General features: G+C 50.2%; 81 protein-coding genes. 14 read left to right on the top strand and 67 right to left on the bottom strand.

Translation table 11 applies throughout. From position 1 onward, the window contains the following. Positions 1-618 precede the first annotated feature (618 nt). Positions 619-1,281: a spore cortex-lytic enzyme gene (gene sleB / locus IEX98_RS26820; protein WP_229692415.1), complete on the bottom strand. Its 663-nt coding sequence runs from the start codon at positions 1,279-1,281 to the stop codon at positions 619-621. A 253-nt stretch (positions 1,282-1,534) separates the two neighbouring features. On the opposite strand from sleB, the gene xerS reads away from it, so the two are divergent. Continuing rightward, on the top strand, positions 1,535-2,638 hold the full coding sequence (gene xerS / locus IEX98_RS26815) for a tyrosine recombinase XerS (RefSeq protein ID WP_188892758.1): 1,104 nt from the start codon (positions 1,535-1,537) through the stop codon (positions 2,636-2,638). On the opposite strand, the gene IEX98_RS26810 is transcribed toward xerS, so the two are convergent. From IEX98_RS26810 to IEX98_RS26800, 3 genes are all read right to left on the bottom strand, one after another. Beyond that, a complete protein-coding gene (locus IEX98_RS26810; RefSeq protein WP_188892757.1) occupies positions 2,635-4,440 on the bottom strand; it encodes an ABC transporter ATP-binding protein in 1,806 nt (601 codons plus the stop codon). The two genes, xerS and IEX98_RS26810, sit on opposite strands and share 4 nt — an antisense overlap. 12 nt (positions 4,441-4,452) lie before the next feature. After that, the gene (locus IEX98_RS26805; protein ID WP_188892756.1) at positions 4,453-6,201 is read right to left on the bottom strand and encodes an ABC transporter ATP-binding protein; all 1,749 of its coding nucleotides are present in this window, start codon (positions 6,199-6,201) and stop codon (positions 4,453-4,455) included. A 72-nt stretch (positions 6,202-6,273) separates the two neighbouring features. Beyond that, complete coding sequence (locus tag IEX98_RS26800) at positions 6,274-6,807, bottom strand: ADP-heptose synthase (protein ID WP_188892755.1); 534 nt, start codon at positions 6,805-6,807, stop codon at positions 6,274-6,276. A 141-nt stretch (positions 6,808-6,948) separates the two neighbouring features. On the opposite strand from IEX98_RS26800, the gene IEX98_RS26795 reads away from it, so the two are divergent. Beyond that, positions 6,949-7,926, top strand: a complete 978-nt coding sequence (locus tag IEX98_RS26795) for a YpdA family putative bacillithiol disulfide reductase (protein ID WP_188892754.1) — start codon at positions 6,949-6,951, stop codon at positions 7,924-7,926. A gap of 10 nt (positions 7,927-7,936) precedes the next feature. Here the strand turns inward: IEX98_RS26795 and IEX98_RS26790 are convergent, their stop codons facing one another. From IEX98_RS26790 to IEX98_RS26745, 10 genes are all read right to left on the bottom strand, one after another. Beyond that, positions 7,937-9,280, bottom strand: coding sequence for a DUF4129 domain-containing protein (locus tag IEX98_RS26790; protein WP_188892753.1), 1,344 nt, complete (start codon positions 9,278-9,280; stop codon positions 7,937-7,939). Continuing rightward, entirely contained in the window at positions 9,277-10,389 is a 1,113-nt protein-coding gene (locus tag IEX98_RS26785; RefSeq protein WP_188892752.1) for a DUF58 domain-containing protein, read from the bottom strand. Before IEX98_RS26785 ends, IEX98_RS26790 begins: the two co-directional genes overlap by 4 nt. Positions 10,390-10,398: 9 nt before the next feature. Continuing rightward, positions 10,399-11,358, bottom strand: coding sequence for an AAA family ATPase (locus IEX98_RS26780; protein WP_188892751.1), 960 nt, complete (start codon positions 11,356-11,358; stop codon positions 10,399-10,401). Between the two features lie 81 nt (positions 11,359-11,439). Continuing rightward, positions 11,440-12,363, bottom strand: coding sequence for a polysaccharide deacetylase family protein (locus IEX98_RS26775; protein WP_188892750.1), 924 nt, complete (start codon positions 12,361-12,363; stop codon positions 11,440-11,442). Positions 12,364-12,402: 39 nt separating this feature from the next. Beyond that, entirely contained in the window at positions 12,403-13,413 is a 1,011-nt protein-coding gene (locus IEX98_RS26770; RefSeq protein WP_188892749.1) for a phosphotransferase, read from the bottom strand. 22 nt (positions 13,414-13,435) lie between these two features. Next, positions 13,436-14,068 (bottom strand): MOSC domain-containing protein, encoded by a 633-nt coding sequence (locus IEX98_RS26765; RefSeq protein WP_188892764.1) that lies wholly within the window; start codon positions 14,066-14,068, stop codon positions 13,436-13,438. 373 nt (positions 14,069-14,441) lie between these two features. Continuing rightward, on the bottom strand, positions 14,442-16,058 hold the full coding sequence (locus tag IEX98_RS26760; RefSeq protein ID WP_188892748.1) for an amino acid permease: 1,617 nt from the start codon (positions 16,056-16,058) through the stop codon (positions 14,442-14,444). Between the two features lie 82 nt (positions 16,059-16,140). Beyond that, a complete protein-coding gene (locus IEX98_RS26755) occupies positions 16,141-16,440 on the bottom strand; it encodes a hypothetical protein (protein ID WP_188892747.1) in 300 nt (99 codons plus the stop codon). A 55-nt stretch (positions 16,441-16,495) separates the two neighbouring features. Further along, positions 16,496-17,107: a DUF3298 and DUF4163 domain-containing protein gene (locus IEX98_RS26750; RefSeq protein WP_188892746.1), complete on the bottom strand. Its 612-nt coding sequence runs from the start codon at positions 17,105-17,107 to the stop codon at positions 16,496-16,498. Positions 17,108-17,187: 80 nt separating this feature from the next. Further along, positions 17,188-17,913: a phosphonate ABC transporter ATP-binding protein gene (locus IEX98_RS26745; RefSeq protein ID WP_188892745.1), complete on the bottom strand. Its 726-nt coding sequence runs from the start codon at positions 17,911-17,913 to the stop codon at positions 17,188-17,190. Positions 17,914-18,074: 161 nt separating this feature from the next. On the opposite strand from IEX98_RS26745, the gene IEX98_RS26740 reads away from it, so the two are divergent. Beyond that, the gene (locus IEX98_RS26740; RefSeq protein WP_188892744.1) at positions 18,075-18,299 is read left to right on the top strand and encodes a hypothetical protein; all 225 of its coding nucleotides are present in this window, start codon (positions 18,075-18,077) and stop codon (positions 18,297-18,299) included. 41 nt (positions 18,300-18,340) lie between these two features. Here IEX98_RS26740 and IEX98_RS26735 read toward each other — a convergent pair whose 3' ends face one another. Then, a complete protein-coding gene (locus tag IEX98_RS26735; protein ID WP_188892766.1) occupies positions 18,341-18,481 on the bottom strand; it encodes a hypothetical protein in 141 nt (46 codons plus the stop codon). Between the two features lie 136 nt (positions 18,482-18,617). Between IEX98_RS26735 and IEX98_RS26730 the strand changes: the two genes are divergently transcribed. Continuing rightward, positions 18,618-19,358, top strand: a complete 741-nt coding sequence (locus IEX98_RS26730) for an HAD family hydrolase (RefSeq protein WP_188892743.1) — start codon at positions 18,618-18,620, stop codon at positions 19,356-19,358. Between the two features lie 47 nt (positions 19,359-19,405). Here the strand turns inward: IEX98_RS26730 and IEX98_RS26725 are convergent, their stop codons facing one another. From IEX98_RS26725 to pdhA, 11 genes are all read right to left on the bottom strand, one after another. Beyond that, complete coding sequence (locus IEX98_RS26725; RefSeq protein ID WP_188892742.1) at positions 19,406-21,733, bottom strand: type IA DNA topoisomerase; 2,328 nt, start codon at positions 21,731-21,733, stop codon at positions 19,406-19,408. Further along, positions 21,730-22,869: a glucosaminidase domain-containing protein gene (locus IEX98_RS26720; protein ID WP_188892741.1), complete on the bottom strand. Its 1,140-nt coding sequence runs from the start codon at positions 22,867-22,869 to the stop codon at positions 21,730-21,732. The genes IEX98_RS26725 and IEX98_RS26720 overlap by 4 nt, the downstream gene beginning before the upstream one ends. 50 nt (positions 22,870-22,919) lie before the next feature. Further along, positions 22,920-23,243, bottom strand: coding sequence for a hypothetical protein (locus IEX98_RS26715; RefSeq protein WP_188892740.1), 324 nt, complete (start codon positions 23,241-23,243; stop codon positions 22,920-22,922). Positions 23,244-23,339: 96 nt separating this feature from the next. After that, positions 23,340-24,824 carry a glutamate synthase subunit beta gene (locus tag IEX98_RS26710; RefSeq protein ID WP_188892739.1) on the bottom strand — a complete coding sequence of 495 codons (1,485 nt, stop codon included), beginning with the start codon at positions 24,822-24,824 and terminating at the stop codon, positions 23,340-23,342. A 188-nt stretch (positions 24,825-25,012) separates the two neighbouring features. Then, a complete protein-coding gene (locus tag IEX98_RS26705; RefSeq protein ID WP_188892738.1) occupies positions 25,013-25,516 on the bottom strand; it encodes a dihydrofolate reductase in 504 nt (167 codons plus the stop codon). A 17-nt stretch (positions 25,517-25,533) separates the two neighbouring features. Continuing rightward, positions 25,534-26,502, bottom strand: a complete 969-nt coding sequence (locus tag IEX98_RS26700) for a thymidylate synthase (RefSeq protein WP_188892737.1) — start codon at positions 26,500-26,502, stop codon at positions 25,534-25,536. 66 nt (positions 26,503-26,568) lie between these two features. Continuing rightward, positions 26,569-27,057, bottom strand: coding sequence for an acyl-CoA thioesterase (locus tag IEX98_RS26695; RefSeq protein WP_042161823.1), 489 nt, complete (start codon positions 27,055-27,057; stop codon positions 26,569-26,571). Between the two features lie 117 nt (positions 27,058-27,174). Next, a complete protein-coding gene (gene lpdA, locus IEX98_RS26690) occupies positions 27,175-28,590 on the bottom strand; it encodes a dihydrolipoyl dehydrogenase (protein WP_188892736.1) in 1,416 nt (471 codons plus the stop codon). Between the two features lie 3 nt (positions 28,591-28,593). Further along, the gene (locus IEX98_RS26685) at positions 28,594-29,925 is read right to left on the bottom strand and encodes a dihydrolipoamide acetyltransferase family protein (protein WP_188892735.1); all 1,332 of its coding nucleotides are present in this window, start codon (positions 29,923-29,925) and stop codon (positions 28,594-28,596) included. Positions 29,926-30,015: 90 nt separating this feature from the next. Further along, positions 30,016-30,993: an alpha-ketoacid dehydrogenase subunit beta gene (locus IEX98_RS26680; protein ID WP_188892734.1), complete on the bottom strand. Its 978-nt coding sequence runs from the start codon at positions 30,991-30,993 to the stop codon at positions 30,016-30,018. A 56-nt stretch (positions 30,994-31,049) separates the two neighbouring features. Next, positions 31,050-32,117 carry a pyruvate dehydrogenase (acetyl-transferring) E1 component subunit alpha gene (pdhA, locus tag IEX98_RS26675; RefSeq protein ID WP_188892763.1) on the bottom strand — a complete coding sequence of 356 codons (1,068 nt, stop codon included), beginning with the start codon at positions 32,115-32,117 and terminating at the stop codon, positions 31,050-31,052. 292 nt (positions 32,118-32,409) lie between these two features. On the opposite strand from pdhA, the gene IEX98_RS26670 reads away from it, so the two are divergent. Together IEX98_RS26670 and IEX98_RS26665 are read left to right on the top strand one after the other, a co-directional pair. Beyond that, entirely contained in the window at positions 32,410-33,147 is a 738-nt protein-coding gene (locus IEX98_RS26670; protein ID WP_188892733.1) for an alpha/beta hydrolase, read from the top strand. Between the two features lie 1,172 nt (positions 33,148-34,319). Then, a complete protein-coding gene (locus tag IEX98_RS26665; protein WP_188892732.1) occupies positions 34,320-34,739 on the top strand; it encodes a cupredoxin domain-containing protein in 420 nt (139 codons plus the stop codon). Between the two features lie 64 nt (positions 34,740-34,803). Here IEX98_RS26665 and IEX98_RS26660 read toward each other — a convergent pair whose 3' ends face one another. The 3 genes from IEX98_RS26660 to IEX98_RS26650 are packed head-to-tail and all read right to left on the bottom strand — an operon-like array spanning position 34,804 to position 36,758. Further along, positions 34,804-35,535: a class I SAM-dependent methyltransferase gene (locus IEX98_RS26660; protein WP_188892731.1), complete on the bottom strand. Its 732-nt coding sequence runs from the start codon at positions 35,533-35,535 to the stop codon at positions 34,804-34,806. 30 nt (positions 35,536-35,565) lie between these two features. Continuing rightward, positions 35,566-36,075: a low molecular weight protein-tyrosine-phosphatase gene (locus tag IEX98_RS26655; RefSeq protein ID WP_188892730.1), complete on the bottom strand. Its 510-nt coding sequence runs from the start codon at positions 36,073-36,075 to the stop codon at positions 35,566-35,568. Next, the gene (locus tag IEX98_RS26650) at positions 36,072-36,758 is read right to left on the bottom strand and encodes a trimeric intracellular cation channel family protein (RefSeq protein WP_042161838.1); all 687 of its coding nucleotides are present in this window, start codon (positions 36,756-36,758) and stop codon (positions 36,072-36,074) included. Before IEX98_RS26650 ends, IEX98_RS26655 begins: the two co-directional genes overlap by 4 nt. A 220-nt stretch (positions 36,759-36,978) precedes the next feature. Between IEX98_RS26650 and IEX98_RS26645 the strand changes: the two genes are divergently transcribed. Continuing rightward, positions 36,979-37,623, top strand: coding sequence for a thiamine diphosphokinase (locus tag IEX98_RS26645; RefSeq protein ID WP_188892729.1), 645 nt, complete (start codon positions 36,979-36,981; stop codon positions 37,621-37,623). A 44-nt stretch (positions 37,624-37,667) separates the two neighbouring features. On the opposite strand, the gene IEX98_RS26640 is transcribed toward IEX98_RS26645, so the two are convergent. From IEX98_RS26640 to IEX98_RS26605, 8 genes are all read right to left on the bottom strand, one after another. Then, entirely contained in the window at positions 37,668-39,680 is a 2,013-nt protein-coding gene (locus IEX98_RS26640) for an endonuclease MutS2 (protein WP_188892728.1), read from the bottom strand. A gap of 455 nt (positions 39,681-40,135) precedes the next feature. Next, positions 40,136-40,927, bottom strand: a complete 792-nt coding sequence (locus IEX98_RS26635; protein WP_188892727.1) for an MBL fold metallo-hydrolase — start codon at positions 40,925-40,927, stop codon at positions 40,136-40,138. Then, positions 40,924-41,598: a GNAT family N-acetyltransferase gene (locus IEX98_RS26630; protein ID WP_188892726.1), complete on the bottom strand. Its 675-nt coding sequence runs from the start codon at positions 41,596-41,598 to the stop codon at positions 40,924-40,926. Before IEX98_RS26630 ends, IEX98_RS26635 begins: the two co-directional genes overlap by 4 nt. Before the next feature lie 25 nt (positions 41,599-41,623). Continuing rightward, positions 41,624-42,307 (bottom strand): GNAT family N-acetyltransferase, encoded by a 684-nt coding sequence (locus IEX98_RS26625; protein WP_188892725.1) that lies wholly within the window; start codon positions 42,305-42,307, stop codon positions 41,624-41,626. 25 nt (positions 42,308-42,332) lie between these two features. Next, the gene (locus IEX98_RS26620) at positions 42,333-43,193 is read right to left on the bottom strand and encodes a carbon-nitrogen hydrolase family protein (RefSeq protein ID WP_188892724.1); all 861 of its coding nucleotides are present in this window, start codon (positions 43,191-43,193) and stop codon (positions 42,333-42,335) included. 15 nt (positions 43,194-43,208) lie between these two features. Then, positions 43,209-44,564 (bottom strand): HAMP domain-containing sensor histidine kinase, encoded by a 1,356-nt coding sequence (locus IEX98_RS26615; protein WP_188892723.1) that lies wholly within the window; start codon positions 44,562-44,564, stop codon positions 43,209-43,211. Beyond that, the gene (locus IEX98_RS26610) at positions 44,561-45,259 is read right to left on the bottom strand and encodes a response regulator transcription factor (protein WP_188892722.1); all 699 of its coding nucleotides are present in this window, start codon (positions 45,257-45,259) and stop codon (positions 44,561-44,563) included. Before IEX98_RS26610 ends, IEX98_RS26615 begins: the two co-directional genes overlap by 4 nt. Positions 45,260-45,420: 161 nt before the next feature. Further along, positions 45,421-47,046, bottom strand: a complete 1,626-nt coding sequence (locus IEX98_RS26605) for a serine/threonine protein kinase (protein WP_188892721.1) — start codon at positions 47,044-47,046, stop codon at positions 45,421-45,423. A 259-nt stretch (positions 47,047-47,305) separates the two neighbouring features. On the opposite strand from IEX98_RS26605, the gene IEX98_RS26600 reads away from it, so the two are divergent. The 4 genes from IEX98_RS26600 (at position 47,306) to IEX98_RS26585 (ending at position 50,419) form a co-directional block, all read left to right on the top strand. Continuing rightward, a complete protein-coding gene (locus IEX98_RS26600) occupies positions 47,306-47,752 on the top strand; it encodes a MarR family winged helix-turn-helix transcriptional regulator (RefSeq protein WP_188892720.1) in 447 nt (148 codons plus the stop codon). A 70-nt stretch (positions 47,753-47,822) separates the two neighbouring features. After that, positions 47,823-48,050, top strand: coding sequence for a hypothetical protein (locus tag IEX98_RS26595; RefSeq protein WP_188892719.1), 228 nt, complete (start codon positions 47,823-47,825; stop codon positions 48,048-48,050). Beyond that, on the top strand, positions 48,050-49,270 hold the full coding sequence (locus tag IEX98_RS26590; protein ID WP_229692416.1) for an MFS transporter: 1,221 nt from the start codon (positions 48,050-48,052) through the stop codon (positions 49,268-49,270). The genes IEX98_RS26595 and IEX98_RS26590 overlap by 1 nt, the downstream gene beginning before the upstream one ends. A 48-nt stretch (positions 49,271-49,318) precedes the next feature. Then, positions 49,319-50,419 (top strand): saccharopine dehydrogenase family protein, encoded by a 1,101-nt coding sequence (locus IEX98_RS26585; protein WP_188892717.1) that lies wholly within the window; start codon positions 49,319-49,321, stop codon positions 50,417-50,419. A gap of 709 nt (positions 50,420-51,128) precedes the next feature. Here the strand turns inward: IEX98_RS26585 and IEX98_RS26580 are convergent. The 10 genes from IEX98_RS26580 to metH all read right to left on the bottom strand — a co-directional run bounded on the left by IEX98_RS26580 (position 51,129) and on the right by metH (position 63,854). Beyond that, on the bottom strand, positions 51,129-52,145 hold the full coding sequence (locus IEX98_RS26580) for an SAM-dependent methyltransferase (RefSeq protein ID WP_188892716.1): 1,017 nt from the start codon (positions 52,143-52,145) through the stop codon (positions 51,129-51,131). A gap of 85 nt (positions 52,146-52,230) precedes the next feature. Continuing rightward, the gene (locus IEX98_RS26575; protein ID WP_188892715.1) at positions 52,231-52,566 is read right to left on the bottom strand and encodes a cyclic-phosphate processing receiver domain-containing protein; all 336 of its coding nucleotides are present in this window, start codon (positions 52,564-52,566) and stop codon (positions 52,231-52,233) included. Beyond that, entirely contained in the window at positions 52,563-53,402 is an 840-nt protein-coding gene (locus IEX98_RS26570) for a deoxyribonuclease IV (RefSeq protein WP_188892714.1), read from the bottom strand. The genes IEX98_RS26575 and IEX98_RS26570 overlap by 4 nt, the downstream gene beginning before the upstream one ends. A 3-nt stretch (positions 53,403-53,405) precedes the next feature. Then, positions 53,406-54,221 carry an Fpg/Nei family DNA glycosylase gene (locus IEX98_RS26565; protein ID WP_188892713.1) on the bottom strand — a complete coding sequence of 272 codons (816 nt, stop codon included), beginning with the start codon at positions 54,219-54,221 and terminating at the stop codon, positions 53,406-53,408. Between the two features lie 38 nt (positions 54,222-54,259). After that, entirely contained in the window at positions 54,260-55,078 is an 819-nt protein-coding gene (locus IEX98_RS26560) for a TIGR01457 family HAD-type hydrolase (protein WP_229692412.1), read from the bottom strand. Continuing rightward, positions 55,079-56,422: a ribonuclease H-like domain-containing protein gene (locus IEX98_RS26555; protein WP_188892712.1), complete on the bottom strand. Its 1,344-nt coding sequence runs from the start codon at positions 56,420-56,422 to the stop codon at positions 55,079-55,081. It abuts the gene before it with no gap. After that, positions 56,419-56,622, bottom strand: a complete 204-nt coding sequence (locus IEX98_RS26550) for a hypothetical protein (protein WP_188892711.1) — start codon at positions 56,620-56,622, stop codon at positions 56,419-56,421. The genes IEX98_RS26555 and IEX98_RS26550 overlap by 4 nt, the downstream gene beginning before the upstream one ends. Next, a complete protein-coding gene (locus IEX98_RS26545; RefSeq protein ID WP_188892710.1) occupies positions 56,623-58,872 on the bottom strand; it encodes a DEAD/DEAH box helicase in 2,250 nt (749 codons plus the stop codon). 529 nt (positions 58,873-59,401) lie between these two features. Beyond that, positions 59,402-60,328, bottom strand: coding sequence for a ribonuclease Z (rnz, locus tag IEX98_RS26540; protein WP_188892709.1), 927 nt, complete (start codon positions 60,326-60,328; stop codon positions 59,402-59,404). Between the two features lie 49 nt (positions 60,329-60,377). Then, positions 60,378-63,854, bottom strand: coding sequence for a methionine synthase (metH, locus tag IEX98_RS26535; protein ID WP_374705388.1), 3,477 nt, complete (start codon positions 63,852-63,854; stop codon positions 60,378-60,380). Positions 63,855-63,971: 117 nt separating this feature from the next. Here metH and IEX98_RS26530 point away from each other — a divergent pair, with 117 nt between their 5' ends. Beyond that, positions 63,972-64,517: a 1,2-dihydroxy-3-keto-5-methylthiopentene dioxygenase gene (locus IEX98_RS26530; RefSeq protein WP_188892707.1), complete on the top strand. Its 546-nt coding sequence runs from the start codon at positions 63,972-63,974 to the stop codon at positions 64,515-64,517. A 66-nt stretch (positions 64,518-64,583) separates the two neighbouring features. On the opposite strand, the gene IEX98_RS26525 is transcribed toward IEX98_RS26530, so the two are convergent. From IEX98_RS26525 to IEX98_RS26510, 4 genes are all read right to left on the bottom strand, one after another. After that, complete coding sequence (locus IEX98_RS26525) at positions 64,584-65,372, bottom strand: HAD family hydrolase (RefSeq protein WP_188892706.1); 789 nt, start codon at positions 65,370-65,372, stop codon at positions 64,584-64,586. A gap of 27 nt (positions 65,373-65,399) precedes the next feature. Continuing rightward, positions 65,400-65,906, bottom strand: a complete 507-nt coding sequence (locus IEX98_RS26520) for a hypothetical protein (RefSeq protein ID WP_188892705.1) — start codon at positions 65,904-65,906, stop codon at positions 65,400-65,402. A gap of 122 nt (positions 65,907-66,028) precedes the next feature. After that, positions 66,029-66,214 carry a DUF896 domain-containing protein gene (locus IEX98_RS26515; protein ID WP_188892704.1) on the bottom strand — a complete coding sequence of 62 codons (186 nt, stop codon included), beginning with the start codon at positions 66,212-66,214 and terminating at the stop codon, positions 66,029-66,031. Between the two features lie 161 nt (positions 66,215-66,375). Further along, on the bottom strand, positions 66,376-66,753 hold the full coding sequence (locus IEX98_RS26510; protein ID WP_188892703.1) for a LysM peptidoglycan-binding domain-containing protein: 378 nt from the start codon (positions 66,751-66,753) through the stop codon (positions 66,376-66,378). A gap of 160 nt (positions 66,754-66,913) precedes the next feature. On the opposite strand from IEX98_RS26510, the gene lexA reads away from it, so the two are divergent. Further along, entirely contained in the window at positions 66,914-67,534 is a 621-nt protein-coding gene (gene lexA / locus IEX98_RS26505) for a transcriptional repressor LexA (protein ID WP_188892702.1), read from the top strand. Between the two features lie 75 nt (positions 67,535-67,609). Here lexA and IEX98_RS26500 read toward each other — a convergent pair whose 3' ends face one another. Both IEX98_RS26500 and IEX98_RS26495 read right to left on the bottom strand, forming a co-directional pair. Continuing rightward, positions 67,610-67,975, bottom strand: a complete 366-nt coding sequence (locus IEX98_RS26500) for a hypothetical protein (protein WP_188892701.1) — start codon at positions 67,973-67,975, stop codon at positions 67,610-67,612. Next, positions 67,957-68,178: a hypothetical protein gene (locus IEX98_RS26495; RefSeq protein WP_188892700.1), complete on the bottom strand. Its 222-nt coding sequence runs from the start codon at positions 68,176-68,178 to the stop codon at positions 67,957-67,959. The genes IEX98_RS26500 and IEX98_RS26495 overlap by 19 nt, the downstream gene beginning before the upstream one ends. Before the next feature lie 612 nt (positions 68,179-68,790). Between IEX98_RS26495 and IEX98_RS26490 the strand changes: the two genes are divergently transcribed. Continuing rightward, entirely contained in the window at positions 68,791-69,417 is a 627-nt protein-coding gene (locus tag IEX98_RS26490; RefSeq protein ID WP_229692411.1) for a hypothetical protein, read from the top strand. A 122-nt stretch (positions 69,418-69,539) separates the two neighbouring features. On the opposite strand, the gene IEX98_RS26485 is transcribed toward IEX98_RS26490, so the two are convergent. From IEX98_RS26485 to mutS, 14 genes are all read right to left on the bottom strand, one after another. Then, entirely contained in the window at positions 69,540-69,788 is a 249-nt protein-coding gene (locus IEX98_RS26485) for a hypothetical protein (RefSeq protein ID WP_188892699.1), read from the bottom strand. 163 nt (positions 69,789-69,951) lie between these two features. Then, complete coding sequence (gene glnA, locus IEX98_RS26480; RefSeq protein ID WP_188892698.1) at positions 69,952-71,280, bottom strand: type I glutamate--ammonia ligase; 1,329 nt, start codon at positions 71,278-71,280, stop codon at positions 69,952-69,954. Positions 71,281-71,329: 49 nt separating this feature from the next. After that, entirely contained in the window at positions 71,330-71,740 is a 411-nt protein-coding gene (locus IEX98_RS26475; RefSeq protein WP_042161905.1) for a MerR family transcriptional regulator, read from the bottom strand. Positions 71,741-71,801: 61 nt separating this feature from the next. Next, positions 71,802-73,118, bottom strand: coding sequence for a methionine gamma-lyase family protein (locus IEX98_RS26470; RefSeq protein ID WP_188892697.1), 1,317 nt, complete (start codon positions 73,116-73,118; stop codon positions 71,802-71,804). A gap of 77 nt (positions 73,119-73,195) precedes the next feature. Beyond that, entirely contained in the window at positions 73,196-74,491 is a 1,296-nt protein-coding gene (hflX, locus tag IEX98_RS26465; RefSeq protein WP_188892696.1) for a GTPase HflX, read from the bottom strand. 21 nt (positions 74,492-74,512) lie between these two features. Beyond that, positions 74,513-75,508 carry an AAA family ATPase gene (locus IEX98_RS26460; RefSeq protein WP_188892760.1) on the bottom strand — a complete coding sequence of 332 codons (996 nt, stop codon included), beginning with the start codon at positions 75,506-75,508 and terminating at the stop codon, positions 74,513-74,515. Positions 75,509-75,761: 253 nt separating this feature from the next. Further along, a complete protein-coding gene (locus tag IEX98_RS26455) occupies positions 75,762-76,319 on the bottom strand; it encodes a DUF402 domain-containing protein (RefSeq protein ID WP_042161911.1) in 558 nt (185 codons plus the stop codon). Positions 76,320-76,499: 180 nt separating this feature from the next. Further along, the gene (locus IEX98_RS26450) at positions 76,500-77,138 is read right to left on the bottom strand and encodes a peptidylprolyl isomerase (protein WP_188892695.1); all 639 of its coding nucleotides are present in this window, start codon (positions 77,136-77,138) and stop codon (positions 76,500-76,502) included. A 58-nt stretch (positions 77,139-77,196) separates the two neighbouring features. Further along, positions 77,197-79,725, bottom strand: coding sequence for a penicillin-binding protein 1A (locus IEX98_RS26445; protein ID WP_188892694.1), 2,529 nt, complete (start codon positions 79,723-79,725; stop codon positions 77,197-77,199). 153 nt (positions 79,726-79,878) lie between these two features. Then, positions 79,879-80,121: an RNA chaperone Hfq gene (hfq, locus tag IEX98_RS26440; RefSeq protein ID WP_188892693.1), complete on the bottom strand. Its 243-nt coding sequence runs from the start codon at positions 80,119-80,121 to the stop codon at positions 79,879-79,881. Further along, positions 80,118-81,116, bottom strand: coding sequence for a tRNA (adenosine(37)-N6)-dimethylallyltransferase MiaA (gene miaA, locus IEX98_RS26435; RefSeq protein WP_188892759.1), 999 nt, complete (start codon positions 81,114-81,116; stop codon positions 80,118-80,120). The genes hfq and miaA overlap by 4 nt, the downstream gene beginning before the upstream one ends. Beyond that, positions 81,109-81,897 (bottom strand): class I SAM-dependent methyltransferase, encoded by a 789-nt coding sequence (locus IEX98_RS26430; protein ID WP_188892692.1) that lies wholly within the window; start codon positions 81,895-81,897, stop codon positions 81,109-81,111. The genes miaA and IEX98_RS26430 overlap by 8 nt, the downstream gene beginning before the upstream one ends. Beyond that, on the bottom strand, positions 81,894-84,167 hold the full coding sequence (gene mutL / locus IEX98_RS26425; RefSeq protein ID WP_188892691.1) for a DNA mismatch repair endonuclease MutL: 2,274 nt from the start codon (positions 84,165-84,167) through the stop codon (positions 81,894-81,896). Before mutL ends, IEX98_RS26430 begins: the two co-directional genes overlap by 4 nt. A 33-nt stretch (positions 84,168-84,200) precedes the next feature. Next, positions 84,201-86,903 carry a DNA mismatch repair protein MutS gene (mutS, locus tag IEX98_RS26420; protein ID WP_188892690.1) on the bottom strand — a complete coding sequence of 901 codons (2,703 nt, stop codon included), beginning with the start codon at positions 86,901-86,903 and terminating at the stop codon, positions 84,201-84,203. Between the last annotated feature and the right edge of the window lie 629 nt (positions 86,904-87,532).

Below are 87,532 nucleotides of genomic sequence, written 5' to 3'. Positions count from 1 at the left end.
GAATCATCTCCCTTTTCTTTATTTTAATATATTTGGATAGGGAGACTCTAGTTTATTTAGGGGGCCTTGGAGAAAGTGCAGGTTGTAAGCCTATTTTCCGACGATTTATCGCTTCAAAATGCAAATGTGCATTTTGATTGAGCCAAAATGCCTCGATAGAGAGAAATCGGGTGATTTGAAATGTACTTTTACATTTTGAAGGCTATTTGGGGTCATTTGAGACGCATCAGCCTGCACTTTTACATTTTGTTTCTCAAGTAACATAGGAGAAGTTAGCTTAGAGTAAAGTCGACTTGATTTCGCGGAAGCAATCACGTTGAATAAAGCCATGAGGGCGACTATCAAATAAAAGTAAAAGTTGAATTGCATAGGAGATGACACTTGCAGAGTGGAGTTAGCTACTTCTAATTCTCATCAGTGAGGCTACCGTGTGGACGCTGGCATGTGATTGGAGGTTATGTACGAATAGTTCAGTTAAAGGGCTCATCCTTCGCAAAAATTCAATGCATTCAAGGTTCTCGACAGCAAAAGGAGCCATCTTCTCAGACGGCTCCAGTTCTTCCTCCCTGCCTTTCTTCAATAAAGGCAGTATCATTCCGATATCCATTCCACTCGCTATTATTTCGCAAAGATATGATTGCCTATCGTTACAATCTGCTGGCGGGACCAAATCCATTTGGATGTAGCCGTCTTTGGATTGAAGTAATACAACGCGCCCCTTGAAGGGTCTTCGCCGCGCAGCGCATCCGTAGCAGCCCGGTAAGACTGCGAATCCGGCTGCAAGTAATACTGGCCGTCATCAACAGCTGTGAACGCACCAGATTGCTCAATGACGCCTTCTATCGTGTCCGGGAAGCCGGGCGCGCTCAATCTGTTCAATACAACAGCAGCAACCGCTACTTGACCTTTATAGGATTCCCCTCGCGCTTCCGCATAGATGATGCGGGCAAGCAGATTCAGCTCGCGTTCATTGGCCGAAACCTTCTTCAAGCTCGTCCAAGTGGATTCGCCGGCAATTCCGTCCTTCTTCAAGCCATAATCCGCTTGAAAACGGCGAACGGCATCCTCGGTCATTTTGCCATAAAACTCAGTTATGGCATCATTATTGAAGTAACCGAGCGTCTTCAGCCGGAACTGCAAGTCCGGCACGTCCACGCCGCTATCCCCGTAGCGCAGCGTTGCAGGTGCAGCCGCCTGTACAGCCTGTATCGGAACAGCAAATGCAATAATAATTGCAAATATATATATGATACTTCTGCGCATTATATGATTATTTATCATTATTCTTTTTTCCTCCTCATAATTTTAATAATTCATATCATGAATTAATGGAATTTTAATGGATTCGGATAACATTTCATGAGTTTAACACACTATCTTTTATCTAGTAACCCTAAACCATAAATTACATTTATTTGCTAAAGAAGCTTCTGGAAGTGAATTTCCCGCTTCTTAACCGCTTGTTCGCATTGTCCAAGGGGGGTTCAGTTGGTACAATATAGAAAGGTTTGAACAGAAGCGAGGTGCACGACCCTTGAATATTTTAAAGGTGAAAGACCGTCAAGAACTGGACCGCAAACTGCCGGCCATGCCGTGGTATGTGGAGAAATTCGTTAATTATAAGCTGCCTGACCTGTCGCCGTCTTCCTTGCTGGAGTACGTTCGGGACTATGAGCTATTCATGAAATGGCTCATTGCGGAAGGACTGTCGAGCGCTGCAGAAATTAAACAGGTTGAGCTTATCGAGCTCGAGCGTCTTCATATGGAAAGCATTGATAACTTTCGGATGTTTCTTGCTACCCACCCTACCCATCACAATACGAAAACGACGATCACAAGACGGTTGTCGTCCTTACGTTCGCTTTTTCATTATTTGAGCCAAATCGCCGAGGATGATGAATTTTATCCGCTGCTTAAGCGCAACGTAATGGCAAAGGTTTCGATCAAACGGACGCATAAGCCGAAGGATACGGCTGCCAAGCTGGAGGGCAAGCTGCTGCAAGAGGAAGAAATCGGAGAGTTTCTAGCTTACATCGGCCATTATTACGAGCAGGATATAGCCGCAAATAAGCAAGCACTTTATTCTTATAAATTGAATCAAACACGCGACGCTTGCATCATCAGTCTCATTCTTCATTCCGGGCTGCGCGTCTCCGAGTTGGTCAATCTCAATATTGACGATATCGATGTGAAGAAAAAGCTTTGTTACGTTTACCGCAAAGGTAAAAATGATGATACGTTCAAAACGCCGGTTTATTTTAGACAGGAAGCAACGGATGATCTGAATGCCTATCTGCAAATGCGCGATACTCGATATAAGGCGCCTAAACGAGAAAAAGCCCTCTTTCTCGCCATCGCTAACGGCAAAAAAGAAGGCTCTAGAATGACTAAGAGAGCTATTCAGGAAATGGTCATAAAATATGCGAAGCGATTCGGCAAGCCTTATCTCTCCGTACATAAGCTGCGCCATTCCTTCGCGACGGACTATTACCTCCGCAACGATATTTATATGACACAAGAGCAATTGGGTCACGCTTCACCGGAAACGACGCAAATATACGCTCATTTAACGGATAAGACGATGGCGGAAGCGATTGACCGGATTAAACGAAACAGCGAGGAATCGGCCTCCTCTTAGAGCAGCGCCTGCGACATGACCGCTTCCTGCATTTGCTGCTGCGTCTGCACGAGGTTGGCATAGGTGCCTCCTCTTTGCATCAGCTCGTCATGCGAGCCCTGCTCACTGATACGGCCATCCTGCACGACCAATATAACGTCGGCTTCTCTGATCGTAGACAGCCGGTGCGCAATAATAAATGCCGTTCTGCCGCCGAGCAGCGTCTCCAGTGCTTCCTGGATATGCTGCTCGGTTTCTGTATCGACACTGGAGGTCGCCTCATCCAGAATCAGAATGCGAGGGTCCGAGAGCAGCACCCGCCCGAAAGCAAGCAATTGCCGTTGTCCGACAGAAAGCTTGGAGCCGCGCTCTTCGAGTTCCGTATCGTAGCCGTTCGGCAGCCCCGCAACGACCCGGTCCAATCTCACACTCTCCGCCGCCTGAATCATCTGTTCTTCGGTACAATGATCATTTCCGTAGCGCAAATTCTGCTCTATTGTTCCGGAGAAAATAAAGGAGTCCTGAAGGACAATACCCATCTGCTGACGAAGTGATTCCAGCGTCACATCCTTAACATCAATATCATCGATCTTCACTTTGCCGTCCGTTGAATCATAAAACCTCATTAATAAATTGACGATCGTACTCTTTCCCGCTCCAGTTGGACCTACCAGTGCCACACGCTGTCCGGCGCGCACGTTAAAGCTCACATCATGAAGCACATCCGGTTTGTCCGGCGCATAACGGAAGGATACATTCTCGAACGAGACGTCACCGCGAACAGCGGGCAGACGTTTCGCATTTTCAGCGTTTGTCACTTCTGGATCCGTATCCAATATTTCAAATATCCGCTCTGCCGAAGCCATGGCTGACAGCACCTGGCTGTATACCTTCGACAAGGCGCTGAGCGGCCCCCAGAATCTCCACAAGTAATTAATGAATGCCATAATAAAACCTACAGTCAATACATCGTCCATAACCCGTGTCGCCCCAAACCAGATAACGACGCAAGTCCCGATCATGCCGATCATTTCGACAAACGGATATACCATTGATTCCAGCGTAACCGCTCGCATGAACGCCTTCTTGTTTCTTGTATTAATAACATCGAACTTTTCATTGTTCTGCTGCTGTCTTGAAAAAGCTTGAATGACGCGAATGCCTTGAATCGTCTCATTCAAGTTGCCGTTAATAGCCGACATCGTTTGGCGCGAGCGTGTCCAGGCGCCTTCAATGCGAGGCCGCATTCTGCCAACGACGAAATAGAGCAGCGGCATCGTAACGAATGAAAGCAAGGCAAGCTGCCAGTCCATCCATAGTAAAATAGCGATAATACCAACCAGATGCGTTACTTCCATAACGGTCGTAATCAATCCGCCGTTAATAAGCTCGCCAATCGCATTCGTATCATTCGTAATACGCGACATAATTTTGCCAGCCGGTCTGCCGTCGAAAAAACGGAAGCTCAGCTTTTGCAAATGATCGAATAATTGTTGACGTAAATCGAATAAAATCCGCTGGCCTGTAAAATTAATATATTTAGTCCGAATCCAATCACAGCCCCAGCCGATCAGCTTAATGGCGAGCAGCGTAATGCCGAATATATGTATCGCTTTAAAATCGCCATTTTTAATACCGTTATCGATAAGATAAGCAAGCAGCAGCGGTTCTGCCAGACTGAGCAGCATATTAATGAGGACAACAACGACGACGAAAGATAATATTTTACGATAAGGAGTCAGATAACCGAAGAGCTTGCGCATATAGCCCATATTAAACGGCTTTTCTTCGATTTCCTCCTCATCCCACTCCACTTGGCTCATTTGCATTCCTCCTTATAAAGAAGCTTGCTGCTTCTGCTGCTGTTCGAACAGCTTGCGGAAAAATCCGTTGCGCTCGCTCAGCTCCCTATGTGTCCCTTGCTCGACAAGCTTGCCGCGCTCTAGAACGATGATCCGGTCGGCATGCTGAATGGATGACAGCCGCTGCGCAATAATAAACGTTGTGCGCCCCTTCATCACCTCAAGCAATGCTTCATGAATGGCAGACTCCGTAGCGGTGTCTACGCTCGCTGTCGCTTCATCCAAGACGAGAATCGGCGAGTCCATCAGAATAGCTCGTGCTAGCGCGACCCTCTGCCGTTGTCCACCGGACAGCCCAACGCCTCGCTCCCCAATCAGCGTATCGTAGCCGTGAGGCAGCCCTTCGATAAACGAATGAATTTGCGCCTTTGCCGCCGCATGCTCAATTTGCTCTTGCGTAGCGCCCGGATATCCATATGCGATATTGTCCCGGATCGTAGCGGAGAACAAAAACGTCTCTTGCGGTACAATGCCAATACTCCGGCGAAGACCGTCGAGCTCGTAGTCGCGCACATCGGTGCCGTCGATAAGTACCCGGCCGCTTGATGTATCATAGAAACGTGATAGCAAGCCAATGAGGCTGCTTTTGCCCGATCCCGTTGCACCAAGCACCGCTATCACTTCACCCTGGTTGACTTTGAAATCGATACTTTTCAAGATTGGCTCATCGGATTTACGGTCCTGATCGGCAAAGTAGAAGCTTACCCCATCGAATGTCACAAAGCCCTTCATACCTTTCGTTTCACGTCCCGCGTCTGGCGACTCGATATCGACGTCCGCATCCAGCACTTCAAATACACGCGGCGCCGCTTTAACTGCCTGCTGCATAATGTTGATTTGCCATCCAAGCATATTGAGCGGCCAAATCATCCCCCACGTATACCATTGGAAAGCCATGAACGTTCCCATGGACATCTCATCGCGAGCGACGAAGATTGCGCCCAGCCAGATCATCAGCACGAACGTCAAACCGCCGAACAAGCCCATTAGAGGGAACGACTTCGCCTCCAGCTTCGCACGCTCCATGTTCGTCTCGAAATTTTGCTTGTTGCGTGCCGCAAACTTGCCCTTCTCGGAGTTTTCGGCTGCAAATGACTTCACGACACGAATGCCGGAAATGTTCTCCTGCAGCGTAGTCGTCAGCTTGCCCATCTGCTCTCGTATGCTGGACCAGGCCGGTCCAACTTTACGATAGAAGCGCCACAAGACGAGCAAAATAAGCGGTATCGTTACGGCGCTTATCAACGTTACTTGCCACTGCATCCACAGCATGAAAATAAAGGTGCCTACAAAGGTGAGCAAGCCCGTAAATAAGGCCATAGCGCCAAAGCCGACGAAGTTTTTAACCGCTTCGATATCGCCCGTCATACGCGACATAAGCTGTCCCGTTTGTGCTTTGTCATAATAAGTGAATGACAGCCGTTGAAGCTTGGCGTAAAGCTCCTCTCTCAGCTTAAATACGACGTTCTGCCCCACTAGCTCCTGTGAGTAGCCTTGCAGGAACATTCCCGCACTCTTCAGCGCTTGAACGCCTGCGAGCAGCAGCGTCAGCGATATCACTACAGACATGTTTTTGACGGCAATTCCTTTATCGAATATTTCCTTCAGTATCCATGGCGCAATTAAATCGAACAGAGTGGCCAGAATCATAATAATGACAGCAGCAACTACCCATCTGGCGCTTGGCTTTACGTAAATCATAAGCCTCATTAGCGTCTTCAAGAGACAATCCCCCTTTCAAAATAAGCAACAAAAAAGACCCCAAGCCGCAAACAGCCCAAGGTCTTTCGAGCGTTAACGATCGTTGAACAATCCGGCATCTGCCGTTGATATTCCTTCTTCGACCGCAAACTCAAAATCTTCGATGTCATAAATCTGTACAGGTACTTCAGCTTCGATCAGTTTATCCTGAAACTCGAACTGGTCCGACAATAGCGGAACGCTTAGCTTCGAGCTGGTTAACAGCAATTCCGTTTCAATCGGATCAAAATATTCGCCATAATGGGCATTGTCGACCGCATGAACGACCGTAAATTGTATACGTTCATTCAATATAAGCGGCGAGCTCTCCCGCCAAGGCAGCTGCATCGCTTTCTCAATTTTCTTGCGGTTGAGCGGATCCTCAAAAAAAGCGATCAGCTCCGCTATTTTGGTTCTAACATGAAAATCATCTTCAGGATCTTCCATGACCGGATCGGATCCGTCGCGCATATCGTAAAGTTCGAGAACGGAAGAATAAGGCACGACATAATCGATTGGACGGCTTGGGACAAGAAGATGCCCATAGGTTGCTACCATTACTGCTTCTATTACAAATCGCCGTCGCATGCTAGCTCCTCCTTCGGTACAAACGGTTCCACATTATTATACAATATTCCAACCGGTGTACAAGATAGCCAAACGCCAAATTTGCGTTAAATCCGCACTCCGCTGTAAAATAGGTTGGACATCAATCTGGAGGTTGACGCAATGGAACGAGAAGAAGCAATTATTATCGGGGCCGGTCCGTGCGGACTAGCAGCCGCCATTGAGCTGCAGCGAATCGGGCTGCGCCCGCTCATTATTGAGAAGAACAATATGGTACACTCGATTGCCCAATATCCCACGTATATGCATTTTTTCAGTACGGCAGACCGTTTGGAGATCGGCGATATTCCCTTCACTTCGCCCAATGAAAAGCCGTCTCGCCTTGAGGCGATCAATTATTACCGGACCGCTGCGCTTCGCCACGAGGTGCGGATCCATGCTTATGAGACTGTACAGCGCGTAGAACGCGAGAACGGCGAGTTCATCGTCCATAGCGTTGATCGCTTTGGCGATAACTGTGAATATGCTGCCCGCTATGTCGTAATTGCAACCGGCTATTTCGATCATCCGAACTATTTGGGCATTCCGGGAGAAAAACTGGACAAAGTTACCCACTTTTTCCGCGAATCCCATCCCTATACCGGCATGGAGGTCGCGATTATCGGCGGCAGCAACTCGGCTATCGACGCCGCTCTTGAGCTAGAACGCGCCGGCGCCAAAGTAACCATTATTTATCGCGGTGACACCTATTCCCGTAGCATTAAGCCTTGGGTACGCCCGGGTCTGGAGAAAAAGGTTGAGAACGGCAGCATTAAGATGCTGTTTCAATCCCAAGTCATTGAGATCGATAAGCGAAGCGTTATCATTCAAGGACCGGACGGAAAACATTCCATTCCCAATGACTTTGTACTGGCGCTAACCGGCTTCCATCCTGATCGCGATTTCTTGATCCACACCGGCGTAACGATTGCGGAGGAAGGATTCCCGTTCTTTGATGAGACGACAATGGAGACGAACGTTCCTGGCTTATATCTAGCCGGAGTCGTCGCCTCCAAGCATGAAGCAAATGAGATCTTCATTGAATCGGGACGATATCACGGCACTAAAATCGCCAAGCATATCGTCGAACAGCGCAGCTAGCGCTACGGACTTATTTATTTTTGAAAGACTTGCGGCTTGATTCATCAAGCCGCTTTTTCAATTGCTCAGCCGATTGTGCGTCCATCTCCCGCTCGCCGTATCGAACTTCCTCATAGGCCCGGACCAGCGACTGTTCTTCATCCGATGCCCCCTGTCTTTGTTGCCAAGACAACAGATCGGCAGCCGTCTCTTTCGGTGTCAAATGCGGCTGATATGAATAGCCCTTCTCAACGTGCCCCTTTATGAACCGCCGATACAAATAACGAATACGATCCGCTCCTGTTCGCAGCTCGCTCCAGCCCGGTTCCTTATCGGCTTTGCCCTTACGGCCTCTGCCCCATCTCGATGAAGACATGAGACTCTCAACTTCGTCGACATATCCGCCTTCCAACTCGCGGCTTTCGCTCGAACGGGCCAGCAGCCGGTCCATCGTCTTTCGAAGAAGACGGTACAGGCCGCGTCCGATAAAGAACAGCACGACACCCAATACAATAATAAGCAGAATCGTGCCGGCAATACGTAATATCGCTTCTAGAAGCAAAGCCCAGGCTGATGGCTCTGCTGGTTCAATCGGCAGTGCAGGATCCAAGGCCGGAGGTGGTTCCGTAGACGGTTCAATGGGCTCGGTCGGTCTGTTCAACCATCTCATGATGGCATCCCCAATTGCCCGGAAGGCGGATTCCAGCAGCTGCTGCAATTGGCGGAACAAGCTGATGATGATCAGAACAAGTACGACAAGCGCCGTCATCCATCTGTTCTGTCTGCGAAATCCTGCGGCTGTCCTGCTTCTGGATTCGCTGCCTGCTTCATCTGAAATCAGTCTTTCATTCGTTAAAAAGAAAAATAGAATGACCGCTGCGATGCCGCATACCGTCAAAGCGTTTCCGTAAGGCGTGATGTGAGGCAGCATTCCCTTAAACGGCTGGATCGCCACAAAGGCGAATATGCAGAAAATCATCGCGGTATTCGGAAACAGCTTAGTCCAGCCGTCGGCCATTTGGCTGATGCCTCTAAAGACGGCAAGCATACTGATGATGACCAGCAATACAACAAGTACGATAGCGGTACCGGCTGCGTTTTCCCCTAAATCCCATACAGCGATAAAACCGCCATGTGCCGCTCCAATGATAATAGCTGCCGTTAACCTGTAGATAAGCCGATTAAACTTCAAAACCTGTTTAAGAAATGCGCCAATTCCGTAGCAAAGAGGCAGTGTCAGCAGCCACAACAGAACAGCTTGATCCGAAAAAACATGAACGACAATCAGCAGCAGCAGCGGCAAGCAGAACAACACTTCGACTGCGCCCTTGAAAATAGAAGCGATCGGTGATTTGGAGTTAAATCTGCCTATCATCCGGCTGCACCTGCCTTCTCTTCCTGGTTGCGGGGCATGTCCGCCAGCATCCAGTGTACAACAGCATTCCCGTTGCCGCGAAGTCGTTCTGCCTGTAAGTCTATCTCCTCATTCCAATATGCCGAAATAATGAGAATGTCCCTCTGCGAATAGGCGTTGTCCGCTTCTCTCTGAAGCAGCTCTGCGAATCGCTCCGTCCGTGTAAGTTCCAGCCTGGCCATCGCCTCAAGCAGTTCAATAAGCTGTCCGTTGCCGCCTCGCGGCTCAAGAATGACGCTGTCCATTCCGCCGAGCATGGGCATATTGCAGCCAAAGCCTGCTTCCATACCGGATTGAATAACAGATTGTGCAGCTCCTGCAGCCATTTCAATTCCGCGCTCGATCATTTCCTCTGACGTCACTGAGCGCCACATCGCTTCGCGATCCTCCACATTTAAATAAACCATCAGCTTGCGGTCGGCTGTAAAGTCATATTGATGGACTTGAAGCCGTCCCGCCCGCGCCGTCGCTTTCCAGTTAACCTGCTTGTAGCCGTCTCCTGTCCGGTAATCCCGGGCGCCAGTAATGACAAACGGATCTTCGATAATCCAGCGCCGCACCGAAATCTCACCTTGCCAGCTATGTGACGGCAGCTCGTTCACCGGAACTTCTGCGGGCCGCGGATATACGACAAGAATGCCGCCTAACGGGATTTGCCGCGTTTGCTGCTCCATTCCGAGCAGGTCGCCGCCTGTAATTGTAACGGTCTGTAATTGATAGAGGCCCCTCTTGGCAGCCGTTATGCGATGTCTTCGCGTTATTTTCGTAAATGGCATAAGTGCAAAGAAGCTTTTATGATTTTGGGATAATTGCCCGCTGCTGACATCGAGATTTTCTTGATGCTGAAAATGCAAAAACGCGGAAAGCTGTGATTCCACCCGCAGCCATGGAACAGGCAGCCACTTCTCGTTCGTCAGTTGTTCGACAAGCTCGAGCTGCTCGCCCCTGTAACAGCTTCGCTTCTGAAAATGTCTCGTATACCCGATGTTTCGCAAGGCATACCGGCCGAACACCTTCGCTTGTACAAACAAAACGATTATAGCCATGATGCCAAACCATAAGATGATCATCGTCTTCGCCTATCGGGACGCAATGCCGGCTTCTGCCGGAACCGCTGTTTGCCGGATAATATCTTGGATGATTTGCTGTGCATTATGCTGCGTCCGTTGCAGCCCCCGCAACGCGAGCCGATGCGCCAGTACAGGTGCCGCCATCGCCTTTACGTCGTCCGGCGTTACGAAATCCCGCCCCCTCAGTATCGCATGCACTTGAGCGGCGCGAAGCAGCGCTTGGCTTCCCCGCGGGCTGACGCCTATTAGCACATCATCTCGCGTTCTCGTCTGTTCCACGATCTGCAGCAAATAAAGCAGTACGTCGTCGGCTATGCGAACGCTGCTGTACAGCCTTTGCGCCTCAGCAATCTGTTCGGCTCCCGTTATAGGCTCTAGCTGCTCCAGCGGGTCGCCTTCCTTGAACCGCTTCAATATTTGAACGGCCTCTTCTGTTGTCGGATAACCCATTTCGATTTTGAACAAGAAGCGGTCCAACTGCGCTTCCGGAAGCGGGAACGTTCCCTGATGCTCGACCGGGTTTTGCGTCGCGATGACCATAAACGGCTTGTCCAATCGTTTCGTTTCACCCTCTACGCTAATTTGCCGCTCCTCCATACACTCCAGCAAGCTGGACTGTGTGCGGGGTGTAGCCCGGTTGATCTCATCGGCAAGTAGCAGATTCGTAAATAACGGGCCGGGACGAAATTCGAAGCCGCCTTCCTTCTGATTGTAGAACTGAATGCCCGTCAAGTCGGAAGGCAGCAGGTCCGGCGTGAACTGAACGCGCCGGAACTGCAGCTGCAGCGACTTGGCCATTGATTTGGCGAGCAACGTCTTTCCTGTGCCCGGCACATCTTCCAGCAATACGTGCCCGGAAGTAACGAGCGCGATGAACAACAGCTCGACGACGTTTTCTTTTCCGACGATAACTTTGCCGATATTGGCCTTTAATTGTTCGGCTAACTGATTAATGGGTGCATATGACATATAAGCAGCTCCTCTGCAGCGAATGAATGAAAATAGGAATTAAAAAAAAGTGTAACCGATTGCAAAATTGTTAGCTATTGCTCAGCCCTTCCAGCCGCTTTGCTTCCGCTGAAGCTGTTGCAGATCACGCCAATGAATCACTTGAATGTTTTGTTCAGCAATTGTTCGTTGAATTGCTTTATCCCGGAATAACTGAAATTCCATGCCCCGCTTCTCCGGCTGACCGTGAAAGGCAAGCAGCTCATCGGTAACTAGCGACGGGTGGATAATAAGCTCCGTTACGCCCGGTCTAAGATTATGCAGCAGCTTCTGCATATCGGTTCTAAGCGTCTCGTAGGTTTCCCCTTGCTGAAGCTGGAATGGCAGCCCTGCCAAATAGTCCAGTACGACGACTCCCATTGAATCGGCAAGTTGACCCAACTGCCGTGCTTGCTCCGCAAGTTCTGGGGGAGCGACTTCGCCTTCACTCAGAGACAGTGACCTTGGCATCCGGAATGGCAGTCCGTATTTGGCGCATACCTCAAAAACTAGCGGCAGAAAATGCCGGCCGGTCGCGAGACCATATAAACTTCCCATATGGTTATCCGCATGTGTTGGCTTCATACCGTACGAAAGCGCCGTTTCAATTTGGGCAACGAGCTCTCCCCGCACATGTTCGGGGTCCGCCTGCAGTTCAAACGTCTTGCTGTCTTTCGGAAAGTAACCATCTGGCGTGACGAGTGACGCCGTAGATGCGCTTTTATTGACTGGACCCCACCGATAGGAGTCCCACTCGCTTGTGAAAGTGAAATGAATGCCAACGTCATATTCGGGATGACCGGCACTCCACAGCGCCGCTTCCTTGAAAGCCCGGCACGGCACCATTAAGGTCGCGGAGCTGACAGCCTGCTCCTCAAGCAGTTGCTGAATGCCGGAATTAAACGACTTGCTCAAGCCGTAATCATCCGCATTAATGATGAGCAGCCGTTGTTCGCTGCCATATCCAAGAGCTGTTGCGACATTCATTTCAATCCGCTCCTTCACAATTATTTATTTCAATTAAAGTTATAGCCGGCGAACGAGTGAGTTATGGAACAGCTGTTGCAGTTCCCGCTCATGCCGGCCGGTCCAACTGCAAATCCGGTTACATTGTTCAATCATACGTGCCAATACAGAAGCATCATCGAGACGCTCAGATAGACGGGTGACGAAGTGCAGCACGACATCGAGCATCCGCAGCTTTATTAAAGCAGGCAGTGCCATCGTTTCTTGTTCCGTCAAATGCAGACTGCCGCTAAAGCCTTCGCAAAAACAACTTATTTGCTCCCAGGCAAGCTGATCTTCATCCGCAATAAGATCAACGATTACGACTGCCAGTTCCATCGCTCGCACATCCACCGTGCAAAACTCAAAATCCAGCAAGCCGACGATTTCATCACCAATCGCTACCGCGTTGCTGAAGTTAACGTCCCCGTGTATCCATTGACGGGGCAGCTGCTTTAAATGTTCCCATTCATTCCGCGATTGCTCCCGCAGCTTCTGCAGCTCCATAAGCTGATCTTCGACCGCTTTAATTTCCGGATGCGCGGCAACAAGCGATTTCAATACATCGGTTGTCAATCCGCCATAGATCTGTTCGATTTCGTAATAGGGGTAGTAAGGCCCCGAATACGATACCGATACGCGGCCAAGCGCCAGCATCAGATCAGCAACTGCACGGCCTAGCGACCGAATATGGGCCTGAATAGTGACGCTTGGCCTTGATCCTTCAATAAATACATATAGAGCGGCAAGCGTGCCGTCCGGTGATTCAGCTATCGTCTCGCCATTCCGTTTGGCTACCGGCACCGGCGATTGAAACGGCTTATCAAGCTTTTGCAGCGCTTGCAACAGCTCATGCTCCAGCAGGACCGTCCCCTTATCCCGATGATTGTTGTATTCCCGCAACACATAGCTTCGATTCCCGGCTCGAATCATCCGGGTTGTATTATTCATGCCGCTATCGCCAGGTACGATCGACCATTCCCCTCCGAGCTGGAACTGATCGATATAGACGGCAAATCTGGCTTCTGTCAATTCTTGCTGCCTCCCTATTACACTAATCCAATATGCTGCTATCCTCTGCCTGCTCTTGTACCAGCTTTTCCAGTCGGGCATTCAACGTCTCTCTCCAGCTGCTTGCCAGCGCATCTACCGCTAGCAGCGCTTCAAGCGCCGTTCGATCCCGCTTCGCTGTATACATGATCCGGTTGGCTTCGGCAATCGTAATGCCTGCCGGATGCCGCTCCACAATAGAAAGCGCGATGCCAGCGGACACTTGCCCCTCTTCCAGCACACGGAAATAAAAACCGGTATAACCGGTGTTCTGTACCTCAGCTGTCAGAGCTGGACGATTATGTCTAATCCCAAGCTTATAGCAGGGTTGGCGAGGCTGACTTACTTGAACGGTGACTTCGCCGGCCTGAATGATGTCACCGATGCAAAGATCATGCTCCGACCAGCCGGAAACCGTCCAGTTTTCCCCAAACGCACCGTATGGGAGTGTTGTAGCCAATCGCTGTTCCCAGAAGGGATAATGAACTTCAAAGTAAGCGCAAACCGCTTTATCAGGACCGCCATGATGCACCATATCCGCTTGGCCGTCGCCGTTCAACCCCACTGCGCTCAATTGATGAGCAGCTTGTGAAGGCGTTTTGAAAATCCCGGTCATTATCGGCTTATTGCCATGCATCGCCTCAACCGGTTTTCCGACATTCAATGATACAATACTGCAGTTTCCCGCACTCGTTAGCAATGGACAACCTCCTTTCTGCTAGCAAACCATATCCCTATTATAATCGTATAAGGGAGAAGATGGCAAAAGAAATGGAGACAAGTCCGTCATTGTAAGTAACTGCAGTGGAATATTATTTAGTATCATTAATTATTAATGAAGTTAACTAGAAGGATAATGACTTCTGCTCGCTTTCGACACCATTAGTAACAAAGCTTCATGCGCTGTCGAAAAGCTATTCATCATGTAAAATTATGCGCTTCCCCGGGAAATAGAATATCGGAACATTTCCCAATTTCCCATTACCTATTTCCTCGCCTGCAACTATTAATTAATGTAGATGGAATTTTCGCTCAATTCGGATGATTTCACCACGCGGCCTCTTTAGACGGCTTTGCAGCTTAGCTAGATGACGCTGCCGGTATTTGCGATCTGCTGCAGCGGTCAGTCCAAACAGTAAAATTGCACCGCATAATCCCCAGTAGCCAATGGCCGTGATGGATAAAACTGCTGTCGCCGCCAGCCATAGAAAAGCGCTCCAGTATACGATCATCCCCCAGTCTCCCAATCGCCAAGGGGCCTCATGAAGCAGCTTGTGCTTGCCTTTCAGCTTAATGAGCAAAGCGATTGGAATCGCGTAAGACACATGGAGACACAACAGCGCAAAGCTGAACAATACAAGCGGATATTGAGTGCCGCGGAGCAATCCTGCTGCGCTTAGCAAACCGATACTAAGCCCTGCGGCCAGCCAGACTGCATCTTTCGGCGACTGGCCAGCTGTCAGCCGCGTCCAGATGTGGGCGAACGGCAACGCATTGTCACGCGCCATGCAAAAGATGGATCGGGAGCTCGCCGCCTGCGATCCGAAGCCGCTGCACCAGAGCACGGCTGCGATCGCATAGCCGATGACAGGAGATGCTCCGACTGCCTGCAGCGCCGCATTCAGAAACATGCCTCCCCCTCCCTCTTCCGAAGGAAGCACGACGGGAAATACAAGCAGGATGAATAATAGAAGGACAAACCCAATAATATAACTATATACGGTAGACAAGAAGATCGCCCAAGGAATTCGAATTCGCGGGTCATGTGTTTCTTCCGCAGCATAAGCTGCTGCATCCATCCCGATAAACAGCTTTTGCAAGAACAGCATGCCAGCAATAAACGGCCACAGCCCTACATGACCATTCAAGCTTGCATTCTGAAACGTATAGAGCAAAGCCGGTGAATAGACGCCCGGCCAGAATAGATAGGCCAAACCAGTCAATATGGTCAGCACAACACCAATTTGCAGCCATACGCCAGCCTGTTGGATTGCTGCCACGACAGCAACTCCCCAGTGATTGGCCGCCGCCTGCGTCCCAGTCACCGCAAGAGCAAGCAAGCCCATCGTCCACCACTGGCTTGAATAGCCGAATTTAACCGCTAAGGCCTGATCCAGAATAAATGCACAAGCCCCGTTCATCAGTGCTGTCATTGCCAGGCTGCCAGCTAGCTGGAACCAGCCCGCATACCAGCCCCATACCCTTTTACCGATAGCCGAAGCCCAGTGGTAGACACCTCCGGCAGTCGGTACAGCTGAAGCCAGCTGAGCTAATGCTGCGCTTACAGCAAGTGCGAACAGCGCGGCAATGGGCAAGCCGATGACAACGACTGACGGTCCCCCCTTCTGCAAGGCAGGTCCAAGAAACAATACCGAAGCGCCGATAACGCCAAGAGCATTGAATGATAAGCCAAATGAGCCGAGCCCGCCGAATCTCCGGCGAAGCTGCTGGGCGATGCCGAACAAATTCAAATCATGCTTATCCTGCTGCGCCTGAATGTACGCGGCACGGCCGGTCATACTCCTATGATGGGATGCCCGGATGCTTTGCTGCGCTTTGAAAGCAATAGCCATTGCAAGCGCGCAGACGATCACAAACAGCAGCATGCCTAGCCATACGAAAATCATCGCAACACCCCCATGCGACTAATGTATGAGCCCGCTTCGGTGTTCATGATCAGACGCAGCCGGCAAACGAAAAAGCTTCGCATCATCCACTGATGCGAAGCCAGATAAAGCTTGCTATTAGAGCTGCTATGAACCACATCGCATGAATAAGCAGCCTGTACCACCGTTCTTTAGCCGTTGGCAGCTTGCGCAGCACGGTAGTATTAACCACGATCAGCGACAACAAAAAGACGAGTATGATGGCGATGCCCTCAATGCGCTGAATTCCGGTTGGCGGTGACATAAAGCCGTAGATCAGCACAATGCCTCCGACCAGAACGTACGGAAACATAAGGCCCAGCAGTACGTTCAGAATGATTCCGAGCCAAGAAAGCTTGCTCAAGCGGACCAGCCCCTTTGCAATGTGGCATTATAAGCGGTCCGTCGAACTAGGTCCTTTAGTTGTTCTGCACCATTGGACCAAGCGGACCGTTCTCATCGATGATGTCCTGAATCTCGTATACCGAAATCGGAAAATACGGAAAACCGTAAGCGTAAGGCGTTAACTCGTACAATGCGAAAAAAATAACGAGTGCGCGATCGGCGACGTAGTAGTCCTGATCCGCCCGGATCGATTTAAACGGTTCCAGCGTACTGATATCTCTCGCCGCTATTTGCCCTTTTACCAGCTCAGACAACCGGTTGACGTAATTACTCCCCGGCTTAAACAGCTCGCTGAGCTTATAGGAATGGCCCGTCGATACGCGGAATGTCAGCGGCTTCTGCAGGGTTAGGCCATGTGCTCCGCCCGTATAAGCATAATTGTATAAAGACAGGCTTAATATATCTTTCTCGTTGGTCTTTACTTCATAGAAGCCTTGCATCTCAGACCGGGGATCATCCAGCGAGCCCTGATCGGCAACCAGCTGCTGGGCGCCAAGACGGATCGTTTCGTTAATTTGCTTCGTCGCCGCTTCGTTCGGTCCGCCGCTCACATAAGGGAGCCATAATACCGCTTTCGGAAAAGCGGCCCGGGAAGATTGCACGACTACAGGAGATTGAAATGCCATTCGTTCGACACCTGCCCCATTTAAGTAGATGGTGTATTCTATGCGGCGGATGTCAAAGCTCATGCCATGCAATTGGCAAATTACAGCATCATTTTCTCCCGTTCGGTCAGCCGTCTGCCTCTAATGTCGAGCACAAGCTCCCCGTTATTCAAACCGAGTATCCGGTCGGCATACCGTTCTGCCCAATCACCCTGATGCATGACCGCTACAACGATAACGCCCTGCTCCTGGCAAAGCCGCTTCAAATCGCCGAGAACGCGGTCCGCCGTATGCGGATCAAGACCGGCAACGGGCTCATCCGCTGCGATGACCTTCGCTCCGTGTACAAGCGCCCGGGCAATCGCGATGCGCTGGCGTTCGCCGCCGCTCATTTTTTGCGCTTGCTGATGGGCCTTATCCAGAAGTCCCAGCTTTTCAATCGTATCCATTGCGCCCATATAGTCGTCGTTGCGCATCATGCCTGTCCATCTCCGCCATGCCGGCGTCTGCGTAACGGAACCGATAATGACGTTTTTCAATCCCGTTTTTGTTTGAAACAGCTGCGGCTTCTCCTCCAGGTAAGCGATTTCACGCTTTACCTTCATTTTCCCCGTGAAGCCTTGCTTTAACACATCCACGCCGTCAAAACGATAGGTTCCGCTTGTCCATTTCTCCTGCAGAGCCAAGCATTTCAACAGCATTGATTTGCCGCTGCCGCTCGCTCCTTTTATCGCAATAAATTGGCCGGGATAAGCCTCGAAGCTGATCTGATTCAGCACTTTAGGCCCGCCTGGTATTACTTTGGAAAGATTAATCACATTTATCATTCGTTCGCGCCCCTCCGTCACTCACAAGCTGAGTCTATGAATCTAGTTTAAGGGAAACAAAAAATAGTTTCCACCCGAACAAATGTTTGCTATAATGTAAACAGAACAAATGTTCTGTTCGTGTGAATCATCCAATTGATTACTAAGGAGGCTGGATCACCATGAAGAACACCTGCGAGAACTTTCGGTATGAAGAAAAAGCTTGGCCGCGTCGGGACTTGACTTTCAAGTTCTATTCGGATGGAAAGTTAACGATTATCGACAACCGCTCGGAGGAGGTGATCTCTCCCAAAGACTTGAAAGGCGACAGCCTTGACTTCTATATCCGCCGCCGCATTATTTTCATTAAGAATCAATTAACGGCGTCGCAAGTGAAATATGCTTAAGCAGAGGCGGTTGCCGTCTTCCGCCGCCCCCGCTGCGGTCATTACGGCAACTGCTTGTTTATTCCGTTAAGGCTCGGAGGCCGATTCGCCATTTTATTCTGCTTTGTGCTTATTGCTTCTTCTTTAAAGCTGGATTGGTTACGCTGATTCTCTTTTTTATCACTTTTATTAATGGGCATCATCTTCACCTCCATCCTCATTATGAGGCTGAATGGCATATTTTATGTAACCTAATCGTCTGGTTTCATTTGACGAAACCCTTCCTTTAGGGTAGATTGTTGATACGACAATCACTGTCAAAAGGAGCCGTGCTACAAGATGAAGCAGCATATATTCTTCGATTTGGACGATACACTCATCCATTGCAACAAATACTTCTACCTCGTTATCGATCAATTTGTCGATGCGCTATCGACTTGGTTCCAAGGGCATGAAGGCGTCAACGCCGAGGCCATCCGGGCGAAGCAGATCGAGATCGATATTGCAGGTATTTCTGTATTCGGATTTAAAAGCGAGCATTTCCCTCAATCTTTCGTGGACACTTACGTTCATTTCAGCAACACCACTGGACGCAAGCGTTCCGTTAAAGAACAAGATTTTTTATGGAAGCTGGGACTAAGCGTTTACGAGCATGACACCGAGCCTTATCCGAATATGCTAGAGACGTTGGATTCCCTTGCAGAACGCGGACATGAGCTTCATTTATATACAGGCGGAGAAATCGTCATTCAGCGCCGCAAAATCGAAAAAATGCAGCTGGAGAGCTATTTCGGCTCGCGCATCTATATTCGGCAGTATAAGAACAGCGAGGCGCTTGAGCATATATTGGCGGACGGCGGCTTTGACCGCGGACATACTTGGATGATCGGCAACTCCATCCGGACCGATGTCGTCCCTGCCTTAACAGCAGGCATCCACGCCATTCACATGAAGACGGAGTCCGAATGGCACTATAACGTTGTTCAGATTGACGTCCAGCCGAAGGGCGCATTCCTCACATTGGACAAGCTGGTCGAAGTACCGACTGCTATAGAAGGCTACATTTCTCGCCAGACGTAAACAAAGAACCGATCGAGGACGATAATCCCGGATCGGTTCTTTGTTTGTTATGCCTTCTTATCGGCCGCCTGCTGGACAACCGTTCCATGATTCCGGTCAGCTAGTACAAGTCTCCCCTTTATACTCTCACCATTTTCTTGCTTGAAAGCAAGTACGCTGGTCGAACCTTTCTCCAGTAATGATTTCACCATCGTCAGGGATACAGACTTGCCTTGCTGGTCCTTCCAAATGACAAATTTGCAGCCTTCGCGATAGGAGCTGCAGCCGTAGCCGCGATTGCCTTCGATAATCGTACCGCCGCAGCCTTCCCGCGGACATGCGCCAACTGCCGTTCGGCTGGCAGGCGCTGCAGCCGCCGTAGTCTTCTTAGCAGTTGGCGAAGAAACTGCGGACGCAGCTCGTGTTGTTCTGGAGCTGCCCTCACCCTTAGTCCCTCTCGAGCTCTGACTAGCCCTGCTGCCGCCACTGCGCTCCTTGGCACCTCGCTTGCCGCTGCCCGCCGATGCGCGCTCCTCGAACGTGCCTGGGGCTGCGGGACGCTGCTGGCGCACCTTATCCACGACCATCGTCGCAAACTGCTTAACCTTGGCAATAAACTGGTCATCGGAAGCTTCGCCTTTAGAAATTTGGTGAAGTCGCTGCTCCCATCTGCCTGTCATCTCCGGAGAAGCGAGCAGCTCGACACCGGCACCACGAATCAATTCGATCGCTGCGCAGCCTTTCGGCGTTATGTCCAGCCGTTTCCCTGCAAGATGGATGTAGCCGACATGCTTTAGTCGCTCGATTGTAGCTGCTCGTGTCGCCGGCGTCCCAAGTCCAGTGTCCTTCATCGCCTCACGCAGCTCATCATCCTCCATCGACTTGCCCGCACCTTCCATCGCTTTCAGCAGTGTACCTTCAGTGAAAGCCTTTGGCGGCTGTGTCGCTTTCTCCGTTGCTTCTGCCGTCACGCAATGAACAGGCTTCTCCGGCTTCAGTATGAAGGGCTGGTCAGTCTCCAGCTCCTCTTCATCGGCTCCGGATGAGTCGTCGTTTCCTTTGCGCTTGCTTTTCCGGTTCGATGAGGCGGCATCCTGCTGCTGCACGACTTTCCAGCCTGGCTCCAGCTGCTCCTTCGCCTTGGTGCGGAAAGTTTCCCCTTCCACCAAGGTCATAACCGTATGGTTCTTATATACCGCAGGCGGATAATAATGAGATAGAAACCGCCTAACGATCATATCGTAAATATTTTGCTCCTCTTGGCTAAGCCCGGAAGCTCGCTTGGGCGTTGGCATAATAGCATGGTGATCCTCAACCTTAGAAGGGTTGCACACTGCCTTATTGCCTTTATGCACCCGGCTCCGATCCGCTCCCCCTGCCAGCTCCTTATACGATTCCGTTCCTTGGAGCATGGAAAGAACCTTCTGCATGACCGGAAGATTCTCTTCTGTCACGTAGTTGGAATTTGTTCTCGGGTAAGAGATGACCTTATGTTTCTCATATAAAGCTTGTGCAATATCGAGCGTTTTCTTGGCAGAATAACCATGCTTGCCGTTCGCTTCCCGTTGAAGCAGCGTCAAATCATACAGCCGGTAAGGATATTCCTTCGACTCTGCCACTTGATAATCGGCAATAACACCGGGCTTGTCCTTTGTCTTCGCTGCCAATGCCTCGGCTTTTTCTTTATCCGTCAAGCGATCCCCTTGCCAGATACCAGAATAGACAAAGCCCTCTTGGTCGAACGAAGCCTTCACGACGAAATACGTATCCGACTGGAAAGCGGTAATTTCCTTATGACGATCATAGAGCAGCGCCAGTACAGGCGTCTGAACGCGGCCAACGGACAATAACGCCTTATGGCGAATCGTAAACGCTCTAGAGGCGTTCATCCCAATCAGCCAGTCTGCTTCGCTTCGCGCCCGCGCTGCTTTCGTCAGCGGCTCATAATCATAATCGCTGCGCAGCGAATCGAATCCTTTACGAATCGTTTCCGGCGTCAAATCCGAAATCCATAACCGGTCTGCCGGCTGCGACAGCTTTAAATATTGACGGATATAGTGGAAAATAAGCTGGCCTTCACGCCCCGCATCGCAGGCGTTAACCAGCTTGCCGCAACGCTTTGCCAGCTCGCCAATCTGCTTCAATTGATCCTTCGTGCGGGGATTAGGCCACAGCTTGAAGGACTGGGGAATGATCGGCAAGTCCTGATCATTCCATTTTTTATAACGGGCGTCATATTGATCAGGCTCGGCCAATGCAACCAAGTGACCGATCGCCCACGTAATGATATAGCGTTCGCCCTCCAGATACGTTCTTCGGTTGGCTGCCTTCGGTTCAATAACCGACGCAATCGTCCGGCCCATATCCGGTTTCTCTGCTATGATTAACGTTTTCAATCCATCGCCTCTTTACTTTGGCTTGGCGTCTCCAAGTGACGCTTCATCGTTCCAAAAATCGTTCGGACTCCTTTGGACCAACCCGGATCTTCCGCATATTTACGGTTAATCCATGTGAACGGGTCAACATCCTCCGGACGTCCTTTGCTTAAATTAAAGATCGTTCTAGCGGCAATCGTTGCCGAATCATCAATGGTTGTATTATACTCCTGCCAGCTATGAAACACATTAAAGGGATTATTGGCAATTTGTTTCGCTTGTTTTTTCGTTGTCGGAACGAACGCTTGCTCTTGTCCCGTTATAGCGAACAGAATCAGCGGATGAATATCGAATTGTTCAGCCGCCGCAATAATGGCCCCCAAATAAGGCTGTTCCGCCAGCACGGACGATTTCCCCGCTAAATACACCGCGAGCTTTTTCTCATCCACTTTGGTGTAACGAAGCTCAGCCGGCAAGCCGTCTATAGCTGGCTTGGCCAAAGGCGCTGCAGGCTCGCTGAGCTGCTCAGCAGCTTTGCCAGCCGATCTGCTAGATGCAGCCGACCACCCATAAGCCAAGGTAGCGCCAAAAAGCAGCAGGCACAGCAAGGCGTAAATAGCTGGCCGGATACGAGTGGCCGGTATCAGCTCTTTATTCGCCACAGGCAGATTAATAACTTCCGCCAAAGCACCGGATTGTGCAGGTAATGCCTCAGCATCACTTAATATCGACTTAAGGCGTTCCCAGGCAACTGGGCTTCGAAGCGCATGCAAAGGCTCCGGAGAGGTCAGCTCGTCCATTAGCGAGTCAAACCTTTCCGGGGACAGGCTTGCGCCCGCCTGCTGCTCAATCCATAGCCGCAGCGGCTCTCGTATGGAGGCCTCTTCCCGATTTAACGTTAAGCATGCTTCAAATATATCATCCGTGTGTACAGGCATTTGCCGTTCGACGACAATTTGACGTATCAAAGAAGCCGTCAGGCTCCGTTTCACATCATCATCGAATGCGGGCAGCTGTCTATGTATTGTGCGGTTAACGGCATCGGCGACAATCTCCGCTTTCTTCTCCTGCGTCATTGCAGCATATTTATGCTGTACGTAACGCCTGATGTTGCTCACATCCGAGGGCGACAGTACGTAGGCTTTCTCGGCAGTCATGACGAATCGCTCCTTCACGTCATCTCATACCGATTTTACCACAACTTTCCTTACATTGGGGAAGATAGATTTGCAATCTGCAGCTGGATTTCGGGGCTTTCGATAAAGGCTCGAATTTGTTCTTTCTCGAATGTCGTAAACTGATATTCGCAATCGGTATCCTCATCCTGCGGCACAATTTGTGCGATAGCTCCGCCCAGAGTCGTAATGACCAGCCCGCTGAAGTCAATCAAATCATCCGGTGCAGGCGTACCCTCGTCCAGCTCGAAACGAAGCATGATGTCAATCCACTGTCCGCCGTCCCTTTTCTCCATTGATACGTCATACGTGTTAAATTTCAACTCTGTTACACGGTCCAAACCATACTTGATCATGAATGAATAGCCTCCTGTTCGCTAACAGCAATAAAAAGCGCCCGAAGGCGCTTTTTATCATTTCATGCTATTAATTATACTAATGCAGGTTGGCCATTAAGGCAACTGAGTGGCGCCCATTAAATATTTATCGACCTCGCGAGCCGCTTCACGGCCCTCGTTGATCGCCCAGACAACCAAGCTTTGACCGCGGCGCATGTCGCCGGCAGCAAATACTTTGTCCACGTTCGTCGTGTATTTGCCATATGCGGCTTTCACATTCGAACGACGGTCTTGATCCAAGCCAAGCTGATTAATCAGCGTGTTCTCAGGGCCTTCGAAACCTACTGCGATAAATACGAGATCAGCAGGCCATACTTTTTCTGTGCCTGGAATCTCATTATATATTTTGCGGCCGGTTTCATCCACCGTACGCTCGATTTGAACCGTATGCAGCTCTTTCAAAACGCCATTCTCACCAACGAATTTCTTCGTCAGCACCGAGAACGCGCGCGGGTCTTCGCCGTACAGTGCTTTAGCTTCTTCTTGCGCGTAATCCAGTGTGTACACGTTCGGGAATTGCGGCCACGGATTGTTCACTCTGTCACGCTCAAGAGGAGCTTTAGCATGCGTACCGAATTGTGTAATCGATTTGCAGCCATGACGCAGAGCTGTAGCAACGCAGTCCGTACCGGTGTCGCCGCCGCCGATTACAATAACATGCTTGTCTTTCGCCGAAATATAGTTGCCGTCCTCCAGATTGGAGTCCAGGTAGCTTTTGATTGTACCGTTCAAATAATCCATTGCCAGGTGGACGCCCTGCAGGTCGCGGCCTTCGATCTCTACTTCGCGAGCTTTCGTTGCGCCGCCGCAGAGGACAACAGCATCAAACTGCTCTTTCAATTCTGTCGCCGTAATGTCTTTACCGATTTCGGTATTCGTTACGAAGTCGATGCCTTCTTCCGTCATCAGGTCTACACGGCGTTGAACGACTTTTTTGTCCAGCTTCATCGTTGGAATGCCGTAAGTGAGCAAGCCGCCGATGCGGTCTGCGCGCTCGTATACCGTTACAGAATGGCCTGCTTTGTTCAGTTGAGCCGCGCAAGCCATGCCTGCAGGACCGGAGCCAACGACGGCTACGCGTTTGCCTGTACGCATTTTTGGCGGTTGCGGAACGACCCAGCCCTCTTCGAAGCCGCGATCAATAATCGCTTGCTCGATCGTCTTAATGGTAACGGCATCGCCGATCAGACCAACCGTACATGAACCCTCGCATGGAGCCGGGCATACACGGCCAGTGAACTCTGGGAAGTTGTTCGTTTTGTGCAAACGGTCAAGCGCTTCACGCCATAAACCGCGGTAGATCAAATTATTCCATTCTGGAATAAGGTTATTGACTGGGCAACCGGAGGTGGAGCCGGCAAGCTCCATGCCTGTATGGCAGTATGGCGTTCCGCAATCCATGCAGCGCGCGCCTTGCGTCCGCAGCTGCTCATTCGACATATGCTTATGAAATTCATCCCAATCCTTGATCCGTTCCAGCGGATCGCGGTCAACCGGGAGCTCGCGCTTATATTCCATAAATCCTGTAGGTGTAGACATGCTCGCATTTCCTCCATCCGTTATTCCCTTAGCTTATGCGGTTTTTCTCTCTCAAACTATAAGGGGAATACGACTAATATTCAACAACATTTTGATTCCTAGTGTTTCTAAAAATCGTATCATTCCAGCTTGAAACCGCATATGGATTATCCGTACAATCATTTGCACTTTATGACATAACGTTCGTATTACAAGCCAGTCTGTCCCGAACGTGTAAAGGTTTGGAAAGTAAATGGGTAAGCATTGGCTTCATCACTTGCCACCGGCTCCTGATGAACAAGCGTCCACTCCTCCATAGAAAACACCGGAAAATAGGCATCCCCTTCTGGAACAGAGGTGTGAACTTCAGTCAGTAAAAGCTTGTCTGCAAAGGGTAAAAATTGCGCGTAAATTTCTTCCCCCCCGATAATCATCAAATCTTCGCCGCCAAACCGCTCAATCGCCTCTTGCACGGAGCCTACTGTCTCGCAGCCCTCGAAAGAAGCATTTTCCTGTCTCGTTAAGACGACGTTTCTGCGGTTAGGCAGCGGTTTGCTGCGAAATGATTCAAATGTTTTGCGACCCATAATGATCGTCTTGCCTATTGTATTTCTTTTGAAATAAGCCATTTCTGCCGGCAGCTTCCAAGGCAGCCGATTGCCGAACCCAATCGTACGATTGCGGTCCATCGCCGCGATCATCGTAATAGACATGTCGTTTCCCCTTCCCCTTAAACCGCAACTGGCGCTTTGATCGTCGGATGCGGCGTGTAATTTTCGATGGATAAATGCTCCACGCCAATGTCGAAAATCGACCCCGCAGACGGATCAATCTTTAATTGCGGCAGCTCACGAGGTTCCCGTTCCAGCTGCGTATTAATTTGCTCCAGATGATTCAAATAAATGTGAGCGTCACCCAGCGTGTGGATAAAATCGCCGACCTCCAGACCGCATTCATGCGCGACGAGATGCGTCAGCAGCGCATAGCTTGCGATATTGAACGGGATGCCGAGGAAAATGTCTCCGCTCCGCTGATAGAGCTGGCAAGAGAGCTTACCCTCCGATACGTAGAACTGAAACATCGTATGACAAGGCGGCAGCGCCATATTGGTCGGTACATCCTCTGGATTCCATGCAGAAACGATCAGTCTTCTGGAATCCGGGTTGCTTTTGATCGTGCGGATAACGTCCTTCAGCTGGTCGACGCTGTCTCCCCGTGTCGTCTGCCATTCACGCCATTGTTTGCCGTATACGTTGCCCAGCTCGCCGTATTTAGCGGCAAATGCATCATCCGTCAAGATCCGTGACTTGAACGCCGCCATTTGCTCTTCGTATAAAGTATTGAATGCTTCATCAGTTTGGGAGCGAAGACCGAAATCGGTCATATCAGGACCGCTGTAATCGGCGCTCTCCACCCACTTTTTGAACGCCCATTCATTCCATATGTTATTGTTGTGCTGCAATAAATATCGGATGTTCGTATCGCCTTTAATGAACCACAACAGCTCGCTGACGATAAGTTTGAAAGGTACGCGCTTCGTCGTTAGAAGCGGGAAGCCTTCTTGTAAGTTAAAGCGCATTTGATAGCCGAATACGGAGATCGTTCCGGTTCCTGTACGGTCTTCCTTCTTCGCTCCGTCCTTAAGCACATGGCGCAGCAACTGCAAATATTCGTTCTCGCTAGTCAATTGATTTCCCATCTCTTTATCCCCCTGCTAAGAAGCTTTCGTCTTTCTATTCTATCATGTCACGTCCAATTCGAGCCACTAGACGGTAAGATTTCGTTGTCTGATTCTTTTTTTTCGCAGCATATAACGCTCTGGAGCGCTCTCATAAAGGCTGCATTCTTCCTCCGTCTCCGGGATAATCGGCGCGACCTGGGCGGGCTTACCGTAATCATCCAGAGCTACAAACGTAAAGAAAGCAGTAACCGTCGTCGTCTTATGGCCGGAAAACAAATTTTCGGATTGCACGGATACGTACACTTCCATCGAGCTGTGATTTGTTCTTGTCACGTAAGCCTCGATTTCGATGACCTCGCCGACCTTGATGGGTGCCACGAAATCCAGGCTGTCTGTCGAAGCCGTTACGACCTGCATACGGGCATGGCGCATGGCAGAGATGGCTGCGACTTTATCCATATATTCCATCACTTTGCCGCCAAACATCGTATCATGGTGATTCGTATCCAGCGGAAAAATAATTTGCGTCATTACCGTTCTCGATTCCTTCGCTTTTTTCCCGGCCTTCTCCATTGGCTCCGCCCCTTTGGTTTCGCTTTCGTTAGTATATGCATATATGCAAAAGGAGGCTCGCGTGCTGAAACAGCCGCGAAGCCTCCCCATTGCGGCATAGCCGCAAGTAACTATTATTTATTTTACAACCGTGTGGATCGGGTGACCCAGCGCTACTTCAGCAGCGTCAAGCACGATTTCGCCAAGCGTTGGATGCGCGTGAATCGTCAGCGCGATATCTTCCAGCGTAGCGCCCATCTCGATTGCAAGACCCAGCTCAGCAATCATGTTGGAAGCTTCTGTACCGATAATTTGCGCGCCGAGCACGAGACCCGTGTTTTTGTCAGCAACGATTTTCACGAAGCCTTCGTTTGCATTAAGCGACATTGCACGGCCGTTGATTGCAAATGGGAATTTGCCGACTTGCGTCTCGTGGCCTTTTTCTTTCGCTTCCTTCTCGGAGTAGCCCACGCTTGCGCATTCCGGATCGGAGAAGCAAACTGCAGGTACGCATTTGTAGTCGATAACGCTAGGCAGTCCAGCAATTGCTTCAGCAGCAACGCGGCCTTCGTACATCGCTTTATGCGCAAGAGCAGGTCCTGCAATGATGTCGCCGATTGCGAAGATGTTAGGGTTGCTTGTACGGCATTGGCCGTCAACTTCAACCAGGCCGCGCTCGCTAACTTTAACGTTAGCAAGTTCCAGACCGAGGTCGCCATCGGTGTTTGGTCGGCGTCCAACGGTAACGAGCAGGTAATCAGCCGTTACTTTTTCTTCTTTGTCGCCAACTTTATAAGTCAACGTTACGTCGTTGTCGGTTTGCTCTGCGCCTTGCGCCATAGCGCCGGTAACGATGTCGACGTTAGTGCCTTTAAGCTTCTTCGCAACGATCGAGGACATATCTTTGTCGAAGCCAGGAAGAATCGTGTCTCCACCCTCGATAACGGTCACTTTCGTGCCGAATTTCGAGTACATTTGGCCAAGCTCGATACCGATATAGCCGCCGCCGATAACGATCAGGCTTTTCGGAATTTCAGGCAGCGACAACGCGCCTGTCGAGGATACGATTCGTTTGCTGAAAGGGAATGCTTTCAGTTCGATCGGACGGGAACCTGTTGCAATGATACAGTTTTTGAAACGGTAGCGCGGCGCTTCTTGATCGTTGAAGACGCGTGCTTCGTTTTCGTTGATGAACATCACTTCACCGTTGAAATATTGAACTTTGTTTGCTTTCAGCAAGGAAGCAACGCCGCCGGTCAATTTTTTAACGATGCCGTTTTTGAACTCTTGCACTTTGCTCCAGTCCACTTTAACGTCGCTAGCGGAAATACCGAAAGCGGACGCGTGGTTAACGGATTCGTATTGATGAGAAGCAGAGATCAAGGCTTTGGAAGGAATGCAGCCTACGTTCAAGCAAACGCCGCCGACGTATTCTTTGTCTACTACAAGAACGCTTTTGCCCAATTGAGCCGCGCGAATTGCAGCAACATAACCGCCAGGACCTGCACCGATGACTAGAGTATCAATATCTAATGAAGCATCTCCTACTACCATGTCTTACACCTCCATGATGAATAGCTCTGGCTGTGCCAGCAGCTGTTTAATGTAGTTCATAAAGTTTTGTGCCGTTGCGCCATCGATCAAACGGTGATCGAAGCTCAGGGACAATGCCATAACAGGAGCCGCTACGATTTCGCCATTGCGTACAACCGGTTTCTCCGAGATACGGCCTGTACCCAGAATCGCAACCTCAGGGAAGTTGATAACTGGTGTGAAGAACATGCCGCCAGCAGAGCCGATGTTGGAGATCGAAATAGTGCTGCCTCTCAGCTCGTTTGGTTTCAGTTTGCCGTCGCGGCCGCGAACAGCAAGATCGCGGATGGAGTCGGCAACCATCCAAATATTTTTACGGTCAGCATCCTCGATAACCGGAACGATAAGACCGTTGTCCGTATCTGTTGCAATACCGATATTGTAATATTGACGGTAGACGATTTCTTGATTTGCTTCGTCCAGCGTCGAGTTCATAATTGGGAATTGACGGCAAGCCGCAACCAGTGCTTTCACGATGAAAGGCAGGTAAGTCAGCTTAGCGCCTTTTTTCTCCGCATATGGTTTGTATTTCGCACGAAGTGCTACGAGCTCAGTTACGTCAACCTCATCCATAATGGTAACGTGTGGAGCCGTATACACCGATTTAACCATTGCATTGGCAATCGCTTTACGGATGCCTTTGAACGGTACGCGTTCTTCCGGACGGTAAGGAGTACCAGCTGCTGTTGGAGCCGCTGCTGCCTCTTTCGCCGCTGGAGCTGCCGCTTCTTGCGAAGCCGAAGCTGCCGGTGTGGAAGCTTCCACTGCCGCTGGAGCAGATGCTCCGCCGTTTGTTACATCTTCACGCGTGATACGGCCGTTTTTGCCCGTACCGCTAACAGCAGTAAGGTCCACGCCTTGCTCACGAGCAAATTTGCGAACGCTAGGCGTTGCAAGAACGATTCCTCCTGTTGCTTTTGGCGCTGCCGCAGCAGCTGTTGGAGCTTCAGGAGTCGGTGCCGGCGCTGCCGCTTCAACGGCAGGAGCTGGAGCCGCAGCTGGAGCAGATGCTTGTGGAGCTTCTTCTGCAGGAGCCGCTTGCTCAGGCAATTCGCCTTCCGCATCGATCAATGCGACGATTTCGCCGATATGGCACACTTGTCCATCTTTCACAAGCACCTCGAGAACCGTTCCGTTAACCGGACACGGTACTTCGACAATCGCCTTATCGTTTTGTACTTCCATAATAATGTCGTCATCCGTTACCTTATCGCCCGGCTTGATATGCACTTTAATAATCTCGCCTTCGTGCAAACCTTCGCCCAGTTCTGGAAACCGGTATTCAAATTTCGCCACGTTGAGTACCTCCTTTACGTATTTGCCCAATCATATCTGTTGAGTTGATATATAATTGCGCCTCCCCGGAGAGGAGGCCATTTATTTCAATTAGAACGTCATTACTTTGTTAACTGCCGCAACGATGCGGGCTGGTGTAGGAAGCCATGTATCTTCGATTTGCGCGAATGGATATACAGTATCCGGACCTGCAACGCGAAGCACTGGCGCTTCCAGGTGCAAAATCGCTTTTTCGTTGATTTGCGCAATTACTTCTGCTGCAATACCGGAAGTTTTTTGTGCTTCTTGTACAACGATAGCGCGGTTTGTTTTCTTAATGGAAGCTACGATTGTATCGATATCGAGCGGCACGAGCGAGCGAAGGTCGATAACTTCCGCCTTCACGCCTGTTTTCTCAAGTTCTTCTGCTGCTTTAACTGCAGTGTGAACCATCATGCCGTAAGCGATAATCGTTACGTCGCTGCCTTCACGGACAACGTTAGCTTTGCCGATTTCAATGGTGTACTCGCCTTCTGGCACATCTGCGCGGAATGCACGGTACAAGTTCAAATGCTCCATGAAAAAGACTGGATCATTATCACGAATAGCTGCGATCATAAGACCTTTAGCATCGTAAGGGTTCGAAGGAATTACAACCTTGATGCCCGGTGTTTGAACAGCCAAGCCTTCCAAGGAATCCGTGTGCAATTCAGCCGCTTTTACGCCGCCGCCAAATGGCGTACGGAATACGATTGGCGAATTGTAGCGGCCGCCCGAACGGTAACGCATACGTGCCGCTTGGATAAACATTTGGTCCATCGCTTCATAAATGAAGCCGACGAATTGAATTTCAGCAACTGGACGGAAGCCTTGAATACCCATGCCTACCGCCAAGCCGCCAATAGCGGATTCTGCAAGCGGCGTATCGAATACGCGCTCCTCGCCGAATTCTTCTTGCAAACCTTCTGTTACGCGGAATACCCCGCCGACTTTACCTACGTCCTCACCGAAGATAAGCACGTTCTCGTCACGTTTCAGCTCCACGCGCAATGCGTCGCGGATCGCTTCCAGCATATTCATTTGAGCCATTATCGTCAGATCCTCCCTCAATTTTGCTTTGTGCAAAATCCCATTTCAGCGTTTAATTATTGAAAGTCAGCCTTTTGCTCTTCCAGATGTTGAGGCGTCGATTCGAACATCGAGTCGATCAAGCCGGAAACCGTCATTTTCTCAGTCGCTTCCGCTTTCTTGATTTGCTCGTTAACGGTAGCTTTCGCTTCCTCTTTTACGCGGTTCGTATCTTCTTCCGTCCAAAGGCCTTTTTTCTCCAAAAATTTGCCGAAACGAATAAGCGGATCTTTCAGCGCCCATTCAGCTTCTTCATCTTTTGTCCGGTATTTCGTCGTATCATCGGACAGCGAGTGCGGACGGAAACGGTATGTCAGCAGTTCAAGCAGCGTAGCGCCTTCGCCATTGCGGCCGCGCTCAGCTGCTTCGGATACAGCTTTAATAACAGCAAGCACGTCCATGCCGTCTACTTGCACGCCTTTGATGCCTGCGGCTACCGATTTATGAGCAACGGACAGTGCAGCCGTTTGCTTCTCGTAAGGTGTCGTAATCGCAAAACGGTTGTTTTGAACGACATAAATGACTGGCAGCTTAAATGCGCCAGCAAAGTTCAAGCTCTCGTAGAAATCGCCTTCGGATGAACCGCCGTCACCTGTATAAGTGATAGCAACGCGTTTCTCACCACGTTTTTTGAATGCCATTGCAACGCCAGCTGCATGCAGCACTTGTGCGCCGATAATGATTTGCGGCATCAGAACGTGTACGTCCTCAGGAATTTGTCCGCCGTGCTGGTGGCCACGGGAGTACAGGAATGCTTGGTACATTGGCAATCCATGCCATACGAGCTGCGGAATATCACGGTAGCCCGGGCAGATAAAATCATCTTTATTAACGGCATATTCGCTGCCGATCATGGAAGCTTCTTGTCCGGATACCGGCGCGTAGAAACCAAGGCGTCCTTGACGACCCAAGTTTACAGCGCGCTCATCCCAAGTACGCGTAAATACCATGCGGTACATAATTTCTTTTAATTGCTCGTCAGAAAGCTCCGGCATCAGGTCCGGATTCACTACGTCACCGTCGAGCGACAACACGGACAGCGGTTTTACGGGCTCCGTTTGAACTTCATATGGCAGTTTGCTCAGCAGTTTGCTCATTTTGAACGCTCACCTCAGTCATTATTATTTGAATATTACAGTGCTCTGTTATAGAATTATTATAAACCTGTTTATCGAAAATGGTCAAAGCAAAAAACAAAAAAACCGCTGTTTTTTCGCTTTCTCAACAGATTATATTAAGAAATTGTATATGTAACAGAGTTGAATATTCGGTATAACAGCATAATACAATATAGCGCTATCATTTTTTTGGCGGGGTACCTTACTATTGTTTACCCACAAGCCGGCAATTCCATTCAATTTCATGGGGGATTCAGTGATGACAGATGAACGATATTTAAAACGCACCGTATTAAAAGAGACCGTGGCCAGCCGTTATTTGCCTGAAGGCGAGCGCAATTTGCGCGTATACCTCCCTCCTGGCTATAACGAATTGCTAAGCTATCCGGTCGTCTATTGCCAGGACGGCGAAGATTTTTTCAATTTCGGACGCATCGCGACGACTGCCAACCGGCTTATTCTTGATGAAGGCATTGAGCCTTTCATCATCGTTGGCGTCGATGTCGACAAAACGCACCGCACATCCGAGTATTCCCCGGACGGCGAACGGCATGCCGATTACGTACGATTTTTCGGTGAAGAAATGCTTCCATTTATTGAAGCCAAGTATCCGGTACGCCGCGATCCGGATCAGCGGGTACTGGCCGGTGACTCACTGGGAGGTACAGTTTCCTTCCACTTGGCGCTGACGTACCCTCATCTGTTTAAACGTATCATGTCGCTTTCAGGCGCTTACTACGACCGGTCTCGTGAAATTATGGAGAGTCAGACCGATCTTGGGCAGCTGGAGCTCTATATGATCGTTGGGCTGCAGGAAACCGCTTATGAAACAGACCACGGAACGATGAATTTCGTCGAGATTAACAGACATGCTCGGAAGCTGCTTACCGAGCGTGGTGCTAAGCTCTCTTATGCGGAAATGAACGGCATGCATCAATGGGGCTTCTGGCAGCAGGAGATTCCGGATGCTTTGATGTACTTTTTGGAGAAGGAGTAGTAGAGCGTTCTTAAGTGAAGGCTGTAAGCCAGTTTAGAGTGCCGCGGAAGTCTAATGACTTTTGCGGCGTTTTTGTGTGTATCGTTTACTGAGATTGCTTCTGCTTCAGTGCATAGGGTCGCCTGTGTTCCTCAATGCCTCAATGCCTCAATGCCTCAATGCCTCAATGCCTCAATGCCTCAATACCTCAATGCCTCAATACCTCAATGCATGAGGTCGCTGCGCGCTTCGGTTCATTCTGCCGTTCTTGATTCCATCTTTATTCGTCTTCGCGAACCGAATGGAGAGAACCTTCGAAAAGTCAGACTGAACTCGAATCACTCCGCTCACTCACTTTTAGCGCAAAAGAGTCACACGACCGCTGCACGTTTCGATTTATTCTGGCATCCATGATTGTCTCGCTCTGCTGCATGATAATAATGGATCGAATCAGCGAAATGTAAACCTGAACCCTAGACCAACTCTTCGCCCCATGCTACCGTTCCTTGATTCCATTTCTCTATCTGCTTCTAAGTCTGCAGCCCCCTCTTCTGCCTCTAAGATCGCACAACTACTACAAAAAACCGCTGGCACTGTAGCACAGCGAACCTGCTGCGCTATTTAGCGAAGCGGGGTTCGCAAATATTACTCAAAACTTGCAGACTTCGGCGACGCTCTCAGCATTTGCGAAGAGAATTTCGCTTTTGGAGAAGCTGCGTTCACGAATAGCGAAATTCTCTTCGCTGCAGCCTCAGCGGACACCCCTTGGCTCTCTTACAGCGAACTTTGATTCGCTCTTTTGCGAATCTGCTTCGCTAAACTCTAGAAATCAGGTTGCGGTGACTTGTTCGAACTTATTCGAACATATGACTTCTCTTCACTTTGGAATTCACTGCCTAAGCATATGGTTTGAGGTTGTCCGAGACGGTTGGCGAGACGGATTTACTTTGCAATGGACTGCACGAGTAACGGTATGCGGGTATCCGAAACGTTTGGCGAAGAGGAGTTAGACTTTGGGAATAGCAACAACTGTGCCTCCCTCATATCCACCCTGCTTTTTCACGCTTGTGCAAGACAACAGGGTTAAAACGGAAAGGATTAGGGAAATGTAATACTGACTAAGGAACTGCACGGATGCACAAGTGGCCGTTCGTACTTGCAGCCTTACATTACCTAACACAGGAGGAATCAAGATGAATAAGAAGTGGTATTCGGTTGCACTGATCGCCTTGATCGCGGTTATGCTCGTATTGGGCGGCTGCGGAAAAAGCAACAACAATAATCCGTCCAACAACGGTGGCGGAGCAGGCGGTAACGCAGGCGCAGGCAATGGCGGCGGTGCAGCAGGCGGTACGCAAAACATTACGGTCAATGCTGAGAACTGGAAGTTTGACCAGACTGATATCAAATTAAAAGTCGGCGACAACGTCAAGCTGACTCTTAAAAATAAAAGCGGCAACCACGGTCTCGAAATTCCCGACCTGAAGGTTAATATCAAGGACGGCGAAACCGCAAGCTTTACAGTGGATAAAGCCGGCACCTATGAATACAGATGCTCCATTCAATGCGGCTCTGGGCACGAGGAAATGAAAGGCAAAATTATCGTCTCCTAATCCGGTCTGCAAAATAAAAAGGAGGTCTCATGCGCAGATACAACAGCGCCGAGACCTCCTTTTATTATTTTTTACGGGCCGATATGAGAAGCATCATCGGACGTCTCTGCTCATCCAGCATACCAGGAACCGCTAGCAGCTCTTGCGGAGGCTCAGGCTCCACTAGTCCCGTAATTTCAAACCCTGTATGGATAAGAGCGTTGACATAGGACGTCAACGTTTTATGATATTTCAAGACATTCTCACCTAGAAACTCCGTTTCACGCAGCCCCTCGGCAAAATACCGGTCAATTGGCCAATGCTGCCGCTCTCCCTGCTCACCATAATGCCAATCCTGCTTCGCGTTTGCCGTAAAGGCTGGATGCTCCACCGAGAACACAAAGTCTCCTCCGGCAGACAAACAGTGATGAACACTGCGGCAAATTTCATCAAATGATTCTATGTAGTGAAAAGCAAGCGAGCTTATGACAGCATCAAACGATGACGCTGCAAAGTCGATATCTTCAATCGGGAGACACAGGTATTGCGCTTTGTCCGTTTCCGTCTTCGCCCGCGCTTCCTGCAGCATCTTCTCAGAAATATCAACGCCTACGACATACGATGCGCCTTGCTCAAGTGCGTACCGGCAATGCCAGCCATAGCCGCAGCCCAGGTCGAGTACACGTTTGCCTTCAAATTCCGGCAGCATTTTACGCAGCGCTTGCCATTCTCCTGCACCAGCAAGCCCTTTTTGAGATCTTTCCATCTGGGCGTACTTCTCGAAAAAAACGTCATCGTCGTATTTGTTTTGCTTCATGACGAGCTCGCCTCCATTTCAAAAAAACGGCTACACCGACAAGTCTGAACGCACTCGTTCTAGCAACTTAGCGCTGCCTTGCTCGACCAACTCGTACACCTCATCGAAATTGCCCGTATAGTATGGATCGGGAACATCTGCGATATTCGAATCCGGCAGCAAGCTCATGAACGTGAATATGCGTGCGCCGCTGTCACCAGAAGGCACTCCATTTACCGCAGCGCTTTGGCCTAGTAATTGAAGGACATCCTTCTCGTTTTTGGTATCCATGCACACGATATAGTCGAATTGCTCGCGATCGCTTTTCGTAAATTGCCGAGCCTTCATTCCACTGTAGGAAATGCCTTTGCTGTCCAGCAATTTACGCGTTCCTTCATGCGGCGGATGTCCAATATGCCAATCTCCCGTTCCCGCTGAATCGATCTCAATGACCTGCTCTAATCCCGCTTGTTGAACCATATTGCGAAATACCGCTTCCGCCATCGGCGACCGGCATATATTTCCGAGGCATACGAATAGTACGCGCGCCCGATCTGTCATGATGCGCTACCTTCTTTCTGAATGATTTTTTTCGTCAGCGACCTTCTCGGAAGCTTCCATTTGTAATGAACCGATAACATACGAAGGGTAATGATAATGACGAAAAGGAACAATAAATCCACTGTAGTGTGGAACCAGCCTTTTCCGATTGCCAGACCCGCCAGCATCGCCCAAACCGCATAAATCTCGTCTTTCAGCACGAGCGGCTTCCGTCCAGCCAGCACATCGCGGATAATGCCTCCCCCAATGCCTGTCAGCATGGCAGCTACGAGCACCGCGCTAATCGGATGCTGCATTTGCGTAGCGTAAAGCGCACCTTGAATCGCAAAAGCGGCAAGTCCAATCGCATCGAAAAAAGCCTCGCTTTTTCGCCAGGTTAAAATCCATCTTGCCGGAAGCAGAAAAGCGATCGTCATCGCAATAATTGCGATTTTGAACAAATGACCCTGGCTCCATAACATCGTTACGGGCATGCCGATCAGCAGATTCCGCACGACGCCTCCCCCAAATGCGGTAACGAGGCCTAGCACGAATACGCCCAAGATGTCGTATTCCTCCTCCATCGCGACAACGGCGCCGCTGACTGCAAAAGCTACCGTCCCGATGATGCTGAATACGCCAAAAATATCAACTTCCAACTGATACTCCTCCGCTTCCGTATCCCGATCGCCCGAGTGGCGCATCGGTTGTGTCATTCCCCATTTTAGCCGCGGTTATTCGGTTTCGCAATGACAAGTTTGACGCAAATCGACATTTTCCACCTTATTGGGGACAACCTTCCTTGCAGAAGCCGAACTTTGCGGCTATAAATAGCATTGTGCAGAAGCGGCAGTAGGCTTATACTGACAAAAGCAAAAGCAATAAATCGCTTAACCTTCGTTCAAACGAAAGGACGGTTTACCTATGAAACAACGTATATTGATTTTTACCGGAGGCCGATTAGGCGACTGGGCCACCAAGCTAGTCCAGCCGCAAGACTATTTGATCGGCGCGGACAGCGGTGCTCTATTCCTGGTCCGAAACGGGTTCACACCGGACATTGCCATCGGCGATTTTGATTCCGTTACTGAAGATGAATTGGCGGAAATTCGCATACATAGCAAAGAACTCATCGACTGCGATCCGATCGATAAAGATTTTACCGATACCGAAATGGCCTTCCGTCGAGCGTTGGAGCAGCAGCCAGCGGAAATTTCGCTAATTGGTGCTCTCGGCACGAGATTCGATCACTCGCTCGCCAACGTCCATCTTCTATCTCTGGCGCTGGAGCAAGGGATCTCTGCCACCATTATCGACGAGCATAACCAAATTCGATTGGCGCAGGGACCGCTGACACTCCCCTTGAACAAAGGCAATTATGCACATGTGTCGCTTCTCCCACTTAGCCAGCGGGTTACGGGCATCTACTTAACCGGTTTTCAATATCCGCTTTCCGACGCTACACTGCGAATCGGACAATCACTGGGCATCAGCAACGTCATTCTTGGCGACAACGGTACGATTCAATTTGCGGAAGGCGTATTGCTCGTCATACAAAGCAAGGACTAGGGAGCGGCTGCGCGACTCCCTAGTCCTTTTTACTTCACTGCTTCTTACTTCAGATCTTCTCCTTTCGTCTCAATCTTCAGTCCTTCAACATGCTTACGGCGAAGCTGCTTGCGGATTTTGCGGTTCTCCTTCGTATCAAAAACAATGTCCATATCATAATCCTCTCCGGGGTACAGCTTCTCTTTCGGTATAGACAGCTTGAGACGCTTCCGGTTGAACTTCATTTTCTCGCCTTGTACCTGAACGATCACTTCTCCGCGAGCGTCAGCGCTGCGGTAGACGATGCCGATCCGCTTGAGCGGATAGATCCATACGGCATCCCCGACCTCCAGCTCTTTCTTTTTCGGAGGAACTGCTTCGGCTTCGGTAGCCTCGTGTGTTGTTTCTTCTTTTGTCTCTGATCCTTCTAGTGATGGTGCTGACAGTTCTTCCTCTAAGCTAAAATAAGGCTTTAACTCTGGCTGTAGCGATGGCTGTGTTGTACCCGTAGAAACCCCGTCAGCAGCTAAAGCTAAAATGTCTGCTGTGGACGAACGGCTAACAGTCAATTGCTCTGCCCTTTGAAGCACATGCTCCGGCAGCCCGCAGCGTCTGGCGATGGCAAAAGCATGGCTGTCTCCCGCCTCCCCCAGCTCTAGACGATATAGGGGACGCAGCGTTTCGGCGTCAAATGCCATCTTGGCATTCATGCAGCCTGCTGTACGCGAGGCGAAGGTTTTGATCTCGTTGAAATGCGTCGTTGCTGCAACGAGCGATTTTCGCTTCAGCAGCTCTTCCAGCACCGCTATAGAAAGCGCAATCCCTTCGCTTGGGTCCGTTCCGGCAGCCATCTCATCCAGCAAGAGCAGCGATCGTTCTCCCGCCGAGTCCAGCATTTGCTTCAGCACAGCCAAGTGAGAGGAGAAGGTGCTGAGCGACTGCTCAACGCTTTGCCCGTCTCCGACATCGGCAATGATCCCTTCAAATAGACCAAATCGGCTGTTTTCACCAGCTGGTGCGAGCAGACCGGATTGCACCATCACCGCAAGCAAGCCAATTGTCTTCAAAGCGACTGTTTTCCCTCCGGTATTAGGTCCGGTAATAATCAATTGCTTCCAGCGCAGTCCCAGCTCGACGGTTAACGGTTCAACATTGCTTCCTAGCAGCGGATGGCGGGCTTCGACGAGCCGAATGACAGGATTGTCGCTTAGCGTCGTTTTCCGGCCGTCATAGGACCGTGACAGCTTTCCTCTCGCCATAATGAAATCAAAGGTAGCCATTGCCTCCCGATTGCCCTTCAATTGCTGCACATGCGCATCCGCCAAATCCGATAACCCGGATAAAATAACGGTTCGCTCGCGTTCCTCTTCTGCGGCCCAGCTTTGAAGCTCGCTTTGCAAGCCCGCTACATCGATCGGCTCCACGTAAAGTGTCTGCCCGCTTGCCGACTCATCCCATACCGTTCCCGGTACCTGCTTGCGAAGCTCGCGCTTGATAGCGATAACGGAGCGTCCGCTCCGCTTGCTGATGAACGACTCCTGCAGTGCCGATTTGTATTTCGATAGAGCACCTTGGAGCTTACGCTCGATTTTGTCTTCGACAGCGATGATCTGACGGCGTACTGATGCCAAACCGGGACTGGCTTGATCCGTCAATCGGCCGAATCGGATGCATCTTTCCAGCTCGCTCCGCAGCTCCGGGCAATCTCTCATGGAATCTGCATAACTCGCAATCGTCGGCGCCGTCTGCCGCTTGCTATCCATGTAACGCTTCATCTGTGCAATCGATACAAGCCAGATGAGCAGCTGTTCGAGCTCTGTTTCGTTATAGACTCTTCCTTTGCCCAGCAGTGCGAGGAATGGATCAATGCCTTCCATTGCCGACAGCGGCACGCTTGCTCCGGTAGCCAACAGATCAGAGGCCTCTTGAGTCTCCGTCAACCATGCCGTCACCCGGTTGCGCCGATCACTTGGTTCTAGCTTTTCAGCCAGCATTCTGCCGCCAGGCGAAACGGTGTAGTCAACCAACTTTGCCTTTATTTTGTCATACTCCAGTCTTTTCCATGTCGCTTCGTTCATTTTCATCCAGCTCCTTTTTTTCATATAAAAACAAAAAAACAGGAACAGAACGCTATGCGCTCCATTCCTGTTCCATTTGTCAGCTATCCCAGTTAAATGCAAACGATAAGACGGAAATAGCAACAGAGCTAGAGCCCTCACTAGGCTGATCCTCATCCCGCTTATTATGCAAATAAAAAAACCGTGCTCGAAAGAGCACGGTGATAGGCCGCTGACTAATGTCATTTAGGCGGAATCCACATGTTCTTAACCCTTGGTACCGGAATTTAACATGGGACAAAGCAATATAAGCATGCCAATTCATACGAATTGAACAAGCCTGATGAAGCATCGCTCAGCCGGATTAAATCCGATTTATCCAATTTAGGAGTTAAGAACACCTGTAATCATTAAAATTGCCCCTTCCAAATGACAGTTAAACTATATATTCAATTTAATCCAATTCATGCAGGTTGTCAAATAGGCTCTAGACCAATCTCCAGACCAGCTTCTGCAAACCGCAAATGTGACGGAAGACCGTAGTCCCGGCGAAGATCAATATCATGCGACATATGTGTGAAATAAACTTGACGCGGCTTCCAGAGCTTAATCAAGTCCATAGCTTCCGTGACGTCGTAGACTGACCTCGTCTCATAAGCAAAGTTCTCTTTATAAAAGCTGGTTCCTAGCACGAGCAGATCAAGGCCGTAAAGCGGCTTCTGCTGATCTTCCGTCAGACCAATAGCATCCGAGCAATACACCCAGCTGTATGCCTTTGACAGATGATCAAACCTGTAAGCATAGGAGTAACCGTTCTTGCCGTGGTTTACCCGCCAGCAGGAAATCCGCCAGCTTCCCAGCTCCATCGGTTCGTCATTTGCAGTGAAATGAATTTGCCGCTGAAGCCATGGAAAACGTTCGTTGATTTCCGCAATAACCTCTGCCGGAGCGAAAGCCTGGCCGCTTTTGCCCAGCCATCTGCATGCATCCGCCCATTCCACAAGCCCGCCAATATGATCGAAATGAGCATGGGTCAGCAAGATTTGATCTACCGTACGCAAGCTTGCGGCTTCCATCTGTTTACCCCAATCCGGACCGCAATCGATTAACGTCGTTCCGCTGCCGGTTTCCTCGATCTGCACCAGCGAACGAAGCCTGCGGTTGATACCGCCGTCTGCCGATCTAGCTTCCGAGCAAACCTCACAATCGCAGTATACGCGCGGCACGCCCATCGAATCGCCCGTGCCGCGGAAAATCAGCTTCGTCATATCGGCAGCAGCTCGACTTGCTCCAATCCGCGGAGCCGGTCCATCATCGCCAGCCAGGCCTCCGGCTTGTTAGGCAGCGCCGAATAGTACCCCTCGAGAAACGTTGCTACGAGTGCAGCAGGAATCGAAGTCCGGTCTTCATCGGTTGGGAGAAAGCTAAGATTCAACCCTTCAACCGCTTGGCCTTCATGATCCCAGGACGGGTGAACATAGTCGATTGCCAATCGTTTATAGCCCATATGCGACAGCACCTCACGGCGTACGAACGGGCTCATTGGTGTTACGCCGCCAAAGCTGTGTTGCTCTCCGCTGTCGTAAGGGTTGTAGATTTCCGCAAACATACCAAGCGGCTCTGTTCCCGATTGCTGGGCAAGCCGTGCCAAATCCTTCTCCCGGTTGCGCATCAGAAAACGGCCGATTCCTTTGGAATGCTCACCAATAATCGTAAAGTCCGTCATCGCGACACGAAGGTGAGGGTAATAGCGGTATTCGGTCGAACCAACAACCTCACCGTTCTCCACAGCGACATAGACATGAACGGTCGGGTCCTCCAAAGGCTCCTTCCAGAGCTCATAAGCAAGAACTTCCTCCGGCGGAAAAATACGTCCAAGCAGCTTGTGAAGCTCTGCAAAATAAGGGTCCTCAATCGAGGTAATACGATGATAGATCATGGCTTAAGCTCCTCTCTGATGTTCCTCATTCCGAATATGTAGTAAACGGATTTCTCCATTCCATAAGTACGGCAAAATTGCCGGATTGCTCATCATCCAAATAATTGGCCGCAATGCCAATCGGCGTTCTTCCGCAGCGCAGCAAGAAATTGATGACCGGATCCTGAAGCTCGCCTGCCATAACCCGGTCGACATATTGATCTGGCGTAAGCTCAGCGGCGTACAGATGGTAACCCGGCATCCGGCCTGCGCCAAGCAATCTGCCTAGGCCAAGCTGCACGACAGTCTCATACATAGACTGCATCAGCCACTTCCCGATACCTGTCTTCCGATATTCCGGTATGACGCAAATGTCAGCGACGTACAGAGTATCACCGTTCGGATTATGATTACGGATATAACCGTTATCCGTTATCGTTTCCCAGCTGTGATCATGGCCATAATCCTTCATGTCAATCATTAACCCGGTCATGGAGCCAACAATGCGTCCGCCTATTTCAGCGCACAAAGCGCCTTGCGGAAATCGGCTGATATGCTCGATCATTTGATCCTTGCTCCACCAGAGCTCTTCCGGATACGGGGGAGGAAAGCTCTCCCGCTGCACGTCGATCATCGCCTCGAAGTCCCGCTCCGTGTACTGGCGGATCACCGTTTTAACAGGAGCAGCCTTTCCGTTAACCCCGTTAAATACGTAGAAGCTTTTATGCATCGCATTGTCCTCCTTCACGTTAACTCTAGGACCAATCCGAGTAGAGATCAGTACGGCGGTCGCGCCAGGTCGTTACAGAACCGCCTGCACGCACATCCTCCAGCAATTGCAAATCCAGATCCGCAACGACCAGCATATCGTCGTTAATGATGCCTTCGCTCAAGATGCCGGCTGGCGGGAATGGAATATCATTCGGCGCAATAATTGCCGCTTGCCCGAAGTTCGCACGCATGAAATCGACCTTGCGCAGCGCGCCGACCGTACCTGTCGTGACGATATAGATTTGATTTTCCACTGCACGCGCATGGCAGCAGTAACGAACACGATAGAATCCGTGTCTGTCATCCGTACAGGATGGACAGAAAATAACGTCCGCCCCTTTGGCTCTCGCCATACGGACGATCTCCGGAAATTCAATATCGTAGCAGGTCAGCATGCCGATCGTTCCGAACTCGGTCTCAAACACCTGCAGACCGTCGCCCGGCGACATATTCCACTCAGATACCTCTGTAGGTGTCAGATGAATTTTCGGCTGCCGGTCGATTTTACCTTTTGGATGGAACAAATGCGCCGTATTTTGCCATTTGCCCTCTCCTGCTTTCACAACATGCGTGCCGCCGACGATATACATATCGTATTCCGAAGCAAGCGACTGGAACAGCTGCTCATAGCGATCTGTAAACTCGGGAAGTCTGCCGATCGGCAGCGCTTGCCCGCTCTCGTCCCCGATAGAAAGCAGCTGCGTCGTCAAAAATTCCGGAAACAACAGGAACTGCGTTCCGTATTCCGAGGCATTGCGCACATAGTGCGTTACTTGCTCGGCGAACTGCTCGAAGGAGCTAATATCCGCCAGTTGATATTGAACCGAAGCGACCCGATATTTCATCAATTCTATTCCCCTTTACTTCCGCTGCTTGAACTGAATGGCGATCGTTGTTCCGAGATCCGGCAGACTGAATACGTCGATTTTGCCCTCATGCAAGTCGACAATCCGCTTGGCGATAGAGAGGCCAAGGCCGACACCGCCGGTCGCCCTGCTTCTCGCGCCGTCTACGCGATAGAAACGCTCGAACATATGCGGAATCTCATTTTCCGGTATGCCGATCCCCTTATCCTTCACTTCGATCTTGACGATATTCTTCATCAGCGATACGGACACCTCAATAGGGTCCTTGCTGTATTTGATCGCATTATCAAGCAGAATAACAAGCAGCTGTCTAATTTTATCTTTATCGCCGTACATCCGAACGACCTTGGACATCGCCTTCACCCGAATCGGGCGCTGGAACGTTGTCTGCAGCATGCCGGCCAATTCGTTCACGACATGTACCACATCGAATAGCTCCTGACGCAGCCAATCCTCCTGCTCCGCTTCCGCGAGCATAAGCATCGACTTCGTCAAGCTTTGCAGCCTTGTCGTCTCGCGATCGATTGCTTCGATCGCTTCATTCCGTATGTTCTCATCATCGCGGCCCCAACGCTTCAGCATACCTGCATAGCTGCTGATGACCGTAAGCGGCGTTTTTAGCTCATGGGAGGCATCGGCCACAAACTGCTTTTGCCGGGCAAACGTCCGGTCCAGCCGTTCGATCATCTGATTGAACGCCCGAACGAGCTGCTGCAGTTCTGCGGATTCCTCCTGGCTGGACGTCTCGATTTTACGAAGCTTGCCGCTTCGGTCGATTTCACGCATCGTATTGACCATCTGCTGCATCGGCGCGGTCAATCGTGAGGTGAACCAGTATGTGCCGAAGATAGCAAATAAAATGGCGCCGACGCTCGTTACAGTCAATGCAGCCACCAAAATTTGCAAATAATCGTCAAGCTCGTTGAGCACCCGGTTCACTTCCAGCATCGCCACGATATCGGGCCCGTTGAAGATAGGAACGCGCATATATAGAATCCGCTCGTTGCCTTTGGAGATCATGCCCGTGTCATGCTGCCGCTGGAATGCTACAGGCAAGTTAAGCAGAACCGGATCAGAGCCGGTTATGTTGACAACCTTGTTGTCCGGCTGGACGATCCGGATCATTTCATTTACATTATAATACTCACTCAGCAAATCGGGATCATAGATCCCTTTCCCGTGCTGAATGAGCGGATTTTCTAACATAAGGTTCACTTTATTTCCGATTACCCGTTCTTCGCTTTCCGTCGTAATCTTGATCACGTAAAAATAGACGAAAATATTAAATAAAATCAGGATGAAGATGAGCCAGAAGATCGTAAACAGCGTAAACCTTTTGCGCAGCGTCATGCATCTGGCTCCTTAATCATATAACCGACTCCGCGAACCGTATGAATCAGCTTATGCCGGTACCCCTTGTCCAGCTTTTGACGCAAATAACGGATATACACGTCCACAAGATTCGTCTCGCCGATAAAATCATAGCCCCATACTTCTGATAAAATATCCTCACGTGATTTTTCTATATTTTTGTTCTCCACCAAATAAACGAGCAGCTCGAATTCCCTTGGCGTCAGCTCGATTACGATATCTTTGCGATACACCTTGCGGGTGCGCAGCTCAATCGTCAAGTCGCCTACTTTGATCTGGTCTGAACCTTCGGACTCCTTCGGATACTGCTGGAATATGCGCAAAATGTTGCGGACACGCGCAAGCAGCTCCTCCATCGCAAAAGGCTTCGTAATATAATCATTGGCGCCATGCTCAAAGCCGCTGACCTTATCAGGAACCGTATCCCTCGCCGTCAGCAAAATAACCGGCACTGGATTCCCCGCCTGCCTCAGCCTTCTGAGCACTTCAATTCCGTTCAGCTCTGGCAGCATAACATCCAGCAGCACGAGCTCCCAATCACCGGACGAAGCCATTTCGTATCCGGTTCTGCCGTCTGCGGCCGAGCCGACTGTATAGCCTTCATGCTCCAGCTCCAGCTGTAATACGCGGGCAATCCCCGCTTCATCTTCGACAACTAATACGCGATCGCTCATCTTGATGTTCACCTGCTTCCCTAATTGTCCTATAGACTCTTTTTTTCTTCATCATAATGAAGCTATTATTCAAATGCAAGCATCCCGGAGGTCACTGGTTGCCCACCATATTAATAGTTCGCAGCACCCCGGCCAAGTAGGACCGTAGGTCACCTGTATAATTATAACACGGATTGCTTTTGCTTTGTATGGAGCTCCTTTTCAATGTCGGCTAATACCGGGTTTAGCGTTTTCTCCAGCACCTTGCGAAGAGCTGTATCTTCCGTCGCCCAGCGTCCCGACCATAGCACTTGGAGCCAACGTTCTTGAGGCAACAGCGGTATACTCGCTTGCGGATTGCCCGGCAGCATCGCTATCCATTCGGAGCGCCGATTGAACCGGACAGACTTATTCGCAAGCCAGTGCAGCTTGCCTCCCCTTGCTTCAAGCTCAGCTTTCAGCCGGTACAGCTGTTGTAATCTATCATTGCTCCATCTTGACGGAAAAGGATCTGCTACGACATAAACGATTTGGCAGGATGCCAGCAGCCTCCAGCCCTCCTCTTCTCCTCCGATCCCTGTCAAACTGCCCATATCGAGCAGCGTAACACCTGTCTCGTTTCCCAGCTGTCTTTCCAGTTCACCTTGCTGCGCTTGGAAAAAAGGCCCGCGCTGAGCAAGCCAGCGGACGGATCCGGAATGCCATTCCATCAGTCCTCCGGATCTTTCATTAGCATCTTGCTTCCTATTTGTGCCAAGCAGCGCCAGCCACTCGGGCCGGATGGTGGGGAATTCCACCGCAGTAACCGTTATGCCTCTTCTTGCAAGCAGCTTTGCCATCGTAATACAAGCGAAGGTGGAACCCGCTCCCGGGGATAGCGACACAAACGCTGCTAGCACTTTCTTATTTGCCCGTGTCACCGGGTTTTGCTTCACTGAATAAAAGCTTGAAGGACGGTCTTTATCTCTATCATTATTTTCTGTTCTCAGCCGGACTAAAGCAGCCTCTACTTCGGACATGGAAAGCGGCCGATTTTCCTCTTTATCCTGCGTCATTTTTCCCAGTAATGTCTTGAAAGCTGCAGGCACATCAGGTTGAAGCTGCTGCATCGGATCAAGTCGGCTTATGTGCCGCCCCGATGGGAAATAGGTCCCGCCGCTCAGTAAATAGTACAGCATCGCACCTAACCCGTAAATATCGGTTCGCGGGCCGCTTTGACCCATATAGCTGGCCTGCTCGGGCGCGCTAAAGCCGGGAGTGCCGAGCAGTGCCGTATCCTGTGTCGAGCCGTTCTTGAAATGCCGGGCAATGCCGAAGTCAATTAACCGGACATGCCCGTTCTCCTCCAGCATGACATTAGAGGGCTTCAAGTCGCGATGAATGATTTGCGGCGTCTGCCGGTGCAAATATGCAAGCGCCGAGCAAAGCTGAATCGCAATGCCGAGCACTTCAGGGAAAGGCAGTCTTTGTCCGTTCCGCTCAAACCGGTGCTTTACAGTCTCCCCTTGTATGTAGTCCATAATGATTACGCCGGCATCCCAATCTGGAATCGTAAAGCAATCGACGATAAGCGGAAGGTTGGGATGATTAAGCCGGGCAAGCATCCAGGCTTCCTCGACAATGGAGCTTTCCTGACCGACGCTCCAGCCGGCCGATGCCGTAACTTTTACCGCGCGCAGCTTCCCGTGCAGCTTGATATCCTCTGCTGCATATACTGCCCCCATTCCCCCGCTGCCCAGCTTTTCCAGCAAGCGGTATCTATTGTTCAACAACATGCCTGCCTCTAGCGCACCCCATCCTTTTTCCATACTACGCCTCCTTTTTTGGACATAAAAAAATCCCGATTTACAGTGCGCTCCTCTGCAAAGAGGTACGCCAACTGCAAATCGGGATGCTTTCCCGCATTGATATAATTTGATTTTAACATGATGGGGAGATCGTTTGCCAGCTGCATTTTTTAAAAGATAGTTCGTGCTAACTGTGTGATGAGCGTGAATATGCTTCTATACACCTCACCCGAAATGCTGACTGTTTGACAAGTTTAAGTTTAGTTACTATACTAATTCCATGGACAACAATAACAAATACGAAACCCCGTCGCTCAGTCATAGCTTTGGCCGGTTGATCTTGCAGCTCCGCAAGCTGGAGCGCCAGCCTCGTACCTTTGAGGGCATTGGGCCGCTAACGCCCAGCGAATTGCATACGATTGATGCGATTGGCCCGGAAGGCAGTGTTCTCATGAGCGAGCTTGCCGCCCGTCTTGGCATTACGAAGGGTGCCGTAACCCAGTTGATTGCCCGTCTGGAGACGAAGGAATTAGTCGTTCGTTCCATGCATCCGACCGATCAACGAAGTACGTTAATATCGCTGACTGTTCAAGGAAAAGCCGCCTATATGATGCACGAAGAGCTCCATCAAGCTTTTTACAAACAATTACAGACGCAAATGAGCCCGGAAGAAATAGCGATCTTCGCGAAAACAATAGATAAATTTATATTTGCGCTTGATCATTGATTTTTTTTTGCTCATTTAGTTTAGTTGCTATACTAGTTTTAAAAAAAAGAATTGCGAGGTCTTGCTCAACATGAGTAAACAAAAAAATCAACTGCGTATGACTTCCGGGCAGCGGCTCATGATGATGGGGATTGCAATGGGCGCCTTCCTTTCCCACTTCACCGCAGGAATTGTGAACGTATCACTTCCCCTTTTCGCCGAGATCTTTGACAGCCGACTTGAAATCGTGCAGTGGATTACGACAGGCTACCTACTTGCCATCGCTATCCTCTTGCCATCGCTATCCTCTTGCCATTGATGGGTAAGCTTGGAGACCGATTTGGCTCCGCTCTCATTCATAATGCCGGGCTCGGTCTGTTTACATTGAGTTCGCTGCTTATCGCCTTCTCTCCCGGCATTTATTCGCTGCTGGCATTGCGCTTCGTTCAGGCCGTTGGAGCAGCTATGTTTCAAGCGACTAATATGGGGCTGATTGCTCAGCTCATGCCCATGGACAAACGCGGCCGGGCATTGGGCCTCATCAGCGGAGCAGTCGCAATAGGCGGAATGTCGGGACCTGCGATTGGCGGTCTAATTGCCCAGTGCTTAAGCTGGCACTGGCTTTTTCTAATCCAAGTTCCCTTTGCGGCAGTTGCCTCGTTGCTAGCCTTTCGTTTCATCCCTGCTGCCCGTCGAGAAGCTGATAAATCTGCTACTTTCGATGTCTTAGGAGCCACGTTGTTCATGAGTGCAATTGGATTGCTTGTTTTTGGGCTATCCCATGGAGGGACAGCGTCTGGCATGCTGACAGCTCAATCCTTTTATACGGGAGGCATGGGTCTCGCCGTTTTACTTGCATTTCTATTATGGGAGAGAAAACATCCCGCCCCCTTCCTTCCCATCCGTGCGATAACTGTCCATGCCGTATCTATCGGCCTGCTGACAAGTACAGTAACATTTATGGCTGCAAATACCGTAATCGTCAGCCTTCCGTTCTTATTCAGCGGCTTATCTGGTTTATCATCTTCATCCATTGGACTGCTGATGACCATCTACCCGGCATCTCTGGCCATTGTTGGCCCAATTGCAGGCCATTTGTCTGATCGCATGAGCTCTCGTCGCCTCCTGTCTATCGGGCTAATAGGTATAAGTGCTGGCATTGCCGTTTTCACGATAGCCGTGACAAGTTTTCCTATTATAGCCGCTATAGTTGGACTTTCACTTTGCGGATTGGGAATGGCGCTTATCGCCTCCCCGAACATGAATTTCATAATGGGGCATACGGCGAAAGAGCATATTGGAGCAATCGGGGGTATGATCGCCCTTACCCGTAATCTCGGCTTGGTCGTCGGGGCCGCATTAGGGCTTGGTGTCATAAAGGGCTCTTCTATAGGAGAGCAGAGTTGGCTGCCATTCCAGTTGGTCATGGTCATTATGATCGGACTTTGTGCTTTATTAATGACCTTAATTATCTGGAACGTAAGGCAGCCGGCAGTGAAAGGTTCGACGCCTTTATCTCGACACAACACGGTTGATTGACTTAACTTAACTTAACTTAACTTAACTTAACTTACAGGAGGAAATACGATGAAGGACATACTCGTTGTTGGAGGCTACGGCCATGTTGGACAGATTCTATGCAAAGCATTAGCTGCACGTTATCCAGGGAAAGTCTACGCAGCCGGGAGAAGTCTGGAGAAGGCAGCAGCGTTTAGCCTTTCTACTGAAGGCCGCGTTCTTCCAATGCAGATTCAGATGAATGCGCCTATCGATCCGGTGCTGCTGCAGTCTTTCAAGCTGGTCGTCATGTGTCTGGATCAGACGGATATCGCTTTTGTTCGATTATGCTTGAGTCTCGGTATCCACTACATGGATTTATCCGCAAACGATGCTTTTCTATCTCAAGTGGAGGGGTTGAACGAAATGGCAGTGGCTTCCGGAGCAACTGCGGTTTTAAGCATTGGACTCGCCCCGGGATTGACGAATCTTATGGCTGCCCGAGCCATGTCAGAGATGGAACAAACCGACTCTGTTGGTATAACGATTATGCTGGGGCTGGGAGACAGTCATGGGCAAGCGGCGATTGAATGGACAATCGATAATCTGGCTGAAGATTTCAAGGTCATAACGAACGGAAGCAAAACGTTGGCCAAGAGCTTCATGGATGGCAAACGAACGAATTTAGGAGCTGATCTAGGCTGGAAAAAAGCGTACCGGTTCAACTTTTCCGATCAGCACGCTCTTATGCGAACACTGCAATTGCCGTCGATCTCGACACGTCTTTGTTTTGACTCTGCCCCAGTTACTGGCTTACTTGCAGCGTCGAAAGTCCTCGGATTGACCCGGGCGTTGCGATTCCCAGCCATTCGTAGACTCGCGATTGGCATGTTCAGTAAGCTGCAGATGGGTTCGGATCAATATGCGGCCAAAGTTGAAGCTTGGGGCAGCGAAGCGGGAGAAGCAGTTCATGTGGAATGTCTGCTCCATGGCCACTACGAAGCACAAATAACAGCTAAAGCTGGAGCTGCGATAGCAGAGCTGCTGAGCGATAATCATTACCCGGCAGGTGTTTATCACAGCCATGAGCTGATCCAACTGGACACACTATTGCCAGCTATACAAGAAACGTTCCATTTTGAAATGAAAGTCAACAACCAGGTGAAGGTTATATTTAATGGGGTTAATTAGGGGTATCAAATAACAATTAAGCATCTATAGCCAAACGTCGCATCGTTGGAAACAGTTTGTTTCCATCACAATTGCATTGATTACAGAACGATGACTACTAGTACTGGTACAATTAGCGTCTAATTATGCATTGCCACTACTACCTGCCTCTACTCGCCAATTACAACAGCACCCAATGATTACTTCTACCAATAACGAGATATGACTAGATTCTAAGCTACAGCGAGCATCTGCGAAAACTAGCAACTACCAACACGGCCCCGGTCTCAACAGCATTTGTTCCCAAAAATTTCCCCGTTTCGAACTTCCAGCGAACCTGATTCGCTGTTTAGCGAACCTAATTTCGCTATAACATGCCACTCTAAGCACGCAAAGCGCTACAGCGAATCTTTCTTCGCTATTCGTGAACCTAAGTTCTCGGATTGCGAAATTTGGTTCGTTGTAGGCTGCCCAACCGCCTGACACCTCAATTTGGCTATCTTCCAGCGAATACCCCTTCGCTATTTAGCGAATCAGATTCGTTGTAGGCTCCCCAGCTACCTCTCCCATCATTTCAGCTCTTCTCCAGCAAATGTCGCTTCGCTATTTACTTAGCGAATCAGGTTCGCTGGAAGCTGACACTGTGCACGACCCGCGCACAACCAACATAAAAAATCAAAAAAGAACGGACATAAATGTCCGCCCCTCCCATTTCTCTATGCAAATAGCCTTATTTCTTGATCAAATGCAGCGTAATCTCTTCCCGGTTGTGGAACAGCTGCCGGGATTGCTCGATAATGAACGAGGTAGACAGCCTTTCCTTCACCTCGCGGATCGTCTGCAGAGGCTTCTTGTGCATCAGCTTTACGGTAACGACAGCCGTAGCATGCGGGGCAAGCGCTGGTTCCAAATCCAGCACGAGCCTGCACATTTGCATTGGACTCCAGCTCATGTCGCAGACGAGAAGATCGAACTTTCCTCGCTCAAATTTCACATCGGAAGCGTTCTTCTTCAAGTAAGTTAGAGACGGATGGCCCTGAAGCGACGGGTGCATGTCGCCCGGATCGATTGCAGTTACCTGCAATCCCCGCTCGAGCAGCAGCGACGTCCAGCCGCCAGGAGCAGCGCCAACGTCAAGCGCACGGCGATACGACGCATAGTTCAGCCCAAACTCCCGTTCCGCTTCCAGTAGCTTGAATTTGGCACGGGAGATTTGTCCTTCCTCCCGCTGAAAACGAACAGCACCACCAGGCCAATCGGACAGCATGTCCGACGGCTTGCCGATTCCTACGTCAAGCGTGCTCTCGCCCGCGAAGATTGCAATTATGAAATCCGGCTGCTGAAACACCAATTCTGCGTTCAGATTCCCAAGAACGGCATCAAGCGCCCCTTTCGTATCAGCTGTCGAATAGGAAAAGCTCGTCGATTTCGCTTTTCTCACGTGAATCGACACATGCTTGTCCGACAAAACAGAACCCGCCCCGCGAATATATTCCGATAGCGCCTGCAAATCATCCGCATCGCCTCTAAGCGGGATGCTCTCGTCTATCGGCTGCATATGCCGGAGGAAGGTCGGACGATTGTTCTGAATCGTTGCGACCGTCTCCTCCTCCGTAAGCACCGTATCAAATCTAAAAATCTCCCCTGCAACCAACTGCGATACTTTCACTTCCGGCAGCAGCCGCCGAAGTTCTTCTATTGCATAGGGTGAATACCCTTGATTAGCCGTGCCAATCCATTGGCTCACGCCAACACCTCCATCTGTAATCGGCCGGCCCCCGTCAAGCAGCGAGATATCGCATGGGCGGGAGCGGCCGGCGGTGCGAAAGCCCTTAAGATCCTCTTGCAATTTCCTCGAGCAACGACGATGGCATCGGACCGTTGAACAGCTTTAGCTCTATCGGCGCATTCGAGGAAAGCATATGATACATTTGCATTCTGCCGGCCGCGCTGGACGTGTGCAAATAAACTTGCTCGGGATATTTTCCCGTTTCGACCAAATAGCGCACGACCTCGTAGCCTGTAGGCTCACTCCAGCCCAAATCATAATCCAATGACAAAATGCCAATCGACTCCGAATCGATCAGCAGCTTGCATTCCTCCGCGTTGCGGGCCAGCACAAAGCCAGGCGGGCAGGTTCTGTAATCATCCAAGTAAACATGAATCATGATTGACTCCCCCATTCGCGCATCAGATTCAGTTGCTTTTCGTAGCTCCCATCCTCATCCGGAGGCGTTTCCAGAACAAACGGCACATCCTTCAATTGAGGGAGCGTAAGCATCCATTGCATCGCTTCTTCTCCAATATACCCTTTGCCGACCGGCGCATGGCGATCCCTTCTCGAACCGGAAGGAAACAGCGAGTCGTTAAAATGAACAGCAGCGATCTCGCCCAACACTTCAAGACGCTCTCCCGTCTCGATCCACTTCAAGTCCTCCGCTCCTTGCCACATGCCGCTAGCGAACATATGACAGGTATCCAGGCAATAAGAAAGCTGCTCAGGGCGCTGGCAAAGCTTTCGAATCTGCGCCAGTTCTTCAAACGTCGTTCCCATAAAGGCGTGCTCGCCAGACTGAATTTCGATCAGCAGCTTTGCCCCGCCATCCCATTGAGAAGTAACGTCGTTAAGGCTCTGGATAATCGATTGATAGCCTTGCAGCGGCTCCGGGCCTTTATATATGCCAAAGTGAACAACCACGCCTATAGAACCGCAAGAATCGGCAATATCGAGATCATTCAACAACGACTCTACAACCCGCTGGCGCGCCGTATCACCCTCGGCCGCCAGATTTGTCGGATATGGCGTATGGGCAATCGATTTGAGATCATGCTCCCGGCAAAAATCAGCGCAACGCGCTGCATCTTTACGGTCGAATCGCTTGATCGTCAAACTTCGAGGATTTTTTGGAAAATACTGAAAACACTGCATGCCGCCGCTATATGCTTCTTTCGCAGCAGCGGCATAACCGCCTCTAATGCTTAAATGCCGGCCAACGCGGACCACTCTCTATTGTTCCTTCTGACAATTCGGGCACAAGAAAGCCTTGCGCGACGAAATCTCGATCTGCTCAATAGGCGTGCCGCATTGCGGACATGGCTCGCCCGCACGATCATACACCTTCATATGCCCATTATAGCCGCCAGTAAGCGCATCCCCAGAAGTAAATGGATCATCCATATAACCTCCGCGAGCCTGCCCCTCCATTAGCACTCTATGCATGGCTTCATACAGCCGTTCCCAAGTTGCCTGCTCGATTGTCGGGATTTTTGCATCTGGCCGAAGTCCGGCGGCAAATGCAATTTCGTCGGCATAGCAATTACCGATACCGGCAATTACATGCTGGTCGACAAGAGCGGCTTTGATGTTGCCGCGTTTCTTAGCGAAACGGCCGATGAACCGCTCCAGCGTAAGTCTTTTATCGAACGGGTCAAGACCTAGCTTTGCCAGCTCAGTGTCGACATCTTTAACCGACATCATCTTCAAATAGCCCAGGCGCAGCCCGATAAAATAAAGATTGCCCGACGTAAATTTGATCGTCACCTGTACGGTACGGTCCGGGCGTTCCTCGTCGGTGCCAAAAAACATCCAGCCGCCAAGCATCAGATGCAGCAGCAATCGCTTGCCGTTATCGAGATGAAACAATAAATGCTTGCCGCGGCGTTCAACGAACCATATGGTTCGGCCGATCAAAGCTTGATCAAATTGTTCCGCCGTCATATGAACGGATTGCTCTCTCGTAACTTCCGTTCCGATAATTTGAGCACCGGCCAGACGCTCCGAGAGCATTAGTCGATACGTTTCCATTTCCGGTAATTCTGGCATTGCAGCTCGCTTCCTTCCTGTCCGTTCGCTTCCTTCTCTTATCTCCCGGTTGAAGCGGAAATATACGAAATCAGCTCATCTAAATTAGCGCAAATCGCATCCGGCTTGCAGCCAGCCTTGTCTGCGTAGCTTTCAAAATTGTCAGCCGTTGTTAGTCCCGTTAAGACGAGCGCTGTTCCACAGCCCGACGCCCGGCCTGCCGCAATATCAGTGGCCAGATTATCGCCTACGACCCAGGTCTGATCAGCAGTCAAACCAAGCTTATCCAGCGAATAATCCATAAGAATCGGTGACGGTTTGCCAATTAAAATCGGCTCCTGTCCTCCAGCTGCCTTCAGCATCGCTCCGATTGAGCCCGCTCCCGGCATGAGTCCATTCTCCGTAGGCAGCAGCAAATCCGGATTAGTCAGGACATACTTCGCGCCGTTAAGGATATGGCGTACGGCCACAGCCAATCGTTCATAAGTTAATCCGCGGTCAATGCCCTGAAGCACAAAGTCTGGCTGTTCCTCCGTCAATTGCAATCCCGCTTCTTCTACAGCTTGGCGAAGCCCGGCCTCGCCTACAACAAATACGGAAGCGCCCGGCTTCAACTGCGCAATATGTCCCGCAGCGCCTTGCGCCGAAGTGCATACATCGCCGGCTGTCGCCTCAATTCCCATCGCTAGCAGCCTGTCAGCCACCGCTTCAGGAGTTGCCGAAGAGTTATTGGTTACAAACCGGTAAGGCAGTTCTTGTTCCTTCAAAAATCGAATAAGCCGATCTGCTCCCTCAATCCGTCTCGTCCCGTGATACAGCGTCCCGTCCAGATCGAGCAGAAGCCCGTTCATAGCCGGTAATTGTCTCTGTTCCTTCATCTACCCATGCATCCTTCCCGCCTTGCGCTGAAGCCGTTCTTTCCGGTTGCGAAGGCCATCGAGCTCAGCCCTTTTCTTCGCATCCCTTCTTTGCAGCAGCGGGTTCCCCAGCGCCAGCTCCAGCGCCTCTGTCGTGTATTGTAAAGCCGAAACGTAATCCTTCAGCTTATGTTCATAGAACATGGCAAGTTCAATGTACGCAGCAATTGCCGAAGATCCATATGTATAAGGATGCTCTACAGCCTTCTGCCACAATAACACAGCTCGCTGCCAATTTCCAGCCTTCTTATCCCTTGCGGCTAGCATCAATAGCGCAGATATTGCCGCTGATTCGGTATTCAATACCAAGGCGAATAATTGTTCCGCCCGGCCGGACAGTCCCATTTTCTCCAGCCATAATCCGGTACGCACTTGCTCCTCCGGTTCCGAAGGAAGCGGCAGTACGCCAAACGCCCCCTGCTGCTCATCCGAATGCAGCAAATGGCCGAACCGAATCGCCAGACAAGCAAGTGACAGCATATCGATCTCGTTATGCCGGAACACCCCTGCAAGCGGCTCTGGATCGCCTTCCGCTAAATATTGAAAGTAAAGCTGCGGCGCAAGAGAGCCGGGCACATCATCCACCCGCTCAATGCCAAGCCGCTCCTCTTCCACATGACTTAGTTTGCAGGAGGTCAAGGTGTTTTTCCAAATACTGCGGGACGGATGGAGAAAATCGAGATGCAGCGGCTCCCAGATCTTCCGGCTGCGTCCGTTCATAATAAAACGATTTTGCATGACTGGCCAGTCAAACGTTCTGCCATTGTACGTCGCCAAATAGCGGTACGCGGGCAACTTGCTCTCAATGTACGCCAGCATTGCCCTTTCTTCCGCAGGATGACGAATTAATGCTTGCTCGACGATAAACTGTCCATACTGCATGTAGGCAATCCCCACCATAAACGGCACATTGCCCGCACCAATACCAAGTCCGGTCGTCTCTAGATCCAGAAACAACACTTGCTCCGGCTCCACCGGTTCGCCGTGAAATGCTGACAAACCAGAGGCTGCAGCGCCCAGCTCATTCAGACGATGAGTACCGTGCTTGTAATCGAGCGGATACCGGATTTGACGCAGCAGAAACGTTCCTTCCGAATTACGTTGAAGCTTCACACCGATCGGCTGCCAGCCGGTATGGAGGATTTCATCCTCTTCTGTCTCATCTGTAGTCACTGGTTCTGTTGCCGGATCCAGTCGCTTAACCGTCTCTTCCGGGGAAGAAATCGCCGCATCCGTGCCAATGCCATTGCCAGCGGCTGCGCTAGTGCCGCGCAACCGGTTCATTCTGTCTCTAAGTCCGCTCATCGCTTCCCCTCCGCTTCTTCAAACAGCTGCAGCGCCTGCTCCTTGCCGAGCAAGCCAACCTCCTCGATCGGTTCCACACAAGCCGGATAGCCGCTTAAACACGTACAAGAAACAATGAGCGACTTGGCTTGCCGGATTAGCTCATCATGCGTCCGCAAGCGGATTTTAATTAACAGAGGTACAGACCCATGAATTAGCAATTATAACCCCTCCATTAACAGAAGGGATTTTTTCTTTGCGTTCATGCCTTCTATTTCAGTTCCAATACATGAAGGACAACCATCTTCACATGGGCAGCGGCGAACTAAGTTTATGGCTGCTGCTTTTATTTCGTCGAATCGCTTATAAACGTCTTCTGCTAAACCGATGCCACCGGGGTAATGATCGTAAATAAAAATGGTGGGCAGTTGCGAATGTTCGGCCCTTATTTGTGAGACTACATGAATATCGTTACGATCACACATGACATGAATTGGAACGATATGCCGTATCACATTGGCTATACCCATAAGCAACTGTTCCAGTGTTTTCGTTTCTATTGATGAGTCTGCCTCTTTTATTTCTACCCAGGTCGCGCTAGTATGCAGTTCTTCTTCCGGCAGTTTTATGGGGCCGTATCCAATGTTTTCGAAACTCGTTAGACGGATTTTCTTAAACATCGTTGCCATAATATTTACAGCAGCGTCCCCATAATTTATTGACGTCGTTTCCCTGCTTTTAGTTCGGTCAATAGAGAGCACTTTTAACTTAACGGCCAGGTTTGCGTCGGTATAGTATTCTACATCGACTTCGCGTACGTATGCCTTCTTGTGTTCCCAGTCCAGCTTTTCGACTTGAAACTGTACGCCTTCATGCAAGTATATAGCTTCATCGTGTAAAAGAGTCATAGCACTAAACCTGTCCATTTCACCTATAATCCTTACATTTGCTACGTCCGACTGGTCGATTATTACGACGTTTTCCTGGGCTGCGGAACGCAGGCTTACTTCGTGGGCAGGAAAGGATTGGTTTGCCCAGTAGAACGTACCCCCAGCCTGCGTAAGTACCCTTTCTTCAACCAGGTATTCCAGTATGTCGGTTATCTCTGCCGGACCGAATTCCTCCCCTTTCTTAAAGGGAAGTTCATAGGCCGCGCAGCGCATATGGTCTACCAAAATCAATAAATTTTCCGGGTTGATGCGCGCTGATTCCGGGGAACGCTCAAAGAAGTATTCGGGATTCTGCACTACGTACTGGTCTATAGGTGTATTGCTGGCTACCATAACTACTACGGCTTCCCCATGCCGCCGCCCCGCCCGGCCTGCTTGCTGCCAGGTGCTGGCTACGCTGCCCGGATACCCCGACATAATGCAGACTTGCAACTGTCCAATATCAACGCCCAGTTCCAAAGCGTTTGTACTGACAACGCCTAATATCTCCCCATTCCGTAAGCCGCGTTCGATTTCCCGGCGTTGGTTCGGTAAGTAACCGCCGCGATAGCCCCTTATGGACTTGGCCCCTAATTCATTTTTTACGATTTCCTGCAGGTGGCTCAGTATTAACTCTACTCTTACCCGGCTGCGGGCAAAAACAATGGTCTGAACTTTGTTCGATAAAAACTCTTTCGCCAGTTGGTTGACTTCAACCGTTGCGCTTTTCCGAAGGTTTAACGGCTTATTAACTATCGGCGGGTTATAGAAAACAAAGTGCTTCCTTCCTCTAGGCGCTCCATTGTCGTCAATCAGCCGCATAGGTTTACCTGTCAGTTGCTCCGCTAATTCCTTCGGATTCGCGATCGTCGCTGACGTACAAATAAATAGCGGATCGCTGCCGTAAAATTTACATATACGTTGCAGTCTACGGATTACATTTGCTACATGGCTGCCGAATACGCCTCTGTATGTATGGAGCTCGTCAATGACAATATATTTAAGATTACTGAATAAACTTACCCATTTCGTATGGTGCGGCAAAATGGCCGAATGAAGCATATCGGGGTTCGTTATTACGATATGGCCGACATTCTTTACTATCTGCCGAATGGCCGGGGAAGTGTCGCCGTCGTAAGTGAAGCTTTTAATATCTATACCCATTTCGGCTATGATTTCGTTTAACTCGCTTTTTTGGTCTTGCGCCAGTGCCTTTGTTGGGAACAAATACAGCGCCCGGCTGGCGTCGTCTTCCGCTATCGCCTGTAAAACAGGAAGGTTATAACAGAGTGTTTTCCCCGAAGCCGTCGGGGTTACAGCTACGACATTTTCTCCCTTACGAATTGTTTCGTACGCTGTGCACTGGTGGCTGTACAACTGTTCAATTCCTCTTTTAGCCAGGGCAGCTTTTATCCGATCGTCTACGCTTTCGGGCATGGGTCTTGTTGTTGCTTCTATGGGTTCAACTTCGTGCCAGTTGATTACATTTTCATTCGTTCTTAATCCCTCTATGAGTTGCGAAAGGTTTTTCTTTCGTAACATATTATCACTCCTAATCTAGAACGGCTGTTCCCCTCATTATATATGTTCGGGACAAAATAAAAAAAGCCCTTTTTTTAACAGGCTTTTTCTTCGCTCTATGCTATTTCGAATTCTTGTTCGCAGCCCTGGCAAATTGTAACTGTGTATTGTTCTGTTTCCCCGGTTATTGGGTGTTTCAACATAGTCAAATAGTTTGGTTTCTCGGCAGCTGGGTAAAGAACAATAATAACTATATATAACAATAAATTTAATTTATATATTATATTTTCATTATTATATATTACTTATTTTCCACCTAAATGCTGTAGCTATTTTAAAACCCTGTGTTCCGTGTAGCTGGTAGCTGCTTTAGGTAGGTTTGCGTACGTAATTTGCCGATTCCTGCTTGTAAAAATTTCCATCGGCAGCAAAAAAAGCGCATCCCTTTGCAGGAATGCGCCTTGCTCTTCACCGGCTTCACCGTCGTTGTCATACAGCAGTTGGCACGCGGCAGGAACTGCTAGCATTGCATCTTACCGCTGCTGCTGGCCTATTGCCTGCACGCAATGCTCGTATGATACAGATCATAAGCCGCCGTCGACTCGGGAAAAATCTCCTGCGCTTCCTGTTCAAGTGCTGGTATCTGTTCCGCAGTGAAACGCGTGCTGAAATGCGTCATCACAAGCTGCCTGGCCCCCGCCGCGCGTGCCGCTTCAGCAGCCTCTACCGTCGTGGAATGTCCATACAGATGCGCTTTTTCCTGTTGACCGTCCGCGAAGGTCGCTTCGTGAACGAGCAGATCCGCATCCCGGCCCAAGATTACCGTATTGTCGCAAGGCTTGGTATCCCCTAGAATCGTAACGATCCGGCCTTTAATTGGCGTGCCGGCAACTTCTGCGGCGCGGACAACAGTACCGTCAGGCAAGCTAACGTCCTGTCCCTTTTTCAAGCTGCCGTAAAGCGGCCCTTCCGGCACACCGAGCTCCTTCAGCTTCTCAACCTGCAGCTTGCCAGGCCGGTCGCGTTCTGTAATCCTGTAGCCGAAGCACGGCAGCCGATGCTCAAGCGCCCTTGCTTCCACAATAAAACGCTCATCCTCGAAAATAATGCCTTCTTCGATTTCCGTATAAGCAATCTCATAATCCAGCCGCGTGCCGCTAAGTCGAAGCGATGTATCAACAAGCTCCCGAATGCCCGGCGGCCCAAAAACCTTCATCGGACCGTTTCCCCCGACATACGAACGCGTACTGAGCAGACCTGGAATACCAAAGGTATGGTCGCCGTGGAGATGCGTGACGAACAATGCTTCCAGCTTATTCAGCTTTAAGGGCGTGCGCATAAATTGATGCTGCGTCGCTTCTCCTGCATCGAACAACCATAGCGCGCAGTCAGGATCGGGAAGCCGCAGCGCAATCGAAGTGACGTTCCGCTCCTTCGTCGGCCTGCCGGCCCCAGTACCCAGAAACCAAATATCCATCTCGTTTACCCCTCACTATGGCTCGAGTCGCAGGTAATTTCGTTGGCTGTTATCTTTCAACCTTTTCTACATTGAAGTATTGCGCCTCCGGATGGGCGAATACCATGGCAGATACCGATGCTTCCGGCTCCATCATGAACCCTTCCGTAAGCTCGACGCCGATATCTTCTGGCTTCATTAAGTCGAACAAAGGCTCTTGATCCTCCAAGTTCGGACAAGCCGGATAACCGAACGATACGCGAATGCCTTGATAGCGGGCGCCGTGGCGCTGCTTCATAGTCATTGTTGGCGGATCAGGGTAACCCCATACATCGCGCATCATATGATGGACGCGTTCGGCCATGCCTTCCGCAACTTCAAGCGCTACCGATTGCAAGGCATGCGAGCGGAGATAGTCGCCCTTTTCCTTCCACTCTTGTGCCAGTTCGCGGATACCATAGCCTGCAGTAACAACAAGGAAACCGACATAATCCATGACGCCGCTCTCAACCGACTTCAAATAGTCCGAGAGACAGAGGAACGGATCAACTTGCTGGCGCGGGAACGTAAAGCGCTTGATTTCCTTCGTATGATTCTGCGGATCGTAAATGATAATATCATTCCCTGATGACTGTGCCGGGAAAAACCGGTACATGCCATGGGCTTGAATAATGCCGTCAACGGCTCCTTCTTGCAAAATGCCGTCCACCGTTTCTTTCAGCTGCACCGCCTTTTCATTGCCTTCCTTCAGCAAATTCTCGACGTTGCCTTTGAGACCCAAGTGATGGCCAAGCAGCATCTGCATGTTGACGTAAGGAATGATATGCGGAATTGGAACATTGCGAAGGACATGGCGATCCAGGTCGGGCGGAATATAGACCGGCGCATCCGTGGAAATTTTAGACCGTATAGCTCGGGAAAGCTCAGGAAGCTTCTTCTTCTCTTCTACGGCCTCTCCGCCGGAAGCTTTATATTCCGCCATCTCTTCTTCCATACGTGCGCGATGATCTTTATCCATCAGCTTGTTCGCAATATCAAGCCCGTCCATCGCGTCTTTGGCATAGAGAACGAGCCCCTCGTATTCCGGGCCAATTCTCGTCTTTGTAAACTTCCGGGTCAATGCGGCTCCGCCTACTAATATAGGCGCGTCGATGCCGGCATCGCGCATATCTTGCGCTGTAATGACCATTTGCTGTGCGGATTTAACGAGCAAGCCCGACAAGCCGATCACATCAGCCTTCTCGTTGCGGTACGCTTCGATCAGCTTTTCCGGCGGTACTTTAATGCCGAGATTTATAATTTTGTAGCCATTGTTGGACAAAATGATTTCGACGAGATTTTTGCCGATATCATGCACGTCGCCTTTTACGGTAGCCAGAATGACTTTGCCTTTAACCGCAGTCTCGTCCTTCTCCATGAAGTTCTCGAGATAGCCTACCGAAGCTTTCATAACCTCGGCGCTTTGCAGCACTTCCGCTACGATCAGCTCATTGTTGTTGAACAACCGGCCAACCTCTTCCATTCCGCGCATGAGCGGTCCGTTAATGACGTCCATGGCCGAATATTTTTGAAGCGCCAGCTCCAGATCGGGAATGAGTCCCTCTTTCGTCCCTTCAATAACGTAGGAACCAAGCCGTTCTTCCAGCGTCAGATTGGAGATTTTCTCTTTCTTGACGACCTTCTTCTCCCGGAACGCAGCTACAAAAGCAGCCAACGTCTCGTCATTCGTATTGTAGATCAGCTCTTCGGCCAGCTTGCGCTCTTCTTCCGGAATTGAAGCGTACCGCTCCAGCTTCTCCGTGTTGACGATTGCGTAGTCCAATCCGGCTTTCGTACAGTGGTACAGATAAACGGAATTGAGCACTTCGCGGCCAGCATCCGGCAAACCGAATGAAATGTTACTCAAGCCGAGGATCGTCTTCGCACGCGGGAACTTCTCTTTAATCATTCGAATGCCTTCAATCGTCTCTACAGCTGAACCGATGTATTGCGGGTCGCCGGAGCCAACAGGGAACATATTCGGGTCGAAAATAATATCATCAGGATTCATCCCGTATTTATCAACCAGCAAGTTATACGAACGCTCTGCTACTTCCATCTTTGCTTCGCGCGATACAGCCTGCCCGCGCTCATCGATTAGAATCATGACGACAGCCGCGCCGTATTGATGGATCAACGGCAATATTTTCTCGAATTTGGACTCGCCGTCCTCGAGATTAATAGAGTTAATAATCGCTTTGCCTTGCGAATACTTGAGGCCCAGCTCGATGATATGATCGTAAGTGGAATCCAGCATTAAAGGCACTTTGATTTTTTTTACAACTTCGGGAATGAAATGATGAACCGCATACGCTTCATCAATATCGGTATCTTGAAGGTTAATATCGACGACATGCGCGCCGCCCTTCACTTGCGCTCTGGCGACTTCGGACGCTTCATCAAACTTCCCTTCCTTGATTAGACGCTTGAATTTCCGCGAGCCCGAGATGTTGGTCCGTTCGCCGATCATGATCGGACGGTTCTCCGGTTCAATATAAACGGTGTCGATACCGGATACGGCAGGCGGATGAACACCATACTGCGTCCGCGGCTTATATTTCGCCATCGTCTCGGCCATCACGCGAATATGCTCAGGCGTCGTACCGCAACAGCCGCCGGCGATATTCAGCCAGCCCTGCTCGGCAAATGCCGACATTTTCACCGCAAGCGATTCAGGAGATTCATGATAATTGCCGTTTTCATCCGGCAAGCCGGCATTCGGGTAACAGCTGATTGCAGTATCTGCAATTTCGCTCAAGGAACGGATATGATCACGCATAAACTCCGGACCTGTCGCGCAGTTTAACCCCATGGATACCGGTTTCAAGTGCTCCAGTGAAATATAGAAAGACTCAATGCTTTGTCCTGCCAGCGTTGTTCCCATCGGTTCAATCGTACCCGAAATCATCAGCGGCAGTTCTTTTCCCGTCTTTTCGTATGCATTACGTATGCCGATGCTTCCCGCTTTTACGTTTAGTGTATCCTGTGACGTTTCCAGCAGAATCAGGTCAACACCTGCTTCTATGAGTGCAACCGTCTGTTCGTAATAGCTTTCCACGAGCTCGTCGAACGTGACGCCGCCCGTTACCGATAAGGTTTTAGTCGTCGGCCCAAGCGCCCCGGCTACATAGCGAGGACGTTCTGGTGTCGAATATTTATCAACAGCATTGCGAGCCAGCGTCGCAGCGGCAATGTTGATTTCAACTGCTTTTTCCGGGATATCGTATTCGGCCAGAACGACACTCGTCGCTCCGAATGTATTCGTCTCGATAATATCCGCGCCTGCTTCCAAGTACTCTTCATGAATGCGCTGTATGACATCAGGACGAGTCAGAACGAGCATTTCATTGCAGCCGTCCAGCTCCTCGCCGCCAAAATCTTCAGCTTGTAGATCCGCTTGTTGAATCATCGTTCCCATCGCGCCATCGAGGATGAGGATACGCTGCTGCATTAGTTCCTGAATCGTAGGATTCGACAAAATTCTGCACCCTTCTTTCCGAAAAATCATTAACAATTAGTGTAACAGAATCACCGCATTGTGAAAAGGTAATCCATCGACAATCCGCGACTTTTACGCTATAATCCATAATATCAGTAAATTTCAATTGGAAAAGAGGGAATGAGCATGGCTGAAATTCGAATCCGCAACACGGACGAACGCATCACAGGCGAACAGAATGTTCGTCAATTTTTAGAAAATCAAGAGGTACTTTACGAGCATTGGAATGCTGAGAAGCTTCCATCGAACTTAAAAGATAAATTCATTCTCTCCGACGAAGAAAAAGCCGAAATTCTTTCCACTTTTGATGAAGAGATTCGTGACCTTGCTTCCCGCCGCGGATATAAAACTTGGGATTTGATCGCATTGTCCGATGCGACTCCAAATCTGGATGAGCTGCTTAAAAAATTCGAGTCCGTTCATACACATACCGAAGATGAAGTTCGTGCAATTACTGCAGGCAAAGGGATCTTTGTCATCAAAGGCTCTGAAGACGTTGGCTATTTCGACGTTGAACTTGAAGCCGGCGACGTTATTTCCGTTCCAGAGACGATTCCTCACTTCTTCACCCTGATGGAAAACCGTCAAATCGTTGCTGTCCGTCTCTTCATCGAGACAGAAGGCTGGATCGCTCATCCGTTCGAAGATCCTGAATTCAGCAAAGCTAAGTAATAGATTCTCTCAAAACAAAGCCCCCGCTCCCATCCTTAGATGGTACGGGGGCTTCTTTACGTCCTGCTATTGCTCAAGCAGCGTCAATAGTTGTTCCAGATGAGAGATTTCATGAGCCGGAACAATTTCGTCATTGCGAACCGCACCATGGCGGTTAATCCAGACGGAAGTCATTCCTACCGTATTCGCACCCAATATATCCGTTGTTAACTTATCGCCGACCATAATGCCATGCTCCGTTTCAATACCAAGACGCTCCAACGCGTGATGGAAAATCGAAGCCGCTGGCTTGCCTTCGCCAAACTCACCAGAAATAATAATATGGTCGAAGTATGGAACGAGATCCGGAACACCTGCAAGCTTCTCTCTTTGCAAGTCCGGCGAACCGTTTGTTAGAAGCAGAAGCTTATATTTCCCCTTCAACGCGTCCAGTACGCGGAACGTTTCTTCATAGACGATCGGACGCTTGCGCCGCTCTGCCGGGAATTGCTCAGCCAGCTTTGCGCCCAGTTCAGCATCGTCAACACCCAGCGATTTCAATCCGCGTGTCCAAGCCTCTCTGCGGTAAGTTGGAGCGAGCTGCTCCAGCTTGCGGAACTCCTCTTGCTCGCCCTCGCGGAAATTCGCCCAAAGTCCTTCAAACGGATTGATTCCGATCATTTTCGTAAACGGGAATGTCTCATACGATTCGTACAAAGCGCGAGCTTCGCGGCGTACCGCTTCCTCCAGCTCGCCGGCATCAACGCCTGCTGCATCGGCGCCTGCTTGACAGGTCGTCTCAAATGCTTCCTTTACGCTGCGGTCATCCCATAAAAGGGTATCATCCAGATCGAATAAAACTGCTTGTTTCGCCATCGTTCTCTATACTCTCCCACTCATCATCTATTTTTGTTCAAACGGCAAGTTGTGTACTTTGGCAAACTCCTGAAGCCGCGTACCCATTTCTTCAGTCGGATAACGGTTCATGACGCGGGAGAACACCCAGTTGCCGCCTTTATGCTGCTCAATCACCACATAACCGCGTTGTACGCTGATTCCTTTAATTGCAGCTGGATTCAGACGCTTGTCCCCTGTCAGCTTGCGGGTCTGCACATAATCCTTGCCTACAGTCAGATAAGGCTTACGGAAGAAGAAAACCAGCGCCAGCAGCACATAACAGCCTACTGTCACATAGAACATCGTACTTGCTTTGAAGGAAGGATCGGAACTTACAAGAATGACGTACAGTCCGATGAACAGAATCAACAGAATCGGCGCAATAAAGCTCCTTCCTGTGAAACGGTCTTTCTTCTCGGAGCCTAACACGATGCCCGACGAACCTTGCTTCTTGCGAGCTTTGTTGATTTGACTCATATTTTTGCGCACTTTGCGCTCCCACGATCGTGACACTCCGTTATCCTCCTATAAAATATGTAGTGTGTATATACAGCACAGCCGGTGGAGGAAATGACCGTTGCTCATGCTGAACGCAGGCCGTTCCCTCCAGAATCCGACATAACCTTCGTATTGGATTATTGCTTATTCGAATCCGGTTCATCCACAATCTCAATGTTATCCAGCTGCTGCCGGAAATTGCTTCGGAAGTTTTCTAAATACTTCTTACGCAGCTCGTCGCGCTCGGCGAGCTCTTCCTTCGTTAATCCAACGGTTTTATTTTTACGCGAAAGCTCGTTGATTCGATCGATTAATTGTCCCATTACATGCTCACCTCACTTGCTGTCTAATTGAACACTCTTACCTATTTTGACTTTTCACGCCTTCAATTGTCAAGGCAAGGACAGGAAGAAGGACAAAAGGACAGTCGAAAGCCGTCTCGGCCCCGCCCTGTCCTATCAGTTCTAGCGTTTGTTTTCTATCATTAAAGTTTTGGAACGATCAGCTTCTGTCCCGGAGTAATCGTTACCGTGGCAAGCTGGTTGCGTTCCTTAATCTTGTAGACATTAAATCTGATATCGTCAGCAGCTTTCGTATACCGCTGTGCGATGCCCCAAATCGTATCGCCTGAAGAGACTACGATTAATTGTTCGTCCGCTCCAGGTATAGTGTGTTCAGCAGAAGCATTCGTTTGCAGCAATAGGAAGCTTGTAAGCAACAACGCCACTAACGCTGCGCATACGACCCATTTGAGCAAATGACGACGGACCGACTGCTTTATAGCCTCCAACACACTGCGGCTAGCCGTTGCGTCCTTATGTATGGTCTTGTAAAAAGAAGGATTCGAAATATTCATCATCATGATTATCAGCACCCCAAACATTTGTTCTGTTCTCAGATTACACGAACAAGTGTTTGCAGTCAATAGGAAAATGCGAACTTCTGTTTTTAAGAACTTATGTTTGTACGAACTCCGGTTCTGTGCTATAATTTTCTACAAATCTATTTTTTGGAGTGATCTCATGTCGAAGATTTCCAACCGTCAACAGTCGATCCTTGAATTTATAAAGAATGAGGTCCGGGAGAAAGGCTATCCGCCTTCTGTCCGTGAAATCGGCGAAGCGGTCGGTCTAGCATCCAGCTCCACAGTTCACGGCCATTTGGATCGCCTCGAGAAGAAGGGTCTTATCCGCCGCGACCCTACGAAACCGCGTGCGATTGAAATTTTAGATCAAGAAGATGTCGACGGCATCATTCGCCCTAACGTAGCTCAAATCCCGGTCGTCGGGAAAGTCACCGCTGGCGTGCCAATTACCGCAACGGAAAATATTGAAGAATACTTCCCCCTCTCGACGCAGTTCGTCGGTGATGACGACGTCTTCATTCTCAACGTAATCGGCGAAAGCATGATCGAGGCCGGCATACATAACGGAGACTATGTCATCGTCCGCCAGCAGCCGTCGGCTAACAACGGCGATATCGTTGTTGCAATGACAGAGGAAGATGAAGCGACGGTCAAACGCTTCTACCGCGAGAAGGATCATATCCGCTTGCAGCCGGAGAATTCGACGATGGAGCCGATTCGCCTTCGCAGCGTCACCATTCTCGGCAAAGTAATCGGACTTTTCCGCGACATTCACTAAGCCGGCCAAAAAAAAAGACTGTCCTAGCAGATGCAATACAGCATCCGCCAGGACAGTCTTTTTCAATACAAGCTATTAACGGAACAGGCTGCCGATATATCGTTGCAGCTTGTTCGCCATTTCTTTTTTGACGACATGACGAAGCAGCGCGTACTCCGATTTGTATCCCCGCAAAATAACTTCGTACAATATCCCGTCATCATTCCGTTTCACCTCAGCAATGCTTGCCTTCAGCTTCCGCACCTGCGAACGAACGTTGCGAATATCCTCTTCGATAATACGAAGCACCATTTCACTGCTCTTTACGTACAGCATTTTCATGGAATAGCCGGATTCCATCATCGCTTTCGAATTATTGATTACTGCATCCCGAACAAACGGCAAAATGCAATAATCCTGGATAAGACGGTATTCTTCTTCATTTATGCTTTGCGCTCCCACAACAGGTCACCTCTCCCGCTTCTTCCGGCTAGCTCGACATCCACGATGCCATCCAAATTAAAGATGCGAATGGCTTGCGCCGACAAGCAGTAGCCTTTCATTCGACCGTTTTTCACGGATATGACCTGGACGTTGCGTATGCTTACATTGCGCTTACGATCCAAGTAAATAAGCTGTACAACTTTTCCGATATATCTCTCCATTTCATCGCCTCACACAGAACGTTTGTTCTTATTATACACCAAACATACGTTCTTGATGCAAGATAAAAAAAGTTCCAGCGATTAACTGCTGAAACTGTTCAGTTAGCGGAAAAAGACGGCCCGCCGTTCACCCCTTCATACACTTTTCAGTAAGTCCAGTTTGCTCACCACTTAGGCTGTAACGATCAAAATGTAAAACTGCATGTTGAACACCGCTATTCAGACGATTTTTCGCTTCAAAATGCAATATGCATTTTGAATAACCCAAAAAGCCGCTTTAGAGGGAAAAAGAGAGCTTTCAAATGCACTTTTGCATTTTGATTGCGATTTAAGCCATTTTGAGGCTCATTCACATGCACATTTACATTTTGTTTTTCCACAACCACAGAAAGGTTAGCTGTCGAGTTGTTACGAATGGCGTCAATTATTTAATTTACCTACAGTTAGAGCCTCAACCGGCCAGGCGCTGCTATATATAAACAGATAGTCATCAACAATAATTACGGCGTTTATTTATTTTCCATAATCGGACAATATTTTATTTTTTCAGAAATTAATAGGAAACATGTGGATTATATAGTAGAATGTTAGGGACATAAAATTTAGGGGGACATGATGAAGAAACTTGCTATTGCACTATTTGCTACCGCCATTATTCTTGCCGGATGCTCGAGCTCGAACGACGGGAAAGGCGCATCGGAGCCAGTGAATCAAACGAATAATGCAGAGAAGACTGACAAAGAAAAAGGCGTCGAGGTTGATAAAAACCTTACAAACGTAAAAATTACGCTGCCTGCCTCGATGTTTAAAGATGCTGATGTAGATCAAGTGATCGCCCAAGCGAAAGAGGACGATGGCGTTAAAGAAGCTACAAAAAATGAGGATGGCTCCGTTACCTACACGATGTCCAAATCCGACCACAAAAAAATGCTTAAAGAGATGGAAGACGGCATAGCGGACTCCATTAAAAAGCTGAAAGAAGAAGGAACATTCGCTTCCATCAAAGATGTAACCTATAACAAATCGATGAATGAGTATGAGATGATTGTCGATAAAGCAGCTTATGAAGGCAGTATGGATGGTTTTGCTGCCCTCGGATTTGGGATGCAAGGCATGTACTATCAGATCTTCCAAGGCGTGGACTCCGACAAAACAAAAGTCACTATCAAAGTGAAAGACGAGAAATCCGGAGAAGTTTTCGATACAATCGTCTATCCAGAGACTCTAGAGCAAGAATAAACAAAACCTGCTGTCTGCACTGGTCAAGTCCAGCATTGCAGACAAATGGTAAGCCTTATAAAAAAACAATTAAATGACAAAGAGGCAGACCTAGAAATAGGTCTGCCTCTTCTATAATTGAACTATTTTCCCCCTTCCTTCGGCTCGTCCCCGATCAAGCCCAGCAAAAACATTTGGGAAAACGCATATCCCTTATATATTTTCGAGACAATGGAAGGAAGAGTAAGATCATACTCCAAATAAGTCGACAGGATGAGTTGTGTGAATTCTTTCTGATGCTGTAACTCATACCCCGCCTTATATAAATCTAATGCCGTATCTTCATCCTTTTTCTGATATTCAGCTACATAAGCCGTAATCCAGTCACGCACTAATGACGAAGTATCCTTGTTATTATCCTTGGCAATCTGTTGAAAGCTTTCTTTGGAACTCCTTACAATGCCATCTATTCATGCAAGGAGAGTACAGATAAGCAAATTTCACAGACAACAAAAAAAATCCCCCGGAGCTCAGAGCTCCGAGGGATTTCCTGTATTAGTAGAGCGTCAAGTACTGATCGCGTTCCCACTGGTGGACTTGCGTTTTATACATATCCCACTCAATTTCTTTCAACTCGTAGAAGTGAGCCAGCGCGTGGTCGCCCAGCGCGTCGCAGATCACTTCGCTGCGGAGCAGCTCATCAAGCGCTTCGCGCAGATCGGCCGGCAAGCTAGGAACACCGGATTCGATACGCTCTTCTTCCGACATGATGTAGATATTGCGGTCGATTGGAGCCGGCAGCTGCGTTTTGTTCTGAATGCCGTCCAGGCCGGCTTTCAACATAACAGCCAGTGCCAGATAAGGGTTGGCCGCCGGGTCCGGGTTACGAACTTCAACACGCGTGCTGAGGCCGCGGGAAGCCGGAATACGAATCATCGGCGAACGGTTGCTTGCGGACCAAGCTACATAGCAAGGCGCTTCGTAGCCCGGCACCAGACGCTTGTAGGAGTTGATCGTCGGGTTCGTGATTGCAGCCATTGCACGAGCATGCTGCAGAATCCCCGCCATATAGTAACGAGCTGTAGCGCTAAGACCAAGTCTGTCGCTCTCGTCGTAGAATACGTTCGTGTTGCCTTGGAACAACGATTGGTGACAGTGCATACCGGAACCGTTTACGCCAAACAGCGGCTTCGGCATGAACGTTGCATGCAGGCCATGTTGTCTTGCAATCGTTTTGACAACGAGCTTGAACGTTTGAATTTGATCGGCTGCTTTAATCGCGTCCGCATATTTAAAGTCGATTTCGTGCTGGCCTGGCGCCACTTCGTGGTGGGAAGCTTCGATTTCAAAGCCCATTTCCTCCAGCGTCAGTACGATTTCCCGGCGGCAGTTCTCGCCCAGATCCATCGGCGCAAGGTCGAAGTAGCCGCCTTGGTCGTTGAGCTCTGTTGTCGGCTCGCCGCGCTCATCGGTTTTGAACAGGAAAAACTCCGGTTCAGGACCAACATTCATCGCTGTATAGCCCATTTCCTCGGCTTCCTTCAGGGAGCGCTTCAGAATGCCGCGCGGATCCCCTGCGAACGGCGTGCCGTCTGGCATGTAAATGTCGCAGATGAGACGGGCTACGCGGTCTTGCGAAACCCATGGAAATACAACCCAAGTATCGAGATCCGGGTATAAGTACATGTCAGATTCTTCGATCCGAACGTAACCTTCAATGGAAGATCCATCGAACATCATTTTGTTATCCAGTGCCTTGTCCAATTGGCTGACAGGGATTTCTACGTTTTTGATCGTTCCGAGCAAGTCGGTAAATTGTAGCCGGATAAAACGAACGTTTTGTTCTTCCGCAATGCGCTTGATATCAGCTTTCGTGTAGCTCACAAGATCATCTCCTTAAATCGCTTTAATCATGCCCTGATCTTCTTCTCTTCTAGCGTTTGTGCAGGAAACGCGACAGCTGTCCTTGAATCAACGAAGCCTGACCCGGACGCTTCTCCAGCAGTTGCTGCTTCAGCAGGCGGTGAAGCTGCGCTTCCGACAGCTCTTTCCGTTTTGTCTCCGACTGCTCGCTAACGAGCGTTGCATCATCGGATTCTTTCGAAACTGGATTCATTACTTGCTTAATGCCGGCAATATTAACGCCTTTCTCAATTAACGCCTTTATTTCAAGAAGTCTTTCCACGTCGTTAAATGAGAATAGACGTTGATTGCCTGCCGTTCTGGCGGGCACGATCAATTCATGCTGCTCATAATAACGGATTTGGCGGGCCGTAAGATCCGTCAGCTTCATTACGATGCCGATTGGGAACAAGGCCATATTTCTACGTATATCATCACCCATGTCGCATCAACCTTCCAGTATCTCTTTTATACGTATATTCTAACGCCCTTCCAAATACGTGTCAAGATATGTGAGGTTTAATTACAATTAATTCACTTGATATTAACCGTTTCAACGCGGTCAAAACGCCATATTTCGCATGGGCATAAGTAAGTCCGCCTTGCATATAGGCGATGTACGGCTCGCGAATCGGCGCGTCCGCAGAAAGCTCCAGGCTTCCCCCTTGGATGAAGGTACCCGCGGCCATAATGACGGGATGCTCATAGCCTGGCATGTCCCACGGCTCGGGGGTCACATGCGAATCGACCGCAGCCGCTTGCTGGATGCCCTGCACGAAAGCGATCAGATGCTCAGCGCCGCCAAAGCGAACCGCTTGAATTAAGTCGGTGCGCGGCGCATTCCAGCGCGGCTGCGTCTCAAAGCCAAGCTGCTCGAACAAGGCTGCGGCAAATACGCTTCCTTTCACAGCTTGTCCGACAAGATGCGGCGCAAGAAACAGCCCTTGATAAATGGCGCGCAGCGTATCCAGCATCGCGCCTACTTCCCCGCCTATGCCGGGAGCGGTCAAGCGGTACGAAGCAGCTTCTACAGCGGCAGCCGTCCCGGTAATATATCCGCCTGTTGCTGCCAAGCCGCCTCCCGGGTTTTTAATCAGCGACCCCGCCATCAAATCGACGCCGACCTGCGTTGGCTCCGTCAGCTCGGTAAATTCCCCATAGCAATTGTCGACAAAGACAAGAACGTCGGATTTGATCGCCTTAACCCGCCGTACTATCTCGCCAATTTCCGCAACGGTGAAAGAAGAGCGCCAGCTATACCCGCGGGAACGCTGTATGCCAATCACTTTCGTGTTCCCGTTAATTGCTTTTTCTATACGCTCCCAATCCAGTGCCCCGCTCTCCAGCAAAGGCACTTCGTTGTAGCCGATCCCCCAATCCTGCAGGGAGCCTGTCCCGTCGCCTGGTTTGCCGATGACCTTATGCAAAGTGTCATACGGCGAGCCCGTTATGTACAGCAGCTCGTCTCCGGGTCTTAGCAACCCGAACAGAGCGACACCAATCGTATGCGTACCGGACACGAAATGCGGCCGCACCAAAGCGGCCTCTGCACCGAATACATCGGCATACACGAGATCGAGCACTTCCCGACCGCGATCATTGTAGCCGTAACCGGTGGAGCCCGTAAAATGAAAATCGCTTACCTTGTGGCGCTGAAACGCTTGAATCACTTTCCATTGGTTCCGCTCTGCAATGCGATCAACAGCTTTCAACTGCTCTTGAGCAAGCTCTTCCGCCCCTTCTGCAAGCTGCTCTAATTGTTGCCATACGGCATCTCCCGTTGTTTCTATTCCTTCTGAGAACTGATGCTGCTCTTTCATGCCCGCTTTCTCTCTCCCTTATGTCCGCTATTAAATATATAAACACAGTGTTTGCCGTTCGAAACATCATCTGCAAATTATACGTGAATAAATGGCCTTAACTGATGTCCATTTATCTCATATTGCTGGCGGCTCACGAGCACCTTCAGACGCAGGCTGCCGTTTTCGCCGTCCACCTCTTGTCCAACAACCTCCCCGCTGCGGTAAGCCAAAGCAATCAGATCGCCCCGGTCTGCCGGCAGCAGAAATGTAACCGTATCTCCCGTCAGCTTGTCTTGAATATGTTCGCGCAGCGTCTCTTGATCGCCCGCATCATATGCGTTCATTAAGATGGAATCGCCGCTCGTGCCGCGCAGCATCTGCCGCATATCACCTTCGTACAGATCCTTTTTGTTGAACAAAGTTATCGTTGGCTTGCCCGAAGCGCCAAGCTCCTCCAGGATACGGTCTACGACGGCCATCTGCTCCTCGCGCATAGGCGAGCTGCTGTCGACGACATGGAGAACGAGATCAGCCTCGTTGACCTCCTCCAGCGTCGCCCGGAAAGCGGCGATCAAGTCATGGGGTAGGTTCTGAATGAAGCCAACCGTATCGGTCAAAATAACTTCTCTGCCATTAGGCAGCTCCAGTATGCGCGAAGTGGGGTCAAGTGTTGCAAATAGCTGGTTTTCAACATATACATCCGCTTTCGTCAGCTCGCACAGCAAAGTAGACTTGCCGGCGTTCGTGTAGCCGACAAGCGCAACTTGGATTGCCCCGGATTTTTTCCGTCTTTGCCGATACAGCTTGCGGTGTCGTACCACTTCCTCAAGCTGCGCTTTCAGATCAGAGATCCGTCCGCGAATATGTCTGCGGTCCGTCTCCAGCTTGGATTCGCCAGGTCCCCGGGTGCCGATGCCGCCGCCCAGCCTGGACAGATTTTTGCCATGGCCCGAAAGCCGCGGCAGCAAATAGCTCAGCTGGGCGAGCTCGACTTGAATAATGCCTTCGCGAGTTTTCGCACGCTGAGCGAAAATATCCAGGATCAACTGTGTACGGTCAACGATTTTCAAATCCAGCGACTCCTCCAGGTTTCTCACCTGCGCGCCGGACAGCTCCTGATCAAATATAGCAGTAGTCGCTCCAAGCTCCTCAGCGATCGCCCGAAGCTCCTCTACCTTCCCCTTGCCGATAAACCACTTTGTATCGTGGGCTTCTTTGTTTTGCACCATGGTGGTCAATACTTCAACACCGGCTGTCTCCGCAAGCTGAATCAGCTCTTGCAGAGAATGCTCGGGGTCACCCTTTTCCCTCTTTATCTCAGGCGTAATTAAGCTGACCAGAACGGCCTTCTCCTGCAGGCCCGTTCCGGTATCATACGATTTCTCTCGCATCGATGGCTCCTTTGCAGCACTTTATTTCGAAGCCGGCTCCCACCGCAGATCCTCCGGCTTAATCGCCATTAGCTCCTGCTTCGGCGGAACGCCGCTTGCGTATTGATTCAACAGCCGGACCGCATGATGGCGGATCGACTTCTCGATAATGTTGCGCACGTACCTCGCATTGCTGAACGAGAAGAGGTCATTCAATTTTTCTTGAATTAAATGCTGTCTTAGTTTAAATATGGACTGCGGCATTAAATAATAATCCCGATCCTTCGTCATAAGCTCAGAAATTTGAATTAATTGATCGACCGTATAGTCCGGAAAGTCAATTTGGATCGGAAAACGCGACGGCAGACCCGGATTCGTCTGCAGAAAAAGATCAATTTCCGCCGGATAGCCAGCCAAAATGAGGACGAACTGATTACGATGATCCTCCATCGCCTTTACAAGCGTATCAATGGCCTCTTTGCCGAAATCCTTCTCACCGCCGCGTGCCAGGCTGTATGCCTCATCGACAAACAAGACGCCGCCAATCGCTTTACGCACGAGGTCCCGTGTTTTCTGTGCGGTATGACCGATATACTCGCCAACGAGGTCGGCGCGCTCAACTTCAATCAAGTGCCCCTTGGACAGGACGCCCATTTTCTGAAACAGCTTGGCGACAATTCTGGCGATCGTCGTCTTTCCTGTCCCCGGGTTCCCCTTAAAAATCATATGATAGACTTGCGATCCCCCAACCAGCCCTGCCTCGGAACGCATGCGGCTAATATAGAGCAGCGCATAAATTTCAAAGACGAGCGACTTCACATTATCCATGCCGACCATCGGCTCAAGCTCTTTCTGAATATCTGCAAATTGGTCGCTAGCCGGAAGCGGCTTTACAGCTGGCAGCGCTTCGCTCTCCGGTGCTTGAGCCGGCGCGGCTGCTGCCATTTGATAAGGCTCCTGGCTTCTTAGCACAACGTTAATTTGACGGGACGGTCTTGATCCGTTACTATTCGATCCCGAAACGACATGTCCGCTCATCTGTTGCATCACCCATCCTTTACACCTTCGCTGTGCCGGTTTTCGCCAAGCAAGTGCTCTAGAAGAGATGTCCGGCAAAATCCCGCATTACAAGTGTATTCTATCGGAATGAGCCATATTAACAGATTTGTCAGGCTAAGTTCGAGATCGGTTTATGTATGCCTTCTGACAAAAAAAAGAAACAGGAGCAGCCGCCAACGAACCGGAAATCGCATTCGTTATGTGCGTTAGCTGCTCCTTTCCGTTCGTTCCATCATGATTCGCTTAGTTCTCCGGTCCGCTCCGACAAGCTCTTACGATGCTTCAGGCTCATTGTAAAATAGCGGAACCTTCCGTTGCGAATGCTAGAAAGCAGCCTTCCGGCTGTCTTCCGTGCCAGCGCGGCTTCCTTGCCCGTTACATCACCTTGCCTTAAAGCATCCTCCAGCTCATCTTCATCAAGCAGAAATACCTCGCCTGACGGGAGAACCACGACGTCCAAGTACAGATCGTCAAACCAAGGAACCTGTTGATCGGTCAACCCTTGCGTCTTGCAAATATCGATATACCATTGTACGACCCGACCTTTATCATCGAACATCGTCGTCACGACAAAATGCTCGCCCCGGGGAAAATGCTGCATCCACAAATAGCCGCGGTCCGCCAGGCATAGCCTGCGCCCATTATACTCTTTCCAAAGCGGGTCCCGAAGCTCATGGATTCGGTAAAAGGTCACCAGTCCTTTGAACTCCTCATTGTCGAGCGCCAAGCACGAATAGCTTTTCCGCAAGATGCGGCGCCAGTTCGCACGGTCCGAAAATTTTCGTTTCATACGGAACGTACCTTTCCGTTGAGATAAGCCACAAACGGATGGCTTTCAATGTTGATGGATAGCGTTGTAAAAAGCTTACCATATCTTAACGCTCTTCTCCAGCGGCCTTGCAAAATAAACCAAGCCTGCCTGTTCCGGATACAGCTCCGCCGCCCTATGAAAGGGCGGCGGCGTGTATAACTATGATTGTACGATAACGACTTTTTCGATAATGACCGGTTCAATCGGCTTTGTTTCCTTAACCGGAGTTTTCGCAATGGCCAGCACCGTATCCATGCCTTCCGTCACTTTGCCGAAGATCGTATAATTTGGCATCTGATTCAGGTTCTCCGAATCTTTGCCCGTGCTGATGAAGAATTGACTCCCGCCGGAATTTGGCTTGCCTGTGTTGGCCATCGCCACGATGCCAGGTTCATATTTCAGTTCCGTATCCAGCTCGTCCGGTATGGAGTAGCCTGGTGTTCCTGTACCATTCCCCTTCGGGTCCCCGCCTTGAATCATAAACGTCTCCATGATGCGGTGAAACGTCAATCCGTCATAGAAGCCTTGTTTGGCTAGAAACACGAAGTTATTCACCGTAATAGGCGAATCCTCAGCGTACAGTTTTACGGTAAAATCCCCCATACTCGTCGTAAATTTTGCGGTATACGACTTGTCCAGATCGATGGTCATCTCTGGCATCTTGTCCCAGTGCATCGTCTTCTCATGCAGCTCCGCGGAAGGCTTGCTTCCCGCGCTTGCGCTGCACCCGGTAAATAAAGCGGCTGCGGTTAGCAGCATAATGATAGTGCTCCAGCCGCTTACATTCTTTTTGCCCATCCTTTGCATCCAGCTCCTTACTTGCATCTTGCCGCCTGCTGATTCGGCCGATTAATCCTTAAACACCATTGCCTGGTCCGGCATTGCCGTGATTTCCGGCGTTTCCGTTATTCCCATTATTGCCGTGGTTGCCGTTATCCGTTGGCGTACCGCCGGTTGGATTACTGCCGTCATCCGGCGGAATCGGCGTCTCGTTGCCACCTTCTACAGGAGGCGGGGTAGGATCAACCGGTATGCCAGGGTCGGGAGTAACTTCTCCCCCGTCACCAGGCAAGCCTGGGATATCCGTTCCGCCGCTTGGATCATCCGGCTCCATCGGCACTTCAGGAACGTCGATCTCGGTCTCTGGCACTTGAACCGTGATCGTATCTGAAGGTTTACTCTTCAGATCATTCTCGGCATCATAGGCGACGACATAATATTGATAGGTCATGCCCGCGAATATGCTCATATCATCAACGCCGGTTGAAGAGAGCGAATCCACATACAATTTAAATTCTGATTCCGCAGACTCTTTGCGGTACACCTCATAGGTAATATTTTTCGCACCAGCAGAAGGCTCCCATGACAGCTGTACCTTATTGTGCTCCGCATCATAAATGGCATTGAAATTCGTGACAGCGCCTAGCGATTTAACCTCATCCGGTATACCGCTTGGTTTGTTAAAGCTTGATTTCGGTACACCCTTCATCGCCTTGGACATGACCTTCGAGAACATGGCTGCGGATTGCGAGCTGCTTTTCTTCAGCACATGCTCCTTATCTGTCTTATCGTAGCCCATCCATACGGCCGCTGTCCACTCCGGTGTATAACCCAAGAACCAAGCATCGCGGTTTCCGCTGGAATTAAAGCCTGGAATGCCGTGCTGCGTCGTACCTGTTTTACCTGCCACTGGACGATCGATGCGGGCTCCTGTACCTGTGCCGCCCTTTTCAAGCACCGTTTGCAGCATTTGCGTCATATACCATGCTGTCTCCGGCTTCATCAGCTGCTTCGAAGCCGGGGCATGATAGGTAAACAAACTTTTGCCTTTCGATGATGTGATGCTCGTTATCGCATGCGCATCAACGGACTTGCCTCCATTAGCAAATACGCTGTACGCCTCTGCCATTTGAAGTGGTGTTACGCCGTGCGTCAAGCCCCCGAGCGCAATAGTCAAGTTGCGATCCTGCGTGCTGTCCAGATCAAAGCCCAGTTTCTTCGCAAAATCCAGTCCGCTCTTCACGCCAACCTGATTCAGCGTCCAAACCGCAGGCAGGTTGCGGGACTGCTTGATCGCTTCCGTCATCGAAATCGGAGTTGCCCCCTTGGAATCCTTTGGACAATAGTTGCCGAAGCACTTTTTATCATTGGCCAATATTGTGGACGGCTTGAAATTGCCCGTCTCCAGCGCCGGTCCATACGAGGTAATCGGCTTGAAAGCAGAACCCGGCTGACGCGGCACAACGACGCGATTCAAGCCTTTCCTCACATAATCTCGGCCGCCAGCCATCGCTTGGATCGAGCCGTCGCGATGGTCCATAATAATCATCGCGCCTTGCACCTTCTGATCGTCCACGCTTTTTTCAAAGTTTGAGTCATTATCGAATTCATCTTCGACGACCGTCTGCGCTTTCGTGTTCAGCGTTGTATAGATGCGGTACCCGCCAGTGCGCAGCTCCTGCTCCGTCACTCCCCCCGGCATAACCTTGATCGCTTCTTCAATTGCATAATCGATAAAAGCTTTGTAAGGATCGGTTTGCTTGTCATCCAGTTTTTTCGGTGCAACATATTTAACCGCAACCGCTTCATCCATCTGCTGCTTGGTAATGTAGCCCTGATCGAACATCAGCTTGAGAACCACTGCCCGGCGTGATTCCGATTGCTCGGGATTATCGATCGGGTTATAACGGTTGGGGCCCTTCGGCATACCAGCCAGCGTCGCCATTTCCCAAAGCTCCAAATCCTTCGGATCTTTGTCAAAGTAGTAGTTAGCCGCATTTTTAATGCCATATACCCGCTTGCCGAAAAAGATGCCGTTCAGGTACATCGTCAAAATTTCCTGCTTCGTTTTTTTGTTCTCGAGCGCTACGGCGATCGATGCCTCCGTCGCTTTCCGGAACAACGTTTTGTCCGCTGTCAAAAACATGTTTTTGGCGAGCTGTTGTGTAATTGTACTGCCGCCTTCTACCGCGCTTCGCGCGATAACGTCCTTCACGACTGCACGTCCGATTGCCCAGAAATCAATACCCTTATGCTCATAGAAGCGCTGGTCCTCGGTTGCAACGACAGCGTCCATCATCAATTTTGGAATCTGATCGAACTCCACGATTTCACGGTTCTCATTAGCGTTGTACAGCTTGCTTACTTCATTCCCGTCAACATCGTATATGATGGATGCTTCGCCAAGCACGAGCATATCCGCTTTTTCCGTAAGTATGCGCTCGCCGTTCAATACAATAAAGAGATAACCGATAATACCGCACACGATCGCAATGACCGCCGTAAAGAATAAGCCGAAAAACCATTTACGCGGCGTCATCCGTTTCCGTGTCTTGCCCTTTGATTTGTTCGAGGACTGCTTTCCTCGAGGTCGTTGTTCCACCATGTTGAATGTTTCCCCTCCTAATCGCTGCTTCAATATCTCTATTTATACCCCGGAAAAGCAAGAACAACCCGCATGGAGCGGGTTGTTCTTGCCTTTCCGCTATCTAGTTAAACGTTAATCGTTATGAGAAAGTTTCATAACGGACGCAACGCCCTAAGAATCTGACCCGCTGTTGTCTTGCGTCAGCGATACGTTCCGCTGCGGGGTGAACGTCGAAATCGCGTGCTTGTACACCATTTGTTGACGGCCTTCACTATCGATAATGATTGTGAAGTTGTCGAAAGCTTTAATAACGCCCCTGATCTGAAAACCATTCATTAAAAACACCGTAACCGGAATATTGTCTTTACGCAGTTGGTTCAAGAAAGTATCTTGAATATTGATCGATTTGTTCATTGGACGTTACCTCCGTCTAAAAAAGATTGATTAGAAGTATATTCAAGATTGACTTGAAACTTTCCTGCTATTATACCATGAATCCGATGCAAATTGTTGTGAAAATTTTCCCCCATATCGATCCATTCGATGTCTTTCATGTGGCGAAACCATGACAATTGCCGCTTGGCGAAATGTCTCGTATCCCTTTTTAGCAGTGTTACGGCTGCTTCGAGACTGCATTCGCCGCGCAAATACATCGCGATTTCCTTATAGCCAAGCCCCTGCATTGCAACGGCACCCGGCGGTGTGCCGTGCTCCAGCAGACGTCGCACCTCTTCGATCAGCCCCTGCTCCAGCATCAGGTCGATACGCTGCTCTATCCGCTCATAGAGCAAGGCACGATCCATTGTCAGGCCAAGGATACATAATTCGTAAGGCGATTCTTTTTTCTGTCCTTCCAATTGGTCCGAAAGCGTTCCGCCCGTCAGATGGTGAATTTCTAGCGCCCGGATAATCCTTCTCCGGTCGTTCGGATGCAGTCTCTTCGCTGACTTAGGATCCACTTCGGCCAGCTTGCGATGCAGTGCCTCCGCGCCAAATTGCTCGGCATAAAGCTCCTGCTCCGCGCGAAACGCTTCATCAGAGCCGCTCTCGGAAAACTGGAAGCCGTAACATACCGACTCCACGTATAGCCCCGTGCCCCCAACAATGAAGGGCAGCTTTCCCCGTTCGGCGATGTCCTGAATATGATTCACGCAGCCTGCTTGAAAATCCGCTACTGAATAGGGCGTCTCCGGCCCGATAATATCGATCAAATGGTGGGGGATGCCTTCGCGCTCCTCCAGCGGAAGCTTGGCGGTGCCGATATCCATGCCCCGATACACTTGCATCGAATCGCCGGAAATGATCTCGGCGCCGTATTGCTTAGCCAACATGAGGCTTAGCTGCGTTTTACCGACTGCTGTAGGTCCGATTAGAACGAGCAGCGGCTGTTTGCCTGATTGGCTAGTTATGACTTGCAACTTCAATCACTCCATAAGCTATTTTCGACGTATTGACATGTCGTCTCTCGAAGCCGAGTCGGGCGAATTCCCCGCTGTCCCGGTGCTCCTTCAGCAAGACGGTCTTACGAGCAACGCGGGCAGCCTCGGCTACTGCTTCCTCACTTAACGCACTGGCGTTTGCCAGAGTCCGAAGCGGCTGGATCGCACTTGATTCATGAATCGGCTGCCGGAACATCGGATCGAAATAGACGATATCGACACTGTTGTCCGGAAGTCCTTTCAAATAAGACAAGTGATGGCTGTTCAGCAGCTCGATCCGCCGCAGCGCAGCATCCACGTCTGCAAGTCCCGTCTTATACATCGCCAGACCTTCGCGTACGAGTGCGCTTAGCACGGGTTCGCTTTCCAGCGCTGTTACAGCCCCCGATTCTCCTGCTGCATAAGAGAAGACTAGGGAATCCGAGCCGAGGCCGGCTGTGCAATCAATGACACGGTCTCCCGCGCTGCAGCCCGACAGCTCAATCATCGGATCACTTTCTCCTTTGCGCAGCCGTTTCACCCGGACGAAAGCCATGCTGGGGTGAAAATATAACGGAGATTCCGTCTGTCCTTCATAGAAGCGGACCTCTCTCTCCGTTACGACGAGCAGACGGCAATCCTCCAAGCTGCTGGCAATCTGGCGCAGCGTATTGCGCCCGCGCGGCCTGTAGGATACGCCTAGCTCGACAGCGAGCCGCTTCGCTTGCGCGCTTGCGGTTAACGACGGCTTGTCGCTGGTCGTTACGATCATGACATCACCCGTTTAAACATTTTTTCAAGCTGATAGGTCGACATATGAACAATGATCGGCCTGCCATGCGGGCAAGTATATGGCTGATTGCATGCCGCCAGACGCGCCAGCAAGGCCTCGCCCTCTTCCCTGGTCTTGCGGTCGTTCGCCTTGATCGATGCTTTGCAAGAGCACATAATGGCGGCTTTTTCCCTCAGCTTGGCGACATCGATCGATTTGCGTTCGCTGAGCAGAAGCTCTGCCATCTCTTCGATAATACTCTGCTCTTCCCCGTCAGGCAGCCACTCGGGATACGAACGGACCAGAAACGTCTGCTGCCCGAACGGCTCAATCTCAACTCCCGCCTCTGCGAATAAATCCGTCATCGTCCGCAATTGCTGCGCATCGTTAGGCGTAAATTCGAGTGTCAGCGGCACCAGCAACTGCTGGCTTGCCGCAGCGGGATTGCCGAATTTCATATAGTAATATTCGTAATTGATTCGTTCATGCGCCGCATGCTGGTCGATCAAATACAGGCCGTCCTCCGCTTGGGCGACGATATAGGTGCCATGCAGCTGGCCAATCCAGTACAGCTCAGGGAAAGCCGGAGAAGCTGTTCCGGTTGCCTCGCGGGAGGCAATTCCAGCTATTGCGGTATCGGGAGTTGAACCAGCGCCGTATGGAGCTGAGGGTGCTTGCGCAGTAGGATCTGATCCGTATGGAACTGAGGCTGCTTGCGCAGTCGGATCAGATTCGTAAGGAACTGAAGTTACTTGCGCAGTCGGATCTGCCCTGGATGAAACGGAAGCTGATTGAGCAGTCGGATCTGCTCCCGATGGGGCAGCAATTGATTCTATATGTGCTTCTTCCATCCAGGAATCGGCTGCATGGGAACCCGCTGCGGGTTGAACCGCTGGAGCCGCTTGATCCCAGAACGCTTGACGCTCACGCAATGCTGAGTTCTGTGGTTCAGCTGGCCTATAAAGCCGCTCAGTCGCATCAGAAGGCACGGACTCACTCTGCTCTTTATAGCCGGTATAGCTGCTTCTGCCGATACCGCTCCCGTTGCCGCTTTCCGCAACCGGACGGCTAGGCTGCCATTGCGGTTGGGAGTGGGACTGTGGCTGGGTTTGCAGCTCCGATTGAGGCTGTGCTTGCGATTCGAATTGCTGCCCCACAGGTAATGTTCCCGGAGCACTAGCCGCATCTTCCGGCAGCGGCCGGTGGAAAGCAATCGCATCCTGTACGAACAAAGGCTTCGAGCGCTCCTGCTTCATTGAAGCTTCGGGTCCCGGAATGTATCGGTATTGGCCCAGCGCTGCTTTCACAGATTGCTCGATGAGCGCACGCAGCTCTGCCTCTTTACTGAACCGAACCTCCATCTTCGATGGGTGGACGTTGACGTCCAGCAAGCTAGGATGCATGCCCAACTCCAGTACGACAAGCGGGAACCGATTTATTGGCAGCAGCGTGTGATAGGCCTGCAATATCGCTTGATTCACCGCATGACTGCGTATGTAGCGCCCGTTAACGATGACCGTCATACCGTTGCGATTTGCTCTCGTCAATTCTGGTTTGGAGATGTAGCCCCGCAGGTCGTAGTCCGGATTTTCGCCTTCGATGGAGAGCATCGACTTGGCTGTATTTGTTCCATATACAGCAGCAATAACTTGGAGCCGGTCCCCTGTTCCAAGCGTCCGCAGCAGCGTATTATTGTTATGCTTAAGTGTGAAGGCAATGCCCGGGTGGGCAAGAGCGATCCGGTAAATATAGTCGGAAATATGCCCAAGCTCCGTTTGAATTGCCTTCATATATTTCAGCCTTGCAGGCGTGTTGAAGAATAAATCGCGAACGGTCATATCGGTTCCTTGCGGCGCATTCGCCGGCTCATCCGTCTTAATCTCTCCGCCTTCAATGACGAGCCGATGTGCCAGCCCTGTCGTCTCTGTGGAAGAGACAGCGGATAAACGCGACACCGCCGCAATACTCGGCAGCGCCTCGCCCCGGAAGCCCAGGCTGGCAATCCGGAACAGATCGCTGCTCGTCGCTATTTTGCTCGTCGCATGCCGTTGGAATGCTGTCGCGATATCTCCGGCTTCGATACCTGAGCCGTTGTCCGTGACGCGGATTAAAGTCAATCCGCCTTCCTCTACGGTAATGTCGATTTGGGAGCTTCCCGCATCGACGGCGTTTTCGACCAGCTCCTTAATGACGGAGGCTGGCCGTTCGACCACCTCGCCTGCGGCAATTTGGTTGGCCAATTGCTCGTCCAGCACCTTTATTTTACCCATGCGATAATCCTCCCTTCAGCTTGGCATCAGCCGTTATTCATTGATTTTACGCTTCATATCATTCAGCCATTGCATGGCTTCCATCGGCGTCATGTTGAACAAGTCCAACTTGCGCAGCTGGTCTGCCAACTGCTCGGCTTTTGGACTTGCTTTCCGTTTCCCTGCGTCCGGACTTGCGGCTGGCTTCTCAGATGCAGGCTCGTCGAAAATGGAGAGCTGAACGGCTGCTGCGGATGCGGTCTCGCGAACGGCTTCCGCTACCGGCGAAGGAGCAGGTGTATCATTCAGGGGCGCAAATATGGTATAACCGCCTGATGCACGGCGCGGCATTTGGGCAAACAAAGCCGCTTCAATCTCCGCACCCTCCAGCAGCTCATATGCCCGTCCGATTACCGATTCCGGCAAACCTGCCAGACGAGCGCAATAAATGCCGTAGCTCGTACCAGCAGCACCTGGAATAAGCTTGCGTAAAAACGTTACGTGATCGCCGCTCTCCTGCACCGCCATACAAGCATTCGCCAGCGAAGGCAGCGATGCTTCCAGATGGGACAACTCGTGGAAGTGAGTCGAGACGAGCGCTTTGCAGCCGATATGGTGATGAACATATTCGATAACCGCCTGGGCGATGGCCATGCCTTCACCAGTAGAGGTCCCTCTGCCCAGCTCGTCGATAATGACCAGACTGTTAACGGTCGCTTTCTCCGTCATGAGCTGAATATCTTTCATTTCGACCATGAACGTACTTTGTCCGCCAATCAGATCATCAGCCGCGCCGATACGAGTGAAAATCCGGTCAATGAGCGGGATTTCCGCCGATTTCGCAGGGACGAAGCAGCCGATTTGCGCCATGATGCAGACGAGTGCTACTTGGCGCATATACGTGCTTTTGCCGGCCATATTCGGACCGGTAATGAGCAGCATCGATTGCTCCTCTTGCTTAAGCGAAGTGCCGTTCGCAATAAACGGCGCGCCCTCAACGACAGCTTCCACTACGGGATGCCTGCCTTCGTCGATAACAAGATTATAGTTTTCTGTAACAGTCGGACGAGTAAATCTGCGTTCTGCACTTACTGTGGCAAAAGACTGATAGACGTCGAGCTCAGCAATCACCTCAGCAAGCTTCTGCAAGCGGTGAAGCTGAAGTGCCAGATGATCTCGCAGCTCGATAAACCGAGAATATTCGAGATCGACCATTTTATCCTCGGCTTCGAGAATGAGACGTTCCTTCTCTTTAAGCTCCGGCGTGACGAAGCGTTCCGCATTGGCAAGGGTCTGCTTCCGCTCGTAGCGGCCTTCTGGAAGCTGCGCCAGCGCGCCCTTTGATACTTCCAAATAGTAACCGAACACTTTGTTGAAGCCTATTTTGATCGATTTGATTCCTGTCGCTTCGCGCTCCTGCCGTTCAAGCTCGGCCAGCCATTTTTTACCGTTCGTGCTCGCCTCTCTCAGTTGATCAAGGTATTCGTCATAACCAGCGCGAATTAAGCCGCCTTCGCGAATCGATACCGGCGGCTCGTCGATGATGACGGTCTCAATCATTCCCGCAAGATCGCTGCAGTCGTCCAGCTCCGCGACAAGCTTGTTCAGCCGGTCCGAGCCGGACGCTTCGCAAAGCGCGGTCAATTGCGGAACACGGCGGATCGAGCCCTTGAGCGCGTTCATATCCCGGCCATTGGCGCTGCCAAAGGCAACGCGGCCAACAAGCCGCTCCAAGTCGTAAATATGGTTCAACTCGCTGCGAATGTCTTCTCTCAGAATGAGGTTGCGATAAAGTGTGTCTACCGCCTCATAGCGGGATTCGATAGCCGAACGATTGAGCAGCGGCTTATCAATCCAGCGGCGAAGCAGCCGGGCGCCCATCGACGTTTGCGTCCGGTCAAGCAGCCAGAGCAGCGAGCCTTTTTTGTTGCGGTCGCGAACCGTCTCCGTCAGCTCCAGATTGCGGCGGGTATAGTGGTCCAAAATCATATATTGATTCGGCTCATAGGCACGAATTGTGCGAATGTGTCCGAGGGAACGTTTTTGCGTGTCGTCCAAATAACCGGTAAGCAAGCTCACCGCCCGGTAACGCGCTTCATTTAGTCCGGATAACTGCGTTTCCTCAAATTGCTGCCGCAGCTTCTCTGCCGTCATCGGCTCCCGCGGCGTCAACAATACAGGGCGGTTCCATACCGCGGTCTCCCGCAGCTTGTCCAGCAGCTTCTCGTCGCCGACGATCTCTGCCGGCTGGTACACGTTAATTTCATCGAGCAAAGCGTCGATACTATAGGTGAGAGAAGTTACATAAAGCTCACCTGTTGATAAGTCACAGGCGGACAAACCAACCGCCGAATTCGATATAGCGGAGACGGCAACGATAAAGTTATTCGTTTTTTCCGCCAGCGATTTCGACTCCATTACTGTACCTGGCGTAATAACGCGTACAATTTCGCGTCTGACAACGCCTTTCGAAGCTGCAGGGTCTTCCACTTGTTCGCAAACGGCAACCTTGAAGCCTTTGTCTACTAGTCTGGCTATGTAATTTTCTGCTGAATGGTAAGGAACGCCGCACATCGGAATCTTTTCCGAAGTACCGCCGTCTCTTCCGGTCAACGTAATCTCTAGCTCGCGCGAGGCTGCAATCGCATCCTCAAAAAACATTTCATAGAAATCGCCTAGCCGAAAAAATAAAAAGGCGTCCTTCGCCTCTTCTTTAATAGCAAGGTATTGCTGAATCATCGGGGTATAGCCGGCCATTTCGTGCCCCTCCTATATATAAATGAACTGATAAACGAGAGCAAAAGGATCATTAACCTATCTATGCACTGCTGCTATTTGACCGTTTCTTTTCATTTCACCGCGAACGAAGCATATAGAAACATGATTGCATGGCGAACGCATAGTCCTGCCTGCAATTTGCAACAACACTAACTAAGTCATTATACCAAGCCATCCCGCCTGCCGCCAACCTTTGCTGGGCCAATAAGAAGAAACTTCCTCGGTGTGACCTAGCTGAAAGGGTAACTGCTGTGGTGGGAGTGAGTAACTATTTGCTTTTTGGAGATGGTTTCACAGTTTGCGGCGACGACAGATGATGCGAGCGTTTGCGTACACTCGGACTGATCACACGGGGCAATTGTTGAGGTTGCAGTACGGCGATTGAAAACATGCTCCCGAACACACATACCAGCGCACGGTACGGCATTGATTGGCAGCAACTGGTCATCTAAAGGACTGAATAATAACAAAATGCAAAAGTACATTTTGATAGCCTCAAATTAGGCCAAAATGGCCTTTAAAATGTAAAAGTGGACCTCTGTCAAGAAAGTAGACAATTCTTAAGTGTATCAACTTACTTTTTTGTAAAACTTCAACTCAAATTGATT

Origin of the sequence: Paenibacillus radicis (ex Gao et al. 2016) (genome assembly GCF_014641555.1) — a bacterium.
Classification (GTDB): domain Bacteria; phylum Bacillota; class Bacilli; order Paenibacillales; family Paenibacillaceae; genus Pristimantibacillus; species Pristimantibacillus radicis.
This window is presented reverse-complemented; position numbering and strand designations above follow the sequence as displayed.

Bases quoted from the DNA above. Each gene is read 5' to 3' on its own strand.
- hflX (WP_188892696.1), bottom strand. From the start codon at position 74,491: ATGCGAGAGAAATCGTATGATACCGGAACGGGCCTGCAGGAGAAGGCC.
- IEX98_RS26695 (WP_042161823.1), bottom strand. From the start codon at position 27,057: ATGGAGAAGGCCGGGAAAAAAGCGAAGGAATCGAGAACGGTAATGACG.
- lpdA (WP_188892736.1), bottom strand. From the start codon at position 28,590: ATGGTAGTAGGAGATGCTTCATTAGATATTGATACTCTAGTCATCGGT.
- IEX98_RS26715 (WP_188892740.1), bottom strand. From the start codon at position 23,243: ATGATCAAGTATGGTTTGGACCGTGTAACAGAGTTGAAATTTAACACG.
- IEX98_RS26595 (WP_188892719.1), top strand. From the start codon at position 47,823: ATGAGTAAACAAAAAAATCAACTGCGTATGACTTCCGGGCAGCGGCTC.
- IEX98_RS26555 (WP_188892712.1), bottom strand. From the start codon at position 56,422: ATGAGCGGACTTAGAGACAGAATGAACCGGTTGCGCGGCACTAGCGCA.
- IEX98_RS26785 (WP_188892752.1), bottom strand. From the start codon at position 10,389: ATGATCATCTTATGGTTTGGCATCATGGCTATAATCGTTTTGTTTGTA.
- IEX98_RS26720 (WP_188892741.1), bottom strand. From the start codon at position 22,869: ATGACTGCCGAGAAAGCCTACGTACTGTCGCCCTCGGATGTGAGCAAC.
- metH (WP_374705388.1), bottom strand. From the start codon at position 63,854: ATGATTTTTCGGAAAGAAGGGTGCAGAATTTTGTCGAATCCTACGATT.
- IEX98_RS26460 (WP_188892760.1), bottom strand. From the start codon at position 75,508: ATGAGCGGACATGTCGTTTCGGGATCGAATAGTAACGGATCAAGACCG.
- IEX98_RS26645 (WP_188892729.1), top strand. From the start codon at position 36,979: ATGAAACAACGTATATTGATTTTTACCGGAGGCCGATTAGGCGACTGG.
- IEX98_RS26495 (WP_188892700.1), bottom strand. From the start codon at position 68,178: ATGGAGAGATATATCGGAAAAGTTGTACAGCTTATTTACTTGGATCGT.
- IEX98_RS26450 (WP_188892695.1), bottom strand. From the start codon at position 77,138: ATGGGCAAAAAGAATGTAAGCGGCTGGAGCACTATCATTATGCTGCTA.
- IEX98_RS26665 (WP_188892732.1), top strand. From the start codon at position 34,320: ATGAATAAGAAGTGGTATTCGGTTGCACTGATCGCCTTGATCGCGGTT.
- IEX98_RS26640 (WP_188892728.1), bottom strand. From the start codon at position 39,680: ATGAACGAAGCGACATGGAAAAGACTGGAGTATGACAAAATAAAGGCA.
- IEX98_RS26740 (WP_188892744.1), top strand. From the start codon at position 18,075: ATGAAGAACACCTGCGAGAACTTTCGGTATGAAGAAAAAGCTTGGCCG.
- IEX98_RS26700 (WP_188892737.1), bottom strand. From the start codon at position 26,502: ATGGGAAATCAATTGACTAGCGAGAACGAATATTTGCAGTTGCTGCGC.
- IEX98_RS26735 (WP_188892766.1), bottom strand. From the start codon at position 18,481: ATGATGCCCATTAATAAAAGTGATAAAAAAGAGAATCAGCGTAACCAA.
- IEX98_RS26800 (WP_188892755.1), bottom strand. From the start codon at position 6,807: ATGCGACGGCGATTTGTAATAGAAGCAGTAATGGTAGCAACCTATGGG.
- IEX98_RS26585 (WP_188892717.1), top strand. From the start codon at position 49,319: ATGAAGGACATACTCGTTGTTGGAGGCTACGGCCATGTTGGACAGATT.
- IEX98_RS26560 (WP_229692412.1), bottom strand. From the start codon at position 55,078: ATGAAGGAACAGAGACAATTACCGGCTATGAACGGGCTTCTGCTCGAT.
- IEX98_RS26635 (WP_188892727.1), bottom strand. From the start codon at position 40,927: ATGACGAAGCTGATTTTCCGCGGCACGGGCGATTCGATGGGCGTGCCG.
- IEX98_RS26490 (WP_229692411.1), top strand. From the start codon at position 68,791: ATGATGAAGAAACTTGCTATTGCACTATTTGCTACCGCCATTATTCTT.
- IEX98_RS26545 (WP_188892710.1), bottom strand. From the start codon at position 58,872: ATGTTACGAAAGAAAAACCTTTCGCAACTCATAGAGGGATTAAGAACG.
- IEX98_RS26760 (WP_188892748.1), bottom strand. From the start codon at position 16,058: ATGATTTTCGTATGGCTAGGCATGCTGCTGTTTGTGATCGTCTGCGCG.
- IEX98_RS26630 (WP_188892726.1), bottom strand. From the start codon at position 41,598: ATGATCTATCATCGTATTACCTCGATTGAGGACCCTTATTTTGCAGAG.
- IEX98_RS26610 (WP_188892722.1), bottom strand. From the start codon at position 45,259: ATGAGCGATCGCGTATTAGTTGTCGAAGATGAAGCGGGGATTGCCCGC.
- sleB (WP_229692415.1), bottom strand. From the start codon at position 1,281: ATGATAAATAATCATATAATGCGCAGAAGTATCATATATATATTTGCA.
- IEX98_RS26745 (WP_188892745.1), bottom strand. From the start codon at position 17,913: ATGATAAATGTGATTAATCTTTCCAAAGTAATACCAGGCGGGCCTAAA.
- IEX98_RS26430 (WP_188892692.1), bottom strand. From the start codon at position 81,897: ATGATCGTAACGACCAGCGACAAGCCGTCGTTAACCGCAAGCGCGCAA.
- rnz (WP_188892709.1), bottom strand. From the start codon at position 60,328: ATGGATATTTGGTTTCTGGGTACTGGGGCCGGCAGGCCGACGAAGGAG.
- IEX98_RS26710 (WP_188892739.1), bottom strand. From the start codon at position 24,824: ATGTCTACACCTACAGGATTTATGGAATATAAGCGCGAGCTCCCGGTT.
- IEX98_RS26625 (WP_188892725.1), bottom strand. From the start codon at position 42,307: ATGCATAAAAGCTTCTACGTATTTAACGGGGTTAACGGAAAGGCTGCT.
- IEX98_RS26655 (WP_188892730.1), bottom strand. From the start codon at position 36,075: ATGACAGATCGGGCGCGCGTACTATTCGTATGCCTCGGAAATATATGC.
- IEX98_RS26590 (WP_229692416.1), top strand. From the start codon at position 48,050: ATGGGTAAGCTTGGAGACCGATTTGGCTCCGCTCTCATTCATAATGCC.
- IEX98_RS26475 (WP_042161905.1), bottom strand. From the start codon at position 71,740: ATGGGTGATGATATACGTAGAAATATGGCCTTGTTCCCAATCGGCATC.
- IEX98_RS26470 (WP_188892697.1), bottom strand. From the start codon at position 73,118: ATGAAAGAGCAGCATCAGTTCTCAGAAGGAATAGAAACAACGGGAGAT.
- IEX98_RS26615 (WP_188892723.1), bottom strand. From the start codon at position 44,564: ATGACGCTGCGCAAAAGGTTTACGCTGTTTACGATCTTCTGGCTCATC.
- IEX98_RS26765 (WP_188892764.1), bottom strand. From the start codon at position 14,068: ATGCATGGCAATAAGCCGATAATGACCGGGATTTTCAAAACGCCTTCA.
- IEX98_RS26575 (WP_188892715.1), bottom strand. From the start codon at position 52,566: ATGATTCATGTTTACTTGGATGATTACAGAACCTGCCCGCCTGGCTTT.
- lexA (WP_188892702.1), top strand. From the start codon at position 66,914: ATGTCGAAGATTTCCAACCGTCAACAGTCGATCCTTGAATTTATAAAG.
- IEX98_RS26565 (WP_188892713.1), bottom strand. From the start codon at position 54,221: ATGCCAGAATTACCGGAAATGGAAACGTATCGACTAATGCTCTCGGAG.
- IEX98_RS26600 (WP_188892720.1), top strand. From the start codon at position 47,306: ATGGACAACAATAACAAATACGAAACCCCGTCGCTCAGTCATAGCTTT.
- IEX98_RS26620 (WP_188892724.1), bottom strand. From the start codon at position 43,193: ATGAAATATCGGGTCGCTTCGGTTCAATATCAACTGGCGGATATTAGC.
- mutS (WP_188892690.1), bottom strand. From the start codon at position 86,903: ATGGCCGGCTATACCCCGATGATTCAGCAATACCTTGCTATTAAAGAA.
- IEX98_RS26730 (WP_188892743.1), top strand. From the start codon at position 18,618: ATGAAGCAGCATATATTCTTCGATTTGGACGATACACTCATCCATTGC.
- IEX98_RS26790 (WP_188892753.1), bottom strand. From the start codon at position 9,280: ATGATAGGCAGATTTAACTCCAAATCACCGATCGCTTCTATTTTCAAG.
- IEX98_RS26515 (WP_188892704.1), bottom strand. From the start codon at position 66,214: ATGGGACAATTAATCGATCGAATCAACGAGCTTTCGCGTAAAAATAAA.
- IEX98_RS26660 (WP_188892731.1), bottom strand. From the start codon at position 35,535: ATGAAGCAAAACAAATACGACGATGACGTTTTTTTCGAGAAGTACGCC.
- IEX98_RS26775 (WP_188892750.1), bottom strand. From the start codon at position 12,363: ATGAATGTCGCAACAGCTCTTGGATATGGCAGCGAACAACGGCTGCTC.
- IEX98_RS26795 (WP_188892754.1), top strand. From the start codon at position 6,949: ATGGAACGAGAAGAAGCAATTATTATCGGGGCCGGTCCGTGCGGACTA.
- IEX98_RS26510 (WP_188892703.1), bottom strand. From the start codon at position 66,753: ATGATGATGAATATTTCGAATCCTTCTTTTTACAAGACCATACATAAG.
- IEX98_RS26750 (WP_188892746.1), bottom strand. From the start codon at position 17,107: ATGGCATTTCAATCTCCTGTAGTCGTGCAATCTTCCCGGGCCGCTTTT.
- hfq (WP_188892693.1), bottom strand. From the start codon at position 80,121: ATGAACAAATCGATCAATATTCAAGATACTTTCTTGAACCAACTGCGT.
- IEX98_RS26650 (WP_042161838.1), bottom strand. From the start codon at position 36,758: ATGCGCCACTCGGGCGATCGGGATACGGAAGCGGAGGAGTATCAGTTG.
- mutL (WP_188892691.1), bottom strand. From the start codon at position 84,167: ATGGGTAAAATAAAGGTGCTGGACGAGCAATTGGCCAACCAAATTGCC.
- IEX98_RS26810 (WP_188892757.1), bottom strand. From the start codon at position 4,440: ATGAGCCAAGTGGAGTGGGATGAGGAGGAAATCGAAGAAAAGCCGTTT.
- IEX98_RS26670 (WP_188892733.1), top strand. From the start codon at position 32,410: ATGACAGATGAACGATATTTAAAACGCACCGTATTAAAAGAGACCGTG.
- IEX98_RS26705 (WP_188892738.1), bottom strand. From the start codon at position 25,516: ATGTCTATTACGATGATCGCGGCGATGGACCGCAATCGTACGATTGGG.
- IEX98_RS26455 (WP_042161911.1), bottom strand. From the start codon at position 76,319: ATGAAACGAAAATTTTCGGACCGTGCGAACTGGCGCCGCATCTTGCGG.
- IEX98_RS26680 (WP_188892734.1), bottom strand. From the start codon at position 30,993: ATGGCTCAAATGAATATGCTGGAAGCGATCCGCGACGCATTGCGCGTG.
- IEX98_RS26445 (WP_188892694.1), bottom strand. From the start codon at position 79,725: ATGGTGGAACAACGACCTCGAGGAAAGCAGTCCTCGAACAAATCAAAG.
- IEX98_RS26530 (WP_188892707.1), top strand. From the start codon at position 63,972: ATGGCTGAAATTCGAATCCGCAACACGGACGAACGCATCACAGGCGAA.
- IEX98_RS26780 (WP_188892751.1), bottom strand. From the start codon at position 11,358: ATGTCATATGCACCCATTAATCAGTTAGCCGAACAATTAAAGGCCAAT.
- IEX98_RS26605 (WP_188892721.1), bottom strand. From the start codon at position 47,046: ATGGAAAAAGGATGGGGTGCGCTAGAGGCAGGCATGTTGTTGAACAAT.
- IEX98_RS26525 (WP_188892706.1), bottom strand. From the start codon at position 65,372: ATGGCGAAACAAGCAGTTTTATTCGATCTGGATGATACCCTTTTATGG.